General features: G+C 42.1%; 74 protein-coding genes and 1 tRNA gene (2 of these 75 cut by a window edge). 51 read left to right on the top strand and 24 right to left on the bottom strand.

All coding sequences use genetic code 11. From position 1 onward, the window contains the following. The 3 genes in view from RDN93_RS00555 to RDN93_RS00545 are tightly spaced (at most 58 nt apart) and all read right to left on the bottom strand, a layout consistent with a single transcriptional unit that may run on beyond the window. A protein-coding gene (locus RDN93_RS00555; RefSeq protein WP_374047347.1) for a DUF4923 family protein crosses the window boundary here: on the bottom strand, nt 1–414 show its 5' portion. It extends 192 nt beyond the left edge of the window; 414 of the gene's 606 nt are visible here — the first part of the coding sequence; the start codon lies at nt 412–414; the stop codon falls past the left edge of the window. Further along, nucleotides 414–1,016: a ribosome biogenesis GTP-binding protein YihA/YsxC gene (yihA, locus tag RDN93_RS00550; protein ID WP_308743839.1), complete on the bottom strand. Its 603-nt coding sequence runs from the start codon at nt 1,014–1,016 to the stop codon at nt 414–416. Before yihA ends, RDN93_RS00555 begins: the two co-directional genes overlap by 1 nt. A 58-nt stretch (nt 1,017–1,074) precedes the next feature. After that, nucleotides 1,075–2,529 (bottom strand): sodium:solute symporter, encoded by a 1,455-nt coding sequence (locus RDN93_RS00545; protein ID WP_308743838.1) that lies wholly within the window; start codon nt 2,527–2,529, stop codon nt 1,075–1,077. 90 nt (nt 2,530–2,619) lie between these two features. Here RDN93_RS00545 and recR point away from each other — a divergent pair, with 90 nt between their 5' ends. The 3 genes from recR to RDN93_RS00530 are packed head-to-tail and all read left to right on the top strand — an operon-like array spanning nt 2,620 to nt 4,265. Beyond that, entirely contained in the window at nt 2,620–3,237 is a 618-nt protein-coding gene (gene recR, locus RDN93_RS00540) for a recombination mediator RecR (protein ID WP_308743837.1), read from the top strand. A gap of 30 nt (nt 3,238–3,267) precedes the next feature. Then, nucleotides 3,268–3,726: a hypothetical protein gene (locus tag RDN93_RS00535; RefSeq protein ID WP_308743836.1), complete on the top strand. Its 459-nt coding sequence runs from the start codon at nt 3,268–3,270 to the stop codon at nt 3,724–3,726. Further along, nucleotides 3,723–4,265, top strand: a complete 543-nt coding sequence (locus RDN93_RS00530; protein WP_308743835.1) for a GNAT family N-acetyltransferase — start codon at nt 3,723–3,725, stop codon at nt 4,263–4,265. Before RDN93_RS00535 ends, RDN93_RS00530 begins: the two co-directional genes overlap by 4 nt. Nucleotides 4,266–4,269: 4 nt before the next feature. Here RDN93_RS00530 and RDN93_RS00525 read toward each other — a convergent pair whose 3' ends face one another. Both RDN93_RS00525 and RDN93_RS00520 read right to left on the bottom strand, forming a co-directional pair. Beyond that, a complete protein-coding gene (locus RDN93_RS00525) occupies nt 4,270–4,860 on the bottom strand; it encodes a YqgE/AlgH family protein (protein ID WP_308743834.1) in 591 nt (196 codons plus the stop codon). Between the two features lie 94 nt (nt 4,861–4,954). Next, nucleotides 4,955–6,271, bottom strand: coding sequence for a pyridoxal phosphate-dependent aminotransferase (locus tag RDN93_RS00520; protein ID WP_308743833.1), 1,317 nt, complete (start codon nt 6,269–6,271; stop codon nt 4,955–4,957). A gap of 156 nt (nt 6,272–6,427) precedes the next feature. Here RDN93_RS00520 and RDN93_RS00515 point away from each other — a divergent pair. Further along, nucleotides 6,428–6,501, top strand: a tRNA-Asp gene (locus tag RDN93_RS00515). Between the two features lie 155 nt (nt 6,502–6,656). Here RDN93_RS00515 and RDN93_RS00510 read toward each other — a convergent pair. The 4 genes from RDN93_RS00510 to RDN93_RS00495 form a co-directional block, all read right to left on the bottom strand. Beyond that, on the bottom strand, nt 6,657–7,664 hold the full coding sequence (locus tag RDN93_RS00510; RefSeq protein ID WP_308743832.1) for a beta-ketoacyl-ACP synthase III: 1,008 nt from the start codon (nt 7,662–7,664) through the stop codon (nt 6,657–6,659). Nucleotides 7,665–8,014: 350 nt separating this feature from the next. Further along, on the bottom strand, nt 8,015–8,473 hold the full coding sequence (locus RDN93_RS00505) for an N-acetylmuramoyl-L-alanine amidase (RefSeq protein ID WP_308743831.1): 459 nt from the start codon (nt 8,471–8,473) through the stop codon (nt 8,015–8,017). A 13-nt stretch (nt 8,474–8,486) separates the two neighbouring features. Further along, nucleotides 8,487–8,588: a smalltalk protein gene (locus RDN93_RS00500; protein WP_308743830.1), complete on the bottom strand. Its 102-nt coding sequence runs from the start codon at nt 8,586–8,588 to the stop codon at nt 8,487–8,489. A gap of 40 nt (nt 8,589–8,628) precedes the next feature. Next, nucleotides 8,629–9,114, bottom strand: a complete 486-nt coding sequence (locus RDN93_RS00495; protein ID WP_308743829.1) for an HU family DNA-binding protein — start codon at nt 9,112–9,114, stop codon at nt 8,629–8,631. Nucleotides 9,115–9,331: 217 nt separating this feature from the next. Between RDN93_RS00495 and RDN93_RS00490 the strand changes: the two genes are divergently transcribed. Then, nucleotides 9,332–9,595 carry a DUF4248 domain-containing protein gene (locus RDN93_RS00490; RefSeq protein ID WP_308743828.1) on the top strand — a complete coding sequence of 88 codons (264 nt, stop codon included), beginning with the start codon at nt 9,332–9,334 and terminating at the stop codon, nt 9,593–9,595. Between the two features lie 198 nt (nt 9,596–9,793). Here RDN93_RS00490 and dnaB read toward each other — a convergent pair whose 3' ends face one another. Both dnaB and RDN93_RS00480 read right to left on the bottom strand, forming a co-directional pair. Then, a complete protein-coding gene (gene dnaB / locus RDN93_RS00485) occupies nt 9,794–11,173 on the bottom strand; it encodes a replicative DNA helicase (protein WP_308743827.1) in 1,380 nt (459 codons plus the stop codon). A gap of 8 nt (nt 11,174–11,181) precedes the next feature. Further along, the gene (locus tag RDN93_RS00480; protein WP_308743826.1) at nt 11,182–11,799 is read right to left on the bottom strand and encodes a hypothetical protein; all 618 of its coding nucleotides are present in this window, start codon (nt 11,797–11,799) and stop codon (nt 11,182–11,184) included. A gap of 456 nt (nt 11,800–12,255) precedes the next feature. Here RDN93_RS00480 and RDN93_RS00475 point away from each other — a divergent pair, with 456 nt between their 5' ends. The 6 genes from RDN93_RS00475 (at nt 12,256) to RDN93_RS00450 (ending at nt 17,314) form a co-directional block, all read left to right on the top strand. Further along, nucleotides 12,256–12,672 (top strand): hypothetical protein, encoded by a 417-nt coding sequence (locus RDN93_RS00475; RefSeq protein ID WP_308743825.1) that lies wholly within the window; start codon nt 12,256–12,258, stop codon nt 12,670–12,672. A gap of 105 nt (nt 12,673–12,777) precedes the next feature. Next, nucleotides 12,778–13,185, top strand: coding sequence for a hypothetical protein (locus RDN93_RS00470; protein WP_308743824.1), 408 nt, complete (start codon nt 12,778–12,780; stop codon nt 13,183–13,185). 3 nt (nt 13,186–13,188) lie between these two features. Next, nucleotides 13,189–14,493 (top strand): DUF3440 domain-containing protein, encoded by a 1,305-nt coding sequence (locus tag RDN93_RS00465; RefSeq protein ID WP_308743823.1) that lies wholly within the window; start codon nt 13,189–13,191, stop codon nt 14,491–14,493. Then, complete coding sequence (locus RDN93_RS00460; protein ID WP_308743822.1) at nt 14,490–15,032, top strand: ParB/RepB/Spo0J family partition protein; 543 nt, start codon at nt 14,490–14,492, stop codon at nt 15,030–15,032. The genes RDN93_RS00465 and RDN93_RS00460 overlap by 4 nt, the downstream gene beginning before the upstream one ends. A gap of 187 nt (nt 15,033–15,219) precedes the next feature. Then, on the top strand, nt 15,220–16,149 hold the full coding sequence (locus RDN93_RS00455; RefSeq protein ID WP_308743821.1) for an SDR family oxidoreductase: 930 nt from the start codon (nt 15,220–15,222) through the stop codon (nt 16,147–16,149). Between the two features lie 31 nt (nt 16,150–16,180). Then, on the top strand, nt 16,181–17,314 hold the full coding sequence (locus RDN93_RS00450; RefSeq protein WP_308743820.1) for a hybrid sensor histidine kinase/response regulator: 1,134 nt from the start codon (nt 16,181–16,183) through the stop codon (nt 17,312–17,314). 157 nt (nt 17,315–17,471) lie between these two features. Here the strand turns inward: RDN93_RS00450 and RDN93_RS00445 are convergent, their stop codons facing one another. From RDN93_RS00445 to RDN93_RS00435, 3 genes are read right to left on the bottom strand one after another with little or no spacing between them, the layout of a single operon-like run. Next, a complete protein-coding gene (locus tag RDN93_RS00445) occupies nt 17,472–20,339 on the bottom strand; it encodes a PD-(D/E)XK nuclease family protein (protein WP_308743819.1) in 2,868 nt (955 codons plus the stop codon). Nucleotides 20,340–20,373: 34 nt separating this feature from the next. After that, entirely contained in the window at nt 20,374–23,544 is a 3,171-nt protein-coding gene (locus RDN93_RS00440; RefSeq protein WP_308743818.1) for a UvrD-helicase domain-containing protein, read from the bottom strand. A 19-nt stretch (nt 23,545–23,563) separates the two neighbouring features. After that, entirely contained in the window at nt 23,564–24,175 is a 612-nt protein-coding gene (locus RDN93_RS00435) for an RNA polymerase sigma-70 factor (protein ID WP_308743817.1), read from the bottom strand. A gap of 160 nt (nt 24,176–24,335) precedes the next feature. Here RDN93_RS00435 and RDN93_RS00430 point away from each other — a divergent pair, with 160 nt between their 5' ends. Beyond that, nucleotides 24,336–25,331 carry a FecR domain-containing protein gene (locus RDN93_RS00430; protein WP_308743816.1) on the top strand — a complete coding sequence of 332 codons (996 nt, stop codon included), beginning with the start codon at nt 24,336–24,338 and terminating at the stop codon, nt 25,329–25,331. Between the two features lie 196 nt (nt 25,332–25,527). Here the strand turns inward: RDN93_RS00430 and RDN93_RS00425 are convergent, their stop codons facing one another. From RDN93_RS00425 to RDN93_RS00410, 4 genes are read right to left on the bottom strand one after another with little or no spacing between them, the layout of a single operon-like run. Continuing rightward, nucleotides 25,528–26,715: a BT_3987 domain-containing protein gene (locus tag RDN93_RS00425; RefSeq protein ID WP_308743815.1), complete on the bottom strand. Its 1,188-nt coding sequence runs from the start codon at nt 26,713–26,715 to the stop codon at nt 25,528–25,530. 21 nt (nt 26,716–26,736) lie between these two features. Beyond that, the gene (locus RDN93_RS00420; RefSeq protein ID WP_308743814.1) at nt 26,737–27,867 is read right to left on the bottom strand and encodes a glycoside hydrolase family 18; all 1,131 of its coding nucleotides are present in this window, start codon (nt 27,865–27,867) and stop codon (nt 26,737–26,739) included. A gap of 46 nt (nt 27,868–27,913) precedes the next feature. Continuing rightward, on the bottom strand, nt 27,914–29,551 hold the full coding sequence (locus RDN93_RS00415; protein ID WP_308743813.1) for a SusD/RagB family nutrient-binding outer membrane lipoprotein: 1,638 nt from the start codon (nt 29,549–29,551) through the stop codon (nt 27,914–27,916). A gap of 18 nt (nt 29,552–29,569) precedes the next feature. Beyond that, nucleotides 29,570–32,872: a SusC/RagA family TonB-linked outer membrane protein gene (locus tag RDN93_RS00410; RefSeq protein WP_308743812.1), complete on the bottom strand. Its 3,303-nt coding sequence runs from the start codon at nt 32,870–32,872 to the stop codon at nt 29,570–29,572. Between the two features lie 375 nt (nt 32,873–33,247). On the opposite strand from RDN93_RS00410, the gene RDN93_RS00405 reads away from it, so the two are divergent. From RDN93_RS00405 to RDN93_RS00305, 21 genes are all read left to right on the top strand, one after another. Further along, on the top strand, nt 33,248–34,483 hold the full coding sequence (locus RDN93_RS00405) for a site-specific integrase (protein WP_308743811.1): 1,236 nt from the start codon (nt 33,248–33,250) through the stop codon (nt 34,481–34,483). A 281-nt stretch (nt 34,484–34,764) separates the two neighbouring features. Continuing rightward, nucleotides 34,765–37,602 (top strand): SusC/RagA family TonB-linked outer membrane protein, encoded by a 2,838-nt coding sequence (locus RDN93_RS00400; protein ID WP_374047351.1) that lies wholly within the window; start codon nt 34,765–34,767, stop codon nt 37,600–37,602. Between the two features lie 21 nt (nt 37,603–37,623). Beyond that, nucleotides 37,624–39,183 (top strand): SusD/RagB family nutrient-binding outer membrane lipoprotein, encoded by a 1,560-nt coding sequence (locus RDN93_RS00395; RefSeq protein WP_308743810.1) that lies wholly within the window; start codon nt 37,624–37,626, stop codon nt 39,181–39,183. Nucleotides 39,184–39,214: 31 nt separating this feature from the next. Further along, a complete protein-coding gene (locus RDN93_RS00390; protein WP_308743809.1) occupies nt 39,215–40,294 on the top strand; it encodes a glycoside hydrolase family 18 in 1,080 nt (359 codons plus the stop codon). 19 nt (nt 40,295–40,313) lie between these two features. Further along, on the top strand, nt 40,314–41,558 hold the full coding sequence (locus RDN93_RS00385) for a BT_3987 domain-containing protein (protein ID WP_308743808.1): 1,245 nt from the start codon (nt 40,314–40,316) through the stop codon (nt 41,556–41,558). Nucleotides 41,559–41,571: 13 nt separating this feature from the next. Next, the gene (locus RDN93_RS00380) at nt 41,572–42,588 is read left to right on the top strand and encodes a BT_3987 domain-containing protein (RefSeq protein ID WP_308743807.1); all 1,017 of its coding nucleotides are present in this window, start codon (nt 41,572–41,574) and stop codon (nt 42,586–42,588) included. A 447-nt stretch (nt 42,589–43,035) separates the two neighbouring features. Beyond that, nucleotides 43,036–45,153, top strand: coding sequence for a DUF4838 domain-containing protein (locus tag RDN93_RS00375; protein WP_374047350.1), 2,118 nt, complete (start codon nt 43,036–43,038; stop codon nt 45,151–45,153). A 97-nt stretch (nt 45,154–45,250) separates the two neighbouring features. Then, nucleotides 45,251–46,582, top strand: coding sequence for an MFS transporter (locus tag RDN93_RS00370; protein ID WP_308743806.1), 1,332 nt, complete (start codon nt 45,251–45,253; stop codon nt 46,580–46,582). A gap of 17 nt (nt 46,583–46,599) precedes the next feature. Further along, entirely contained in the window at nt 46,600–47,568 is a 969-nt protein-coding gene (locus tag RDN93_RS00365) for a 1,4-beta-mannosyl-N-acetylglucosamine phosphorylase (protein ID WP_308743805.1), read from the top strand. A gap of 7 nt (nt 47,569–47,575) precedes the next feature. Further along, nucleotides 47,576–49,840, top strand: coding sequence for a GH92 family glycosyl hydrolase (locus tag RDN93_RS00360; RefSeq protein WP_308743804.1), 2,265 nt, complete (start codon nt 47,576–47,578; stop codon nt 49,838–49,840). A gap of 300 nt (nt 49,841–50,140) precedes the next feature. Next, nucleotides 50,141–51,031, top strand: coding sequence for a sugar phosphate isomerase/epimerase family protein (locus tag RDN93_RS00355; RefSeq protein ID WP_308743803.1), 891 nt, complete (start codon nt 50,141–50,143; stop codon nt 51,029–51,031). A 184-nt stretch (nt 51,032–51,215) separates the two neighbouring features. Next, nucleotides 51,216–52,673, top strand: coding sequence for a DUF4992 family lipoprotein (locus tag RDN93_RS00350; RefSeq protein ID WP_308743801.1), 1,458 nt, complete (start codon nt 51,216–51,218; stop codon nt 52,671–52,673). Between the two features lie 24 nt (nt 52,674–52,697). Next, nucleotides 52,698–56,021 (top strand): TonB-dependent receptor, encoded by a 3,324-nt coding sequence (locus RDN93_RS00345; RefSeq protein WP_308743800.1) that lies wholly within the window; start codon nt 52,698–52,700, stop codon nt 56,019–56,021. A gap of 30 nt (nt 56,022–56,051) precedes the next feature. Then, the gene (locus RDN93_RS00340) at nt 56,052–58,235 is read left to right on the top strand and encodes a RagB/SusD family nutrient uptake outer membrane protein (protein ID WP_308743799.1); all 2,184 of its coding nucleotides are present in this window, start codon (nt 56,052–56,054) and stop codon (nt 58,233–58,235) included. Between the two features lie 409 nt (nt 58,236–58,644). Beyond that, the gene (locus tag RDN93_RS00335) at nt 58,645–60,384 is read left to right on the top strand and encodes a thrombospondin type 3 repeat-containing protein (RefSeq protein WP_308743797.1); all 1,740 of its coding nucleotides are present in this window, start codon (nt 58,645–58,647) and stop codon (nt 60,382–60,384) included. A 10-nt stretch (nt 60,385–60,394) separates the two neighbouring features. Then, nucleotides 60,395–61,063 (top strand): DUF3826 domain-containing protein, encoded by a 669-nt coding sequence (locus RDN93_RS00330; RefSeq protein ID WP_308743796.1) that lies wholly within the window; start codon nt 60,395–60,397, stop codon nt 61,061–61,063. Between the two features lie 179 nt (nt 61,064–61,242). After that, entirely contained in the window at nt 61,243–62,172 is a 930-nt protein-coding gene (locus tag RDN93_RS00325) for a glycoside hydrolase family 43 protein (protein WP_308743795.1), read from the top strand. A gap of 20 nt (nt 62,173–62,192) precedes the next feature. Continuing rightward, entirely contained in the window at nt 62,193–65,513 is a 3,321-nt protein-coding gene (locus tag RDN93_RS00320) for a glycosyl hydrolase family 65 protein (protein WP_308743794.1), read from the top strand. 120 nt (nt 65,514–65,633) lie between these two features. Next, nucleotides 65,634–68,483: a glycoside hydrolase family 78 protein gene (locus RDN93_RS00315; protein ID WP_308743793.1), complete on the top strand. Its 2,850-nt coding sequence runs from the start codon at nt 65,634–65,636 to the stop codon at nt 68,481–68,483. Nucleotides 68,484–68,568: 85 nt separating this feature from the next. Beyond that, entirely contained in the window at nt 68,569–69,906 is a 1,338-nt protein-coding gene (locus RDN93_RS00310) for a glycoside hydrolase family 28 protein (RefSeq protein ID WP_308743792.1), read from the top strand. 23 nt (nt 69,907–69,929) lie between these two features. After that, nucleotides 69,930–71,897, top strand: a complete 1,968-nt coding sequence (locus RDN93_RS00305; RefSeq protein ID WP_308743791.1) for a DUF3826 domain-containing protein — start codon at nt 69,930–69,932, stop codon at nt 71,895–71,897. 306 nt (nt 71,898–72,203) lie between these two features. Here the strand turns inward: RDN93_RS00305 and RDN93_RS00300 are convergent, their stop codons facing one another. The 5 genes from RDN93_RS00300 to RDN93_RS00280 form a co-directional block, all read right to left on the bottom strand. Continuing rightward, complete coding sequence (locus RDN93_RS00300) at nt 72,204–72,350, bottom strand: hypothetical protein (RefSeq protein ID WP_308743849.1); 147 nt, start codon at nt 72,348–72,350, stop codon at nt 72,204–72,206. 180 nt (nt 72,351–72,530) lie between these two features. Then, the gene (locus RDN93_RS00295; RefSeq protein WP_308743790.1) at nt 72,531–76,397 is read right to left on the bottom strand and encodes a family 78 glycoside hydrolase catalytic domain; all 3,867 of its coding nucleotides are present in this window, start codon (nt 76,395–76,397) and stop codon (nt 72,531–72,533) included. Between the two features lie 5 nt (nt 76,398–76,402). Then, nucleotides 76,403–77,860, bottom strand: coding sequence for a glycoside hydrolase family 140 protein (locus RDN93_RS00290; protein ID WP_308743789.1), 1,458 nt, complete (start codon nt 77,858–77,860; stop codon nt 76,403–76,405). A gap of 50 nt (nt 77,861–77,910) precedes the next feature. Further along, a complete protein-coding gene (locus RDN93_RS00285; RefSeq protein ID WP_308743788.1) occupies nt 77,911–79,116 on the bottom strand; it encodes a glycoside hydrolase family 88 protein in 1,206 nt (401 codons plus the stop codon). A 13-nt stretch (nt 79,117–79,129) separates the two neighbouring features. Next, nucleotides 79,130–81,598 carry a glycoside hydrolase family 95 protein gene (locus RDN93_RS00280; RefSeq protein WP_308743787.1) on the bottom strand — a complete coding sequence of 823 codons (2,469 nt, stop codon included), beginning with the start codon at nt 81,596–81,598 and terminating at the stop codon, nt 79,130–79,132. Nucleotides 81,599–81,896: 298 nt separating this feature from the next. Here RDN93_RS00280 and RDN93_RS00275 point away from each other — a divergent pair, with 298 nt between their 5' ends. From RDN93_RS00275 to RDN93_RS00200, 16 genes are all read left to right on the top strand, one after another. Further along, complete coding sequence (locus RDN93_RS00275; protein ID WP_308743786.1) at nt 81,897–82,625, top strand: nitroreductase family protein; 729 nt, start codon at nt 81,897–81,899, stop codon at nt 82,623–82,625. 485 nt (nt 82,626–83,110) lie between these two features. Next, nucleotides 83,111–84,868, top strand: a complete 1,758-nt coding sequence (locus RDN93_RS00270; RefSeq protein ID WP_308743785.1) for a helix-turn-helix domain-containing protein — start codon at nt 83,111–83,113, stop codon at nt 84,866–84,868. Between the two features lie 411 nt (nt 84,869–85,279). Then, nucleotides 85,280–85,678, top strand: a complete 399-nt coding sequence (locus RDN93_RS00265) for a hypothetical protein (RefSeq protein WP_308743784.1) — start codon at nt 85,280–85,282, stop codon at nt 85,676–85,678. Between the two features lie 152 nt (nt 85,679–85,830). Beyond that, nucleotides 85,831–86,559: a DUF5131 family protein gene (locus RDN93_RS00260; protein WP_308743783.1), complete on the top strand. Its 729-nt coding sequence runs from the start codon at nt 85,831–85,833 to the stop codon at nt 86,557–86,559. 72 nt (nt 86,560–86,631) lie between these two features. Beyond that, entirely contained in the window at nt 86,632–88,728 is a 2,097-nt protein-coding gene (locus RDN93_RS00255) for a glycoside hydrolase family 127 protein (protein WP_308743782.1), read from the top strand. Nucleotides 88,729–88,732: 4 nt separating this feature from the next. Continuing rightward, nucleotides 88,733–90,604 carry a right-handed parallel beta-helix repeat-containing protein gene (locus RDN93_RS00250; protein ID WP_308743781.1) on the top strand — a complete coding sequence of 624 codons (1,872 nt, stop codon included), beginning with the start codon at nt 88,733–88,735 and terminating at the stop codon, nt 90,602–90,604. 42 nt (nt 90,605–90,646) lie between these two features. Beyond that, nucleotides 90,647–92,851 (top strand): alpha-L-rhamnosidase C-terminal domain-containing protein, encoded by a 2,205-nt coding sequence (locus tag RDN93_RS00245; protein WP_308743780.1) that lies wholly within the window; start codon nt 90,647–90,649, stop codon nt 92,849–92,851. 196 nt (nt 92,852–93,047) lie between these two features. Beyond that, entirely contained in the window at nt 93,048–93,668 is a 621-nt protein-coding gene (locus RDN93_RS00240; RefSeq protein ID WP_308743779.1) for an RNA polymerase sigma-70 factor, read from the top strand. A 5-nt stretch (nt 93,669–93,673) separates the two neighbouring features. Further along, nucleotides 93,674–94,666, top strand: a complete 993-nt coding sequence (locus tag RDN93_RS00235; protein ID WP_308743778.1) for a FecR family protein — start codon at nt 93,674–93,676, stop codon at nt 94,664–94,666. A 27-nt stretch (nt 94,667–94,693) separates the two neighbouring features. Continuing rightward, the gene (locus RDN93_RS00230) at nt 94,694–95,449 is read left to right on the top strand and encodes a creatininase family protein (protein WP_308743777.1); all 756 of its coding nucleotides are present in this window, start codon (nt 94,694–94,696) and stop codon (nt 95,447–95,449) included. 373 nt (nt 95,450–95,822) lie between these two features. Continuing rightward, nucleotides 95,823–99,071 carry a TonB-dependent receptor gene (locus RDN93_RS00225; RefSeq protein ID WP_308743776.1) on the top strand — a complete coding sequence of 1,083 codons (3,249 nt, stop codon included), beginning with the start codon at nt 95,823–95,825 and terminating at the stop codon, nt 99,069–99,071. A gap of 20 nt (nt 99,072–99,091) precedes the next feature. Beyond that, the gene (locus tag RDN93_RS00220) at nt 99,092–100,840 is read left to right on the top strand and encodes a RagB/SusD family nutrient uptake outer membrane protein (protein WP_308743775.1); all 1,749 of its coding nucleotides are present in this window, start codon (nt 99,092–99,094) and stop codon (nt 100,838–100,840) included. Between the two features lie 16 nt (nt 100,841–100,856). Beyond that, nucleotides 100,857–102,539 (top strand): hypothetical protein, encoded by a 1,683-nt coding sequence (locus tag RDN93_RS00215; protein WP_308743774.1) that lies wholly within the window; start codon nt 100,857–100,859, stop codon nt 102,537–102,539. A 13-nt stretch (nt 102,540–102,552) separates the two neighbouring features. After that, nucleotides 102,553–104,265, top strand: coding sequence for a hypothetical protein (locus RDN93_RS00210; RefSeq protein ID WP_308743773.1), 1,713 nt, complete (start codon nt 102,553–102,555; stop codon nt 104,263–104,265). A 3-nt stretch (nt 104,266–104,268) separates the two neighbouring features. Then, the gene (locus RDN93_RS00205; RefSeq protein ID WP_374047346.1) at nt 104,269–105,840 is read left to right on the top strand and encodes a PQQ-binding-like beta-propeller repeat protein; all 1,572 of its coding nucleotides are present in this window, start codon (nt 104,269–104,271) and stop codon (nt 105,838–105,840) included. A 22-nt stretch (nt 105,841–105,862) separates the two neighbouring features. After that, nucleotides 105,863–107,404 (top strand): hypothetical protein, encoded by a 1,542-nt coding sequence (locus tag RDN93_RS00200; RefSeq protein ID WP_308743771.1) that lies wholly within the window; start codon nt 105,863–105,865, stop codon nt 107,402–107,404. A 453-nt stretch (nt 107,405–107,857) separates the two neighbouring features. On the opposite strand, the gene RDN93_RS00195 is transcribed toward RDN93_RS00200, so the two are convergent. Further along, nucleotides 107,858–108,391, bottom strand: a complete 534-nt coding sequence (locus tag RDN93_RS00195; RefSeq protein ID WP_308743770.1) for a GNAT family N-acetyltransferase — start codon at nt 108,389–108,391, stop codon at nt 107,858–107,860. A 324-nt stretch (nt 108,392–108,715) separates the two neighbouring features. Here RDN93_RS00195 and RDN93_RS00190 point away from each other — a divergent pair, with 324 nt between their 5' ends. Next, a complete protein-coding gene (locus RDN93_RS00190) occupies nt 108,716–111,415 on the top strand; it encodes a hypothetical protein (protein WP_308743769.1) in 2,700 nt (899 codons plus the stop codon). Between the two features lie 9 nt (nt 111,416–111,424). Then, nucleotides 111,425–115,343: the 5' portion of a malectin domain-containing carbohydrate-binding protein gene (locus RDN93_RS00185; RefSeq protein ID WP_308743768.1), read on the top strand. The gene runs 281 nt beyond the window's last position; only the first 3,919 of its 4,200 coding nucleotides appear in the window; it begins with the start codon at nt 111,425–111,427; the stop codon falls past the right edge of the window.

Genomic DNA, 115,343 nt, shown 5'->3' with positions numbered 1-115,343 from the left:
GTATTTCAGGTCTACCTGTTTGGTAGAGGCATTGTAAGAGTAAGTTCCGCTCAGTTTCTTCTTTCCTACTGTGCTGGTGAAAGTGCTGTCGGCGTTAAAAGTGAAACTCATCTGTCCTTCCTTGATGCCTACTTTGCTCAGTTGCTCGTTCAACTTGTTTTCTGCCATAGTAGCCGCGGCGGCCCCGCCTGCTTTCATCAACAGGTTGTCCGATTCGAACTCGACGGCCGAGCCTTTATAACTCCATGTTCCTGTCATGTCGATAGATTCGGCATTTCCGGTAATGGCATTCACTACTTTTGAAATGTTGTCCTTATTAAATAAGTCCGACCATGATTGTGCCTGGCTATTAGTAGCCATCAACATAAATGCTGCCATGAAGGCAAATGATAAAAAACTCTTTTTCATTTTCATTAAATCTTGAGATTCTTGTTTATGTTTTCTATGTAATCAAGTATTTCTGTACGTCCCGTACGGTCTTCTGCGGAAGAAATAAAGTAAGGTGGGAGTTCTTCCCATTGTTTACCTAACTCGCGCAGATATGAGTTGATATTCATCTTCAGGCGTCCGCCTTTGAGCTTATCGGCCTTAGTGAAGATGATGGCGAAAGGAATACCGTTTTCGCCCAGCCATTCCATAAACTCCAGGTCTATCTTCTGCGGTTCCAGACGGCTGTCTATCAGGACGAAGAGATTTGTCATCTGCTCCCGTTCCAATATATAATCTTCGATTATGGTACGTATCTGGTCTTTTCCTTTTTGTCCGCGACGTGCATAGCCATATCCCGGAAGATCGACCAAATACCAGTTCTTGTTAATCAGGAAGTGATTGATTAGCATCGTCTTGCCCGGAGTAGCGGAAGTCATGGCTAGTCCTTTACGGTTGGTCAGCATATTGATAAGGCTTGACTTTCCTACATTGGAACGACCGATAAAGGCATATTCAGGGTAAATACCTGCCGGACATTTCTTCACGTCCGTGTTACTAATCACAAATTCTGCACTTGTTATTTCCATATTCTTGTCATTTATTTCTTCATTATATTGTTTATAATAAACGTTGGGGTACTTGTTTTCATGATATTTCCAGCGTTTTCGCTTTTCCGGACATAAACATCAACCCTGCAAAGGTAAGCGTTCCATTTAACATGAGCAATTCATAACCGAATTTATATCCGGTTTCTTTGGCTATCCACCAGTTCAGCGCATAACAGAGCAGTGGAGAGGCGATGGCAATGAAAGGAACGAGGCGGTCGTCGGTCAGTCTCCGGGTGAACAGTCCGAAGGCGAACATACCTAGCAGGGGGCCGTATGTATAGGAAGCGATGATGTATATCGCATCAATTACACTCTTATTATCCAGCATCTCTACCAGGCAAATGAAGAAAGCCAATAGGATTGAAAGAGATATATGCACTTTATTTCTTTTGCGGCGTGCCGTTTCTTCGGTATCCTTTCCTGTATCCAGCAAGTCGACGCATACACTGGTTGTCATGGCTGTCAAGGCAGAATCCGAGTTGCTGAAAGCGGCTGCAATGATTCCGATAGTAAAGAGTATCAGTACGGATTGTCCTAAGTAACCTTGTGTGGCGAACATCGGCAGAATATCATCGTTCATGGCAGGTAGTTCCAGTTGCATTTGTCCGGCCAGTGTTATCAGTAGAATTCCCAGACACAGGAAAAGAAAGTTCAGCGGGATGAATGAGAATCCGTAGCAATACATATTCTTTTGTGCTTCGCGCAGATTGCGGCAGGAAAGATTCTTTTGCATCATGTCCTGGTCGAGTCCGGTCATAACGATCACAATGAAGATGCCGCTGAAAAATTGCTTGAAGAAGTTCTGCCGTGACATCCAGTCATCGAGGACGAATATCCGGCTGTGTCCGCTGTTTTGAATGGTCTGGACAATGCCGCTGAAATTCAAGTCCAACTTTTGAATTGTGAAATAAATGATGAAAACCAGTGCTGTAATCAGGCAGAAAGTTTGCAGGGTATCTGTCCACACAATTGTTTTTATCCCGCTTTTATAAGTGTATATCCATACTAATGCCACTGAACCGACGGCAATGGTCCAGAAAGGAGCATTCATCTCCTGAAATACATAGGTATGTAGAATCAAGCAGACCAGATAGAGTTTCGCAGCCGTTCCCAGCATACGCGACAGCAGAAAGAAAAAGGAACCGGTGCGATAGGCGCGTGCTCCGATGCGTGTGCCGAGATAGCCGTATATGCTTGTCAGGTTGAGCTTATAATATAAAGGAAGCAGAATATGTGCCACTACCATATATCCGAAAAAGAATCCGAATACCGTTTGCAGGTAGGTCATATCCATTCCGCGTACCATGCCCGGCACAGAGACGAAAGTAACTCCGGATATAGAGGCGCCGATCATTCCGAAAGAGACTACATACCAGGGCGATTTGTTCTCTCCCTTGAAGAACGCTGCATTCGAACTGCCTTTGCGTCCGGTGATACGGGCTATTAATAATAATACCGCAAAGTAGCATATAATAGTAATAAGTATCATCATAACGGTTGCAAAGGTAGTATTTTTTGCAGGTATTAAAACAATATTCTGTATCTTTGCGCCAAATTATCGACGGAATAGTAATTATTATCTATGAATCAACAATATCCTTCCGTACTGCTTGAAAAGGCAGTCGGCGAATTTTCCAAACTTCCGGGCATCGGGCGCAAGACGGCTATGAGGCTTGTCCTGCATCTGCTCCGTCAGGATACGGCTACAGTGGAAGCGTTCGGAAGTTCCATTATAACACTGAAACGCGAGGTGAAATATTGCAAGGTCTGCCATAATATATCCGATACCGAAACTTGCCAGATTTGTGCTAATCCGCAGCGGGATGCATCCATTATTTGTGTGGTGGAGAATATCCGTGACGTGATGGCGGTAGAAGCAACCCAGCAATACAGGGGATTGTATCATGTTCTGGGTGGTGTCATTTCTCCGATGGATGGGGTAGGGCCGAGCGATTTGCAAATAGAGAGTCTGGTGCAACGGGTAGCCGAAGGGGGAATCAAAGAAGTTATCCTGGCTTTGAGCACTACAATGGAAGGAGATACCACGAACTTTTATATCTACCGCAAATTAGATAAGCTGGGAGTCAGGCTCAGTGTGATTGCGCGCGGCATATCCGTTGGAGACGAACTGGAATATGCCGACGAAGTCACTTTGGGGCGTAGCATTGTGAACCGGACGGTTTTCACCGGAACTATATAATCAAATCATCTTTAGAATTTTAGAACGGACATGGAAGAACAGATAAAACGCGCTGTCAGAAATTTGAATATCAGTTATATTATCTTTTGGGTACTCCCGGCATTCCTGCTTGGGGCAGGGGAGTTTGAACTCATTCCCGTAGGAAGCATTGAGGGGAATGTGCAAGCTACTTATTACTTTGAAACTATCGGCATCTTACTGACCGCCTTGTGTGTGCCTCTTTCTCTGAAACTATTTAGTCTTGTACTTAAAAAGAAGATAGATAATATGACGATTCTGCTTGCATTGAAACGTTATGTGCAGTGGAGTATCGTCCGGTTGGGAATACTCGAAATCGCTATTGTTGTCAATCTTCTATGCTATTATTTGACATTGAGCAGCACAGGTAATCTTTGTATGCTGATTGGCTTGACGGCTTCTCTGTTTTGTCTGCCTGGCGAGAAGAAATTGCGTAATGAACTTCACATCTCAAAAGACAAGGACGAATGAGACAATCTTTTTTAATGAACGACCGCATCTATCTTCGTGCAGTAGAACCGGAAGATATGGATGTTATGTACGAAATGGAAAATGATCCTTCCATGTGGGATATCAGTAACTTCACAGTTCCTTATTCCCGTTACGTGTTACGTCAGTATATCGAAGGCTCACAATGTGATGTCTTTGCGGATAAACAACTGCGTCTGATGATTGTGGGCAAGTCCGACCATTGCATACTTGGCACGATTGATATTACGGATTTTGTACCTCTCCATTCGCGCGGAGAGGTAGGAATCGCTGTTCATAAGGATTACCGTCAACAAGGATATGCCACCGACGCATTAAAGTTGCTTTGCGAGTATGCTTTTGACTTCCTTTCTTTAAGCCAGCTTTATGCGCACGTAGCAGTAGACAATGAAGTCTGTATGAAGCTATTTACATCTTGTGGCTTCGTCCAATGCGGGTTATTAAAGAATTGGCTACAGGTGGGAGGTTGTTACAAAGATGCAGTGCTCTTTCAGTATTTGAATCCCAAGAAACAAAAATGATGAATCAGTTGAAAGTAGGCACTTGTGGGAAACGTGACCACGTTTCATACTTGCTGCCTAACTTCTCTAGGGCTTTCCGCCACATATCCTTAGTGTCATCCTTCATCAGATAAGACTTTTCTTCTTCAGAAACCAGCCATGTGTTTTCTTTAATTTCATTGTGCAACTGATTGCTTTCCCAGCCGGAATATCCCAGGAAAAAGCGGATGTGTTCACTTATTTTATTCCCCTGTAAAATGTATTTCTTTATTTCGTTAAAATCTCCGTTCAGATAAAGACCTTTGCTGATAGAAATAGACCCGGAAACCTCTGCTAATGTATGAAGATAAAACAAGGTATCGGTGGCAACAGGCCCGCCTTTATACAGTGGAATCTCATCGAGATATTTGAATTCCATGATAATATCATTGAGAAGGAGTGGCAATGGTTTGTTGACAACCAGCCCCATACTCCCTTCCTCTGTGTGGTCGACCAATAATATTACGGATCTGCCAAACGTTGCATCACGTAAAAAAGGTTCGGATATTAAAATCTTTCCTCTTGACGGAAGCACATTATTTGATTGAATCTTAAATATGTCCTGGTTTATATTCATGCCACTAAAGTAATAAAAAAAACGGAATAACAATCGTTCTTTCCGTTTTTTTTCATTTTAGGAGTAGCTTTTATGAATATCTTCCAACGAACGGTCAGGCTACCGGATGATTTTCTGCAAATAGCTTCATTCTTTCGTCAAGTTGTGCGTATTGATGGTCTTTGATGAAGGATGTACATGCCCGCAGACCTTCCTGATGGCTTCCCGTTGTGACTAATGATATTGCGCTTACGCCATAATACATAAGTTCCTTAGCCAATTCGCCGCTGGTCATTCCCGGATATCCGATTGTAAAATAGAATCCGTCTGCAATCGGGTCGCCCAAATCGTTGTCATATACCAGATGGAACCCGTGACGAAGGAAGATTTCCTTTAACTTCTTCGCTCTTTCACCGTATATTTTCACTTCGTCGAGGAAGTTGTATTGTCCCTCATTGGCAGCTTTTAGCATCGCAGCCATGGCAAACTGTGCCGAATGGCTCGTTCCCGAAGAAAGCGCATAAAGCACTCGGTGGATAAAGACAGTACCGAAAGTACCACCCCCGTAACGTTTGGTCAGCCCCGGATAGCTGCGATGATATAATTTGTCGGAGATACAGCTTACGCCAATGCGTTGTCCGGCATAGCTGAATGCTTTGGAGCCTGAAATCAGCAATACATAATTATCTGTATAATGAGCAACCGACGGCTGGAATGGTGCCTGGTATGGATTACTCAGGTTCTGACGGAAATCCATTGCGAAATAGGCCAAATCTTCCAGAACGATGACATCGTATTGCGTGGCCAACTCACCGATGATTTTCAATTCTTCATCTTTCAGGCAAATCCAACTGGGGTTATTGGGATTTGAATAGATTATCGCCGAGATATTTCCTCTTTTCAGATAACTTTCCAGTTTCTCTCTTAGCTTTTCGCCCCGATAGTCATATACATCGAACGTTTCATATTTTTGTCCCATCACTACCAACTGCTGTTTCTGTACGGGAAAGCCCGGATCAATAAACAGGATTGTATCTTTCTTCTCATCACATTGGCTGCAAGTGAGGAAGGAAGCGAATGTGCCTTGCATGGAACCGGTCACGGGTACGCATCCTTCCGGACTTAAATCAATATTTATAAATGCTTTGATAAAGTTGGAAGCTTCTTTCTTCAATTCCGGCAATCCGTTGATGTCAGGATATAGGCTGGCAATGCCTTTCTGCAAGGCTTCAATTTCCGCTTTCACTCCTACCGCGGAAGGCGGAAGTCCCGGAACACCCATTTCCATCTTAATGAATTCCACTCCCGATGCTGTTTCAGCCTTTGAAGCAATAGCTTTCACTTCCCGGATTGTAGCTTTAGAAAAATCGACAATTTGAAACTCATTTATGGTTTCGTCAATCAGATGTCGCTCAATTGGTGTATTTTTCATTCTATTTTTATTTTACGTAATAGCTGCAAATGTACAGGATAATTCTCAATAAACCCACTTTTTTAGAAAAAAAGATATGAAAGCTATTGCAGGTTTCAAAAAAATATCTACCTTTGCAACCGCAATCGAGAGAGATGCGATTTAAAATGAAATTCTGGTGCGTTAGTTCAGTTGGTTAGAATACATGCCTGTCACGCATGGGGTCACGGGTTCGAGTCCCGTACGCACCGCCTCTTCAAGAAAGCAAATAAAGAAAAAAGCTCTGAAATCCTTGAATTTCAGAGCTTTTTCTTTATGCGGCAGAATATAGCCGCCTCAATAAAATGGAGAAGCATGGTTCATCCCCGCCTGTTGAATATGCTTCATGCTTTGGTATGGATATTTTTTATGGGTGTATTTTCCCGTCATATCCCCACTTCAAATAAATAGCTCCCCAGGCAAATCCGGCTCCGAAGGCTGTAAGAATCACATTATCTCCTTTTTTGAACTTATCTTCAAAATCCCAGATGCAGAGTGGGAGTGTGCCGGCACTTGTGTTGCCGTAGCGTTCTATATTGACCATGACTTTCTCAGGTGATATTTCTAAACGCTGAGTCACGGCGGTGATAATACGTTGGTTAGCCTGATGGGGAATTACCCAGTCAATATCTTCTTTGCTTAAATGATTTCTTTCGATAACAGATTCGCAGGCGGCAGCCATATTGGCCACGGCATACTTGAAAACAGTACGCCCTTCCTGATAGATATAGTGCATTTGATTGTCTAATGTATAATAAGAAGGGGCGCATACGGAACCACCGGCTTTTATATGCAGGAAAGGTAATCCCTTGCCATCCGTTCTTAATACGGAATCCATAATTCCTACATCTTCGGTGGTAGGCTCCAACATGACGGCTGCTCCACCATCGCCGAAAATAGGGCAAGTCGCGCGATCTGTATAATTTATGATTGACGACATCTTTTCAGCACCTACAACCACGACCTTTTTGTAATTTCCCGAGCGAATGAAATTTGCTCCTGTTTCCAATGCATACAAGAAACCGCTGCACACAGCTTGCATATCAAAGGCGAAAGCATTTTTTAATTTTAGCCTTTCGCATAAGATGGAAGCTGTCGAAGGAAAGCGGTAATCAGGCGTGGTAGTAGCAACGATTATCAGGTCAATATCATCCGGATTTGTTTTTGTACGCTGAATCAATTGCTTCACAGCTTTGCGTGCTATATATGAAGTACCGAGTCCTTCTTCTTTCAGAATATGCCTTTCCTTAATTCCGATACGTCCCATAATCCATTCGTCGGTGGTTTCTACCATCTTAGAAATTTCATCATTAGTCAAGATGTAATCGGGAACATATCCCCCAACTCCTGTAATTACTGCGTTAATTTTATCCATCGGTTCTATTTTATTTAGCTGTTTTATTCGAATAAGACGGTTTTTATAGCAAATAATAAATGTGGGCGCAAATATAGAGAAAAGAGAATGGATTCCAACAACCGCCTGAAAAACAGCTTTCTTTTTAATTAATAAAAAGGAATATTAGACCAAATTTCGGTAAAGTATTTGGCTTTGTTTTTTGCCCGGTCGAAAGATTTACGCCGGATAGTGCATTGCATCTTGATGTCTTTTTCCGAAAGATTCTAAATAAATAATTTGAGGGATTCTTTATAGGGTAATATCGTACAATAAGTAAAGGCGGTCATTTTAAACGGCCGCCTTTACTATTAAATTCTCCTCGAAACCTTTTACAAATCCGAATACTCTTTTCTTGCGTCAAAGCAAGGACAAGCCTTATGTACATCCGCACTCAACTGGTAATGCCCTACAATCCTTGCTTCGGGATAGAGTCCTTTCAACTCACTCAATACTCGCCGAAGCGTCTCTTTCTGCAAAGCAGTCCTTGTGTCAGTCGGCTTTCCCGATTCATCCAGTCCGCCTTCATAGCAAATTCCTAAACTATGTAAGTTGAATCCCAGTGCATGCGCTCCGATTTCACTCATCGGACGGGTATGATGGAGAACCCCGTCTTTCGTCACATAAAAATGATAACCGATGCATTTGAATCCCCGCTTTAAATGACATTTGAGCAATTGCTCTTCCGTGAAGGGAATATTTGCCCGTGTAGCACTGCAATGTACGACAATGTACTGGATGCTCCGTGGCACATATTCCTCTTTCAGGGAAAATTCTTTCAAGTCTTTCATCTCATTCGTGCGTTTAGATATGAGCTGCACAAGACGTTACGCCCAGGGCGGACACGATTGAAGTGGCTACGGTGATAAAGATTTGCAAGATTTGTTTCCAAATAGATTTTTTCATGACTTTTTACTTTTAAATGGTGAATATATAACTGCTAAAATTATGCTGCCGGATCCGGATCGGGAGTTTCTCCGTCGTTTCCATCGTCCGGATTCGGATCGGGAACGGTGACATCATCATCGCCTTCCTCTTTGCCCGGCTTGATTAAGGTGTACTTCATCGCCTTACACATATCCACGAGCATACTTCCCGGATGAAAACGGACGTGCGATATCTTGATACAGGTGGCCGCCTTGAACTTCTCTGCTGTTTCCGTCGCATTGCCGGTGGAAATCGTTATACGGAAGCTCCCCATATCCCCCAAAAGAACAATATTACCCAGTGCCAACTGATTCTTCATTTCCAACAAAAACTCCGTGATGCAACCTTTCAGCTCACCGATGGAAAAGGAAGAACGCTCTGAGATACGACTGATTATCTCGTCTGTATCCACCCTGCGGTTGCTACGTGCCATCGCATAAAACTTAGCCGGTTCCTGTGGCTTCAATGGGTTCTTTCGTTCCACTACTACATACTTCTGTGCCATAATTTTTTCTTTTAAGATTAATACTTGAAACTTACTGTTTACTTCTTGGAAAACATATTCCTGTAATCGATTACACTGCAAAGATACCATATCGGAGCAGGGGAGTGAACGTTAGTGAACGACACTGAACGGTAGTTATTATTTTTGACTAAATACTTGCCGGTATACGGAAAAAACACTACCTTTATACCATTAATATTAGAATAATCCGGATAAAATGGAAGAAGTTAGATTTTGCGTGAGATGCTATGATAAGTTAGAACTGGCAAGGATGTATTTCCCATATTTGAGTGACCCTGTATCCGTAGCCAAACTCCGTCGCTGGATGCGTAATTGTATGCCTTTGATGGAGGAATTGACGGCGGGGGATTTTCACCCGAAACTGAAAATGTTCAGCGCGCGGGAGGTTCGCTTAATCGTACGTTATTTGGGAGAACCGGATGGCTATATTCTTATGCATGAACATGCTGATGTAAGATGACCGTGTTTTTGGGTTGAAACGACTGTACCTTTGAGTTGAAACGACTGTATCTTTGAATTAGAACGACCGCTCCTTTGAATAGAAAAGAGTGGTCGTTCTAATTCAAAGATACGCTTGTTCTCCAAATACCGACCGCCCGCTTGTCTCCAATCAAGCGGGCGGTTAAAATAAATAAGTCGAATGTTTGATAAAAAACGGCTAAGCGGTTGTATTCTTTTTCATCCAATCTATTCCGGGCACGTAGTCTTCCAGCTTTGTCATGCTCGGGTCATGTCTGAAGTAAAGTTCCTTGGTCGTTCCGTTACGGTGTTTGACAACATCTATCACACCCAGCCCTTCGGTAGGATATGAACTCTTGCGGTCTGTCTCACGTCCTGAAAGGGCGGGGCGTGAAAGCATCAGTACCAAGTCCGCGTCTTGTTCGATAGCTCCACTTTCGCGAAGGTCGCTCAGGCTGGGGCGATTGTCGGGACGTCCTTCCACGTTACGGTTCAACTGGCTGAGAAGTATCACGGGGATATTCAGATCTTTTGCCAGCATCTTGGCTTTACGGCTGGCCTGGGCTACCTCTTGCTCGCGGTTGCGGTTGTTCTGGTCGCTTTTCATGTCGCACAGTTGCAGGTAGTCGATGATGATACCGTCACATTGCCCTTTGCTATGCAACAGTTTTGCCGAAGAGCGGACATAATCCATGCTTACTGACGGATTATCATCGATGTGAATGGGCAGGCGTGACAGTTCCGTTGACGCTTCGTGTATTTGCTGTAACTCGTTGGGAGTAAGCTGTCCGCTGCGGAGATGGTCAGGGTTGACCCTCGGAGCGGCAGCCAGTAACCAGCGATCTCCCAGGCGTTCGCCTTGCATTTCGAGACTATATACAGCGATATGGTATCCGGCAATAGCGGCAGCCCGTGCCAGGTGCAGGGCAAAGGCGGTTTTGCCTACTGCGGGACGGGCGGCGATAACTACCTCGTCACCGGGTTGCCAGCCGCACGTCAGGCGGTCGAGGTCGGCAAATCCGGTGGGCAGCCCCGTGACACCATTCTTGTTAGAGGCAATGCGGACTTCTATCTGCTTGATAGTATCATCCATAAGTTGCAACATGGAACGAAGATGTTCGGAGTTGCCACGCTCTTTCTCCAGCCGGTCGAAAAGGGTATGGGCATCAGCCAGTGTATCATCTATGTCGGTTGTTTCATCGGCCGCCAGTGCCAGGAGTTTGTGGAACGCCAGAATCGCTTCGCGGCGGATATATTTCTGTTTCAGAATCCGGGCATGGTATTCGAGATGTGCACTGGACACTACACGGGCGCTGATGCGTACTATTGTGTAAGGCCCGCCTATGAATTCGAGCTTGCCGCGTCGGGCAAGTTCCTCTTTTGCCGTCATGATGTCTATTGCCTGTCCGGCACGGTACATGCTCTGCAAGGCGGAATAAATCTCACGGTTTGTTTCAGTGTAAAAAACTTCCGGTCGCAATATGTCTGCAACCAGTGTGATAGCTTTGCTTTCCAGCAGGCAGGCGCCGAGTACGATTTCCTCGAGCTCGGCATCCTGCGGGTTTAAAATTTCACTCATTCTCTTTTCTAATAATCATATTCATTCATGAATGCTTTGTACGACAGATACGTGCTTGCCTGCATACAGTATTTCGTATCTGCTAGGTTGTCATAATATTCATCAATATTCTTCAGGCTGAGATTTCGCTCATGAGGAGAAAGTTTTTTCCATTCCCGGCGCGCCCGCCCGATATTGAGCTTGGGCGTTTGGGTTACTTCATGATATTTCTCCCAGAATGTTTCGAAGGTGACTCCGTTCGTTTCTTCACGGGCATTCTCGCGACGCTTCTGTCCAACGAACATATCGTAGGCGGGGATACGTATGTGAGTGGTATACGGGTTGGCAACTCTCTGGATAATACCCTCTTCATACATCTTATTGAAGAAATACCGTGTACGGCTGCGTTTCCATCCGAACAATTCAGCCCAGCGAGCGATGGACATCACGGACTCGCCACGGCGACACTCGAACGTGTGATTATGGGTACAACACTCTGTGGTGCTGTAATTGACGTGGGTTAATACCAGGATAAAGGCATCGAAGTATCCTCTTGCGCCTTTAGTCGCTTTAATCTGCTCCTCAAATAACACTTTAGGGAAGAGAAGATATCCCTTTTTTAGCATTTCTGCTGTTGGTTTATTCATTTTCATATAGTTTTGGTGAATATATTATGAAAGTATTCCGGCTGTTTGGTACCTCTGTTTTTTTGAACCACCCGAACCGACCTCTTTCGTCTTTCTCAAATGCCTTGTTTGAACGGGGAACCGCGTATGTCGTAATCGCGCTTCGACCACCCCTCAATCCCCATAATATATATAGTAAAGAAAGAATGTATTAAAATACATTGTATCTTTTTCTCCTTTTCCATTATCTACAAAGTTTGATTACGCCACAAAAGTACTACTTGCCTCACAGGCTGAAAAAACAAACTTTTTAATGCCGGTAATTTAAATATCTCATTTCCGTGAAAAAATTTTTAATTAAAAATCTAATTATTTAAACAATCTTCTCTATATTTGCATGCGAAAAGAGATTTTATATGGCATTTTAAATGGCTATCCGGAAGCAGTGCCAGAGTATTCATGTATAACTAAAAAATTATGGAATTAAAAGGAACAGAAGCAATAAAGGAACGTTTACAACATAAGCGTGAACAATACATGCACCAGAAAGAGAAGTCGGAACAAATGAAGTGTACAATGCAAAAGACGGAAGAGGAAATAGAACAATTGGAATATATACTTAATGAGATGGAGCATATAGAAGATACGAACCGTGCGCCACAAATTATTCCCAATGATAAAGTAGGGGAGACTTTTGCACACCTCTGCCAGATATTTGATTATCTACAGCATCGTTATAAACTGTTTTTTAAGTATAGGCTGGCATGTGAAGTGGTGTGTGCACGTTATAAATTCCGGAGTCGGTCGCACATTCCCGGACGTGAATATCTCAGTTCTGCTACCGTGCTGACTTACTTTAAACGTGAAAGAGGAATGGTGAATGCCAGACATTAATAATATTAAATATAAAGATAATAATATGAAAAACAAATGTTTTAGGAACAGAAATGACTGAATTGATATTTTTTCCTTATTTTTGTATGTCCATTTTTGAATGATATGATACAGATAATACAATTAAAAGGAAAAGACAAACACTTGTATCGGCTCTTGGCACCGATGGTTATGGATCCTGAAGTCATACGCGCCAATAATAATTACCCTTTCAAAACAAGCGAGGAGTATGTGTGGTTTATTGCACTGAAAGATAAAGAGGTGGTAGGTTTCATTCCGGTAGAGCAAAAAAACCGGAAGAAGGCTGTAATCAATAATTATTATGTGAATGCAGAAGATGCTGAACGGGAGGAAATTCTGTCGCATCTGTTACCTGCCATCATTAAGGAGTTCGCCCCCGAGAACTGGCTGCTTAATTCTGTCACATTGATACAAGACAAAGAAATATTCGAGAAGTTTGAATTTATATCCATGGATAAAAAGTGGACAAGATATGTTAAAATGTATAGATGATATATGGGGAAAAAGAAGATAACAGGAACAAAAAATGTATATGAACTGGCACAAGAACGACTAAAGGTTATATTTAACGAGTTTGATAATATCTATGTATCTTTTTCCGGTGGCAAGGACAGCGGGGTACTGTTGAACATGTGTATAGACTATATCCGGAAGAATAATTTGAAAATACGTCTCGGAGTCTTTCATATGGATTACGAGATTCAATATAAGATGACCATTGATTATGTAGACCGGATTCTGGAAGTTAATAAGGATATTTTGGATGTGTACCGGGTGTGTGTGCCTTTCCGCGTGTCTACGTGTACATCTATGTATCAATCATTCTGGCGCCCCTGGGAAGACAGTAAGAAGAATATATGGGTGCGCTCCATGCCCAAGAAGGCAATGACCAAGGACGACTTTCCATTTTATAACACAACGATGTGGGATTATGAGTTCCAGATGCGTTTTGCGCAATGGATACATAATAAAAATGACGCAGTGCGGACTTGCTGCCTGATCGGAATCCGCACGCAGGAAAGTTTCAACCGGTGGCGGTGTATCTACATGAGCCGCAAATTCCAGATGTATCATAAGTACAAGTGGACATCGAAAGTGGGGAACGACATTTATAATGCCTATCCTATCTTCGACTGGAAAACGACGGATGTATGGACTGCCAACGGAAAGTTCCAGTGGGATTATAATACGTTGTATGACCTTTATTATCGTGCGGGTGTCAACCTGGAACGGCAGCGTGTGGCAAGTCCCTTTATCAATGAAGCGCAGGAGAGTCTCCAGCTCTATCGGGTGCTCGATCCCAATACATGGGGCAAGATGATAGGGCGGGTGAACGGTGTCAACTTTACCGGAATGTATGGCGGTACTCATGCCATGGGGTGGCAATCGGTGAAACTGCCCGAAGGATATACGTGGCGTGAGTTTATGTACTTCCTGCTGTCCACTTTGCCGGAGCGGGCACGGAAGAATTATCTTCGGAAGTTGTCGGTGAGCGTAAACTTCTGGCGGACGAAGGGGGGCTGCCTGAGTGAGGCCACTATCAAGAAACTGATTGATGCCAAAGTGCCGATTATCGTCATGGACAACAGCAATTATAAAACGCTGAAGAAACCGGTACGTATGGAATATCAGGATGATATTGATATACCGGAGTTTAGGGAGATACCTACATACAAGCGGATGTGCATCTGTATCATCAAGAACGACCATGCCTGCAAGTATATGGGATTCTCGCCGACGAAGGAAGAGATGAGTAAGAGAAGTCAAATTATGGAACAATATAGAATCATAGTGTCATGAGTGTAGATAAAAGCCCTGTTTACGATGTAAAAGCGGTACCCGTAGAGAAGGTATATGCAAACGATTATAATCCGAATGTCGTAGCACCGCCCGAAATGAAGTTGCTGGAACTTTCTATCTGGGAAGATGGCTTTACGATGCCATGCGTGTGTTATTATAATAAAGAAGAAGATAACTATATCCTGGTGGACGGTTATCACCGCTATACGGTGCTGAAGACTTCGAAGCGTATTTATAACCGGGAGAACGGACTGCTTCCGATTGTAGTGATAGATAAAGACTTGTCGAACCGTATGAGTTCGACGATACGGCACAACCGTGCCCGTGGGATGCATAACATTGAATTAATGTGCAACATCGTAGCGGAACTCGACAAAGCGGGTATGTCCGACCAGTGGATTATGAAAAATATCGGTATGGACCGTGACGAATTGTTACGTCTGAAACAAATTTCCGGTTTGGCGGATCTCTTTGCCAACCGGGAGTTCAGTATTCCTGACGAGATTGCGCCTACTGAAACAGAACGTAAGGTGTTATAACCTAATTGTTTTTATAGTACCGGACTCCGCCACTTTGTCATTTAGACATAGACCATACAAGGTATAGCGTTTTTTTCGAAAATATCCTTTCCGAAAATTGTATATATAAAGCAAATCGGTTACATTTGTGACCATAAACAAAACGGAGGGACAGGGTCTCTTTAGTAAACAATAGAAAAAACGCATAATGAAAAGAATACTGGTAAGTGGGGGAGCCGGATTTATAGGCTCGCATCTTTGTACACGGCTTATAAATGACGGACACGAAGTGATATGCCTCGATAATTTTTTTACGGGATCGAAAGATAACATTGCTCATTTAATGAATAATCATCATTTTGAGGTAGTAAGACATGATGTCACTTACCCTTATTCTGCTGAGGTGGATGAGATATACAATTTGGCTTGTCCTGCATCTCCCATTCATTATCAGCACGACCCTATCCAGACGGCAAAAACATCTGTGATGGGGGCTATTAATATGTTGGGATTAGCTATGAGGCTGAATGCCAAAATATTACAGGCTTCAACAAGTGAAGTGTACGGAGATCCCATTATTCATCCGCAACCGGAAAGTTATTGGGGAAACGTGAATCCGGTGGGCTACCGTTCTTGTTATGATGAGGGAAAACGCTGTGCGGAAACCTTGTTTATGGATTATCACCGTCAGAATGATGTGCGTGTGAAGATTATCCGTATCTTTAATACGTATGGTGCGCGAATGTTGCCGAATGACGGACGTGTGGTTTCCAATTTTGTTCTGCAAGCATTGAATAATGAAGATATTACCATATATGGTGACGGCAAACAGACACGCAGTTTTCAGTATATTGATGATTTGATTGAGGGGATGATACGGATGATGGATACGGAAGATGATTTCACCGGACCTGTGAATTTGGGGAACCCGAATGAATTTCCGGTGCTTGATCTGGCAAAAAGGATAATCAGCCTGACCGGTTCGTCTTCGAAAATTGTATTCAAGCCTTTGCCGGACGATGACCCGAAACAACGTCAGCCGGACATTACGCTGGCTAAGGAGAAACTTAATTGGGAGCCTGCTATTGAATTGGAAGATGGATTGAAGCGTATGATTGAGTATTTTAAAAAAGTTTGATGTGTAAAAAAACTATTATAACGCGATTATTATGAATATGGAAATAAATCCTTCTGAATATAAAGTGCTCATTGTGGATGATGTAATCTCAAACGTGCTTTTGCTGAAGGTACTTTTGACCAATGAGAAATTCAATATTGTGACAGCCGGCAATGGTACACAAGCATTGGAACAGGTAAAGAAGGAAAAACCGGATCTTGTACTACTAGACGTCATGATGCCCGATATCAGTGGATTTGAAGTGGCACAGCAGATGAAGGCAGATCCGGAAATGGCTGAAATTCCGATTATTTTCCTGACGGCACTAAATAGCACCGCGGATATCGTGAAAGGATTTCAGGTAGGTGGAAATGACTTTATATCGAAGCCGTTCAACAAGGAGGAACTGATAATCCGTGTGACGCATCAGATTTCTCTGGTTGCGGCAAAACGAATCATCGTGGCGCAGACGGAAGAGTTGCGTAAGACAATCATGGGACGTGACAAACTCTATTCTGTGATTGCGCATGACTTGCGCTCACCGATGGGCTCTATCAAGATGGTGCTGAATATGCTGATTCTGAATTTGCCGAGTGATACTATCGGTGACGAGATGTATGAAATGCTGACGATGGCGAATCAGACGACTGAAGATGTGTTCTCATTGCTTGATAATTTGCTGAAATGGACGAAGAGCCAGATTGGCAAGTTGAAGGTGGTTTATCAGGATATTAATATGGCGGAGGTCGTAGAGGGGGTAAGTGAAATCTTCACGATGGTGGCCAGCTTGAAGAATATCAAGATTGTACAGGATGTGCCTGTGACGAGTGTGGCTGTGCGCGCTGATATCGACATGATTAAGACGGTGATCCGTAACTTGATCAGTAATGCTATCAAGTTCAGCAATGAAGGAACGGAAGTTGTGGTGTCATTGGCTGAGGAAGATGGTATGGCAATTGTTAGTGTGAAAGACAGCGGTTGTGGTATTGATGAAGAAAATCAGAAGAAGTTGTTGCATACGGATACTCATTTCAGTACTTTCGGTACGAATAATGAGGAAGGTTCGGGACTCGGACTGTTGCTGTGCCAGGACTTTGTTGTCAAGAATGGCGGTAAACTTTGGTTTACTTCGAAGAAGGGGGAAGGGTCTACATTTAGCTTCTCTATTCCGTTGCTCGAAAAATAATAGTTTCAACGTATTTCTCTGTTGAGAGATGATGCTTTAAGACTTCTTTATATATTATAATTCAAGCACAGATTACACGAATTACACGGTTTATAAGATAATTGGAAAAACCGTGAAATACGTGTAATCCGTGCCCAAATTATATTCTGAAAATAATCTATCGTTTACAGATTGCCTTAAAGTCGCAGTACGAACATTTCTTTATATCTTCCGTTTGCGTAAAAGCTTCTTTCTCATCGAAAATCTCTTCTAATAGTGCTTGCAGGCGTTCGCGGAATTCGTCTTCAAAGAAAGCGAAATTATTTACCGGCATTTTAGGCTTGCGGGGTTCTCCCATTTCAATAACGGGCGAATAACTTTCCGATGCTGCGCGGTGGATATAGAGTAGGGCCGGAGCTACCATCAGCGATTGTTTCCGGCTCATAATGGCAGCATAGAGAAATGTCTGGAAGATATAATTCGGGCGTGTTTCCGAAGGGGTAAACAACTGCTCTATATTGGCTGGTGTTTTGGGGCTTCCGCCGGTTTTGTAATCAACGATTCTTAAAGTTCCTTCCTTAGCGTCCATGCGGTCTATCGTTCCACCCAAACGGAGAGTGAACGGGCCTTGTCCGGTGCGGATAGTTATTTCTTCTGAAACTTTCTCTTCCATGGCGATCATTTCAAAAGGAGTATATTGAAGGTCATTGCGCAGCAACTGTTTCAGATAAGAGAGAATGACTTTGGAGTTGATGAGTTGCACGCCATTGTATTCGGGTTTTTCTTCAGGAGCTACCTTGAATAATTCTTTCTTGAATGCCCGGTCAACATAGCTTTGCAGTTTGACCTCATCACGGAGTAAGCGTTCCAAGTCTTCTTTTTGTATCATATTTCCGTTGGCTGTCAGCTCGGTATAAGCCAGTTGGGCAGAGAGATGGAAAATCGTTCCAAACAGGGCGGAGTCAATTTCCGCACTGACTTCATCCGGAGTTTTCAGTCCTGCCACATACCGGTAGTAAAACCTCAGCCGACAGTCGAGGTATGCGTTAAGGGCAGAGGGGGAAAGAATCACAGATTTGGGGTTGGTACTATCGTAAGCACGGTAGATTCGTCTTAGTACTTCCGGTGTCTTCTCGATTTGTATTTCTTGGTTGTTTTGAGGAGATTGTCCGGCTTCCAGATATTCACGAGTGATTTCATGAGGGCCTTCTACTAATAGTTGCAGCATGAAGCGGGATTCTTCTCCACGATTCAGTCCGTCTGAAGAGGTGTTGTAGAGTAGGGTGATGTTTTCTGCCCGTTGTATCAGACGGTAGAAGTAGTAGGCGTACACCGCATTTTTGTGTTCGATGGTCGTCATGCCGAAAGCCTTTCGGAGATTGTATGGGATAAATGAAGATTCTCCACCGGATTTTGGCAATTGTCCTTCGTTGAGGGACAGCATCATGAGATTGCGGAAGTCGAGGTTACGTGTTTCCAATACTCCCATCACTTGCATTCCGATGGCGGGTTCACCATGGAAAGGGATATTGGAGGCAGTCAGAACTTTGCTAATCAGTCTTTTTAATGTGTCGGTGCGAACGTTCAGTTCTCCACTCTCAATCAGGCTATAGAGACGGTTGATTTTAAGATGACTCTGGAACAGGGACTCTCTGTAAAGTTGATTGAAAATATCGTTATATTCTCCTTCTTTGCGGTATAGGATGGAGATATCTTTGATTAGTCCGATAAGGTAGTCGCATAAATTTTTAATACCGCTGCGGGGAGTGAAGAGATTGGCCAGGAAATCATCTGATTTTAGTTCCGAAGGGAGCGGATAAAAGCGGTTTGTCTTTGTCAGTTCGCCTTCCAGTTTATCGGCATGCTCTGACAATTGTTGGGTGTAGGGATGCTTCAATATAGCTGATACTGCTTCGTAAGTGAACCGCCCGGTATCAGTACGATATCCATTGGTCTGCAACTCCATTGCTGCGTTGATAAAGCTGTAAACGGGAGTTTGCGCCAAAGGGAATCCCATGGTGATATTGACGTTCTTCACTTCTTGCGGAATAGAATGGAGTACGGGAAGCAACAGTGCTTCGTTGCAGAGTACTACGGCATTTTCTTTTTCTTCACATTCACTGTTAGAGAAGGTGGTACGTACCCATTCGGGAAGGAAGCGCGCCTGCGCATTTTCGGTAGATGCGGAGATGTAGTGTATCTTCTTCGGTGTTTTGAAAGAGTTGAAATAACTTTCCGGAAGCTCGTTCGGGAAATCCTTCAGATTGCGGTTGAGAAATTCTCCGGCTTCATGTTTCTTGATTTGTCGGGTATAGAATATATCATAATCCCAGTAGAACATGGCTTTATCCGCTTCTTGCAGCAGTTTGAAGAATTGGTGTTCCACTTTATTCAGTACATTAAAACCGATGAATATATATTTGTCATACTTGAGCCGGTCAGTATCGAGCTGCTCGATGACATTCCGGTAGAGCATACCTTCGTAGGCAATGCCTAGCTCTGTCAACTTCTCCTGATAGCGGTGATAGATAGAGCCTAACTTGTCCCAAAGGGAAATAAATTTCTCTTTAAGTTCCGTTCGGCGTTCGATAGAGAAATTCTGGAAAAATTGTTGAATTGCTTCTTCCTGTTCTTCGTCGAGGAAGTCATAGTCATCCATCAGCTTCTTCAAGTCTTGCAGATTGCTGAATAGTTTGTCTGCATCCACCATATTTTTATCTACATCATCGAAGTCGCTGATAAGCAACTCTCCCCAAAAGTAGAAATCATCCAGTGCTTCCTGGCTTTGTGTTTCTTCCTTGAACACTTTGTAAAGTTCACAAACCAATCGAATCGGGTCACCGGTTTTCAGTGCGGACTGTTTCTGAAACAGGTCGCTGATACTCATTGCAGCGGGCGACCAAATAGGCTGGTCGGATTCTCCTGCCAGATATTCATTGAAAAACAGATTGGCACGTTTGTTCGGGAAAACGAGTACCGTGCGCGACAGGTCGTTTCCTATTTTAGAATATAAATCGTGAGCGACTAGTTGGAGAAATGTTTGCATATTGATTTTTTATATGGTCAGTTTCTAGGTTGCTTTATACTTTTTCTATTTTTTCTTCATCTACATACCACAAATATCCGGTGATATTCTTATATCTCATTTTGGTGAGCAGTTGCATATATCCTTTCACCTGCTTGTTATATTTGGGATTCTCTTTACCGAACTTGAAATCGACTACAACTACCTGGTCGCCTTTCATCATCACACGGTCAGGACGGCGGGTTTGTAATACTCCTTTTTCCTTATAGATAATGGCACATTCATTGAACAGTGTCCATTCTCCTGAATACCAGTCTTGTATTTCGGGAGATGAAAAGGCTTTCTGCACCACTTCACGTGCCGTTTCTTCTTTTTCTTCGTTTCTGATTACTCCTTCAAATATAAGCCGGTCAATGGCAGGTTCAATATCTTCTGCCGTTTCGATGACGGAGAATAAGGTATGCAACATACGTCCGCGATTAATAAAACGGTCATCGGATTCTTCTTCCTCAATTCCTTGGATAAAGTCCGCGGAGCGGTTGGACTGACGGAATTCAATATCATGGCGCATGGACTCCATTTGAACAGGTAGCTTTTCCGGTTTCTGAGTGAGTTTATTGGTAGAGGTCTTTGCTTTCTCTTCTTCCGAAGGGCAAAGTTTACCTTGCTCATAACAGTCTTCTTCCCAATCAATCCCCTCTTTGAGGGCTACAACGGGGAGTGCGTTTGCCAGTACTTCCGACATTGTACCTTTTTGGGCCTTTTTGCTCCAGATGATAAGATTCTTTCCTGCCCGGGTGAAAGCGACGTACAGCAAATTTAAGTTGTCTACCCATAGTTGCAAGCGTTCGTGCAGATAGTCGTTTCCATATATGGATTCCGCCATCTGCGTGGAGTAGTTGATAGGAAGAATATCCAAAGCGTTGAAGGGAGCTGTCTGAGGAGCACACCATACTAATTGGTTATTCGTTTCATTCTCTAATTTCCAGTCGCAGAAAGGAAGAAGCACTGTGTGGAATTCCAATCCTTTGGATTTGTGTATGGAGAAGATTCGGATACCTTCTACCTCTCCGCTTGGAATCGTTTTGCTGCATAATGTTTCATCCCAATAACGGATGAATGCGTCAAGCTCGGAAGAATTGTTTTGCAGGTAATCCGTTACTGCATCAAAAAAGGCAAACAGGTAAGCATCCTGGGCCTTGATATTCTTCATTTCGAAGATGCTGAAAAGCTCCTCTAACAACTCATAGAGCGGCATCAGTCTCAGTTCTTTTATCCTTTCAAGGAATGCGGCAGGGAGATAATTCTCGGCAGGAAGAAGCAGGAGGGTATTCCAGTCCAGCCCTTTCTGTAAAACTTCGTTCTGATAGGCAACTGCCAGTTGGGCACGGGCTATCTTATTGTTTTCGTCCGAGAGATAGCGCAAAGCATCCATCATCATACAAATAGCCAGGGAAGCGTTCAGGCGGAATGCTTCGTCCGATACTATTTTGTAATGTAGCTCTTTATCGAAATAATCGGCGATGCGGGGAATACTTTTGTTCTTTCGTACAAGGATGGCTATATCATTTAACTGTACACCGTTGGCAAGCAGGTGTTTTACTTCTGTCCCTAAACTGATTAGAGTCTGTTCGGTATAGTCGTGTTCTTCGTCAGGTTCGAGAAAAGAGACTTTTACATATCCCTTTTCTGTGCTTCGGGGAGATTCCTGTACAACATCTGCATAGGCTTTTTGTAAGTCTTCACAATCTTTGCCGAGCTGCTGTTTGTAGACTCCGTTCAGATAGTCGGCAGCGGCAGTGAAGATATGGTTGTTGAACCGGATGATATTGGTTTCACTGCGTCTGTTGGTAGCCAATGTCTTGACACGGATAGGGAAGTGTTCGATACGGTCGTTCAAAGCATTGAGGATTCCCCAATCACCGTTTCTCCAACGGTAAATGGATTGCTTTACGTCTCCGACAATCAAACTGTTTGCCCCTTGGGATAATCCTTCCAGTAAAAGCAGCTTGAAGTTACCCCATTGCATCCGGCTGGTGTCCTGGAACTCGTCTATCATGACATTGCGGATATTCGTCCCTATTTTTTCGAATACAAAAGAAGAATCACCGTCTTTCACTAATTGGTGGAGCAGCGCATTGGTGTCTGACAGTAGGAACCGGTTGTTGTCATAGTTCAACTGGCGTACTTCTTCGTCAATATTGGCGAGAAGTTGTACTTTGTTGAGATGTTGCAGGGACAGTCGGCAACTGTTCAGCAGCAGATTGTTTTTTGAACGTAACTTTTCGGCATCTTCCAAAATCTGCATGAGACTGGAACTTGCCAAGTTAATGATATCCGCATGGCGGGGGGAAGTCTTGGCTGCCCAGTTCTTGGCATCTTCCAGACATTTCTCTACTGTGGCATTACGTATATCGTTACCTAAAATCCCATTGTTGAGTTTACGGAAGTAGCTGCCGATTCCTCGTGAGCCACCTTTTAGGTCATCGGCAGTCAATGCGTGTCCGTCCAGTTCTCCTTCGAATTGGTCGTAGAAGCCTTTCATTTGTTCCAAAACCTCAGTCTCCAGGGCTTTCAGGTGTTTACGGTATTCTTTGATAGTATCCGGATTGCGCAGTCGCTCCCGAAGTTTTTCCCCTTTTTCAATGTAGCCTTCATCAAAGATATTGCGTCCGAAACTCTTGACCTCATCCGATACATTCCAACGCTTATCATCGGCAATCCGTTCGTTGATATAGTCTAACAACCAGGCGAGGACGGGAGAAGTAGGCCCCAACTTTTCAATCATGCTGTCTACTGCGTCACTAAGTACTTCGGTGTTGTTCAGTTCTATATTCAGGTTCGGGCTGAGTTCCAGTTCCCGTGCCAGATTACGCATGACGGATTGGAAGAATGAGTCGATGGTCTCTACCCGGAAACGGCTGTAGTCATGTAACATATAGCTGAGGGCAACACCGGCTGCTTCACGTATTTCCTGTTCTGTTTTACCGGTCTCTTCCTTGATACGGTTGAGATAGGCTTCTGAATCCTTATCACTCGTCTGGATACCATAAAGTTGGCTGAGAATGCGTTCTTTCATCTCTGCCGTGGCTTTATTTGTGAAAGTTACAGCCAGAATCTGCCGATAAGCACGCGGATTAAGAATAAGTAACTTAATATATTCTACAGCCAGAGTAAATGTCTTTCCTGAACCTGCAGAGGCTTTATAAACAAGGAGTTCGCTCATTATTTAATAATTGGATGAATTAATAAAACTTTTTCAGAAAATCAGCTCCGAAACAAAGTATGAATAGAGGCAGATAGTCTTTTAAGGCTACTCGCAGTAACTTCAAAGCCTGTCCGATTCTGTAATTGACCGTTTGGGGGGAAACCTTGAGCCTTTCGGCTATTTCCTTATGAGTCAACCGTTGGTTACGGTTCATTTCATATGCTTCCCGGTATTCTTTAGGAAGTTGTTTTAACGCTTCTTCGTAAAGTCGCAAGAGTTCATTTTCTAAATAGAAATCCGGATTACTGAATTCGCCTTCGTATTTTTCTACTATTTCCTGATGTACTTTCCGCTTAATCTCAAAATGGGAGATACGGTTCAGGGCTTTGTTCTTGACTATCGTAAAAAGAAGGGTTTTCAATGTCAGTTCCGGCATGAGGCTGGAACGGTTTTCCCATAACCACATCATTGTTTCCTGCACAATCTCTTCAATCTCTTCCTGCTCGGCAACATACTGTGAACAGAAGGCACATAATCGCCGAAAATAATGACGGTAAACTGCGTCAAATACTTTTTCTTCGCCTGCTTTCAGGGCGTTGATGACAGATTTATTATTGTTAATATCTAGAAATATTGGAGATTGTGACATTCTCTTATAATTTTGTAAGACAAAAATAATGAAAGAAGTAGAGAAAAGAAATAAAAACAGGAGAAAAATATTTTTTTCTTTTTGAGTTTAGTATATTTGTGCTGCCGACTGTATTACTACAAAGGTATTGTATTTTTTTATTGTAAAAGATTGAATAGACATGGATGAAATATTCTTGTTGAGTTATCTACGGGGTGAATGTAATGACGAGGAAGCCGAAAGGGTGGAAGCTTGGTGTAAGGAGGCACCGGAAAACCGGAAAGTTCTGGAACAGCTTTATTATACTCTTTTTGTAGGTGATCGGGTAGCGATGATGAATGCTGTAGATACAGAGGCATCATTAGATAAATTCAAGTTGGCTGTTCGGGAGAAAGAAAAGAAGGCCAGGCGGAGGGATATATCACTCCGTTGGGGACGTTATAGTACTGTGGCCGCTGCTTTTCTTGCCGGACTTGTTTTTGCAGGCGGAGTTACCTGGGGACTGTTATCCAATAAACTTTCGGACTATGAGGTGCTGACTGTTGCGGGACAAAGAGCGCAGACTGTACTTCCGGATGGTAGTAAGGTATGGCTGAATGCGTCCTCTAAATTGGTTTATCATAATTCTTTCTGGAGTTCAGACCGTCAGGTCGACTTGTCCGGCGAAGCTTATTTTGAGGTGGCTCATGATAAGCATGCTCCGTTTATAGTAAACAGTAAGCAAATCAAGACATACGTGTTGGGTACTAAATTTAATGTGCGTGCACGCGAAGAAGAGAATAGGGTAGTGACTACCTTGCTTCAAGGATTGGTGCGGGTGGATTCTCCACGAACAGAAGAAAATGGTTATTTGCTGAAACCGGGACAGACATTGAACGTGAATACAGATACTTATCAGGCTGAACTGATTGAGTATAATCAGCCTACGGATGTTCTTTTGTGGATTAACGGCAAACTGATGTTCAAGCAACATTCTTTATTGGAGATTACCAATGTGATGGAAAAGTTGTATGATATTAAATTTGTTTATGAAGATGATACTTTGAAGGCGGAACGATTTACTGGTGAGTTCTCAACTGATAGCACTCCGGATGAGATTCTTAATGTTTTGATGCATACTAATCATTTTGATTATAAGAAAAACGGACGTGTGATCCGGTTGATAAAGAAGAGATAAAATAGAGATATTTATAGAGGAAAAGAATGTTTGAGATAGAAGGCATGCCGGTTAGCTGGTATGCCTTTGTTTTGTATATGTGACTAATAAGAGGTATATGGCTTCCTGAAAAAAAGATAAGCACATCGTTCTTTCTGTTATTGATTGAACGATGTGCTTTAAGATTCTAGTTTTCTATCTTGGTCTTATTATTCTATTATTCGGCAGGGAATACGAACATTTTGCCATCATTATCATCGAATTTTCCACTTGTTGGAAAAGGAAGATCTAGCTTACTCTTGTCTCCATTATAGTAAGTAGCCCAGTTCCATACCTTGTTTTCATCATTGGTGATTGCACCTGTCTCATGATCACGTTTTTGTCCATTGCAAGGATAGTAAAGCAGCAATCCTTTTTCGTCCGGATTTACCATCTTCCAAGTGTATGCCTTGATTTGCTGTGCTGTGCGGGCGATATCCCAGAAGCGGACTTCACGAACATATTCATTACTACCGCCTATCCAGAAGCCGGTGAGACCATATTCTCCATCTCTGATCTCGCTTTCCGCCACCAAATCTCCATTCATATATACTAAAGTGGCTTTGCCGTCATAAACAAATGCAAGCATATACCATTCGTTGGGTTGGGCTGCAAATTTATTCTTCGGTATGTCGATTTGTGCACCGCCCGTTTTTATTTGTAACTGGTTATTGTCAATCGTCACGTCTCCAAAACGAGTGAAAATCTCATCAAGCGGACTTGAGTTAGGGGCATTCTTTGTTCCACCGATAGATCTGTTAGGAGCGTTGTATGCGGAACGTCTGACCATTACTTCCATAGTCCACTGCTTGACTTTAAAGTCTTGCGGGAACATCTGGTCGCTTTCACTTCCATAGTTATTCATAAGAAGTGCTTTGGTACGTGTACGTTTTTCCAGAATAATCAGTGCCTCTTCTTCACCCGGAATAGGAGCGATGCTTCCCTTGGATAAACGGATAGGCAATGCATAATCTCCTTTCATAGAGAATTTTAAATCCTTCAATGAAACCGGAATGGACTGCATGGCTAAATTAGGTTTAAAAGTCATGGCAGCCGGCATTTCGTACATTTCAGGTGGTAACATCAGATAGGATGTGTTATTCTTTCTGTTATATTCGTCGAGCTGTGCTTGATCACCGGCGATTAAAGGTATGTCGTATGATTTATCTTCTTTCACCGTTAAGCCGACTTTTACGTCCTTGATGAAATATTCCTTTCCCTCTTCCACGAAAATCTGGATGGGGCCTTTAGCGGCAATATATGCACCTTGGTCGCTTCCGTAGTCCTTTTGGGGATCTGTATACAATTCGTTCTGGCAGCCTGCTAGAAGCAACGTACCGAACAGAGTCATAACTATTTTTTTCATTGTTCTTTCTATTTAAAAGGTTTATTCAAATTTACCCGGATATACCTGGTTCCCATAATAAAGGGCGGTTCTAAGCCACTTGTATGAGGGTTCGTTGGCAAAGTCGTATTCCATATGGTAAGTACCTATGCCGCCGATTCGTTTACCGCTAGGTAAGTCCATAGTTGCATAATCAAAGATTTGAGCACCTTTTTTCCCTTTAAATTCCTCTATTGTTGGGGTATACGTTTGATTAGCGCTCCACTTTGTTGACTTATTATCAGGATGAATGCCACCACATCTCCAACATTGCTCAAATTCCACAGTGATAATGGTTTTACGCTCCCAATCATCTAGATATGGATTGTTGATTTTTGAAATAACAGCGCTCTTACTACGCTCCCAATAGGCCTGATAAATATACTGGTCTATCATTTTAGAGGTTTCAGTAGATAAAAGGTCTGGTTCACCATCCATTACCAGCATTCTTCCTGCAGGACGTAAGCGAGCACTCATTGTTTCAATAAAGGCTTGCATCTTTTTATTACCGCTAGGGCTGATTTCCTGACTAGTTGCTATTGTTCCCGAATGCCCATATCCTGGTTCATAGTCAATATCAAACCCGTCTATGTTATATTTCTCAATGGTGTCGCAGATAGCATTTGCATATGCAATACTTCCTTTTACTTCATCTCCGCCGCCTAGTTCATCTACCCAATATTGATACATATCTTTTCCTATCGGAGTAATGCCGGAGCCGATATCCTGTACAATCCAGCAAAGTAGTGCTTTTCCGCCTTTCACATCTTGAAAGAATTTCAAATCAGCTTTTTGCTCTGCCGAAAGGCTGCCTCTTATTCCCCACAACGAAACGAAGTCTACGCTGTCGGGTAACATTTTTAGATAGTTTTGAGCATTTGAACCCTTACCGGTCCAGTTGCCATACCATCCGAATCCTTTCACATGAGGAGTTTTACGATATTCTCTGAGTTGTCGGTAATATTCACGCTGTGAAGGCATCAAATCTTCTTCACTTTGAGCATCAATAAAGGGTATATAACGTGTTATCTCCTCTTGCTCTGGGAACATCTCACGTTCCGTTTCTGTCCAGTCGGAACATGCTGCAAAGCCCAGAGCCGCGATACCAATGTATAAATAATTACGTAATTTCATAATATAAATTATTGTTTATTGATTATTAAAACAATTGATTGCTTATTTAATTCTGGACTGGTCTGTCAGGACGTACCCACCAAAGCTTAGTGCCACCCTTATCCGGACCGTTCAACAAAGTAGAGATGGATGACATATTAGGGTTACCATCATATTCCTTTGTGGAGAAGCTGAAGCGTTCGGGAGTTCTGGCTTTTGCATCTGCACCGATCTTATTTGGCAAATTGTCGTCGAAGAGATCTGCCAGATAAGGAAAACCTGTTCTGCGATACTCTGTCCAAGCTTCTACTCCATTGGGATAAAGAGCCAGATATTTTTGTGTGATAATTTGCTGTAGTTTGCCTTCTTCAGAAGCTGTATCATCCCACTTAGGAGAAACATTTCCAGTGGTGATGTCAAAACTGTAGGAATAATAACCGGCATAGTGATAATTGCTCGTTGTCAGTATCGCTGGTTTTACATTACTCTTGTTTAAATAGTTAGTGGCAACGGCATCTGTAATACCCCATTCGTCCATAGACATTTTTACACCTGCTTCGTACAAGCTTTTCACATCTCCTGTTGTTAATTCGTACAATACAGCTTCTGCTTTTAAGAAGTATGTTTCTGAAGCTCTGAACCAATATAATGGATCTGCATTCTCTACTTTCGGACAAGACGCGAACTCTGCACTATTCTCTTTTGTTCCTTGTCCCTGGGTGTTACCCGGAGCAATGCAATAGTATCCATCTGTTTTGTTATATGTACCCTGTGTATAGTACATTTCCAGACGCGGGTCGCTATAACCTGTCAGATAAGACCATGCCGTGGCACCCATACGGTTTTCTTTGTAATCAATTGTTGCGATTAACGAATTAAGCAATGGATATTTGCTTGTGTTACCGATTTTAGCTTCATCGGCTTTGCTTTCAATTACGCCCCCGTTCTTTGGATTCAACGCTTTTTCAATATATTCTATTGATAAGTCCTTGTTGACAAAGTGAACGCGAACTGCCATTCTTAACATTAATGAATTGGCTAGTTTTGTCCATTTTGCGGGATCTCCATCGTAAATTAAATCGTATTTCGGCATGATCTTAGAAGTCGCCTTGTTCAGGATATCTGCACAAGTCTCCAAATCTTTTAGCATAGCTTTATATACATCCTCTTGTTTATCCAATGCCGGAGCGATGTCGCCATTGCCTGCGTTGGAGTAAACGATAGGACCGAAGCAGTCAGTAGCTCTTAACCAGCCGACAGCCTTTACGACATTGAATATAGCCATAATTTCTTGTTTCTCGGGCTCTTCGCTAGTTCCAATCTTTTGAAATATTTGCACCCAAGGCTGATATACTTTCATATAAAGCTGTTCGTATGCATAGTTCATTCGATTATCGGCAAAGTCCCAAGTAGCCTCTGTGCCAAACTTCCAGTTATTATTCATTCCAAAATAACCGATGTAATTTCCGGAAGACATGATATCCGTTACTGCAAGGTCGTTACCCGGTCCGGTAGTCTTACTCGGCGAACCGATAGGAATAACACGCTGCTGCATATCCATTAGTTGGGTACCATAGATCAATCCGCCTGCTTCCAGATCTTCGTCCGTCACACCGGTGGTACTTTTATTTATATCCATGTAATCTTCACAAGAGGTTAATAAACTTAGCGAGAAGATTAATAATAAGTATTTCTTAATTTTCATAATTTCAATTATCAATAATTAGAATCCAAATTTCAAACTAAACCCGTAAGTGCGGCTACTAGGCAACATAAAGTAGTCATAACCTTGACCGAATGTACCTGTTGAAGCTGTTAATTCAGGATCATAAGGAGCTTTATTGTAGATCATCCATAAATTAGTTCCATATACTGAAACGTTTACGTTCTTCACGACATTGCCAAACCATTTGTTGGGTAGGGTATAGCCGATGCTGGCTTCTTGTAGACGAATGTTCGTGGCAGAGTACACATAATATGAATCCAAATCGTAGATGGTTCCATAATAATCTTCCGGTTGCATCTTAATGTTACCCAACATTACGTAACCTGCATCGCGGGCATCAGCGGATGCTTTTGATACGCCAAAGCGGTCCAGTGTAGCTTGGGTTTTAGAAATAACGTTGCCACCGATTCTTGCGGTAAACATGACATTGGCATTAATTCCTTTGTAACTGAAACCATGTCTCCAACCCAGATTCCATTTTGGATTGACTGAACCGATCTTAAACGGTGTGGTATTTTCTGTGGCTATTGTTTGTCCGGGATTGTAGGGAATGTATCCTTCTTCGTTTTTCTCTACTCGACGATCAGCATACAAAGCACCTACCTCGCCACCTTCACGAAGACGGAAACGACCTAGTTTGATATCACTTAAATCCATCAATTCGCCACTGACAGGATTCTTCACATTGGAAGCCAGTTTCTTAATCTTATTTTTATTGGAAGTAGCGGTGAAAGTCGTATTGTAGTTAAAGTCACCGAATGTCTGGTCGTAACCTAATGTCAATTCGATACCTCTATTCTGTACGTTACCGGCTTGAACATACATATATTTATATCCGCTGGTTCCCGGCATATCGGCTTTCAATAACTGGTTGTAGGTGTTAGATTGGTATATTGTCACTCCTAAAGTAATGGTGTTGTTGAACCATCTGGAGTCGACACCTAGTTCGTATGAACGGGTACGTTCTGCTTTCAGGTCATTCAAAGGATAATATTCGAAAGGAGCTACAGTCCCATCTTCAAATTTATGGGTGATAGTTCCCGGTGTTAAGCCTGTGAATGGAATCGGAGAACCTACTTCGGTATAAGAACCTCTGATTTTGAGATAGCCTAATACAGGTTGGATACTTTCACGAAGGCTGTTTGGCAAAAGCTCGGTAACGATAGCAGACAGACCTACCGACGGATAGAAAATCCACTCTTCTTTGCTATTCACCAATTGTGACGGTTTATCCGCACGACCGGTCAATGTCAGATATAAGGCTGAGTTCCATGACAATTCTGCAGAAGCGAAAGCTGCGAAGTTTTGTGTGCGTGAATCACCACCGGTTTCGAAAACATTGGCTACGGATGAGTTTACATTTCCATAGGTAAACTTATTGGGTACCAGTAATAAGTCACCGCCATATCCATGACCTTTTGTATCGTATTCTTCGAAAGATACACCGGCATTTACTGTAGCATGATAAATTTGGGCAAATTGCTTGTCGAAGTTTACCATAATATCGGCGTATTTTTGTTTGTAGAACTCATTTGAGTACTTATAGCGACCATTTTCTCCGGCAAAAGTGCTGATAGTGGATGCGTAGCGTTTGTCTTCCGATTCGGAGTATGTGTTGTCCATGCGGAGACGACCGGCAACGTTCAGATAGTCTGTGATGTCATATTTCAGACTTCCATATAACATATAACGGTCTTTTGCTTCAGGGCGCAGGTTACGATAGGCAATCCAATACGGGTTTTGTACATCCATACCCATACCACCCGGTTGCCAGTTCTGTGCATTATATCCCAGTTCGTTATTGTAACGTTCGAAATACTTTTCACTTTCAAAGTTCATTCCTCGCGGATATAGATAAGCTCCTACGATAGGGTTGAAATATGTACCGAAAGATACCATATTGTTGTAGAATTCGCGAATATAGCTGGCAGATACATCTAAAGTCAATTTGTCATTCAGGAACTTGGCTGTATTGCGGAATGTTACGTTATAACGATGGTATTTGTTATTCTCAACCATACCTGTAGAGTTAACAGCAGAAGCAGAAATGTATGTCTGGTTCTTCGCTGTTCCCATTGAAAGGTTGAATGAATTATTAAATGTAGCTCCTGTATTGAAGAAATCTCTGGGTTCCCATGAAGACGGATGTTCCATTTTATTTCCCCAAGAGAAGTAATCGCCCGAAACATTCCCGTAGGTATTCTGGAATTCCGGCATTACAAACGGATTGGCGAACTCGACAGAAGAGGATACATTCAAACGCATTGTACCTTCCGCACCTTTCTTAGTGTTGATAAGGATAACGCCATTAGCAGCATTGGCACCATACAACGCAGCAGCCGACGGTCCTGTCAATACTGATAAGCTTTCTATATCGTCAGGATTGAAGTTGGCGATACCTTCTCCGGAAGTTGCTCCACCGAACCCAGTACCATCTCCGGAACGATCGGCTTTATTTCCGATAGGAACACCATCTACTACATATAATACATTGTTCTGACCTGCGATGGATTTGTTACCACGCATCACAACACGAGTACCACCACCTACACCGGATGCACTACGCTGAATGTTTACACCGGCAACTTTACCATTCAAACTGTTCATAAAGTTGGCATCTTTAACTGTAGTCAGCTCATCACCTTTTACTTGTTGCACATTATAGCTTAATGCTTTCTCTGAACGCTTGATACCCAATGCAGTAACAACTACTTCATCCAATGCTTGGGTGTCTTCTCCCATTACAATTTTCAAGGGTTGCGCGTTGGCTAGCGTGATTGCTTGGGAGGCATAACCGATATAGGATACTTCAAGTACATCACCTTTTGCAGCTTGTATTTTGAAATTTCCATCCATATCAGTAATAGTACCATTTGAAGTTCCCTTCACTAAAACACTAACTCCGATCAACGGTTCACCTTTTGCATCTGTTATAGTACCGCTAGCGGCAATCGGTGTTTTTTTCTGTTGGTCTACTTTATCATTTTTAGCAGAAAGTACAATATGGTTATCAACTATTGAAAAACTGGTATTAATACCTTTGAATAATTGATTCATTACATTATTCAAAGACTCTTTTGATACTTTAATAGATATAATGCGATTAATATCGACATCATTTGTGTTATATACTACTGACATTGAAGTTTGCTTCTCAATTTCTTTCAATGCAGTGTTTAAGGGTACTTTTGATAGATTAAGAGTGATCGTCCGTTCTTGCCCATAAACTGAAGCAAAACACGAAAACAACAAAAGGAAGAATAACAAGTATGGAAACTTGTGTTTTATAATTTCTTTCATCTTATTCTTATTAATTAGAAATAGTTTTTAGGTAAAAATCAATAAGCGATAAAGTATTATCGCTTCTTACACGAAGGTTTCATGTATCTCTGTCTCTCATACTCACTAAATTTAAAGGTTACACTTAAAACATTTTTTCAATAAGCGCTTATTCAATAGTAGTACATTTTATATTGTAACCTTACTAAACGAAGATAAGACTTTTTTTTAAAAAAATGAGAAATTCAAATAACTAATAAAAGAATGACACATAAATATTTGATAAATAGAAAATTATGCATTCATTATAATCGAACTGATTTATTACCTTTGCATACATTTTGCATACAATTTCTATATACTTAAATTAATGTATAAGATATAAACATTCATTTTATGTTCAAATATTCAAGAGATGGAGTTTCTGTGTTAACCATATTAGATGCTAGAAGAGCCAAAAAGAGTGGGTTGTTTCCTGTTAAGGTTCAAGTAGTGTTCAGGAGAAAACAAAAATATTACTCGACCGGAAAGGAACTTTCAAAAGAAGAATGGGAAAGATTACTTAAAGCAAAAAGCAGGCTATTAACCGAAATACGAGCAGATATTGAATGTAGTTTTTCCACAGTTAAACAACAAGTTAACGAACTGATTCAGAAAGGGGAATTTAGCATAGAAGCTTTGAATATAAGGCTAGGAAGACAGATGAAAGATATAAATTTGCATAGTGCTTTTAATCTAAAAATGAAAGAGTTAAAAGATAATGAGCAAGCAAGTACTTACTTAAACTATCAAAGTGCCTTAAAAAGTTTAGAGAATTTTGGCGGAACATACATTCCGTTGGAAAGGGTAACAGTTGATTGGCTCAAGCGCTGCGAGCGTTATTGGCTTTTGGAAGGCAAGAGTTATTCAAGTATTAGTATTTATTTTCGAGCTTTGAAATGTATATTAAACCGTACAGTACGCGATGGACTTTTAAAAGAATCATCCTTTCCTTTCGGGAAAGACAGATATGAGATTCCTGAAGGATGCGGACGCAAATTAGCACTTACCCTTCCGGAAATAAAGAAAATCATGTCTTATCAAGATGGAGCAAAAGATATAGAAGAGTTCCGTGACTTATGGGTATTTTCTTATTTATGTAATGGAATTAATTTTATGGATTTACTATTCCTTCGGTATTCAAATATTGTAGATGGAGAAATATGTTTTGTGCGTTCTAAAACATCTAGGACAGCAAAACATACTAAAGAGATACATGCTACCATAACTCCAGAAATGTGGAATATCATTCATAAATGGGGTAATTCACAGTTGAGCCCGCAGACATATATTTTTAAATATGCCAAAGGTAACGAAAATGCATTTGAAAGAATCAGGTTGGTACGACGTATTGTTACTAAATGTAATCGAAGACTCAGGAAAATAGCTGAAAATATAGGTATTGCTCAACTGACAACTTATACAGCACGTCATTCATTTGCCACTGTGTTAAAACGTGCCGGTGCTAAAACATCTTATATCTCTGAAAGCTTGGGACATTCTAATTTAGCTGTTACAGAAAACTATTTAGCTTACTTCGAGAAGGAAGAAAGAATTAGAAATGCTCAATTATTGACCAACTTCAATCTATAAGCTAAGATAATGCATGCAAATTGTATGTACAACTCTTATTTTTCCATGTAAATCAACAAAACAATTTGTGAAGAAAACAAGAGTGATAGATATCTTTCATTATATTTATTATTAGTTACAAAAGGAGTAGGTCAGATATCTACTTGATTAATCTCATGTCAAGTATTATCAATAAGGTCACAAAAACATAAGCAAAAAGATTTTTTTGATATATAATGGACTTTAGAGTATAAAATAAGTTAGTATGAATTGGAACGGATAGAATCATATTTATTTAGAATATATATTCTGATAAGGTGCATTTCTCCCAAGCAATCACGCTAGCTAATGCGCAACCCTTGAAAATTGTAATGGGTGAAGATACAAAGGTATTGGATGAAGTCGTTGTTACAGCTCTTGGCATCAAACGATCACAAAAAGCATTGAGTTACAATGTGCAAGAAGTGAAGGGGGATGAATTGACTACAGTTAAGGATGCTAACTTTATGAATTCACTTGCTGGGAAAGTAGCTGGCGTGAATATCAATGCTTCCTCTTCTGGTATTGGTGGAGCAACACGCGTCGTAATGCGGGGTACAAAATCGATTTCAGCTAATAATAATGCATTATATGTAATTGATGGAGTACCTATATTCAATACAAATAACGGAGAGACAAATGGTCAATATTCTACTCAACCAAAGGGAGAAGGTATTTCCGACATCAATCCGGAAGATATTGAAAGTATGTCTGTATTAAGCGGACCGGCAGCGGCAGCTTTATATGGTTCTAATGCAGCACAAGGCGTTATTTTGATTACCACCAAAAAAGGAAAAGAAGGAAAAGCAAGAGTTACCATCTCTAATAACTCCACTTTTTCCCGACCATTTATAATGCCCGAATTCCAGAATAGCTATATAAATAAGGCAGGTTCTTTCCAAACTTGGGGTGAGAAAGGTATTTCACCATTTGGAGAATATGATCCAAAAGACTTTTTTAATACCGGAACAAATATCCAAAATACCATTTCATTGTCAGTAGGAAATAAAAATAATCAAACCTACTTTTCTGCCGGAACTACTAATTCTCAAGGCATCATTCCTAACAGTAAATATGACCGCTATAACTTTACAGTTAGAAATACAACTTCTTTTCTGAATGATAAAATGACATTGGATGTAGGTTTCAGTTACATAATACAAGAGGACCGCAATTTGATTGCCCAAGGTGAATATTTCAATCCGCTACCTGCAGTTTATCTCTTTCCGAGAGGAGAAAATTTCGATACCGTGCGTATGTATCAGGAATATGATAACACCAGGAAAATAAATGTTCAAAACTGGGCATGGGGAGATCCGGGATATAGTATGCAGAATAATCCATATTGGGTAGTCAACAACATGAACCATGGGACAAAAAAACAACGCTATATGGCTAATGCCAGCTTGAAGTATCAAATATTAGATTGGTTAGATATTATTGCCCGTGTGCGAATTGATAATGCTAATAGTGACTTCACAGATAAACGTAATGCATCCACAGATTCGAAATTTACTGCTAGTTCTATTTATGGTTTCTACAAATATTCGAAAACAGATGATCGTCAAGCATATGCAGATGCTATATTGAATATCAATAAACGATTTGGTGATTTTTCAATCGCAGCCAATATCGGTGGTAGTTTTACGCAGACCTACAATAATGAAAGGGGATTCCAAGGCCCTCTGAAAGATATGTCAAATGTATTCTCTTTGTATAATATGGATACAACATTGGGTAATGACACTTATCCGATAGAGAATGGATGGAAACAACGTACAAATTCGGTCTTTGTAAGTGCGGAATTTGGATGGAAAAGTATGCTTTATCTTACTGCAACCGGACGAAATGATTGGGATTCAGCTTTAAGAAATACTGAACAATTATCATTCTTCTATCCTTCTATCGGACTTTCTGGCGTTATTTCTGAAATGATTAAGTTGCCAAAGTTTGTATCATATCTGAAAATTCGTGGTTCTTTTGCATCTGTCGGTTCAGCTATCCCACGCAACTTGACTTCTACCTGGAAATACGAAAAAGATCCGGCTACCAGTAAATGGGTAACTACTACTTACCGCCCTCTTCCCAAACTTTATCCTGAACAGACGAACTCGTGGGAGGCTGGCCTAAGCGCAAAGTTATTTAATAATTCATTAAGCTTGGAAGTCACTTGGTATAAATCAAATACAAAGAAGCAGACTTTAAAAATTCCATTGTCAGCTAGTGCCGGATATGCCTATATGTATGCACAATCAGGTAATGTACAGAACACCGGTATGGAATTCTCTTTAGGATACAATAAGAAATGGGGTGATTTTGGATGGAATTCAAACGTGACTTTTAGTTTCAACAATAATAAGATTGTTGAATTGCTGGAAAACTATGTAGATGAAGATGGAACTCATTACTCTCTGTCGGAAAGCGACCAGGGAGGAATAGGACCTATTAAGTATCTTTTGAGAAAAGGTGGAACAATGGGTGATATATATACTACTAATCGTTTGAAAAGAGATGCAGAGGGCAATATACTCGTAGATGCAGTTACACATAATGTAAAGAAAGAGGATATAAAATCCTCTAGTGATTACGTGAAGTTAGGTTCTGTATTACCTAAAAGTAATCTTGGATTTCGTAATGATTTTAGTTATAAGGGATTCAATATAGGTTTTATGCTTGCTGCTCGCTTTGGTGGGGTTGTTATATCACCAACTCAAGCTGTGATGGATGCTTTTGGCGTATCGAAGGAATCAGCAACGGCACGTGACAATGGAGGTATCGGTGTCAATTATGGGAAAGTAGATGTACAAACGTATTATACAGAAACCGGAGGTATTAGTGGTCTGCTATCCAATTATGTATATAGCGCGACAAATGTACGTCTGCAAGAAGCGAGTGTGGGATACTCATTCCCCACTAAATGGTTCAACAATAAGTTAAATCTGAGTTTGTCTGTTGTAGGGCATAATTTGTGGATGATCTATAACAAGGCTCTGTTCGATCCGGAGTTGACCGCTTCTACTGGAACTTATTTCCAAGGAGTAGACTACTTCATGCAACCTAGCCAACGCAACATTGGCTTCAATGTAAAAATACAATTCTAAATATTCAAATATACAGGAATTATGAAGATAAATAAATATATTATTCACTTGTCAATTGCAGGTTCATTATTGCTTGGCACGTCCATATTTCAATCTTGTATGGATGATGAATTGAACCGACCGGATGGTAAAATATCGGAGGAAGAACTAAACCGTGACGGATATGCAGCAAATGCGTTCTTCCCGACGATGTGTGATTATGCCTATCCGGTAGCTACAGAAAATATATATAACACGATGGAATCCCTTATCGGTGACTGTTATGGGCGTTATCAGGTACTTGCCACCGATAAATTCAAAGGAGCTAATTTTATTAGTTACAATGCTCCTGGCGATTGGCTAGACCAACCTTTCAAAGATGGAAATGTCATGGTAAAGATTTCCACAGCTTGGAACAAGATTAAAGAAGTCACAGGAGGAACAGGAGTTAATTTTGCTTGGGCGCAGATTTTGAGAATAACTGCCATGCAGCGGTTGGTGGACCTTTATGGAGCAATCCCTTACAGTAAGATGGAATCAGGCAATCTAAATTCTCCCTACGATACTCAAGAAGAAGCTTATCGTGCAATGTTCAAAGATCTGACAAATGCGATTAATGATATGACTTTATTTGTCAATCAACACCCAGAGGAAAGGCCCATGAAGAAATTCGATAATATCTATGAAGGAGATTTCAGAAAATGGGTAAAATACGCCAACTCGTTAAAGCTTAGAATGGCTGTCCGAGTTCGTTTTGCTGCCCCTGATTTGGCAGAACAAATGGGCACTGAAGCAGTCAGTCATCCTATCGGAGTCATTGTAAACAATGAAGATAATGCTGCTGCTTCCGGAAACAAAAATCAACTTTGGACTGTACTAGTCGACTGGTCCGACCACTGTGTTTGTGCTGACATCACATCTTACATGAATGGATATCAAGATCCACGTCGTTCTAAGTATTTCACAAAGAAAACAATGAGTACAGGTAGTGAAGAATACATAGGAATGCGTTCAGGTATCTCATATAACAGATCCGACCGGTTGGGATTTTCATTGATTAATGTACAGAGAGAAGACCGTACACTGTGGATGAGTGCGGCCGAGACAGCTTTTAACAAAGCAGAAGGTGCAATGTTGCATTGGGATATGAAAGGAAAAGAAAAAGACTTGTACGAGGAAGGAATTCGGCTTTCATTTCAACAATGGGGAGTTAATGGTATTGAAAGTTATCTAGAAGGTGCTACCCCTCAAAGTTCTTACACAGACCCATTAGGAAGTGGAAGTACAGGAGCTGTCAGCACTATTACTGTTAAATGGAATGACAGAGATAGCGAAGAAATCAGATTGGAACGTATTATCACTCAGAAATGGATTGCTTTATGGCCGCTTGGTCAGGAAGCATGGAGTGAATACCGACGTACCGGTTACCCTAAGTTATTTCCGATAGCTCCGGGAATCAGTCCGAATATTCCGGTGGCCAACCGCATTCCCTTTCCTACCACTGAATTTACTCGAAATACAGAAAATGTGAATGAAGCTGTGCAGAAGTTAGGAGGTAATGGGTACGATACTAAGATATGGTGGCAACGCACTGATAAATAAAACCAGATTCACAGATTTTAATCTTAAAAATATGAAGAAGATATTCTATTACATTTTATCATTGTTAGGTTTTTGCCTGATTATTTCCGCTTGTGAAGATTGGACGGAAACTGAATCTTTGAATCCCGAAAAATTAGTAGGGACGAATAAATCTGACGAATATTATGCTCGTTTGCGTGCATACAAAGCTTCCGATCATCCTGTTTCTTTCGGATGGTTCGGTAATTGGACAGGTAAAGGTGCAAGTCTGGAAAACTGTATGACCGGATTGCCGGACAGCGTAGATTTCATCTCAATGTGGGGTGGTTGGAAAGCGCCGACAGAGGCTATGCTGCAAGACCTTCGTTATGTGCAAGAAAAGAAAGGAACTAAAGCGTTAGTTGTATTCCTCGTATTAGAAATGGGAGATCAGATTACCCCTGATGAATACAATGCCACTCGTGAAGACAGGCATAAGTTCTGGGGATGGATAGATGGTGATGAAGAAGCTATTGAGAAATCAATTGTTAAATTCGCTAACGCTATCTGTGATACCATTGATAAATACAACTATGATGGATTCGATCTTGATTGGGAAAACGGAGTTCCCCAACCATTCCCGACAAATTATGAAATGGGAGTGGGAAATAGAATCTCTGTATTTATTGAAACAATGGCAAAACGCATAGGGCCTAAATCCGGAACCGGACGTTATTTTGTTATTGATGGAGTATACGACGGAGTACCTGCTAAATATGGTCCTTATTTTAATTATTTTATCACACAAGCTTATGGAGCCAGTAGTGAAGCTACTTTGAATAGCCGCATGGATGATATGATCAAACACTATGCCGATGTAATGTCAGCAGAAGAATGTGCAAAGAAATTTATCGTCACAGAGTCGTTCGAACAGTATACTTCAGGTGGAGCCGATTTTACTACTCCGGATGGAAGGAAAATTAAGTCATTAGAGGGAATGGCTCGCTGGAATCCGGTTGTTAATGGCAGGAAAGTACGAAAAGGTGGTGTTGGCACCTATCATATGGAATATGAATTTTCAGAGGACGGATATGATGTTAGTTATCCATATCTCCGAAAAGCCACGCAAATTATGAATCCGGCAGTTAAATAATTAAATGAATCACTATATTATGAAACGAATATCAACAATTATAAGCATGGTCACGGTAGCATTACTTCTTGTTATATTAAGCATGACAAGTTGCAACGATGCAAAATATGATACCATTGATAGCCGTATCTATATTCAAGAGACCGGAATTAAGTCATATTCATCCACTAAAGTGACAATTAGTGATGAAAATGTAACAGTTATGGTAACGCCTCGCACCGGACAAAACGTTGTTCAAGATACAGAAGTAAAATTCAAGATTGATGCTGAAGCATTAAAAGAATTTAATCAAAGAAATGGAACTAGTTATGAAGTTTTACCTGAGGATAATTACATTTTTGATAACCCTGTGGCTATTATTAAAAATGGGACAAGTGCCGGCACGAGTGTTGCAGTTACTATTATGCCTCTATCGGAAGAGTTATTGACTTCAGGGAAACAATATGCCTTACCTTTGGCCATTGAGTCTGCTTCCGGAATTGAAGTTATGAAAGGAGCCGATGTTATGATTTATATTGTAGATCCGCTTATTATTACATCAGTGCCAGTCATTAACTACAAACATCACTTGCTTATGCACATGAGACAAAGCTATGCATTAAGTGAATGGGCAGTGGAATTTCGTTTGAGTATTGATGAATTAGGTACGGAAAAAGGACAGAAAAATAATCAGGCCTTGTTTGCTGCAAATGCTCCGGCAGGAATGGACGGTGAAATTTATACTCGTTTTGGTGATGCAATGGTAGAAGGTAATTTACTCCAGATTAAGAATCAAGGCTCTCAATTCAATAGTACGATGAAATTTGCCATTAATACATGGTATCATATTGCATTCGTTAATAACGGAGTTACCATAACCATGTATATCAATGGAGTAAAAGACAGCGAAATGACCTCTTCCGGAAAAATAACAAATGTCGGAGGTGATTTTTCATTTGGTGCTGGAAACATGTTATTAGCTAATGTCAAGGTTAATGAAATACGTTTTTGGACGAAGGCAATTACTCCTGTGCAAATTGCTAATAATATGTTCAACATTGATCCTCAAAGTGAAGGACTCGAAGGGTACTGGAAATTAAATGAAGGCAAAGGACGTGAATGTAAAGATTATACAGGTCATGGCAATACAGCTGGATTTTATAAGAAGGTTCAAACCGGATGGGCAGGTGAAGAGGTCTGGGTAGAACAAGAAACAACTCCGACATGGATTCATAATGTCAAAGGTGAAAATGGTCCGGATAACAAAGTTGAAGGAAATAATTAAAAATAGACTGATTATGAAATATCTGAATTATATAATTTTCAATATAATCGTTATCGCCCTGTTTGTGGATTTAACATGTATATCTTGCAGTAACGAAGATGAAAAAACAGAAAACGAATATGTATATCTGGTAAATTTTAGAGGCACCTCTGAAAATACGACACAATGGGCGGTAGCTCAGACTCCCATAGGGGGAGTCTGTGACCAAAATGAATTTAAATTCCCTGTAATGCTTACTCTGCCATTGCAAACGGATATAAATATATCTGTTGAACTAGTAATGAGTGAAGTTGAGAACTACAATACCAACCACAAGACAACATACATATCTCCTTCGGATGGTGCTTATAGCTTTACTAACAAAAGTGTAACAATTAAAGCGGGAGAACTGGAATCTTCAGATTCTATATGTCTTACCATTGATGATTTTAAATTATTAAACGCCTCAGAAGGATATGTATTTCCTTTTCGTTTGTCAGAAGTATCTAAAGGAAATGTTAGTATAAGTTCTAATTTGAATATGCTATACCTTATTTTAAACAATTCTTTTAGTAATATTGATACGAAAGCAACTTCGATTGAAGGTGAAGCGTATGATCGTTCTAGTTGGGTATGTACATCTCCCAATAGCTATTATTCAAATCCGCAAGATGTTCTTGATGGAAATTCACGTACTCAATGGGAGGGGTTTACGTACAGTAGCCAGATTAGTTTTAATATTAATATGGGTACTCAAAATTCAATTAAAGGATTGACCTTCTCTCCCAATTATATACCTAATGGTCAAATATGTCCGGGTAATATGAAAACGACGAATGTGTATACTAGTAATGATGGTAGTGATTTGACGAGCCAAGGGACTATTGTGATGCCTTCAATTAGTACTAATGCGTCTTATGATAACCCAGTACTCAATATTATTAAGTTCTACACACCGGTAATTGCCCAATTTATAAAGCTGGAAATGCCGGATTCATGGGATGATAACTATATAGATGTTTACATAGGAGAAATTAATGCTATAAAATAATATCACAGTAAAACGAGGGATATATCAGTCCCTCGTTTTAATAATTGAACAGAATATAAATACGAACGATAAATAATGTAAATAACAAAGAGATAAAAATATTCTCACAAATAATAATCATACAAATATATTTTTCATCATTAGTGTCCCGTTAAAATTGGGACAAGTTATTAATTAATCAAACAATCTTGTGTATTTGATAGTAACGATGTATAGAGAGTTTTGGAATTGTTTTAATTATAAAAGGAAGGTTAATCTCTAAATTATTAATAAGTATTAAAAGAACAGGTTTTAGTTTAGTCCTGCGGTTCATTTAATTGTATTCTTTATATAACACCATTAATAATAAACATGAGAAACATGAATCTAAAGCTGATTTTGAGAACACTAATGTTCTTTTTGAGCGTATGGATGTGCACGTCTTTTGCATATGCCCAAATACCTTTGATGAAAGACGGAAAAACGAAAGCCAAGGTTATTTTGGAAGAAGATAGTCAAGTGAATAGGGTAGCTGCTAATCTCTTTCAATCTTTCGTTCAAAAGATAACGGGTAAAACTTTGCCTATTGTAATAAAACAGATTCCACAAAAAGGAGATATCTTTATTGGTGGAGAAACTTCCCAAGAAGTGACAGAGGATGGATTTTCTATTTCTACTCAAGATGGCATTCTAAGAGTTTCAGGTAAGGACAATGGAGTCGTTTATGGAATTGTAACCTTATTAGAACAATATTTAGGTGTTGATTACTGGGGAGAAAATGAATATTCTTTAGTTCCTCAAAAGACGATAACTCTACCTTTGATTAATAAAATAGATAATCCGGCTTTCCGTTATCGCCAGACGCAATGCTATGCTATTCGTACAGATTCTGTCTATAAATGGTGGAATCGACTGGAAGAGCCAAATGAGGTCTTTGCTGCCGGTTATTGGGTGCACACCTTTGATAAATTATTACCTTCTTCTGTTTATGGAAAAGAACATCCCGAATACTATTCTTATTTTAAGGGAAAACGTCATCCGGGAAAGGCTAGCCAGTGGTGTCTGAGTAACCCGGAAGTCTTTGAAATTGTAGCACAACGCGTTGATTCTATTTTTAAGGCAAATCCTGATAAACAGATTATGTCTGTAAGCCAGAATGACGGTAACTATACGAATTGTACTTGTGATGCATGTAAGGCTATTGATGATAGGGAAGGGGCATTATCGGGAAGTATAATCACTTTCTTAAATAAATTGGCTGCCCGTTTTCCAGATAAGGAGTTCTCCACATTGGCTTATTTATATACGATGAATCCGCCAAAGCATGTGAAACCTTTGCCTAATGTGAATATAATGCTTTGTGATATTGATTGTGACCGCGAAGTGACATTGACAGAAAATGCTTCAGGCAAGCAGTTTGTGAAGGCAATGGAAGGCTGGTCTGCTATAACAGATAATATCTTTGTTTGGGATTATGGCATTAACTTCGATAATTATCTTGCTCCATTCCCAAATTTCCATATCTTGCAGGATAATATCCGTCTTTTCAAGAAGAATCATGCCACCATGCATTTTTCTCAGATTGCAGGAAGTAGGGGCGGAGACTTTGCAGAATTGCGTGCTTATCTGGTATCGAAGTTGATGTGGAATCCGGAAGTTAACGTCGACTCATTGATGCAACATTTTCTGCATGGTTACTATGGCGAAGCTGCTCCCTATCTCTATCAATATATAAAAGTGATGGAAGGCGCACTGATTGGTAGCGGACAAAGACTATGGATATATGATTCGCCTGTCTCCCATAAAAATGGAATGTTGAAACCGACCTTGATGCGTCGTTACAATGATTTGTTTGATTTGGCGGAAAAAGCTGTTGAAGCGGATAATACATTCTTGAAAAGAGTTCAACGTGCTCGTTTGCCACTTCAGTATTCTGAGTTGGAAATAGCACGTACGGAAACCGTGAAAGACTTAGTTGATATAGACAAGAAGTTGACACTTTTTGAAGAGAGAGTGAAAGAGTTTAATGTTCCTACATTGAATGAACGTTCCAATTCGCCGGTAGAGTACTGTGAGCTATACCGTAAACGTTATATGCCGCAGACTGAACAGAGTTTGGCATTAGGAGCCAAAGTTTCTTATATTATTCCACCTACCGGAAAATATGCAGAAATAGGAAAGACGGCATTAGTGGACGGACTGTTTGGAGGAGCTACTTTTGTAGACAGTTGGGTAGGCTGGGAAGGAACCGATGGTGCGTTCATCATAGATTTAGGAGAAGAAAAGGAGATTCATAGTGTAGAAACAGATTTCTTACATCAGATTGGAGCTTGGATTCTCTTTCCTTTAAAAGTTGCCTATTCTTATTCGGCGGATGGAGAACGATATACGCCTTGGGGTGCAACCGATTTGGCTGAAGAACGTTCCGGTAAGGTCGGATTCCGCGGAGTTAAGACAGAATCTGCAACGCCTATAAAGACACGTTATATAAAAGTAGAAGTTACGGGAACGAAAGAATGTCCGACTTGGCATTATGGTGTAGGGCATCCTTCATGGTTTTTCATAGATGAAGTGATAATAAAATAAAAAAAATAGGGGGGAGGCATTAGTAGTTTCCCCCTTTTAGTTGTATTATATATAGATGGGTTAGAAAAATGATTTTTTCATCTATATACTATGATTTATGCAACAGAATAAAACTGCTTCTCAACAGAAAACGATCACCCCGGTTTACTGGGTGCCTACTGCTTATTTTGCAATGGGACTTCCTTTTATAATTGTCAATTTGGTCTCTTCATTGATGTTCAAGAATTTGGGCGTTTCAGATACGCAAATCACATTTTGGACTTCATTACTCATATTGCCATGGACATTGAAATTCCTATGGAGTCCTTTTCTTGAAATGTATCGGACAAAGAAGTTTTTTGTATTATTTACAGAACTTCTGAGTGGTGTATTATTCGGGGTGGTTGCATTCTCTTTAATGTTTGATTACTTTTTTGCTATTAGTATTTCGACAATGGCACTTATTGCATTTAGTGGAGCCACACACGATATAGCCTGTGACGGAGTGTACATGGCAGAACTTAATCAAGTAGACCAAGCGAAATATATCGGAGTACAAGGTGCTTTTTATAATATAGCTAAACTTGTGGCTAATGGTGGGTTAGTTGCTCTGGCTGGTAGTTTGGCGGAACATTTTGGGGCTATAAAAGGAGCATCTGTCGATATGAACAAAGATGCATATTCATATGCCTGGATGATAATATTTGTTATCATAGCTATTATAATGATATTATTAGGGCTTTATCATACTAAAATGCTTCCTTCTACGCAGCATCCGGCAGTTACTAATAAAAAGTCAGTTTCGGAAGTTATGAATGAAACATATATTGTCATCAAAAACTTCTTTACTAAAAAACATATTTATTATTATATTGCTTTTATTCTCTTGTATCGACTAGCGGAGGGGTTTATTATGAAAGTCGCTCCTCTGTTCTTGCAAGCATCAAAGGCTGAGGGAGGGCTAGAACTTTCATTAACAACAATAGGAACACTGAATGGTATTTTTGGTTCTGCAGCATTTGTAATTGGTTCTTTATTATCCGGAATTTATATTGCTAAAATTGGATTGAAAAAGACACTTTTCCCATTATGCTGTGTTTTCAACCTTCCGTTTGTTGCTTATACTTTCCTTGCTGTTACGCAACCGGATAATTTTTATTTGATAGGAACATGTATCACTATGGAATATTTTGGTTACGGTTTCGGATTCGTAGGTCTGACATTGTTTATGATGCAACAGGTTGCTCCCGGGAAACATCAAATGGCACATTATGCTTTCGCATCAGCAATCATGAACTTAGGCGTAATGCTTCCGGGAATGATTAGCGGTTACATTAGTGATAAATATGGATATGAAAAGTTTTTCATATATGCTTTGATTGCTGCAATTCCGGCTCTTTTGATTACCTATTTCATACCTTTTACGTATGACGATTCAAAAAATAAATAACATAAAATTCAATTATTATGAATAAGATTCAAATTCCTTGGGAAGATCGTCCTGTCGGATGTACGGACGTAATGTGGCGTTACTCACAAAATCCGGTTATCGGACGCTACCACATTCCTTCATCCAATAGTATTTTCAATAGTGCTGTTGTTCCTTTCAAAGACGGTTTTGCTGGTGTATTCCGTTGTGATAATAAAGCTGTACAGATGAATATCTTTGCAGGATTCAGCAAAGACGGTATTCATTGGGATATTAATCACGAGCCTATCCAATTCAAGGCCGGTAACACGGAAATGATTGAATCAGAGTATAAGTATGACCCTCGTGTGACATGGATTGAAGACCGCTATTGGGTAACCTGGTGTAATGGCTATCATGGTCCTACTATTGGTATCGCTTATACTTTCGACTTTAAAGAATTCTTCCAATGTGAGAACGCTTTCTTGCCTTTCAATCGTAACGGCGTACTTTTCCCACAGAAAATAGATGGTAAATATGCTATGTTGAGCCGTCCCAGTGATAACGGACATACTCCGTTTGGAGACATATACATCAGTTATAGTCCGGATATGAAATATTGGGGCGAACATCGTTGTGTGATGAAAGTGACCCCATTCCCGGAAAGTGCCTGGCAGTGTACAAAGATAGGTGCCGGCTCAGTACCTTTCCTTACAGAAGAAGGTTGGTTGCTTTTCTATCATGGTGTTATCACTACCTGTAACGGTTTCCGTTATGCAATGGGCTCTGCCATACTTGATAAAGACCATCCGGAGAAAGTGCTTTACCGTACCCGTGAATATCTGATTGGCCCGGCTGCTCCTTACGAACTTCAAGGCGATGTGCCCAATGTAGTATTCCCCTGTGCTGCTTTGCAGGACGGCGAACGTGTAGCTGTTTATTATGGTGCTGCAGATACGGTTGTAGGCATGGCTTTCGGATATATTAAAGAGATTATCGACTTTACTAAACGAACAAGTATCATTTAATAAAGCTATGAGACGTATTTTATTAACTTACACACTTGCTTTCGCCCTTCTTCCCGTTTATGCGGGAGAAGGCGGAAGCCCTCCCACTAAAAGGAATCTTTTGATAGATTATGTAGATCCTTTTATTGGAACTACAAATTTCGGTACTACCAACCCCGGCGCAATCTGCCCGAATGGTATGATGTCCGTAGTTCCTTTCAATGTGATGGGCTCTTCTGAGAATACGTACGACAAAGATGCCCGATGGTGGTCTACTCCTTATGAACATACAAACTGTTTCTTTACCGGATATGCTCATGTGAATTTGAGCGGAGTCGGTTGTCCTGAGTTAGGCTCCTTATTATTGATGCCTACTACCGGAGAACTGAATGTAGATTATAAAGAATATGGCAGTAAATATAAGGATGAACAGGCTTCACCGGGGTATTACTCCAACTATCTGACTAAGTATAATGTAAAGACAGAAGTGTCTGCTACTCCGCGTACTAGTATTGCCCGTTTTACTTTCCCAAAAGGCAAAAGTCATATATTGTTGAATTTAGGAGAAGGATTGACGAATGAAAGCGGTGCCATGCTCCGTCGCGTAAGCGATAGCGAAGTGGAAGGCGTAAAATTGCTTGGTACATTTTGTTATAATCCCCAAGCTGTATTTCCTATTTATTTTGTGATGCGGGTTAAAAAGACTCCCGCTGCAACCGGATATTGGAAGAAACAACGTCCGATGACAGGTGTGGAAGCCGAATGGGATCCGGATCAGGGGAAGTATAAACTCTATACCCGTTATGGAAAAGAAATAGCAGGTGATGATGTCGGCACTTATTTTTCTTTCGATACGGAAGAGGGTGAACAGGTGGAAGTGCAGATGGGAGTTTCTTTTGTCAGCATAGAGAATGCCCGGTTGAATCTGGATCGTGAACAAGCGGGAAAGAGTTTTGAACAGATTCTTGCAGATGCGCGTGCAAAATGGAATGATGACTTGTCGCGTATTACAGTAGAAGGCGGAACAGACGCTCAGAAAACAGTGTTTTATACGGCACTTTATCATTTGCTGATTCATCCGAATATCCTACAGGATGTCAATGGAGAATATCCGGCAATGGAAAGCGATAAGATTATGACAACAAAAGGAGATCGCTACACGGTATTTTCTCTTTGGGACACCTATCGTAATGTCCACCAATTGCTGACTCTTGTCTATCCGGAACGTCAAATGGAAATGGTTCGCACCATGCTTGATATGTATCGGGAACACGGCTGGTTGCCTAAATGGGAATTATATGGAAGAGAGACATTGACAATGGAAGGTGATCCGAGTATTCCGGTAATTGTAGACACTTGGATGAAAGGGTTGCGTGACTTTGATGTTGATTTGGCTTACGAAGCAATGTACAAATCAGCGACCTTACCGGGAGCAGAGAATCTGATGCGTCCCGATAACGATGATTATATGTCAAAAGGATATGTACCTCTTCGTGAACAATATGATAATTCCGTATCCCATGCATTGGAATATTACATTGCAGACTTTGCCTTATCCCGCTTTGCTGAGGCTTTAGGTAAAAAGGAAGACGCGGAAATGTTTTATAAACGTTCTTTAGGCTACAAGCATTATTATAGTAAGGAGTTCGGTACATTCCGTCCGATTCTTCCTGATGGAACTTTTTATAGTCCGTTTAACCCCAGACAGGGAGAGAACTTTGAACCGAATCCCGGCTTTCATGAAGGAAATTCCTGGAACTATACATTCTATGTACCTCACGATGTATATGGGCTTGCCAAGTTGATGGGTGGAAAGAAACCTTTTATTGACAAGCTGCAAATGGTTTTTGATGAAGGTCTTTATGACCCGGCTAATGAACCGGATATTGCCTACCCTTATTTATTCTCATACTTTAAAGGTGAAGAATGGCGTACACAGAAAGAGATACAACGTTTGTTGGATAAGTATTTCACAACGAAACCGGATGGCATTCCGGGAAATGACGATACAGGAACAATGTCTTCATGGGCTATTTTCAATATGATCGGTTTCTATCCGGATTGTCCGGGACTACCCGAATATACATTGACGACTCCGGTATTTGACAAAGTGACGATTTGTCTGGATCCGAAATGGTATAAAGAAAAAGAGTTGGTGATTGAGACTAATCGTACTCAACCGGGAACTCTATATATCAATAAGGTGTTATTGAATGGCAAGAAGTTCAATAAATATCATATCACACATGATGAACTTGTTCATGGTCAACGCATATTTTTTGATTTAAAGTAACACACAGTGTTTCATAGGTATCGTTTTTGGGTTGACAGGGCTGTCGGACTTTTCAGGGTTCGGCAGCCCATTTTTTTACATTTATTCTTATCATTATATCTAATAAAAAGAGTGACGGTATATGCTTGGTATAGCGTCACTATATGGATGGAATAGCGTCACTATCCGAGTTGGATACCGTCATCATCCTGTTTTCATATTTATCAACTCTTTCCTCTTTTATTTATTCTCTGTTACATAAGCGATTACAAAACATCCCTTTATTCGTCTACTATACAAATAGCGTATAATAGAATTAAAATGAAAAAGAATTTATTTGGACATATCCTTTGGATACTGATATTGGTGGAGTGTTTTCCTTTATTGGCTGTTGCGGCGTCACAGCAAAAAGAGCAACGTTATAAGATTGCTGTATGCGACTGGATGATTTTGAAGCGTCAGAAGATAGGCTCGTTCCAGTTGGTACATGAATTGAATGGCGATGGTGTAGAACTGGATATGGGTGGTCTTGGTAAAAGGGAGATGTTTGATAACAAACTGCGCGAATCTCATTTCCAACAACTGTTTCGTGAAACTGCCCGGAAGTTCCAATTAGAAGTTCCTTCTGTTGCTATGTCCGGATTCTATGGACAGTCTTTTTTAGAGCGTGCTAATTATAAAGAACTGGTACAGGATTGTTTGAATGCAATGAAAGTGATGAACGCTAAAGTTGCTTTTCTTCCATTAGGTGGAATAAAGGTGGGTTGGGAAAAGAAGCCGGAGTTGCGTGTGGAAGTGGTAAAACGCCTGAAAGAGGTGGGAGATATGGCTGCTTCTGAAGGAGTCGTCATTGGAATTGAAACTCAATTGGATGCTAAAGGAGATGTAAAATTACTGAAAGAGATAAATTCGCCCGGTATTAAAATTTATTTTAAATTCCAAAATGCATTAGAGAATGGCAGGGATTTGTGTAAGGAACTCAAGATTCTGGGAAAGAAGAGAATCTGCCAGATTCATTGTACAGATACAGATGGAGTAACTCTGCCTTTTAATAAGAGGTTAGATATGAATAAAGTGAAAAAGACGCTCGATAAGATGGGGTGGAGCGGATGGCTGGTTGTAGAACGTTCGCGGGATAAAGAGGATGTGCGAAATGTGAAGAAGAATTATGGAACAAACATAAAGTATCTGAAAGAGGTGTTTCAAAAATGATTTAGTTAGGTGAATACGATTTTGACTATGGGGAAGGCTGAAAATATTTTTTTATTTTATTCTCTTGAGATGATTACATATTTAAGGGTCGTACGTCTTTAATTAGAATGCCTTTAGAATTTGGTGAATATAATATATTAATTTTGTTTAATATAAGATTTTTTTCTATGAGAAATAAATATTTATGGCTTTAATAAATTTATTAATTTTAATATTTTACGTGATGAAAAACAAATTTCAATTCTTGCATAGAAAGAGTATAAACATGAGCCTAATGGCTTTGTTGGCTCTTTTTATAGCTTGTAACAAAGGGGTTGACGCAGATGAAGTTTTTGTCCCGAATATGACGAATTCTACTCTAGGGTCACCTAAGGCTGATGACGTTATGGTGACATTATCACCCGATGGGACTAAGCTTGTAGTTACATGGCCGGTGGTGCACGGTGCTGGTGGTTATGAATTTACACTTTACAATGTAGATGATGCTGAAAAACCGATTGCAGTAGGTACTGAAAAGGAAGTGATAGATGGTTGCAGTGTGACTAGAACGGTAGAGTCGGATACTCAATATAAGATTGTAATTCGTACTTTGGGCAATGAAAAGTATAATAATAAAGAATCGACAGTTGCGTCTGAAGTATTTTACTCCACTTTAGCTTCTTCTGATGCCACTATAGAGAGTGGTAACATTAACACATGGTTGAATGCCAATCCTATTCCTGCGGATAAGATTGGTCAGGAATATACTATCGACCTAGTGGGAGGACAGGAATATACAGTTGACGATATTATTGATTTTGCTAATCAGCAAGTTACTATTCGTGGTAATAAAGTGAATCATGCCAAGATCAAGATGACTGGTAACGCGTCGTTTTTAACGAACAACGGCTTCAAACTGAAATTTGTGGACATTGATTGTGCGGATTTAACGAGCGAAACGTTATTGGGTACTAGCACTACTCCTGATGAAGGAACGATAGTGGCATCGGGGCAATATGTCGTGAAAAATCCCATTTTATTGCAGGGATGTGATGTGACTGGTTTGAATAGCTGTTTGTTCTATGATATGAACAAAGTGGCTTACTGTATTGATTACTTAGGTTTCAGTGATTGTAATATTAAGGTGCACCAAAATGGAATATTGGTACGTGTAGCAAAGAGTTCTATTATTCGTATGGATGTAGTAAAGTCTACCTTGTGGAGTACGCTGCAAGCTGGTCAGTATTTTATGCAAATCAGTGGTCAGCGTCCAAATAAGATTACCGGTCGTACAGGTGCTGAATTCAATTTTCTCAATACTACATTCTATAACATTGCTTATAAAAAGGATTTCGTTAACTGGAACAATTACCGCGGACAATCTTGCGTATTCTTGAATTTCCAGAATACTCTTTTTGTAGATTGTGGTAATGGTGATATTACTAACAAAATGCAGGGTAATGCAAACATGAAGCATGATTACAAGAATAATGCTTATTGGTATAATGGTGCTGAGGGCAAGGATAAATACGATACTTCAGCTACTTTTAGCGATCCTCAGATGGCCAATCCTAAAAATGGTGATTTTACTCTGAGTGGTACCGAGCATATAGCCAAGCGAATTGGTGATCCTCGTTGGCTTCCCGAAGAAGTAGTAGAATAATGACTCATTTAGAATTATATACTCATGAATAAAAAACAATTCATAATAAATATGTGCTTAGGCGTAGTGTTTTTGATGGCTACGCTTACAGTTTCGGCACAGAACCGTGTCGTAAAAGGACAAGTAGTCGATGAGACCGGTGAGCCGATAATGGGTGCCACGGTTGTGGTTGAAGGCTCGACTGCCAATGGTGTTATTACCGATATTGATGGAAACTATACTATTACTATATCGGGTAAAAAGAATTTGGTGATTTCATTTATCGGATATACTACACAGACTATCAGTGATTTGAACCAAAAGAAAATAGTATTGAAAGAGGATGCTCAACAACTTGACGAGGTTGTAGTTGTTGGTTATGGTGTGCAGAAGAAAGCCCACTTGACAGGTGCTATTGCTACTGTGGCTATGGATGATATTCAGGATTTATCGGGTGCTGGACTGGCTTCTTCGCTGAGCGGTATGGTCAATGGTCTGAGCGTGAGCGGCGGTCAGAGCCGTCCGGGCGAAAATGCTAAAATCTATGTACGCGATACTAATTCATTTGGTGAAGTAGGTAGTGTAGCACAAGAACCTTTATATGTAATAGACGGTTATATCTATCCTGATGATATTAAAATAGGTAATACGCGTGAGAATCTGGGTGCCCAGGCATTCAATAACCTCGATCCTTCAGTTATTGAGAGTATTTCTGTATTGAAAGATGCGGCAGCTGCCGTGTATGGTGCGCGTGCGGCTAATGGTGTCATTTTGGTAACTACCAAAAAGGGTAAAGCTGGTGCTCCCCAAATTTCTTACGCTGGTAGTTTTGGATTTACTGACGAGATTTCGCGTCCTAAGATGTTGAGTGCTTATGATTACGGTCGGCTCTATAATACTTGGGCAGCTGGTGATCCTACCAATACTTCACTAAACTTGAAAACTGATCTCTATCAAGCTGATGAATTGCAGGCAATGAAGGGATTGAACTACGACTTGCTCGATAAATATTGGCAAACTGGTTTCACTCAGAAGCATAGTATCAATATCAGTGGTGGTTCAGAAAAAGCCAATTACTTTGCTGGTGTTTCGTACTTCGACCAAGAGGGTAACTTGGGTGACCTCGAGTACAATCGGTGGAATTATCGTGCCGGTGTAGATGTGAAGATTAGCAAGTGGTTGAAAGCGAATCTTACTGTATCGGGTGATTATGGCAAGAAGAATAAACCCAATGTAAAGGTGGGCGGATCGAGTGACGAAAAAGACTATAACCTGTTGCTCACTCGTCCAAGGTATATTCCCGAAACTGTAAATGGACTGCCTATCTCGGCTTTGGGTATCACGAACTCGGCGCTACATGATAACCAAACTTATTCTTTCTCTGTACTTCAGAATAACGGTGACTATAACCGCAATATGAATTCTAACATGGCTATTAATAGTAGCCTGAGTTTAGACATGGGCTTTGTAAAGTTCTTGAAAGGCTTGGAAATGAGATTTAGTTATGGCAAGAGTATCAGTACTGATAAGAATAATCAGTATGGATCTAGTTATTCTATTTATCGTATGGTAAATCGTACGGGTAGCGGTAATCATCTTTATACTCCTGTGGAAGGTCAGTCTTATGATGACTTGATGACGGAAGATAATTTCATCGTCTCTACTATTGCTAATGGAAGTCCCTCTTACTTGCAACGCAGTACAACTCGTTCTGATAGTTATCAGATGAATTTTAGCATGAACTATTCTCGCTCTTTCGGAGATCATACCGTAGGTGGTTTGTTTTCTATAGAACGTTCGGAGGCTGAGAGTGAATATCTCATGGGAAAGGTGAATGAACCCTACGAGTTTACTACCGGACAGTCAAACTCGGCTATAGGTGAAAAAAACACTGTATTCTCTCGTTCAGAATCGGGTTCTTTATCGTACATCGGTCGTGTGAACTATGCTTATCAAGATAAGTATTTGGCAGAGGTGTTATTCCGTAGCGATTCTTCTACTAAGTTTGCACCCGAAAACTATTGGGGATTTTTCCCTTCCATGTCTTTGGGATGGATTGTATCACAAGAAAAATTCATGCGTCTGAAATGGGTGGAATATTTGAAAATTCGTGGTTCATTCGGCTTGACCGGTCGTGATAATACTGCTCCTTGGCAGTGGATGCAGATTTACTCTACTGAGGCGGGTAAAGGTCCCGTATTTGGAACTACAGGTAATATAGACGCTTCAAAACCCATCTCTATTAATAAAAACAATTCGGCAGTAAACCGTAATGTGCATTGGGACAAGTCGTATAAAGCAAACTTTGGTATTGATTTTACTACACTTAGCAACCGTTTAGCTTTCAATATAGATGCTTACTATACTTGGAACCGGGAGATGTTGATGAACATTGAACAGACAGTTCCTACCACTGTAGGTACACAATCGGCTGCAGTTAACATGGGTGAGATGAATAACTATGGTATCGAAATTTCGGCTACTTGGCGCGATCGTATCGGTAAGGACTTTAAATATAAAATCGGTATCAACACCGGCTATAGCGATAACAAAGTGTTGGTGATGGACTTTGAACAAGAGTATCTATATCGTCAAATCACTAAAGGTAGTCGTTCCGATATTGGTGCTTGGGGCATGCAGTGTATAGGGATGTTCCGTAGTTTTCAAGATATTGAAGAATTCTTCAATAAATATAATATTACCGACTACATGGGTTTGACCAAAGATAAAGTTCGTCCTGGAATGTTGATTTATAAAGATGTGCGTGGAGCTCAGCAACCTGATGGTACTTATGCAGCTCCAGATGGTATAGTAGATAAAGATAACGACCAAGTACATCTTTCTAATCGTAGCAATCCATGGGGCTTCACCACTAACCTCAGTGCAGAGTGGAAAGGCATCTCAATCTCTGCTCAACTCAGTGCTAGTTGGGGTGGTTATAGTTTTATTCCCAGTCAGGCATTGAAACCCGGCAACAGTATCGAATATACTAACATGCCTTCGTTTTGGAAACCTGACAATGTATATGTTTACGAAGATATTTACGATGCCTCTGGCAATTTGGTAATGGCGCAGAACAGAGAAGCCTCACTTCCCAACTTGAAATATTCAGATATTAACGCTGTCACTTCTTCTTTTTGGAGAGTTAATGGAACGCGTGTAACTCTGAATCGTATTACTTTGGCTTATGCATTGCCTAAGCAGTGGATAAAGAAGATTGGTTTGAGCAGCTGTCGATTCAATATCACAGGTCAGAACTTGTTGAGTCTCTACAACCCCTATCCTGATAACTTTATGGATCCTCAATGTAGCTATGGCTCATATCCCAAACTGAGAAAGTTCACCATTGGTGTGAATGTAGGTTTTTAAGTTTTATAATGCAAAGTGAAAAAGAAAATAATGAAAAAAATAATATTTAGCACTGCACTGATTGCAGCATTAAGCTTCTCATCTTGCAGTGATCAATTTCTGGAGGATAAGCAGAATTTTGATAACGTTACCAGTGAAGTATATAACAACTATGCAGGTGCTAGCGGGCGTGTACTAGACCTTTATTGGTGGATTTTACCTGATCCCAATTCAGATGCTACATGGAAGTATCCGTGTAGCGGTAAAGCTGATGGAATCTCTAAATCAACCGAAGAGTATAGTGGGTTTGGTTTGTTTGTAAATCCACAAGCTGAACTTTCGGTTTTGGGTAGCAACAAGGTACCCGATTATTTTCATAACCAGAGTAATAATATTCGCGAGTCGGTATGGGGGCGAATCCGCAACTGCAACGATGTGATTGCCGGTATCAATGGTAGTAGTCTTACTCAAGAACAGAAAAACGAACTGTTAGGCCAGGCATATTTCCTCCGTGCATGGTGTTACTATAATATGGTGAAATGGTATGGTGGTGTACCTATTATCACTGAAGTGCAAGATCCTGTTGAAGACTCTTTCGTACCCCGCTCTACTACGAAGAAGTGTATTGAGTTTATCTGTAATGATTTAGATATCTCTGCTGATATGCTACGTGCAAAAACAACCAATGGTGGTTGGGATGGTACAAACTATGGGCGTGTCACTACTGCTTCGGCCATGGCGTTAAAGGGACGTGTATTACTGTTGTGGGCAAGCCCGCTCTTCAATCGTGCCAACGATGAAAGCCGTTGGATTGCAGCTTATGAATATATCAAAGAATCCATTACTGATATTAATGCTTGTGGTAACCATCTTTATAGTACAGGTAGTAATATCAACGGTTCGGACTTTGCCAAGATGTTCACTGTTATTCAGAATCCTGAAATGGTATTTGGTACTCTGCATAATATGAAACAAGAAGATGATACAAAGAAGAATAATAACTGGGAACGTTTCATACGTCCGAAGAATACTACCGGTCAAGGTTTGGAGGCATCCGCTATGTTAGTAGATATGTTTCCCATGAAAGACGGTAAGCGTCCTCGTGGTTTGAGTACCTACTTAAAGTTGGATGAGAGTGAAGATGGAGCGAACATTAAAGACTATCCTTTCATGAATCGTGATCCGCGTTTTTACCGTACGTTTGCTATGCCTGGTTTCCGTTGGGCTTATACTGGTGATCCTGTTCCGGCAGATGCGTTCAACCCCAGCTATAACGGAGGTAAGGATTATGTATTGTGGAATTATGTATGGTATGCCGATCCGCAAGATGTGGATGATGTAGAAAGTGGTAACGCTTATGGTGCTGACAACCTGTTGAAAAACAGAAAAGGTGTATATGTGCGCAAACGTAGTAATGATGGTGATATTTCTGATCCACTTTACTCATTCAATGCTACTTATGATAATGGTGGTTTTGCATACTCTGCAGCTCCTTGGATGGAAATTCGTTATGCGGAAGTGTTGCTCAACTATGCTGAAGCCGCTTGTGGTGCCGGACACATGAGTGAAGCGGTAGAGCAGTTGAAGTTGATTCGTCAGCGTGCCGGATACTCTGGGGATTGTGGTTTGCAAGGAAATCTTTCTACCGATCAAGCTGCTTGTATGTCGGCTGTACTCTATGAACGTCAGATCGAGTTGGCTTATGAAGGTAAACGCTTCGATGATCTTCGCCGTTGGATGCTTTTTGATGGCGGTAAGGGTAAAATAGAAGGTGCACCAGCATCATGGACGCTCACCGGTTGGGGTGGTAACACTTGTATATGGCTTGGTTTTGCTGAACTTAATAATCAGCGTCGTGATAATATGGAGTTCCGTCTCAACAATAATTATGGCGTAGGTGGCACTACTGGTGATGTAAGTAGTGACCCCTTACTGAAAAAAGGTGTAGAACGCCCGAGTGGTATTGACTTACGTAAGGAAATCAGCGATGAAGCAGGAAACCAGTTGACTGAACTTCAAGAATTTTACAATGAACACTTCACTCGTAAGCTGAAGAAAGGTGACGCTTACGATTCAAATAAACAGCCTCTAAAGATGAAATTCTCGCCTCGCTACTACTTTCTCGGCTTCAGCCAAGGTGCCTTAAATAATTGCTCAGGCATTGAACAATGTATTGGTTGGGAAGATTCAAATAACGGTGGTAGCCCCGGAACATTTGACCCGTTGGCTGAATGATATTCTTTCGTTAGCTTTTTTGAAATGGAATGAAGTCACCATTTTCCAAGTCTTTTATAAGAAGATGATAGGAAATGGTGACTTTCTGTCTTCTTCCATTTTGTATGTCTTATTTAATACACTATTTTGTGTCTTATTATTACTTGTTATTAGGGTAACCATACCAAAAAGTTGGCATTTCTTATATGGTTATGAATAAAATTTTTACTTCAGTAGCCTTGATTTCAAAAGGATGGCAATGATTGGTAATTTGTTAATTTAGAATGGGACAAACCTTCAGCAGAAATCAGATATATTTCTTTTTTCTACTTTATCACCCACGTTTTCCATTATTACTGATTACAAATCCTTTTCTCTTTCGTCTTATTATTGTATTTTTGAATTAACAACTTCACAAAACCAAATAAAAATGAAGAAGAAGCATGTACTTTTAGCAGCTTTCGCTGCAACAATGTTGACTCCGACTGTTGCATGGGCGCAATACCCACAGATAACTGGCGAAGCCAAAGAAAACTATACGAAAATGATGACCGAAGAGCGGAAACGTTCTGACGAAGCATGGGCAAAAGCGTTGCCGATAGTACAAAAAGAAGCTAGAGAAGGACGCCCTTATATTCCTTGGGCTGGTCGCCCGTACGATTTGCCACAGGCTGATATCCCTTCATTCCCTGGTGCTGAAGGTGGTGGTATGTACAGTTTCGGTGGCCGTGGCGGCAAAGTGATAACTGTAACAAATTTGAATGACCGTGGACCGGGCTCTTTCCGTGAAGCATGTGAAACTGGTGGTGCGCGTATTATCGTGTTCAATGTTGCCGGCATCATCCGTTTGGAATCTCCGATTATCGTCCGTGCTCCTTACGTAACTATTGCAGGACAAACAGCTCCGGGAGACGGTGTTTGTATTGCCGGAGAATCATTCTGGGTAGATACACATGATGTAGTCGTTCGTCATATGCGTTTCCGTCGTGGAGAAACGAAAGTATGGCATCGTGATGACTCTTTCGGTGGTAACCCTGTTGGTAATATAATGATCGACCACTGCTCCTGTACTTGGGGACTGGATGAGAACATATCTTTCTATCGCCATATGTATGATCCGAGTGAAGGACAGTATGAAAGCAAAGACTTGAAGCTTCCTACTGTAAATGTAACTATTCAGAATACTATTTCTGCGAAAGCATTGGATACATACAACCACGCATTCGGTAGTACCCTGGGAGGTGAGAACTGTGCATTTGCCCGCAATCTTTGGGCTAGCAATTCCGGACGTAATCCTTCTATCGGTTGGAACGGGATATTCAATTTTGTCAACAATGTAGTATTCAATTGGGTTCACCGTTCTTCTGACGGTGGCGATTATACTGCGATGTTCAATATGATTAATAACTACTACAAACCGGGACCTGCCACTCCTAAAGACTCTAATGTAGGACATCGTATCTTGAAACCGGAAGCGGGACGTAGCAAGCTGGATCATAAACAATATGGACGGGTATATGCTGACGGAAATATCATGGATGGCTATCCTGAAATTACGAAAGATAACTGGAATGGTGGAATCCAGATTGAAGATCAACCGAATACAGACGGATATACCGAGTATATGCGAAGCTATCGCCCGTTTGAAATGCCTTATATCAATATAATGAGTGCCAGCGACGCTTATGATTATGTGCTGAAGCACGTAGGCGCTAATATCCCTTGCCGTGATATTGTTGACGAACGTGTGATTGAAGAAGTCAGAACAGGTATTCCTTATTATGAAAAGAAACTTCCTAAAGACGCCTATGGTGATTTGACAGGTTTGTCTCCTAAGTCAATGGGCGAAGACGGACAGTTCAAATATCGTCGTTTACCGAAAGATTCTTATAAGCAAGGCATTATTACCGATATCCGCCAAATGGGTGGTTATCCTGAATACAAAGGTACTCCTTATGTAGATACGGATAAAGATGGTATGCCGGACGAATGGGAAATCGCTAACGGATTGAATCCGAATGACCCAAGTGACGCCAACAAGGACTGTACAGGCGACGGATACACTAATATTGAAAAATATATCAATGGTATCAGCACAAAGCACAAAGTAGACTGGCGTGATTTGAAGAACAACTACGATACTTTGGCTGAAAAAGGAAAATTAATGTAATCGGTAATCAATGAAAAAGATATTAATAATTTCTCTACTGTTACTTTGTGGCTGGATGTCTGCCGGAGCAGTTGACTTGAACAAAGAAAACCGTGACCCCAAGTATGTGGAGTCTATCGTCAGTCGCTCACAAAAGATTGTCGATAAGCTTGGAATTACAGATGCAAAAGTGGCTGAAGATGTCCGTAATATCATTGCCAACCGTTATTTTGAGTTGAATGATATCTATGAAATACGCGATGCAAAAGTCAAAAAAGTAAAAGAATCGGGATTGGCCGGTGACGCTAAGGCTGAAGCATTGAAAGCTGCTGAAAATGAAAAAGATGCAGCGTTATACCGCTCTCATTTCGCGTTTCCTGCAAATTTGTCTCTTTTCCTTGACGAAAAACAGATAGAAGCTGTGAAGGACGGTATGACCTATGGAGTGGTGAAAGTGACTTACGATTCGCATCTTGACATGATTCCTACTTTGAAAGAAGAAGAAAAGGCACAAATTTATGCTTGGCTGGTAGAAGCCCGTGAATTTGCCTTGGATGCTGAAAATTCAAATAAGAAACACGCAGCTTTCGGAAAGTATAAAGGGCGTATCAATAATTATCTGGCTAAACGCGGATACGACTTGAAGAAAGAACGTGAAGAATGGTACAAACGTGTGAAGGCACGTGGAGGATCTTTATAAGGTTCTCTTCCATAATTTAAATGGTTAGTTTGTTTGATGACGGAAAGGGTGGCTCGGAGAGTCGCCCTTTTGTCTTATATAAATTTAGAATCTGACGAAACTTCGAATCTGTTTGAGTACAAATTAGAGCTTTTATCGTCTTTTCCATATAAAGGATACAATTATAGATTATAATAGAAATGAAAAAGTTAAGAAATACATTAGCTGCAATAGGTATTTTGTTCTTGGCTTCTTGTGGGGGAAGCAAAGACTATTATATGTTCACTTCATTCCATGAACCGGCTGACGAGGGTTTAAGATATTTATATAGTGAGGACGGAATGCAATGGGACAGTATTCCGGGAGTTTGGTTGAAGCCGGAACTGGGACAGCATCGACTGATGCGCGACCCTTCCATGGTGCGCACTCCCGACGGGACTTTCCATTTGGTCTGGACTACGAGTTGGAAAGGTGATTTGGGATTCGGTTATGCAAATTCCAAAGATCTGGTTCATTGGTCGGAACAACAGATGATTCCTGTCATGGCAGATGAACCGACTACCGTTAATGTATGGGCTCCGGAAATTTTCTATGATGATGATAGTGGGCAGTTTATGGTGGTGTGGGCTTCTTGCATTCCCGGTCGTTTTGAGAAAGGGATAGAAGAAGAAAACAATAACCACCGTTTGTATTATATCACAACAAAGGATTTTAAGACAGTTTCAAAAGCGAAAGTCTTATATGATCCGGGCTTTAGCACGATTGACGCTGTTCTTGTGAAACGGGCAAAGAATGATTATGTGATGGTACTCAAAGATAATACACGTCCGGAGCGCAATCTGAAAATAGCTTTTGCAGATTCCCTGACAGGGCCTTATTCGCCCGCATCACAACCCTTCACCGAATCCTTTGTAGAAGGGCCGACCGTAGAAAAGATAGGAGAGGACTATCTCATTTATTTTGATGTTTATAAGAAGAAAATATACGGAGCTATGCGTACGAAGGACTTTCGGAATTTTACCGATATCACAAATGAAGTAAGCATACCTGCCGGACATAAACACGGAACAATTTTCAAAGCTTCTGAATCGGTGGTTAAGACACTGTTGGAAGAGAGTAAGAAGAAATAAATTAAAATCTGAAATAGATCATGAACAACTCTACAAAGATTCTCTTTGCACTGGCTGCCGGGTGGCTGACAGCTACGGTTTCGGCACAAGACAGAATCCATTACACAGGGAAAGAAATCTCAAATCCGACTTATCATGACGGGCAACTGTCGCCGGTAGTAGGAGTACATAATATTCAATTGGTACGGGCAAACCGGGAACACCCCGATGTCTCTAACGGCAATGGCTGGACTTACAACCATCAACCGATGCTGGCTTATTGGAACGGTCAATTCTATTACCAATACCTGGCTGATCCCTCGGACGAACACGTCCCGCCTTCCCAAACATTCCTGATGACATCAAAAGACGGTTATCAATGGACAAATCCCGAAATTGTATTTCCACCGTATAAGGTACCGGATGGATATACCAAAGAATCCAGTCCGGGTATGCAGGCTAAAGACCTGATTGCCATCATGCACCAGCGCGTGGGCTTTTATGTCTCTAAATCCGGTCGTTTGATAACGATGGGTAATTACGGAGTTGCTCTGGATAAGAAAGACGACCCGAATGATGGAAACGGCATTGGCCGTGTAGTACGCGAAATAAGGAAAGACGGTTCGTTCGGACCTATCTATTTCATTTATTATAATCACGGATTTAACGAAAAGAATACCGACTATCCGTATTTCAAAAAAAGCAAAGACCGTGAATTTGTAAAGGCTTGCCAGGAGATTCTCGATAATCCGTTGTATATGATGCAATGGGTGGAAGAGGCCGATCGTGAAGACCCTATCATTCCATTGAAAAAAGGATATAAAGCATTCAACTGCTACACACTCCCTGACGGAAGAATCGCCAGCCTTTGGAAACACGCACTGACTTCCATCAGCGAAGATGGCGGACATACTTGGGCGGAACCTGTGCTTCGTGCAAAAGGTTTTGTTAATAGTAATGCAAAAATATGGGGGCAACGTTTGAGCGACGGTACATATGCTACAGTATATAATCCCTCGGAATTCCGTTGGCCGCTTGCTATCTCATTGAGCAAAGACGGACTGGAATATACAACACTGAACCTGATACACGGTGAAATCACACCAATGCGTTACGGTGGAAATTATAAATCATACGGTCCCCAATATCCTCGTGGCATACAAGAAGGAAACGGAGTGCCTGCGGACGGTGACTTATGGGTTTCTTATAGTGTGAACAAGGAAGATATGTGGATCTCCCGTATTCCCGTACCGGTGGAACTCAATGCCTCCGCACATGCCGATGATGACTTCTCAAAATCGAAAGCGATTGCGGAACTTACCAATTGGAATATTTATTCTCCAGTCTGGGCTCCGGTTTCTTTGGATGGACAATGGCTGAAACTGCAAGATAAAGATCCGTTTGATTATGCGAAAGTGGAACGTAAAATTCCTGCTTCTAAGGAACTGAAAGTCTCATTCGATTTACAAGCCGGACAGAATGATAAAGGTACACTCCAGATAGAATTTTTGGATGAGAACGGAGTTGCCTGTTCCCGTATGGAGCTAACCAATGATGGCATTTTCCGTATGAAAGGCGGTTCCCGGTTTGCGAATATGATGAAGTATGAAGCCGGGAAAACCTATCACGTAGAAGCAGTCCTGTCAACGGCAGACCGTAATATCCAGGTATATGTGGATGGTAAAAGGGTAGGGCTGCGTATGTTCTATGCACCGGTGGCTAGTGTCGAAAGAATTGCTTTCCGTACAGGCGTGCCACGTACATTCCCGACAGTGGATACTCCTGCCGACCAGACTTATGATTTGCCGGATGCAGGTGAACAAGAACCTTTGGCTGAATATCGCATAGCCAATGTGAAAACATCTTCTACAGACAAGGACGCGTCTTCCGCTTTTCTGAAATATGCGGATTTCAGCCATTACGTAGATTATTTCAATGGAATGGAAGATGAGAATATTGTCCAGGCAATTCCTAATGCCAAGGCTTCTGAATGGATGGAAGAGAATATTCCTTTGTTTGAATGTCCGCAACGTAATTTTGAGGAAATGTATTATTACCGCTGGTGGTCATTGCGCAAACATATCAAGAAAACTCCTGTGGGATATGGTATGACGGAATTTCTGGTACAACGTTCCTATTCGGATAAATATAACCTGATTGCCTGTGCTATCGGACATCATATTTATGAAAGTCGTTGGTTGCGTGATTCCCAATATTTGGATCAGATTATCCATACCTGGTATCGCGGTAATGATGGCGGTCCGATGAAGAAAATGGATAAGTTCAGTTCATGGAATGCGGATGCAGTGCTGGCACGCTATATGGTAGATGGTGATAAAGACTTCATGTTGGATATGAAGAAAGATTTGGAAACCGAATATCAACGTTGGGAACGTACAAACCGTCTGAAAAACGGATTGTATTGGCAAGGTGACGTACAAGATGGTATGGAAGAGTCCATCAGCGGCGGCCGTAGGAAGAAGTATGCCCGTCCTACTATCAACAGTTATATGTATGGCAATGCGAAAGCACTTTCATTGATGGGAATCCTTTCCGGTGATGAAGGAATGGCGATGAGATATGGCATGAAAGCTGATACTCTGAGAACTTTGGTCGATACCGAATTGTGGAATACACGCCATCAGTTCTTTGAAACAATGCGTACGGATTCTTCTGCTAATGTCCGTGAAGCTATCGGTTATATTCCGTGGTACTTCAATTTGCCGGATACAGCGAAGATGTATGAGGTTGCATGGAAAGAGATTATGGACGAAAAAGGCTTTTCATCTCCTTACGGACTGACTACTGCCGAACGCCGCCATCCGGAATTCCGTACGCGTGGAGTGGGGAAGTGTGAATGGGACGGAGCCATCTGGCCGTTCGCCTCTGCACAGACATTGACGGCAATGGCTAACTTTATGAATAATTACCCGCAAACGGTATTGTCCGACAGCGTATATTTCCGCCAAATGGAATTGTATGTGGAATCACAATATCATCGTGGACGTCCGTATATCGGCGAGTATTTGGATGAAGTGACAGGTTATTGGTTGAAAGGGGATCAGGAACGCAGCCGCTATTATAATCATTCTACTTTCAATGACTTGATGATTACAGGATTGATCGGATTACGTCCGCGTTTGGATAATACGATAGAGGTGAATCCGTTGATTCCGGCAGATAAATGGGATTGGTTCTGTTTGGATAATGTATTGTATCATGGGCACAATCTGACCATTCTTTGGGATAAGAATGGCGACCGCTATCATTGTGGAAAAGGATTACGCATTTTTGTCGATGGCAAAGAAGTAGGACATGCGGATACATTGACAAAAGTCGTTTGCGAGAATGCTTTAAAGTAGACACAAATCATATATTTCTGACAGAAGAACAGAAGAACAAAAGTTTTTAAAACTGTTTATTAATCCCTTAACATCCGTTCTTTTGTCCTTCTGTCTGATAAAAAATAAGGAAAACGAATAATGGCTTTAAAAAAATATCTTCTTCTTTGTCTTTGTCTACCTTGTATGGTACAGGCAAAGAATATAACAATCACCCGTCTTACCTGTGAAATGCAGGAAGGGTTGGTCGTGGTTGAAGGTGCACCCCGTTTGGGATGGGTGATGGAGTCACCGGAAAATGGGACACGACAATCTGCCTATGAGATTGATATTCGGGAAGCTTTCACGGGACGTCAAATATGGAATAGCGGCAAAGTCAATTCTTCACAGAGCCAGTTGGTTTCAACGGAAGGAGCGAATATAGGTTCTGACAATCCGTTCAATTATGTTTGGCGTGTCCGTGTTTGGGATGAAACGGATACTCCTTCCGAATGGAGTCGTGAAGCGAAGTTCCGTTCTGTCTCCTCAAGACTTTCCAACGGAAAATGGATTGGAGCTATCACCCGTCAGAATGCACATTTGCCGGAAGGGCGTAAATTTCACGGCAGCGAACTGAAGAAGCCGGAAGTGAAAGCCGCTTGGGAAGCGGTGGATACTTTGGCGAAGAAAAGCATTTATTTGCGAAGAACGTTTTTGCTGGATGACACAGAGAAAACGAAGATTCATAAGTCGCGGGATGAGTTCCGGAATAAGTCCGGTAATAAGTCCGGCAAGAAAATAGCCGAAGCGACTGCATATGTTTGCGGCTTGGGATTCTATGAATTCTATCTGAATGGAAAGAAAGTCGGTAATAGTGAGTTTGCTCCGCTTTGGAGTGATTACGATAAAAGTGTTTATTATAACACATATGATGTAACGGAACAATTGCGGTATGGTGAGAATGCTGTTGGAATCTTATTGGGGAATGGATTCTACAATGTTCAGGGGGGACGTTATCGTAAGTTGCAGATAAGTTTCGGCCCCCCCACACTTTTATTTGAACTGGTCATCAATTATGAGGATGGAACACGTACAATCGTCCGTTCTGATAATGAATGGAAATATGATTTGAGTCCGGTAACGTTCAACTGTATTTACGGTGGCGAAGATTATGATGCCCGCCGCGAACAGAAAGGATGGAATCAGACAGGATTTGATGATAGTCATTGGCGTCCGGTGGTAATGCAGGAAGCCCCTAAAGGAGTGCTTCGTCCACAGATGGCGCCACCCGTGAAGATAATGGAACGGTATGATACCCAAAAGGTGAGCAAACTGGATACCGAACAAGTGGCGGCTGCTTCCAAATCGACCAAACGGACGGTGGACCCTTCCGCTTTCGTACTGGATATGGGACAGAATCTGGCTGGTTTCCCCGAAATAACAGTACGTGGGAAGCGTGGACAAAAAATAACTTTACTGGTAGCCGAAGCATTGACAGATGAAGGCGCTTGTAACCAGCGCCAGACGGGACGTCAGCATTATTATGAATATACATTGAAAGGGGATGGCGATGAAACCTGGCATCCTCGTTTTTCCTATTACGGTTTCAGATATATCCAAGTGGAAGGTGCTGTATTGAAAGGGCAGAAGAACCCTCATAAATTGCCTGTACTAAAGAATATCCAATCCTGTTTTGTCTATAATTCGGCAAAGAAGGTATCTACGTTCGAATCATCCAACCCTATCTTTAATGCTGCCCATCGTTTGATAGAGAAAGCTGTCCGCAGTAATATGCAATCTGTATTTACCGACTGCCCGCACCGCGAAAAGCTGGGATGGCTGGAACAGGTACATCTGAACGGGCCGGGACTACTCTACAATTATGATCTGACAGCCTACGCTTCGCAGATTATGCAGAATATGGCGGACGCGCAACACTCCAATGGAGCGATGCCGACGACAGCTCCGGAATACGTGGTTTTTGAAGGTCCGGGAATGGATGCTTTTGCGGAATCTCCCGAGTGGGGCGGTTCTTTGGTCATTTTCCCGTTTATGTATTATGAAACGTATGGGGATGATTCGTTGATAAAGAAGTATTATCCGAATATGCGTCGTTATGTTGACTATCTGAAGACACGGGCGGATAACGGTATCCTTTCTTTCGGACTGGGAGACTGGTATGATTATGGGGATTTCCGTGCTGGATTTTCACGGAATACACCTGTGCCACTGGTAGCGACTGCGCATTATTACATGACTGTCATGTATTTGATAGAAGCTGCAAAGATGGTAGGCAATGATTTTGATATTCGTTATTATAGCTCTTTGGCAGATGATATCAGGATTGCATTTGACAAGCGTTTCCTAAACAATGATACGGCACAGTATGGTACAGGAAGCCAGTGCAGCAACGCACTTCCCTTATTCCTGCATATGACGCAGGATAAGAAAGTGTTTATGAATCTGCTAAAAGATATAGAAGCACACGGCAATCGGCTGACTACCGGAGATGTGGGTAATCGTTACCTGATTCAGGCATTAGCCCGTAACGGCCGGCATGAGTTGATATATAAAATGTTCAACCACGAAGAAGCGCCTGGTTATGGTTTCCAACTGAAGTTTGGAGCAACAACCCTGACTGAGCAATGGGATCCGCGTCAAGGCTCTTCCTGGAATCACTTTATGATGGGGCAGATTGACGAATGGTTCTTCAATTCCTTAGCCGGCATCCGTCCTAATGCCGCATCTGGATTCGGAAATCAGCAAAACGATTCAAGGCAAGGCTATCAGAAATTTGTCATTGCTCCGAAACCTGTGGGGGATTTGAAGTTTGTCAACTCATCGTATGAGACTTTATATGGCACTATTGTTGTGGATTGGATTCGTAAGGACGGAACTTTCACTTTGAACATATCTGTTCCGGTGAATACCACCGCAGTTGTTTATCTTCCGGGAGAGAAGGAACCGAAAGAGGTACAAAGTGGTACATATAAATTTGTATGTGCAGAATAAAAGAATCTTTTGCATATATTTGTCGAATGAAAAACAATGTATTCTTTAGAAGGTAACGGAGAAATTATACTTAATAATATAAACTATGAATTTACGAATAACCCTTATTTCCTTTCTTTGCTTCTGTGCAGCAACAGTCCTTCGTGCCGAACGGGTAGATATGTTGAAAGCCGGTGCAAAAGCAAATGGCAAGACCCTTAATACAAAGTTGATCAATACCACAATCGACCGCCTCAGCCGTGGCGGCGGTGGCACGCTTTTCTTTCCTGCGGGAACTTACCTGACGGGAAGTATCCACATGAAAAGTAATATAACACTGGAACTGGAAGCCGGAGCCACTTTGCTCTTTTCCGACAACTTTGATGACTATCTTCCCTTTGTGGAAGTCCGCCACGAAGGAGTGATGATGAAGAGTTTCCAGCCTTTGATTTCTGCGGTAGATGCCGAAAATATAACTATCAAAGGAGAAGGGACATTGGACGGACAAGGCAAGAAATGGTGGACGGAGTTTTTCCGGGTCATGATTGACTTGAAAGATAACGGTATGCGTGATATAAACAAATACCAACCCATGTGGGATGCCCAAAACGATACGACTGCCATTTATGCCGAAACGAATAAAGATTATGTGAATACTTTGCAGCGTCGTTTTTTCCGCCCTCCGTTTATACAGCCGGTTCGCTGTAAGAGAGTGAAGATTGAAGGAGTGAAAATCGTCAATTCCCCTTTCTGGACGGTAAATCCTGAATTTTGTGAGAACGTGACTATAAAAGGTATTACCATCAATAATGTTCCTTCTCCCAACACGGACGGCATTAATCCGGAATCATGCCGGAATGTGCATATCAGCGACTGCCATATTTCCGTCGGTGATGATTGCATTACAATCAAATCGGGAAGGGATGCACAAGCCCGCCGTTTGGGTGTACCTTGCGAGAATATCACCATAACGAACTGTACAATGCTTTCCGGACACGGTGGCGTTGTGATAGGTAGCGAAATGAGTGGAAGTGTACGCAAAGTTACTATCTCCAACTGTGTGTTTGACGGAACAGACCGTGGGATACGTATCAAGTCTACCCGTGGAAGAGGTGGAGTCGTTGAAGACGTCCGCGTCAGCAATATTGTGATGAGCAATATCAAGCGCGAAGCTATCGTGCTGAATCTGAAATACAGTAAGATGCCGGCAGAGCCCAAAAGTGAACGTACCCCTATATTCCGCAACGTACATATCAACGGAATGACTGTAACAGATGTGAAGACACCTGTCAAAATCGTAGGTTTGGAAGAAGCTCCTATCTCTGATATTGTATTGCGTGACATTCATATCCAAGGCGGAAAGCAGAAATGTATCTTTGAGAATTGCGAACGCATCACGATGGATGATGTAATCGTCAATGGTGAAGAAATCAAACTAGATTAAGACAGAATCAAATCAATTAGAAAATGAAACGAATCCTTTTTACGATGCTTATTGCCGCGTCCCTTTCGGCAGAAGCGCAAACACAAACATATGAGACGGAATTTGCCCGTCCCCTGAATGAAGTGCTGACGGATATTCAGAATCGTTTTGGAGTCCGTTTGAAGTATGATATTGATACGGTAGGCAAAGTTTTGCCTTATGCTGATTTCCGTATCCGCCCTTATTCGGTGGAAGAATCGCTGACAAATGTATTGGCTCCTTTTGATTATAAGTTTGTCAAGCAGAAAGGGAATATGTATAAGTTAAAAGCTTATGAGTATCCACGTCGTACGGATGCGGACGGAGAAAAGATGCTGGCTTATCTCAATACGCTATATGCGGACAAACAAGCCTTCGAACTTCGTACTGATTCTCTAAAAAAGGAAGTCCGCCAACGTTTGGGAATTGATGCTTTACTGTCCCAATGTGTGAAGTCAAAGCCTATTCTTTCAAAGATACGTAAGTTTGACGGTTACACCGTACAGAATTTTGCGCTTGAAACGTTGCCCGGATTATATGTCTGCGGTTCTATCTATGCACCTCAATCAAGAGGAAAACATGCGCTGATTATTTGTCCGAACGGACACTTTGGTGGCGGCCGTTATCGTGAAGACCAACAGCAACGTATGGGGACACTAGCCCGTATGGGAGCTATTTGCGTAGATTATGATTTGTTCGGATGGGGCGAGTCTATTCTGCAAGTGGGGAGTGCGGCACATCGCAGCAGTGCGGCACATACTATTCAGGCTATGAATGGTTTGCTGATTCTTGAATTTATGCTTGCTTCCCGCAAGGATATTGATACCAGTCGTATAGGAGCGAATGGCGGTTCGGGCGGCGGCACACATACTGTTTTGTTAAGCGTGTTGGATGACCGCTTTACAGCATCCGCACCGGTTGTAAGTCTGGCTTCTCATTTTGATGGCGGATGCCCTTGTGAAAGTGGGATGCCTATCCAACTTTCGGCAGGTGGAACTTGCAATGCGGAGTTGGCGGCGGCTTTTGCTCCCCGTCCGCAATTGGTTGTTTCGGACGGTGGCGACTGGACGGCAAGCGTCCCTGCATTGGAATTTCCTTATTTGCAACGGATATACGGCTTCTACAATGCAACGGATAAAGTAACGAATGTGCATCTTCCGAAAGAAAAGCATGATTTTGGGCCTAATAAGCGAAATGCAGTTTATGATTTCTTCGCGGATGTATTTGACTTGGATAAGAAGATGCTGGATGAGAGCAAGGTTACGATTGAACCGGAATCTGCGATGTACAGTTTCGGAGAAAAAGGCGAGTTACTTCCTGAAAGTGCCATCCGTTCATTTGATAAAGTAGCTGCTTACTTTGACAAGAAAGCGTTTGCCAAACTAAACTCGGATACTTCTCTTGAGAAAAAGGCGATGGATTGGGTGGCTTCATTAAATCTGGAAGATGAAAAGAAAGCCGGGTTTGCCGTGACAACTATTTATAATCATCTGCGTCAAGTACGCGACTGGCATAATGACCATCCTTATACAACGATTCCTGCCGGTATCAATCCGTTGACAGGTAAGCCATTAAGCAAGCTCGACCGTGAAATGATTGCCGATTCCGCCATGCCGAAAGAAGTGCATGAAAGACTGATGAAAGGTTTGCGCAGAGTGCTGACAGAAGAACAGATAGAGCAGATACTTGATAAATATACGGTTGGCAAGGTAGCATTTACTTTGAAAGGGTATCAGGCTATTGTCCCCAATATGACCGAAGAAGAAACAGCGTTTGTCCTGGAACAATTAAAGCTGGCGCGTGAACAGGCTATTGACTATAAGAATATGAAGCAGATTTCTGCTATCTTTGAAATCTATAAAACCAAATGCGAACAGTATTTCAATGAACATGGCCGCAACTGGCGTCAGATGTTCAAAGATTATGTGAATAAGCGAAATGCAGAAAAGAAGGCTCAGGGAAAGAAGAAATAAAAGCGAGGGTAAGCTCTTTGCCACCATATATATCAGAGTCTAATCCGGGATTATTAAGAAGGATATAATAGAGCTATGCTTTGCGACTGACAAAGCATAGCTTTATCATATCTAAAGCATAGCTTTAGCCCTCAAAAAACGCTGCTATAATTTATTTCTTCACGATTACTAAACATCTTTTTCGCAGAAAATGTGTTATCGTTGTCAACGACTAACAAAATAGCACATTATGATATGCTGGAGTTTCATCATGCGGCTGCTATTGTGGAGACAGGAGTAGAGTTGCCCGACAAGTTTTGTCAAATTTCATTTAGACTCGGGCTGTTGTGGTGGTTGGATTTTCTCTGTTTTACTTTGAACGTTTTTCTTTTTGCCATATTTCTTCATTTTGAGCCACGCTGCTTTTTTAGCTTCGTATTGCTCCCGCTGTTTTTCTAAATAATTATCTGCCATCGTTTCTATCTATTTATTGGCAAATGTAAAACATAAAATGGATAAATGCAAAGAATCGACTGCTCAATTGGGTAAAAATGGCCGCTCAATTAGTAAGAAACGACCGTATTAATATAGTAAATCGACCGCTCCTTTTAACCAAAAGGAGCGGTCGATTTGCTATGAATGATTGTTCGATATTTAAAACTTAGCCGGATCTATTTCTGCATATTTGATTCGTTGGCGGCGCCAGGTATAAACAGCATGCAATTTCCCATCCTTACCCTGAATAATGCTGGGATAAGAATATTGGCTGATCGGACTATCTTCCAATGTGAGAACAGGCTTCCAACTGATTCCATCTTCCGATACGCCTATGCAAAGCGGAGTACGAGGTCCTTTCGGAGTTCCAGGTAGCGTAGAGAAGTTGTTATAGATAAGCACATGTCTGCCGTCCTTCATAGTCACAGCATCCGTCCCTGAATTATTATTCGGAACATCAAGCAATGTAACTTTGCTCCACGTATCTCCGTTATCGCTACTCCAAGCAGTCGCCATCTGTGCGTTGCGTGTACGGCAAAGTACTTGCAATCTTCCGTCCTTATGTTTCAGAATACTGGGTTGTATGGCATAAATCGGTTTTTCGCCTTCTCCCTTGATAGCTTCTCCACCTTCCTGGTCATCTGTATTTATCCCCCCTTTTTTACGGTTTTGAGTAGGTACGGATAATTCTGCATCCAACGGGCCTACCATCTTCCAGGTCTTACCCTTATCATCGGAAATCTCAAAGTGAACACGCCAGCCATTACTGCCTTCCGTACTGGAAGGGCAGATAATACGTCCGTTGATATATTCCGGCTTATTCTTGATAGGGCCTAGAAAATCTTTCGGCAGAGGTTCACGTTTGCTCCATGTCTTTCCACCGTCACGTGAACGAACCAACCATCCTGTCCAGTCGCTTACTTTCAGACCTATTTTGTAGAACAGAATCAAATCACCACCGGGAACTTGAAAAAGTACCGGATTCCAGCAGGCTTTCCGACGGGCAATCAATTTTCCCTTTGCATCCTTTACTGGTGTACAGGTAGAATCAATTCCCGCCAAGACAGCCTGTGAATCTTTGAGTGAAAATACCCCGTCAGCGGCAAGTTGGGGAGCAGTCCACTCTTTAACGCCTTTCGGTTTGCGGCATACCCAGATACAACAATCGGGATTACGTTCTTTTGTCCCGCCAAAGAAAGAGGCTACAAGGTCACCGTTCTTCATCTCTACAATGGTAGCTCCATGACATTCGGGGAAAGAAGCTTTTTCATATAGAAACTCGTCACTTATGATAGCGCTACTTTTAGTAGGTATATCTACACTGAAATGATACTTTCCCGAACCTATCTTCTCTTTTCGTCCATTCGGTAGATGTACTTCGCCCGTTGTATTGGCGGGAAGTTCAATGTCCCATTCGAGATGTGTGGGTGTTTTGCTCCATCGGCTGGTTATCTTTCCGTAGATGCTCATATAGGATGCGTCTACATTGCTTAGCTCCTGGACTTCAAAAGCCGGCTGAAAGACAATATGTTTATAACCGGATTTCCAACGGTCGGCACGGATACCTGCCAGATTATTGAAGCACCAGGGCAATAAGTCGCCTAAGAGCATCACATGGTTTCCACTGTTCATTTCGGGATTTGCCGTATCACCGTTCCATAACTCCCAAATGGTAGTAGCACCCTTTTCAACCATATATCCCCAAGAAGGATATGTCTTGTTGGTGGCAAGCAAGTAAGCCACATCGGCATGACCGCGACGGCTTAATTCACGTAACAGCCATTGTACACCGATTACTCCGGTACTGATATGTCCTTTGTTGGTTGTAATAATGGAAGTTACGGCATTTTTAGCTACTTCTTTGATATAGTTTTTAGGAACCAGACCGAAAGCAAGCGGCAGGATATTGGCAGTAACTGTATTATTGCCATAGTAGATGCTGTCCGGGTATAGTGTATGCCCCGGCACAAGGGAAGTTCCTTCTTTTATATGCAGGAAGCGGGTATTGAACGCGTCTTTCATGCGATGTTCCAAGTCTTCCCATTCTTCTGCATCATTCTTCAATCCTTGCAGGCTTGCAAAACGATGCATCAGTTGCAACACTTTCAGATAATAAGCTGTGGCGATTAGTGAACCGTCCGTTTTGCGGGAAGGGTCTTTGCTGTGGATGAGTTCCAATGATTCGGGCGGAACACACCAGTCACCATATTTGTCTTTGGTGATAATGTAATCCTCTGTCATGTAGTATTCACGAATATGGGACACCCATTTCTTGATAGCCGGATAGTTCTCTTCTATCGGGCGTTTGTCTCCGAAATTGGTGAAAAGCATATCGCAAGCCATAGGCAGGGCAGTAGGCCAGGTCACATTGTCCGAGTAATAGTTCCAATAAGCCGGAGCTACGTCAGGGATACAACCATCCTCACGTTGTGCTTCGCAGATGTCACGTGCCCATTTGGTGTACATGGCATGATTATCGAACAGCATACTTTCTCCCCAGCATCCCATGGTGCGATCACCTAGCCAGGGTTGGCGTTCATTGCGTTGGGGGCAATCTACCGGCATGCCTTTATAATTGCTTCGGATACCCCAAAACGCATTACGGACAATCTTGTTCAAAGTCTCGTCGGAACAACTGAAGGAACCTGTATGTTCCATTTCATCTTCCACTACTTCGGCTACAAAATTCTCAGCTTTCGCGCCCGGATAACCGTCAACTTCTACATAACGGAAACCATGATAAATAAAACGGGGTGCCCAAGTGGCATCTTTTGCTTCGTGTCCGCTTATAATATATACATCTGTAGAACGGGCATCACGCAAATTCCTGGTAAAGAGTTCCCCATTAGCTTGCAAAGTTTCCGCGAAGCGGAGACGAATACTGTCACCAGCTTGTCCCTTAATGCGGAAACGTACCCAACCTGCCATATTCTGGCCAAAGTCCAGAATGTATTTGTCACCAAGTTTTTTGATAGAAGCGGGTTTCAACGTATCCATGACTTTCATTCCCGGCATCATTTGGGCGCGCAATGTTCCCGAAGGAATACTTACGCGCTGGGCAGGCATCCAATTCTTGTCATCGTATCCGTTTTGTGTCCAGTTTCCCAGTTCCTTGCGGGCATCATACTCTTCACCGTCATATTCGTTGTTGCTGCGAATGGGGCCTTCGGTAGTCAGTTTCCACGAAGTATTTGTGGAAACCGTTTCTTTGCTGCCGTCCGTATATTCCACAATCAGGTTCAGCCGAAGTTTGGGATAACCGAATGTCGGTATCTTGTACGGTTTATAATTCTGACGCATGGTATAGAAGCGCCCATTCCCCAGGGTAACGCCTATTGCGTTCTTTTTCTGAAGTTGTGAAGTGACATCGTAGGTGTTATACAGAATTGTTTTCCGGTAGTCGGTGGGGGCGGGCGCCAATACCTGTTCGCCGATACGCTGTCCGTTGATAAACAATTCGTAAAGTCCCATTCCGGCAATGTGTATCGTTGCGCGTTTCACTTCCTTGTTCAAAGCAAATTCTTTGCGAAGATAACGGGCTGCTAGGCGGCTCCATTGGGTTTCACTATCACCGGGAGCGGCACGATCCAAACCAATCCACTGACCTTGCCAGTCTGCTTCGTTGAGCAATCCCATAGTCCAAAAAGCCGGAGTGCTCCAGTCTGCTTCACCTTTGTTGGTATATACTTTCACTTTCCAGTAGTAGGGGGCATTGCGTTTTAATGATTTTCCCCGGTAAGTAATCCATTGGGATGCATCCGTTTCTACTTTTCCCGAATCCCAACAATCGCCTTTTCCCTGTGCCAATAGCTCGGGGGAAGATGCGACAAGAATGTGATACGCTGTTTGTACCACATTCTGTTCATCCGATTCGATGCGCCAACCTAGTCGGGGCTGGCGCGTGTCAATACCTAATGGATTCTTCAACTGCTCTGTCCGCAGGTCGGCTACGCCAATGGCTGCATATAGCGAACCCGCAAAGAACAGGAGAGAAAATATAGATAATATAAATATTCTTTTATTCATGAGCGTTAATTATATAAAGAGAGTGGAAGCTCTGTCCAATCTTTGTTCAGATAGTCTTTATTGCTGTCTACAACAATCAGTACATGATCGTTTCCGCTGCAATAACCGCTATCGTGCTGGAATTTATGGATGCCGTTATCAAATTCACCGATATATTCCAGTTTGCCGTCTTTGGTTGTGTACCACCAGGCATTCTTTTTAGCGCCGCTGATTTTGCTGAAATCAACTTCCATCGGACGTCCGGTATAATTGTATACCATCAGATAATCATTACCGCGTGTAGCGATGGCACGGTCGTAACGCTCTCCGTTCTGACCTGCGATAATGGATTGATCCGGTACGCGCTCGAAGAACGGGAAAGTCAGCATCAGGTTTTTCAGATATTTCATTTGGTTAAAGCCTGGGTCGTTCAAAGCATCGTACCAGGGTTTCTTGGCTCCATAGGCACCGCCTACACCCGGCTTAATAAACTGCATGATAGAGTTATGACCGTATGTATGTCCGAAAGAACCTGCAAATACAGACCAATATGCATAGCGGCGTACATCATAATCTTTCCATAACAGTTCATTTTCGTCATGCAGGCCATGAGGGATTTCTTCATAAATGGGCTCTCCGTCAATCACGGGTTTCATCGGTTCCATAGCCATGCTGCGTTCAACAAAACGCCAGTTGTCTTCTTCCGTATTTTCTTCGATAGGATAATCGCCGTCACCGAAACGTTGTCCGTAACGACGGTGCCCGCTTTGGAACATATTGAAATCCAGCCACGGAGCGTTGTTGAACCAGGTTGCCGAGGTCGTTCTGCCGCGCGGGTGGAAAGTCATCAGGTGATTTTTGTCGATTGCCTTGATAGTGGTTGCCAATGCTTCCCATTCGGCTGTTTTCACGTCACCGCGAATATCTCCACCGATAAACCAGATAATATTCGGTTCGTCTTTATAACGTTCCGCCAGGAACTTGCCATAGGCTTTCGCTTGTTCTACAGTCATTTCGCCACGGTTCACGGGGCTTCCCCATATACAGACCATACCGATATATTGTCCCTTTCTGGCTGCTGTACGAATGATGTAATCCATATGATCCCAGTAACCATATACGCCTTTCTGGTTGATATTCTTGAAGTTGTATCCGTCTATCATGGAATATTGTCCGTAGATATTCATGGATGGCACATTATTTAAAGTCTGAACCTGAATCACGTTGTATCCGCGACGTTTGCATTGTTCCAGATAATATTCGGCTTCGTCACGGTTCAATCGTTCGGGAAGCAGCCACCCTGTTTCTCCGAGCCAGAAAAAAGGAGTGCCGTTTTCGTGTTTCAGGTAGCGTCCTTCTTCGGAAACGACGAGTTTGCCATTGTCCCAGGGGATATACGTCTTTTGTGTTTTCTTCTGCGCTGCGGCTGAAGTAGCCAGTGTCAATAGCAGCAACAAAAGAGGAAGAATCTTGAATTTTCTCATTGTTTTTTATCGTTTTTAGTTTATTGTATTAATGATTCCGTACCTGAATATTATTTTTTTTCAATCATTTTCTCATACTCGATAGCAGCCAGAATGAATGAGCCTACCGACTTCGGATCGTTCTCGATAATCGGTTCACTGATATAATATTCGAATGAGCCGTCACGGTATCTTTTAGAGTCTCCACCCAATCCGGCGACTGCGCAGCAGTTGGTGATTGTGTAGCTGCCGTCTTCTTCAAGACGGGTGAATGTATTGACCATACCATTGAAGGCTTTTTGTGTGGGTTCGACATATTCTTTGCCGATATATCCTTTATTGATAGCTTTGGCGAGTGTATAGATAAATAGTGCCGTTGCCGAAGATTCGAGGTAATTTCCTTCGCGTGCTCCCTGGTCGGTCACTTGATACCAAGTGCCCGATTGAGGATCTTGATATTTCACTAGTGTCTTGGCTAGTCCCTGAAGAATCAGCATCACACTGTCGCGTCCTGCAGTTTCCTGTGGAAGATAATCGAGCACATCAACAATGGCGGCTCCGTACCATCCGATACTGCGGCTCCAGAAGTTAGGAGAGCAGCCTGTTTCGGGATTTGCCCATTTCTGGTCGCAGCTCTCGTCCCAACCGTGATAATAAAGTCCGGTCGCAGGATCATAAGTCTTGCGGTTTATGAGAAGAATCTGCTTCACGGCTTCGTCAAATAAGCCCGGTTCATCAAAAGTAGCGCCGTATTGAACCAAGTATGGGGAAGCCATAAAGATTCCGTCCAGCCACATTTGGTGCGGGTATCTCAGTTTGTGCCAGAATCCGCCTTCGCTTGTGCGGGGTTGTTCCGCCATTTGTTTGCGTAAGGTATCCATGGCAATCTTGTAACGTTCGTCTCCAGTCTGTGCGTAAAGGTCGAAAAGAATCTTGCCACCGTTGACATTATCAATGTTGAATGAAAGATATTTCATGGTTTTGATATGTCCGTCGACATCAATCAGGCTGTCAGCATAGATTTTGGCATAATCATAGTAGGCGCTGTCGCCCGTATGTTTCCATTCTTCCAACATGGATTTTACCACAAGACCGTGGGTATATCCCCAGCGTGGTTTCTTGGCTTTCTCAATCATCCAGGGTTCGGGAAAGCGTTTCATTTCGGAGCGTGCCATACGTTCACTCCACTTTTCTGTCTCTGCTTTCTGAGGTGCCGTACATGCGATAAAACAAGCAGCTCCGCAAGCGACAATCAGTTTTAATAAGTTTCTGTTCATATCGGTTGAGTTATTATTTTCCGGTCAATATATATTCTTGTCCTGCTTTGGTGGGCAGGTCATATAAGTAGGTGTCTGCAACAACCACTTTATTCAGGTTGGCTTTTTCGTTGATTAATGGTTCGGGAATGGCAGGAATAGCGTAAAGAGGATTTGTGTTTTCTCCTTTGGCACGTTTCAGTCCTTTGCCTGTCAACGGGTTGAGCGAGCGCAGGCGACAGTTGCCGCCTTTGTGGGATTTTATGACCAAACGGCTTACTTTCCCGTTTTTCCAACTCAAGTCGAGCTCAAAACCACCACGGGCAATAATTCCTTTGATAGAACCCTCTTTCCAAAGAGTAGGAAGCGCAGGAAGCAGATAAATAAAACCATCGTAGCTTTGCATCAGCATTTCAGCGATTCCTGCGGCACAACCGAAGTTTCCGTCAATTTGGAAAGGCGGGTGCGCATCGAACAGGTTAGGGTAGGTGCCGCCTTTTTTCTTTTCGTTGCGTACAAGGGTTAGCTGGTCTGTAATCAGTTTGTAGGCATGGTTGCCGTCAAGCAGACGTGCCCAAAGGCACACTTTCCATCCCATGCTCCAGCCGGTCGAAGGATCTCCGCGATGAATGAGTGAAGTGCGTGCGGCATCGAATAATTCGGGAGTGCGGTAAGGGGAAATCTGATTGCTGGGGAATAGTCCGTAAAGATGGGATACATGACGGTGTACATCATTCGGATCGTCCCAATCGAACATCCATTCTTGTAACTGTCCCCAATGTCCCACTTGCATGGGGGCCATTTCCTTGAGACGTTGCGACAGGTGAGTGGCAAATTCTTTATCAGTATCCAGTATTTCGGATGCCGAAATAATAGCCGTCCAAAGATCAAAAATCAATTGATTGTCCATTGTGCATCCGGCGACTGTCGTTGCTTTGCCATTACTGCCGGAATGTACATTCTCCGGTGAGTTACTGGGGCAGACTACCAGCCAACCGTGTACAGGCTCTTTTACCATGATTTCATCAAAGAAACGTCCCGATTCTTTTAGTATGGGATAAACAGAACGCAGGAAATCGACATCTCCTGTGTATAGATAGCGTTCCCAAAGATGGCGGCAAAGCCATGCTCCGCCACTCGGCCACATACCTGAGGGAGCTTTGTCGATTGCACCTGTGACACGCCATATGTCTGTGTTGTGGTGTAGTACCCAACCGTCAACTCCATACATGATTTTAGCAGTTTCCTTTCCTGTTTCGCTCACTTCCTTTATCAGTCGGAAAAGAGGTTCGTTCAGTTCGCTCAGGTTCGTAACTTCCGAAGGCCAGTAATTCATCTCCAAGTTGATATTGCAGGTATATTTGCTATCCCATGAAGGGAATAGTTTGTCGTTCCAGATACCTTGCAGGTTAGCCGGTTGTCCGCCCGGTTGGGAAGAACAAATCAGCAAGTAACGTCCGAACTGGAAATAAGTGGCAACCAAATGAGCATCATTCGTTTCCTTGAAATTCTCTACCCGTTTGTCGGTCGTCACATCTTTGTATTGGTCATCACCTAAATCTAAAGTTACTCTGGTCAAGTATTTGCGGTAGAAATCAATATGATTTTTCTTGGCTTCCGCGAATGGGTGTGCCATTGATTTAGACAAGTAAGCCTTGGCACGTTCTATCTGATTTGCGGTGATGTCGAGATAATTGTTGAAGTTGGTGGCAATAGATACATAGATAGTAGCTTCGTCAGCCCCTTCGATGGAAAGAATACCGTCGGCACATGCTATTTTCCCACCTTTGTTTTTTGCCGTCAGTCTCCCTTGGAACTCAACTTTCCCTTTGAGTCCCTCATGCCAGGAAGACACTCCGGAAAGTATCACGCAATTTTTCTCTTCGGACGCAATCATTACATCTTGGTGGGGCGAAGTGAGTTGTGCGTTGAAAGTAATTTGTCTGGGACGGCTGGCAGTCAGTCTGACCATTACTACCTGATCGGTAAATGAAGTGATCGTTTCACGCTGATACTGCACTCCGTCCACTTCATAACGGACGATAGCCCGCGCCGAGTCCAAACTTAATTCCCGGTAATAATTAGAATAACGGGTATGTCCGGGAAAAGCGATTCGCAGGTCACCGAAACTTTGATATGGCATACCCGAATTGGTCTTTGCCATTACTTTTTCTGTAGCAAGGGTCTGCGCTTCCAGATATTTTCCGGCAAACACCAGTTCGCGCACTTTCGGGATATATTCCAGTGCGTTCGGATTGGCGTTATTGTTGGGACGCCCTGCCCAAATGGTTTCTTCGTTTAGTTGTATTTGTTCTGTGCCCGGTGTTCCATATACCATAGCTCCCAGGCGACCGTTCCCCAAGGGTAAAGCTTCAGTCCATACCTGTGCGGGACGGTCGTACCATAATTTGTATTCCTGCATGGTTGCTTTCTTTTCCTGTGCATGAATACAACTTACAGACACCATTACAAACAGATATCCGATTAATCTCTTTTTATTCATTTCTGTCCAATTGCTTTTATACTTTTATAAAAGGACGATTAAAAGGGATTTTTGTACCCAATTAGCGGGTAAAAGAAAGCGTAATAATAAAAAGCCTCTTTTGGCTGCATTTTTACAATGGTTTTTGTTTTGAGGATAAGTATTTCTAGTAAATTGAAATATGTAAAATGAGATAATGTTAAAATATCATTGGTTAATGATACAATTTGCTTCTTATTATGTTCTAATATATATGGGCTCATACGCATTTGTTGTAGCACATGCGAAGTATTATTCAATTAATTCAGGCAATATATATATGAATTTAGATGAAGTTTTAAATTACCGTCGTTCCGTGCGGGTGTATGATAAAGAAAAGCAAATAGATACAGAAAGAGTGAAACATTGTTTGGAATTGGCAACGCTGGCTCCCAATAGTTCGGATATGCAACTATGGGAGTTTTACCATATAACACAACCGGAATTGATGTTAAAGGTTTCAAGAGCCTGTCTCGATCAGAAAGCAACTTCAACAGCTTCACAAATCGTTGTATTTGTTACACGTCGTGATTTGTACCGTGAACGGGCTAAATTTGTTTTGGATTTTGAGGTAGGGAATATCCAACGGAATAGCCCGTCGGAAAGACAGGAGAAGCGTATAAAAGACAGGAAATTATACTACGGGATATTAATGCCGTTTGTCTATGCCCGCTTCTTGGGGCTTTTAGGGCTTTTCAGGGTACTATTGGCTAATATTATCAGTATTTTCCGTCCCATGATGCTCGAAGTTTCAGAAAGTGATGTACGTGTAGTAGTACATAAATCCTGTGCGCTTGCTGCTCAAACATTTATGATTGCTATGGCAAATGAAGGTTATGATACTTGCCCCCTGGAAGGTTTAGACAGTCGGCGGCTCAAAAGATTATTGAAGTTACCTCATGGAGCCGAAATAAATATGGTAATCTCGTGTGGAATACGAAACGGGAATAAAGGTATTTGGGGCGAACGGTGCAGAGTTCCGTTTGAAGAGGTCTATCATAACATTTAATTTAGATGACCAACTGAATAGACAATGTTCTAATACTATGATACCCTTTGCCTATTATCATTTTACTACTCTGTTTACACGTTTTTTTATGAATCCGGCGGATAAGAGGCTGGGCTATACAGTATTCGGCCGAAATATGTAGTTTCCTAAATATATACAAGATTGTATAAATTAAAATATATTATTATTTCGTCTTATTTATACTCTTGTATGGTGATTTAATGACTCTATTTAATAGTAAAAAATAATATTATTTGCATACCGAATGGATAAAAATGTGTTTTCGTGCCTATATTTGCTAATATTATGGTAACAAACGGTATTATTACCATTTTGATAGAAATCACCCTTTGTTTTTGTTAGAAACCACCTCATGAATAGGTGTTGAAAAGTTTATACTTGTATCGGATTTTAATACGTCAAAATGCCAGTAGGCGTGTTTTACTGAAAGTGTAAAATATTAATTAAATAAATCTGATGTTGGTATGAATATCTTTTTCCTGAACTTATTATTTAGTTTCCAGGTTTTGCTTCCTTTGGATGGTGGAACCAATTTAGCAAGCAACAAACAAGCTGTTGATGTAATTTTACCTAATTTATCCCTGCTTGGGTATGCAGTTCCTGTAGAGGGACTTGGTGTCGGACTATTCATCTGTCTGCTTGCGTATTTTGCAGCAGAGTATGATGTGCGGTTACAATCATCTGAAAAACTCAAGATTGCAACGAGCATGCTTCGTTCGATACATACACCGTTGATATTATTAAGAAATCAATTGGAAGATATTAAAACAAGTGGTCTTCCTGAATCGGTTTCCTTAAAAATAGAAGAAGTCTTGAGATATACTGAATGTATAATAGACTGTAATCAGAATGTTATAATGCTTGATAAAGCCGACAGTAGCATCAGACCTAAAACATCAACTGCTAATCTTGAGCTTTCTGCTTATGTCACTTCTATTGTAAACCAATGTCGGGCGTATGCAAATACTCGTCAGGTACAACTGGCAGTTAACGGATGCACGGATTGCGTCAGTTGCAGGATAAATGAGAATATCATGACGGCTGCACTTCAACATCTTCTGAATAAGATAATTCTGATTACGGATTCAGGCTGTTGTGTCTCGATTAATGTGACACATACTGCGAATGCATGGGAGTTACATATTAGTAATAATGTGCTGCCGAAAAAGGAAAACGAGGGCCTGTTTTCTTTTATTTCCGCTCGATTATCTGTATATAGTAATAGTGATTTAAGAACTGTTAGAAAAATCATTCGTTTGCATGGTGGAAAAATGATTGGTTATGGACATGGTAAAGCGATTACATGCAGAATTATTATTCCGGCAGATTGTCATTGTCAAAATAGGGAATGTCCTGCCATTAGTCATCCGGTTATGGACACAAAAGGTAGTTCAGTCAAACTTTCCCGGAATCATGATGGTGAAAAACTATATTTAAAAATGAAGGATGCACCTCATATCTTGTTAGTAATGAAGGATAAACCATTCAGCGATTATCTGAAGAAGTCTTTATCGAGATATTATAAGGTTTCCGTTCTTGAAAATCCAGATTTATTAATACCTGTCATCATTCGTCAAATTCCCGACACAATCATTATTGATGATAATGTAAATGGTACAAGTGGTGATTCACTCTGTTTTCAGATCAAGGCAGACAAGATGATAGGGGAGATACCGGTTGTTCTGCTAATAAACTCCTTTGATAATGAAAGCTATCTCTCTCATTTGGGAAGCGGAGCAGACCGATTGAAATTGCGTACAGAAAGTATCTGCAAGCTCAGGGCAGATATCCATATGCTTATTGAAAACCATATAGCGTTACGGGAACGGATAAAACTCTTTCTATCTGATGCCATTTTTCCTCTAGCGCCCATAAAGCAAGAGATGGAAAATGCAGATTTGCTATTTATGGACAGGGTTAATGATATGTTAGACAAAAATCTTTCAACAGAGAAATATACGATTGATAAACTTAGTGCCGATATGGGAATGAGCCGTACTGCTTTTTATGGTAAGATGAAAGATATCATCGGAAAGTCTCCGGAAGATTACATCTACTCATTCAAAATGGATAAAGCACTTAAACTGCTGGCTTCCCAGCAATTCAATATTTCAGAGATTGCAGGTATGCTGGGATATTGTGATGCCCAGTATTTCAGAAAAAAATTTAAAGACTTTTATCATGTATGCCCGACGGACTATATTAAGAGTATTATAGGTTAACGGGATTCAAATATTTGTGTCTCTTTTTCTAGTGGGAGAGAAGAAGCCTTTTTTTAGTACATTATTGAGTGATTTTTATCTATAATACACATAAATGTAGTATCTTTGTAAAAACAATAAAGATAATTGGGATAAATTGTAATTATATATATTCCAATATCAGTGACCGGTAAAACTGGGGTAGTTGTTCTGCTTTGATCTTCAGATATACGTGCCCCAATTATGCAAATAACACAAAAGTGAACATCTTTGAATGAATAGATTGGTATATATCGAAACATGGTATTTGAAATTTGTGCTAATAGTCATATTCGCAGACAGTTCTTGTTTTTTTAGACATGAATACAATTTGCCATATTTGCAATTATACAGACATTTGCAAAGTGGAACTTACAAACAGTATTAGGGATAATGATTTTATATAACAGTCGTTTGGCGAAATGTTTTCTCGGTAAGAAGAAACATTCTTTTATGATTTTTGGTTTTTGCTTTACTCGCTATAGGTATTTGGAGATTTGGGAAGAAATGGAAGCCCGAATTCATTTGCGACAATATGCAGAATGTTTTTTCCTCACATTGCTGCCAAGTTTGGGATTGTCATTATGGCTATCGTGGTGGTTTATGTTAATGCCTTTGTGTACATATCATTTTCTTTATTGGTGGGAGCGGATGATAAGACATCATTCTATCTTTGACTGGGAAGCGATAAAGCATTGTGGAGATACGCTTTACCTGCGAAAAAGAAAATCGTATAGCTGGATGAAGCAATATTGTAAGAAGAAATTGCCCGCATCAAGATGGGCTGATTAAAGATAAGGTCTTAACCGACCGGCTGCCTGTGAAGGTCGCTCTATTGTTTGTTTTGTTTGTGTTTTGTGCACCTTTTTCTTTCATAGAAAAAAGGTGCACTCTTTTTTATGGATATATGACAGATAAGATATACATTTGAAGAAAAAAAGAAAATGGGTGAAAAAGCTTCGATGTGGAATCTTTGGCACGGCTGTCATAAATTGAGTGAGGGCTGCCGTCATTGTTATGTATATCGTACGGATGGCAAATACGGGAAAGACAGTTCAGTAGTGGCAAAGACAGAAAAGTTCGACCTGCCTCTGCAACAGAAAAAGAACGGGACGTATAAAATACCTTCAGGCAATTTAGTATACACTTGCTTTACTTCCGATTTTCTGATTGAGGATGCCGACGAGTGGCGTGCCGAAGCATGGGAAATGATGCGGATACGCCAAGACCTTCGTTTTCTTTTCATCACAAAACGGATAGACAGGTTGCAACAATGTTTGCCCTCTGATTGGGGAGACGGTTATGATAATGTGACGATTTGCTGCACAATGGAGAATCAGGACAGGGTGGATTATCGCCTGCCTATTTATAAGGCAGCTCCAATTAAACATAAAATTATTATCTGTGAGCCGCTTCTCAGCCGGATTGATTTCAAAGGAGAACTGGGAGATTGGGTGGAACAGGTTGTTGCCGGGGGAGAGTCGGGAAAAGAAGCCCGGGTATGCGATTACGAGTGGGTATTGGATATCCGCCGACAGTGTGTAGATGCAAATATTAGTTTTTGGTTCAAGCAGACAGGCAGCTATTTGCTGAAAGGAGGGCATGAATATAAGGTTGCCCGTCAGTTCCAACATTCGCAGGCACGGAAAGCGGAAATAAATTATACTCCCTGAATTTGAGTACAAAATATGGATAATCACGTCTTTTCTTAAAGATATTGTGTAAATTTTAAATTATCCATATTAATGAAACAGATAAAGCTGTTACTTCTTTTAGCTTCCGCCACCGTTACGGGAGCGCTCGCGCAGAGCAATGGATTGACGGATATGAGTCAGAGCCGTTTTGCTAAAATGGCAAATACCCGGGTCGATGCAGTGCAATGGACAAATGGTTTTTGGGGCGACCGTTTTAATGTGTTTAGCCGGACTTCTTTGCAAAGTATGTGGAACACTTGGAATACGCCGGAAGTCTCTCACGGTTTCCGTAATTTTGAGATTGCATCAGGTGTGTGTAAAGGGGAACATTGGGGACCACCGTTCCATGACGGAGATATGTATAAGTGGATGGAAGGAGTCGCTTCTGTCTATGCTGTCAATAAAGACCCGGAACTGGACAAGTTAATGGATAACTTTATTGCTTGTGTCGTAAAATCCCAACGTGCAGACGGTTATATACATACGCCTGTCATTATTGAGGAATTGAATAAAGGGATTGACTCTCATGCATTGAACGATGAACACAAGCAGACTGTGATTGGTACGAAAGTAGGTGCGGAAAATGAAAAAGGTGCTTTTGCCAACCGCCTGAATTTTGAAACTTATAATCTGGGACATCTGATGATGGCAGGTATCATTCATCGTCGTGCCACCGGAAAAACAACTCTTTTCGATGCCGCTGTGAAGGCGACGGACTTCCTTTGCCACTTTTATGAAACGGCTTCTACCGAATTGGCTCGCAATGCCATTTGCCCTTCTCATTATATGGGGGTAGTCGAAATGTACCGTGCTACCGGAAATCCCCGTTATCTGGAACTTTCTAAGAATCTGATTGATATTCGCGGTATGGTGGAAAATGGTACGGATGACAATCAGGACCGCATTCCTTTCCGTGACCAATACCGGGCAATGGGACATGCCGTACGCGCCAATTATCTCTATGCCGGAGTAGCGGATGTATATGCAGAGACGGGCGAACAACAGTTGATGAAGAATCTGTCTAGTATATGGAATGATATTGTTACCCGCAAAATGTATGTGACCGGAGCTTGCGGAGCGCTTTACGACGGTACATCGCCTGATGGTACTTGTTATGAGCCGGATAGTATCCAGAAAGTGCACCAGAGTTATGGGCGTCCTTATCAGTTGCCCAATAGCACCGCACACAATGAAACATGTGCCAATATCGGCAATATGCTGTTCAACTGGCGTATGCTGGAAGTGACAGGAGATGCGAAATATGCTGAACTGGTAGAGACTTGCCTTTATAATAGTGTATTGAGCGGGATTAGTCTCGATGGTAAGAAGTATTTCTATACGAATCCATTGCGTATCAGTGCCGATTTGCCTTATACACTTCGCTGGCCGAAAGAACGGACGGAATATATCAGTTGTTTCTGTTGTCCGCCAAATACTTTGCGTACACTTTGCCAGGCACAGAATTATGCATATACATTGAGTCCGGAAGGTATTTACTGTAACTTATATGGCGCAAATACATTAACAACGGACTGGAAGGATAAAGGCGAAATTGCTTTGGTACAGGAGACGGATTATCCTTGGGATGGTAACGTACGTGTGACGTTGAATAAAGTTCCCCGTAAGGCGGGTGCTTTCTCTCTTTTCCTTCGTATCCCGGAATGGTGTGAAAAGGCTGCATTAAAAGTAAATGGTCAGCCGGTGCAAATGGATGCAAAAGCGAATACATATGCGGAAGTCAATCGTGTATGGAAAAAAGGCGATGTAGTGGAACTCGCAATGGATATGCCTGTCCGTCTGCTTGAAGCCCATCCGTTGGCAGAGGAAATCCGTAATCAGGTAGTTGTGAAACGCGGACCGTTGGTTTACTGCCTGGAAAGTATGGATATTGCAAACGGAGAGAAGATTGATAACGTATTGATTCCTGCCGATATTAAATTGACACCTAAAAAAATAACGATAGAAGGCAGTCCGATAGTGGCTCTTGAAGGGACAGCACGTTTGGCATCTCCCGCTTCTTGGGAAGGAGTGCTTTATCGTCCGGTGGCTCAGGCTGAAAGAACAGTGAATATTCGTCTGATTCCTTATTATGCTTGGGGTAACAGAGGAAAGGGAGAAATGACGGTATGGATGCCATTAACAAGATAAGACTATGATTGGAAAGAGTTTGAAAATAGCTTGTTCATTACTTGCCATAAGTTCCACGCTTATGGCAGGTGATATATGGGTTTCTCCGAAAGGGAATGATTTCAATGATGGCACGAAGCAATCGCCGAAAGCAACTCTGACTTCGGCATTGCGGCAAGCACGGGAATGGCGTCGTACAGGCGACAACCGTATCCAAGATGGAATCACTATTTATATGGAAGGCGGAACATATGCATTGCATGAACCTGTTTTTATTCGACCGGAAGATAGCGGAACAGAGAAATCTCCTACGGTAATTCGCTCCATCTCCGGTGAAGAAGCGATATTAAGCGGAGGCGTGCGTATCCGTAACTGGAAAAAGCAAGGGAAACTTTGGGTAGCGGACGTGCCGACATTCAATGGACGTCCGTTGGATTTCCGGCAATTATGGATAGATGGGAAAAAAGCTGTCCGTGCCCGTGATGTGGAAGACTTCGAGAAGATGAACCGTATTTGCAGTGTGGACGAGAAGAATGAGATTCTTTATGTTCCTGCGACTGCTGTTCGCAAACTGATAGATAACAAAGGAATTTTGAAAGCTGAATATGCGGAAATGATACTTCATCAGATGTGGTGTGTGGCAAACCTGCGTATCCGTTCCGTAGAGATTCAAGGCGATAGTGCGGCAGTACGCTTTCATCAGCCGGAAAGCCGGATTCAGTTTGAACATCCCTGGCCGCGTCCGATGGTGACGACGAATGGACATAACTCCGCTTTCTATCTGACAAATGCACGAGAGTTGCTGGATGTTCAAGGAGAATGGTACCATGATATCAATGCCCGTAAAGTTTATTATTATCCCAGAGAGGGAGAGAAAATGCAGGATGCCGATACGGAAGCTATCATCCCTGCTGTTGAAACATTGGTGCAAGTGGAAGGTACACTAGACCGTCCTGTCTCTGATATCCGTTTTGAGAAAATCACGTTCTCGTATACTACTTGGATGCGTCCTTCAGAAAAGGGGCACGTGCCGCTTCAGGCAGGTATGTATCTGACGGACGGCTATCGGATAGAACCGAAGATACAGCGGAATTATCTGAATCATCCGTTGGATAATCAAGGATGGCTGGGACGTCCGGCAGCGGCTGTCCGTGTGGCGGCTGCCAATCAGATTGACTTTGAGCGTTGCCGATTCGAACATTTAGGTTCTACCGGATTGGATTATGAAGAAGCAACACAGGGCGGTGTAGTCCGCGGTTGTCTTTTCCGTGATATTGCGGGGAATGGTTTGCTAACCGGTAGCTTCTCTCCGGCAGCTCATGAAACGCATTTACCTTATGACCCTGCCGACCGCCGGGAAGTATGCACACATCTGCAAATCAACAATTGCTATTTTACGGAAGTGGGTAATGAGGACTGGGGATGCCTTGCCATTGCTGCGGGATATGTGAGTGATATTAATATCGGGCATAATGAAATCTGTGAGGTTCCTTATAGTGGAATCAGCCTTGGGTGGGGATGGACGCAAACTGTGAACTGCATGCGTAATAACAGGGTTCATGCAAATCTGATTCATCATTATGCGAAGCATATGTACGATGTGGCAGGTGTTTATACCCTCGGTTCGCAACCGAAAAGTTATGTAACGGAGAACTGTGTGCACAGTATTTACAAACCAAGTTATGTGCATGACCCGAATCACTGGTTTTATCTATATACGGATGAAGGTTCTTCTTTTATTACTGTACGTGATAACTGGACGGAAGGGGAGAAGTACCTTCAAAATGCCAATGGCCCCGGAAATGTATGGGAAAATAATGGTCCGAAGGTAGATACCGCCATTCGTGAACGTGCCGGATTGGAGGCAGAATATAGGGATTTGCAGAATGTCCGATAGTGATATTTCTTATAACACAGTTGGTTAGCAATAGAAAGAATAATGAAAAAGAAATACATGATATTACTTGGTGCCTTGTCTTTGGCAAGCAGCACCTTTGCACAGACCTGGATATGGTATCCGGGAGATTACGAAATCTGGTTGGGCAACCAAATGAATAACCGCCGCACAGAACGCGGTGCTTTTTTCCCGCCTTTTTGGAAAACGGATAGCCATTATGTAGTCGTAGAATTCAGCAAGCAACTGAATCTTGCCGAACCGGAAGAAATATTTATTGCCGCCGAAGGAAAGTACAACATCAAGCTGGACGGAAAACTTCAGTTCGGTATGCCGGAAACGATGTTACTTCCGGCAGGAAGGCATAACTTGAACATCAAAGTCTGGAATCAGGCTACGCCGCCCACTATTTACGTGAAAGGAAAGACTGTGAATTCTGATTCTTCCTGGCGTGTGACGTACGAAGACAAGGAATGGATTGACGAAAGCGGCAAGGCTAGTGATACGTCCGCTACCGTTTATATGGATGCCGGATGCTGGAACTTTGACGGAGCTACCCAACGCCCTTCCCAATTCAGCCTGATGCGTGAACCGCAGCAACCTGTCGCTCAAACAGAGCAATCCGAAGGAGGGATTCTTTATGATTTTGGAAAAGAAACATTCGGGTTCATCACACTAAAGAATCTTTCCGGAAAAGGAAAAATAGAGATTTACTACGGTGAAAGCCCTGAAGAAGCAAAAGATAAGGCGTATTGCGAAACATTGGATAAACTGTTATTAGAACCGGGACAAGTGACCGACCTTGCTATCCGCAGTACTTCACCTCTGAACAATTCAGATAACGAATATACATTGGAGAACAGCAAGGCTTTCCGCTATGTCTATATTACACACGAGCCGGGTGTAAAGATTGGAGAAGTATCCATGCAATATGAATATCTTCCCGAAGAATATCGTGGCAATTTCCGATGTAATGATGAAGAATTGAACCGTATTTGGGAAGTAGGTGCATACACCATGCATCTTACTACCCGCGAGTTCTTTATTGACGGCATCAAACGCGACCGTTGGGTATGGAGTGGCGATGCTATCCAAAGTTACCTGATGAACTATTATCTTTTCTTTGATAATGAATCCGTAAAACGTACTATCTGGTTGCTTCGTGGCAAAGACCCTGTGACGAGCCATAGTAATACTATCATGGATTATACTTTCTACTGGTTTCTTAGTGTATATGATTATTATATGTATAGCGGTGACCACCACTTCGTGAATCAACTATACCCACGTATGCAAACAATGATGGACTACGTACTGGGACGTACTAATAAGAATGGTATGGTAGAAGGAATGATCGGCGACTGGGTATTTGTAGACTGGGCAGACGGCTATCTGGATAAGAAAGGGGAACTCTCTTTCGAACAAGTCTTATTCTGCAGAAGTTTGGAAACCATGGCATTATGTGCTGAATTGGTAGGAGATGCAACCGGCAAGCAGAAATATGAGAAACTGGCCGCTGCTTTGAAAGCAAAACTGGAACCTACATTCTGGAATAATCAGAAACAAGCCTTTGTGCATAACTGTGTGAATGGACAGCAAAGTGACGCAGTAACCCGCTATGCGAATATGTTTTCTGTATTCTTCCAATATCTGGATGCAGACAAGCAGCAAGCCATTAAACATTCTGTTCTTTTGAATGACAGCATCTTGAAAATAACAACTCCCTATATGCGTTTTTACGAACTGGAAGCTCTTTGCGCTCTCGGCGAACAAGATGCTGTAATGAAGGAAATGAAAGCCTACTGGGGTGGAATGTTGAAAGAAGGAGCCACTTCATTTTGGGAGAAATATAATCCGGAAGAAAGCGGCACGCAGCATCTTGCCATGTACGGACGTCCATATGGAAAGAGTTTGTGTCATGCTTGGGGAGCAAGCCCCATTTATCTGTTAGGTAAATACTATCTGGGAGTAAAACCCGTAAAAGAAGGCTATAAAGAATTTGCTATTGCTCCGGCATTGGGCGGATTGAAATGGATGGAAGGCACTGTTCCTACTCCGAATGGCAATATCCATATCTATATGAATAATAAAACAATAAAAGTAAAAGCAACGGAAGGCAAGGGATATCTGACAATAAAGAGCCGTCGCCAACCGAAAGCTAATATAGGAACTGTAGAGCAAGTCTCAGCAGACACATGGCGTCTTTGGATTGACTCGCCGGAAGAAAGAACGGTTACTTATCGTTTGTAATTTATTTGTTAATAAGTTAGTGGATTTAGTCCTTGATTGATAGTTCCTTTTTGGGAGAGAGGAATTGTTAATCAGGGACTTTTTTCGTAAATACCTCTAAGTTTTCTAGGGAATTTGCTACATTTGTTCTTCATAAAGATAGAAGCAAGTAATATACTTTTAGTTCTTTTGGAAACAAGTAAACAAAATCCGGAGAATGAAAAACAAGATTGACCGATATACTGATACAGATGATGAAAAACTCTTCGCCTTGATTGAACAAGGTGACGAAGGAGCTTTCACCCAAGCTTATGAAAGGTATCATAAACTATTATATGTATTAGCCTATCGTTATTTAATGAGTTCTGATATGGCAGAAGATGTAGTGCAGCACGTCTTTACCCGCCTGTGGGAATTCCGTTCAGAACTACGTGTGGGAATCAGCTTGAAGAACTACCTCTTTACAATGACGAAAAATCATGTCCTGAACTTGATTCGTAATGAAAACAACGCAATTACTAAGAACTATGAGATGGCACAATCTGCTTCGCCTTACGAAGATAATCTGATAGAAAATTTGGAGAAGAAAGAGCTGATGTCCAGTTTTTATAAAGCTGTGGATATGCTTCCTGCGCACAAACGGGATATTTGCTTGATGAAAGTCGAAGAAGAACTGACGAATCAGGAAATTGCGGAACGGATGAATTTATCCGTAAACACTATCAAGACACATTATTCGGAAGCGTTGAAACTTCTTCGTATCCACTTGAGCAAGATGTTAATAATTGTTGCGTTCACCACACTAATGACCTTTTTAAGTGTCCATTTAATAAAGTGATAAAAATGAATAGACCTACTGATAAACAAATAGAAGAAGTATTGGCAGGAATTGCCAGTCCGGAAGATGCAAAATATGTGGCAGAGTGGTTTGCTACGGAAGAGGGGAGTGATTACCTGGAAGCCGCTATGACACGGGATTCGGAACTGATAAAAAATGAGTTCGCAGACTTGTATGTGAACCATGATATTCCTTCAAAGAAAATGCAAGAGCAGATACGGAAGAACATTCGCATGAAGAAGTTGAAACGTATCTGTTTCCGGGTTGCAGCCGTATTGATACCTGTTGTCTTGATTGTCGGACTTTATATACAACTAAATTCAAAAGTCGACCTGTTCGGTACTTCCGAATACGAAGAAGTAGTTGTAGCCAAAGGTGAACGCATACAAATAATGTTTCAGGACGGGACAAAAGTATATATCAATTCTGACTCGAAATTAAGATATCCCAAGAAGTTTGCTCTAAACACCCGGGAAGTTTTTCTTGAAGGAGAAGCCTATTTCGTGGTGACCAAGAATAAGAACCGTCCTTTTATTGTCAATCTGAACGGGCCGGCAATTCACGTACTGGGAACTTCTTTCAATGTACAGGATTACCCGGAAAACAAGGATATTGTAGTATGCCTGGATGAAGGAAATATTAATCTGACCCTTCCTACGGAAAAGAAATACCCGGTGCAACCCGGCGAAAGGTTAGTATATGACAAAGAGAACAAGCAGTGCATCATATCCAAAATGAACGATATGCAACGCCTGTCGATGTGGAAACAGAATGTGATAGTATTTAAAGATACTCCGCTGCCGGAAGTCATCAAAGTATTGAACCGCTGGTATGATGTAGACTTTAAAGTAGAAGATGAACAAGCTTTGAAGTATGTCTATACATTGACCTCGGACAATACATTATTAGAGAAAGTATTGATGGATTTAGAGAAAATCGCCCCGGTGAAGTTTGAGTATAATGAAGACAAAAAAGAAGTGATAGTAAAAATGAAATAATATAATCATTAGAAATAAAGAAGGCATATGAATAAAGAAATTGATTTATCCATATCTTGTTATGGAAAAGTAAAAGACAGGAAATATGATATTGTGGCATTGCCGTGGGGAGCTACCGAACCTCATAATCTGCATTTGCCATATATGACGGATTGTATTCTTTCCCATGATGTAGCGGTTGACGCTGCATTGATAGCTAAACAGGAATATGGTGTGAGCTGCATGGTTATGCCGCCCATCGGCATGGGTTCGCAAAATCCGGGACAACGGGAACTTCCCTTTTGTATCCATACGCGTTATGAAACGCAAAAAGCCATATTGACGGATATTGTTTCTTCCCTTTATATTCAAGGCATCCGAAAGTTGGTTATTATCAACGGACACGGCGGCAATACTTTTAAAAGTATGATTCGTGATTTGTCGGTAGACTATCCTGACTTCCTGATAGCATCCAGTGAATGGTACACTGTATTAAAAGCAAAGGATTATTTTGAAAATCCGGGTGACCATGCGGATGAAGTCGAAACATCGGTAATGATGCACTATCATCCCGAACTGGTCAATCTTGAAGAAGCAGGGAATGGAGAATATAAAACCTTTGCCATACAGTCTTTGAATGAAAAGGTAGCGTGGATTCCCAGAAACTGGGGAAAAGTATCCAAAGATACCGGTGTGGGCGACCCGCGTGGAGCTTCCGCGGAAAAAGGTAAGAAGTTTGCAGAAGCAATCGCAGAAAAATATGCAAAGCTCTTTGACGAATTGGTGAATCAGGAACTTTACTAGATTGCAAAAAATATAGTGACGCTATCCTTGCGTGATAGTGACGGTATCCGGTAAGTATAGCGTCACTATGTAGACAGGATACCGTCACTATCCCAAAACACTGTTTCTAACGAACTGCCAAGAAACCGAATCTATTGATATAAGTCCTTCTGAAAATAAAATCCGGAAGGACTTTTCTTTTTATATCCCATTTCCCTACAAATAAAAACTAAACCATATCTTGTTGAAAACTAATATATTACCATACAAATCTTTATTGAAAATAAAAAAACTTCAGAAAAAAATGCTTTTTCCCTCACCCGCTTCTTAATCTCGTGTGTCCACTAAATACAAAGAGATTAAGAACCTATTTATAACTTTAAACAAACTAAGTATGAAGAACAGAGTATTGCTTGTATTGTTATTGAGTTTTGCTGTAAGTCTTACAGCATCGGCTCAGAAAATAACAATGAATCTTCAACAAGTCAAGTTGGAGAAAGTATTTTCGCTCATTACCAAACAGACAGGGCTTACGGTAGCATATAGCCGTACGATTGTCAATCCCGAACGGATTGTTTCCGTTCAGGCAAAAGACAAAGACCTCTCTAAAGTATTAGATGATTTATTCGCGGGTACGAATGTGGTTTATGAAATCGGAGAGAAGAAAATATATCTGAAAGCAAAAGAAGCTCCCGTTACATCACAAGGAAACCCAAAAACAAAGAAAATAACAGGAACCGTGACGGATACCAAAGGCGAACCCGTGATTGGCGCCAGTGTATTGGTGAAAGGAGCGGGGACGGGTACTGTGACAGATGTAGATGGCAACTTTATATTAGATGCTCCGACAGACGCTCTTCTGGCAGTCAGCTATATTGGTTATAAAACACAGGAAGTAAAGGTAGGAAGTAAGAATTCATATTCTATCCAATTGCAGGATGATACGGAAATACTGGATGAAGTAGTAGTAGTCGGTTACGGCGTGCAGAAGAAATCAAGTCTGACGGGTGCTGTCGCTTCTATCTCTTCTCAAGATATTAGCAAACAGGTATCTTCCAATGTTGCTTCAACCTTACAGGGACGTACGCCGGGTGTAGACATCGTGCAGCAAGCCGGTGTTGCCGGAGCAGATGTAAATATCGTGATTCGCGGTGCCGCTTCTTTTGGTGCTACCGAACCTCTGTATGTCATCGACGGAGCGTTCAGTAACGCCGGATTAAGCTCATTGAATCCCAATGATATTGAATCTATCGAAGTACTGAAAGACGGTGCGGCAGCCGCTATCTATGGTTCACGTGCCGCTAATGGCGTCGTTTTGATTACTACCAAGAAAGGAAAGTCCGGCAAGCCCGTTATCCAGATAGACGGTTCGTTTGCTTTCCAGAAGACGACTAATATTCCGGAGTTTCTCAATGCGTCGGAATGGAGAGAATTTGCCAATATGGTAGCAGATAACAGTGGCTTGCCTCATGCACCGGAGAATGACAATCCCACCAATCCGAACCTGAATACCGACTGGTCAAAAGAATGGATACAGTTTGCCCCGGTATGGAACTTGAATGCCAGTATCGCAGGTGGTGGAGACAACTCTACTTTCAGCACAAGCCTTGGTTATCTTGACCAAACTGGAATGACAATTTATTCGGATTATAAACGTTATAACTTTCGCCTGAATACCTCTTATAAAAAAGGGCGTTTCTCATTTTCCGAAACTCTCGGACTGACCCATAAGGATAAAACTCCTACGACATCTTTCAACATAGCCTTGCCGACATTGCCTATTTATGATGAACAAGGACGGTTTACCTCGGGTGGTCCTGATTATTACATCAACCCCGAAGATGGCAAGGCGCAGAATAAGATAGCTCCGTTACATTATACAGACCAATTTAATAAAGTGACGGACTTAATCGGTTCTTTGAACGCCCAACTGGATATTTGGGGCGGATTAAAATACAAATTATCGTTAAGCGGAAATTATAGCAATAAGCATAATTATACCCATACCCCTGAGTATTACACAAAGTGGAACTCGGATGGAACTCCCGATAAAGATTACGGCAACACACGCAACAGCGTATCGGAAACAAGGGGTGAGGAATTTACTTATACCATTGATAACTTGCTGACTTACAATAAAACATTCAACCGTCACTCAATAGACGCTTTATTAGGAACAAGCTGGATGAGAGAATACTATCGCTACATGACCAACTCTACCATTAACGATTTGGGTGGAACGGATATTACCGGGTTCCAAAATGAGGATGGCAAGATTTCGGCAGGCGACAGTAATGCGGCATTGCTCTCTTTCTTCGCCCGCGTGAACTACGATTATGACAATAAATATCTGTTGTCCCTGAGCATCCGCCGGGATGAATCTTCCAAGTTCCACAAAGACAATAGGGTAGGTTACTTTCCCTCTGTTTCCGCCGGATGGAATGTGCACCAGGAAAAATGGTTCCAAAATCCTGTAATGAGTAAATTGAAGATTAGGGCTAGCTACGGTGAGTTGGGCGCAAACTTCCTCAACCCCTATAATTTCGACGCGATAGCCTATGGACCTATTCCCTACACAGTAGGCGGAGAACGCTATGTGACAGGACGCGCAGCCTATTTGAAATCGAAAGACCTGAAATGGGAAACGGCAAAAACCACAGACATTGGTATCGAACTGGGCTTCTTCAACAACGACCTGACTTTATCATTAGACTATTTCGTGAAAAAGAACGTAGATTTGTTGGCACAGATAGACTTGAACCTGTCTTCCGGGCAAATCTTTGAAATCAACAGTTCACGTGAAAAACCGTACGTCAATACCGCTTCCGTAAAAAACACAGGATGGGAGTTTATGATGAATTACAGGAAACAATTGACGAAAGACTTCCATATCGATGCAACATTCAATATCGCAACATTGAAGAATAAGGTATTGTCACTGGGAGAAAACGTGCAGCCGATTACTTCCGGCGCAATGTCCAGCTATTTTAATGATGCAGCTTCCATTACCATGCCGGGAGAAGCTATCGGTTCATTCTATGGCTATAAGATTGACGGTTTTGATGCGGAAGGAAATTTCATCTTCGCGGATACGGACAAGAATGGAGTAGTCAATGCAAATGATAAAGTCATTCTGGGCAGCCCTATTCCTGACTTCACATACGGCTTGAACATCAACATGGAATACAAAGACTTTGATTTGACAGTCTTTTTCCAGGGAGTACAGGGAAATGATATATTCAATCAGAAAAAGTACACCTATTATTTTGATTATTCCAACAATGTAGTTAAAGAGGCTATGAATGGATGGACGAAAACAAATAAGAATACAGGAATCCCTGTTATGAAAACCCAGAATACAAGTGGCGGAAACTCCCTGCCGAGTGAATTTTATGTTGAAGACGGTTCCTATTTACGTTTGAAGAACCTTCAGTTAGGCTATTCACTGCCTAAAAAATGGCTGGAAGCAATCCGGTTCAATAAACTGCGTATTTATGCAGGCGTACAAAATCTGTTTACATTGACCAAATACTCCGGTTATGACCCGGAAGTCAGTTCAAATGTATTGTTCTCACGTGGCATTGACATCAATTCATATCCTAATGCCCGGACGTTCACTTTTGGTTTTAACGCTTCATTCTGATAACTAAAAATATGATTAATATGAAAAACTATAAGAAAGTATATGCCGCATTTATCTTGGCGGGCGGCTTGATATTACATGGATGCAACGGTATCTTTGATGACCTGGCAATTAATCCGAATCAGCCGAGTATGGGAGCTTATTTCACCAGTCCGTCCGCTGTAAATGACGCAGTGATGACCATGTACGGATATATGTCTACGCAACGCTGCCTGGGAGCTTCCGGCTCTAAGACGACGATAATCCGCTCCGATGAAGCATCATCCAATTCGGATTATGGAAAACCGGGCATGTTTGGTGCTGACTTGAATGCCAGTTATTACACTATCGAGCAACCTTATACATTGATGTACACCACCGCTTCCCAAGCATCCTATATCATTGAAACCGCTCCGTCTGTCGATTTCAGCGGTAATGAGGAGCTACGGAACGCATACATGGGTGAAGCCTATTTCTGGAGAGCATTTGCGCACTATTACCTGTTGATTAATTTCCGGAATATATCTCCCATCAGGCAGATGCCACGCAATGGCGATGATTATGTCCGTCCCTTAGAAAAACCTGCTGCCGTATGGAATTTCATTCAGGAAGACCTGGCACACGCGAAAGAACTATTGCCCGTAAAGGGATATTGGGACAATAAGAATGCCGGTCGTGTGACAAAAGCTTCCGCAGCCGCCTTATTGGGAAAAGCTTACCTCTACCGTAGTGGAATCGAGCCATATTATGGCGAAGACAAGACTACGTTTTACAGTGAAGCAGCCAAAGAATTTGCCGATATTATAGACGGAAAGTACGGAACTTATGACCTGACTAAAAATTATGCCGATAATTTTGATGTCGCTCATGAAAATAACGAAGAATCAATCCTTGAATTTCAATTCTTAGGCGATGTCGATAATGCAGGATTCAATCCGGGGCTTGCCACTTCCGGTTTGGCGTTCGATTCACGTGGATTGATGTTGCCGGGAGCGGGAGTAGGCTATGAAGGCGTAGTACATAACTGGCTTTATAACGCATTCGTGAATTCGATAGACAAGGACGGCTATACGGATATCCGGATGTTCTCCACAATGATATTCAATGATTTGGATGCGAGCATTCATTTGAGAAGTGACGCAGGCGGCAATCCGATACGTCTGAAAGGTCCCGGCGGATATAAATGGGAAGAACTTTATCCTGCAAAGAATGGAAAAGAGGGATTCGCCACCGTATCCAATCCTTTGGCACATTCATTCAAAGCGGGTATCAGGAAAGGGATTGATTGTTCCATGCCTACACAAACGGAAGCGGACGGAACTCCCAAACTAGTAGGAGTAGGTGCAGGCGTCAAGGAGTATGTGTATAATCAACCCCGTGCCCATGGAGTGAACTGGCGGTATATCCGTTATGCCGATGTGTTGATGATGTATGCGGAAGCCGTTGTCAGTGGTGGTACGCAAGCATCGGACATGACTCCCTTGCAGGCAGTAAACAAAGTACGCGGACGTGCCAACATGAGCGAACTCCCTTCCGTAACCATGGCTGATATTCAAAATGAAAGAATCCTGGAATTTGCCTTGGAAGGGCATCGTTTCTATGATTTGCTCCGTTGGGGCAAGCTAGCCAGCCGTTTTACGGAGTTGCAGGAATCCGACCCTAACTTCAAGAAGTTCATATCGGCAGATGACTTTAAAGGATTCGTCACCAATAAGCACGAATGGTTGCCGATTCCTATCAATGAAGTGAATTCTAACCCATATATCACAGAAAATAATCCGGGATATTAACTAAGAAAGAATTAATATGATAAAAATGAAAAATATTGCGGTACTACTGTTCTGTTTGGTAGTACCGGGCATAACTATTGCCCAAACAGAAGTACTTTATAATGGCATACACCTGCCTGAACAATGGCCGCCCCGCTATGCGGAGCCACAAAAAGCACAAGATATGCCGATACCCTATCTTAAACAAAAGCCGGGAGTAATCCCGGTAAATGTAGGGCGGCAACTGTTTGTAGATTCCTTTCTGATTGCAGAAACCAATTTGGACAGAGTGATTCATACTCCCCGGTTTTACGAAGGAAATCCGGTACTCGGACCTGACAAGGAATGGGAAAAGACAACCGAAGGCGGACTCTACGCAGCACCTTTCAGTGACGGGATATGGTATGATGAAAAAGACCGGAAGTTCAAAATGTGGTATTTGGCAGGTGCTGGTGTCCTTCATAAAGGAGACAATCAGACCTTTTACACCGGATACGCAGAATCGGAAGACGGCAAGCACTGGACAAAACCTGTACTGGATATTTGGAACCAAACCAATATTGTAGATACCTGCAATCGTGACGCAGCTACGATTTGGCTGGACAAACTGGAGAAAGACCCGTCCAAGCGTTATAAAATGTTCAATGTCGAACGCCGCCCCACAGACCGCAGATGGCAATTTATCTTGAAATACTCGTCAGACGGGATTCATTGGGGAGAGGGAGTCGCCCAGTCCGGTGATTTATACGACCGTTCATCGGTATTCTACAATCCGTTCCGTGCTGTGTGGGCATTGAGTATGCGTTATGGGACAAAAGTCTCTTCCCGCTCACGCAGCTATCTGGAAAATAAAGACCCCGAAGTGGCAGTAAGTTTCGCACATCGTATCCGAAAAGGAGTGCCCGACAAGAATATGGTCTACTGGTTTACTCCGAGCGATAAAGAGCCGCGTCATCCGGAGTTTCCCGAAGTAGAACCGGGTATTTACAATTTTGATGCCATTGCTTATGAAAGTATCATGTTAGGACTGTATAGTGTATGGCAGGGGCCGGAGAATGGAGTCTGCGCTAAACTGGGTATTCAGAAAAAGAATGAAATTTTTCTAGGGTATAGCCGTGACGGCTTCCATTTCTACCGTCCATCTTTCAAGCCTTTCATGGCAGTGAATGAGACGGAAGGAGCATGGAACTGGGGAAATATGCAGTCTATCAACGGAGTGCCTTTAGTAGTAGGGGATTCACTTTATTTCTATTCCAGCGGGCGCCAAAAAAACAAGATTATGTGGGATAGCTACACATCTACCGGACTGGCTACTTTGCGCAGAGATGGTTTTGTCTCCATGCATGGAGATAAGGACGGCTATCTACTGACAGAGAAGATTAGCTTTGACGGCAAGCATCTTTTTATCAATGCGGATATAAAAGGTAGCCTGACCGTAGAAATCTTGGATGAAAATGGAAAGCCATTGGAAGGGTTTGCACGGAAGGACTGTGTGCCGATGAAGAAAACGGATAAGACAAAACAATTGGTTACATGGAAAAAACACCAGGATATAGCATCACTCATCGGAAAAAACGTCCGTTTGAAGTTCTATCTGGATAGCGCTGATATTTACGCATTTTGGATTTCTCCGTGGCAAACGGGTGAAAGCCGCGGATATACAAGCGGCGGTGGACCGGGACTGTCAGCCAGTGGTATAGATGTTCCTGCAAACCAATAAAAGATAAATGAGTATGAAACGTTTATTCTATACATTACTATTCTGTCTGCCTTGCGTGTTGATAGCTTGTGGTGGCAGTGATGATACTCCGGGTGGAGATGATACTCCCCCGGTAGTGGTTCCACCTGGCGAAGAACCGGTAGATTCACGGTTACTATATAACGGGATTCGTTTACCCGAACAGTGGCCGCCGGTACGTTCATCTTCGTCTGAACTGGAAAAAGGAATGTCACCCTTTTATCTGTCGGATAAACCTTCTGTTATCAATATTTCGGTAGGACGCCAGTTATTTGTAGACAATTTCCTGATAGAATCCACTAATCTGAAACGTACTTTCTATTATCCTGAATATTATCCGGGCAATCCGATACTGACACCGGAACAGGATTGGGAGAAAACCGGAACAAAAGGTGCGGCATTTGCCGCTCCTTTCAGCGATGGAGTATGGTACGACGAAAAAGAAGGAAAATACAAAATGTGGTATATGGCAGGCGGTGGTTCTTATGCAACCAGTGGAGCAGGTGTAACTTGTTATGCGGAATCAACGGACGGCATTAACTGGACAAAACCAACTCTTTCCGTTGTAGCCGGAACAAATATCGTTGACTATAACTCAGAACGTGACGCGTCTGTTATTTGGGTGGATAAACAGGAAAGCAATGCTTCGAAAAGATACAAGATGTTTCTGGTTGCCCGTGAATCCGGGAAATGGAGATACCATTACAAGACTTCCCCGGACGGCAAAGTCTGGCGCGCTGCAGCTCAATCGGAACCGATTGCCGACCGTTCTACGGTATATAAGAATCCATTCAGAAACGTTTGGGTATATAGCATGCGGCATAATGTCCGGGTAGATGCGAATAAATTGGTACGTGCGAGAGATTATAATGAAAACGCCGACCCGGAAGCCGGAACAAAGAAAGCGGAAGCATTATTGAATGCATTCTGGTTCGGCCCATGGGCTAATGAGCAACGCCATACTGACTATCCGAATATAGCACCTGCGATATATAATCAGGATGCCACGCCTTATGAAAGCATTATGTTGGGATTCTTCTCCGTTTGGCAAGGGCCGGAAAATGATGTTTGTGCTTCGGACAACGTAATCAAGAGAAATCAAGTCATGGTAGGATATAGCCGCGACGGTTACAATTGGTTCCGTGAGGATATGAATCCTTTCCATGCCGTAAATACGACCACCTCGGACGCGTGGAATCAAGGTAACCTGCAATCCGTAGCCGGAGCACCGTTAATTGTCGGCGATAAACTCTATTTCTATCTGAGCGGTCGTCGTTTGAGAGGTACGCAGGAGATTACCACTACCGGACTGGCTATGCTTCGTCGCGACGGGTTTGCTTCCATGAAAGGAACGGGCGAACTGCAAACACCCTTACTGAAATTTGACGGTTCATACTTCTTTGTCAATGCCAATGTCACAGGAGAAATGAAAGTGGAACTTTTAGATTCCAATAATAAAGTAATCGAAGGATTCTCAAAAGATGAATGTAAAGTCTTGAAAGGGGATAATGTAAAAGCGAAGATAGAATGGGCAGGAAACGCTTCGTTAGCCTCTTTGAAAGACAAACAACTGAAAGTAAAATTCTATATTGATAACGGTGAAATATTCGCTTTTTGGATTTCTCCTTCTGCGAATGGGGAGAGTATGGGATATACCGCTGGCGGAGGTCCCGGGCTGAATATTTCCGGAATAGATAAAACCAATTAAAAAATGAATACTATGAACAGATTAGCTTATTTATTATCATTGATTTGTATTCTTGCGTTTTCTTCTTGCGAAGAGGATAAGATATATTATCACACTGCGGCAAAAGCAGATTTCACCATTGGTGAGAATATGTATGAACTGGGACAGAGTGCTGTTTTTAAAGATGCTTCCATACCCGATGAAGGAAGCCGGATAGTAGCATGGTTATGGGAGTTTGGAGATGCAAAAGAATCTGTCTCGACGGAACAGAATCCAACTTTCGTTTATCCGTCGGACGGCACATTTACCATTAAACTGACGGTGACTGATGATAACGGCTTGAGTGCCACAGCTAAGAAGGACCTTACCATCTTAGACCCGGCTAAAGCAATCAATGTAATGTGGCAGAAAGAAATGGGCGGACCTGTTGAAAGTACAGTCTCACCCGCATTGTCGGCTGACGGTAAAACGGTTTATATGATTACCGACCAAACTTCCACAGGAGCATTTGACGTGAAACTTTATGCTTATGATACGGAAAATGGAACACAGAAATGGGCATTTGACGTAACCGCTAACATGAATGAACTGAATCCGGGCGGTGGGGCAAGCATGGTATATGCAAGTCCGGCAGTAGGACCGAATGGAGATGTATATATTGTGGTTCGTGATTTGAAGCCGGCTACTGCTGAACACCCCCGCGCATTATTCTTATTCGCCGTAGGAAGCAATGGTAGCAGAAAATGGGCATACAAAGCTGCTGACTCTAATTTATATGCTGTTACTCCGGCTATTGACGCATCCGGTAATATCTACTTCGGACATAGAGGAAAGAAACTAATCGTTTTAAGTCCGACCGGTGATGTAGTCAAAGAAATAGCTTTAGATGTGGAAGTGTTGTCCGGTATGTCTCTGTCGAAAGACGGAACTATCTATTTCGGCTCTTCTAAGAATACGGGATATTTCGGTTATGATTTTGCTACCGGTACTCAAAAGTTTGTTTATCAAAAAGATTTGGGTGGTACAGCATTGAAAGGAAATTCTTATACGGTAGGAGCGGATGGAACCATTTATACCGTAGCCGAACTGACATCAGGTGGTGCCATTATAGCTTTAAATCCTGACGGAACGGAAAAATGGGTGTACAAGACTCCGGGAGCCATTGTCAACGGTGGTGTTGTGATTGGCACGGATGGAACGCTTTATGCCAATGGCGGAAATGCTGTTGCCGGTGAAGCTTCGGCAGGTATTTTCGCTTTGAATCCGGACGGTTCTTTAAAATGGCATTATGCTACGACAGATAACATAAACAACTGTGTGCCAATCGTCGATAACAGAGGATATATTCACATCATCTCGGACAAAGCTGTCTATTATATTGTGAAACAAGACGGTAGTTTGCTTGCATCCTCAGAATTGGGAGTAAAATGTACTTCCAGTCCGGTAATGGATTCAAGAGGATATTTATACGTCGGCATTGAAGCTGTCGCGGGTGCATCTGATATGGTATGTATTTCATCCGGTGCTACTTCCTATGCAGCTTCTGCATGGCCGATGAAAGGACAGAATCCGCAACGGACAGGTTTGCAAAAGTAAGTACCTTAAAAGGTCGGTAATTATGAAGAAATATTCTTTATTGACAGTTTTCTTATTATTAATCTGCAATGCTTCCGTATGCGGGCAAACAGGACGTATCCTTTTTGTTGATACGACATTAATTGAGAAAACAAATCTGCAACGAATACATCATTCGCCCGTCTATTATTCAGGCAATCCTGTTTTGAAAGCTGATAAAAAATGGGAATTGAATATAAATGGCGACCCTTATGCCGCTCCTTTCAGTGGTGGTGTATGGTATGATGAAGAAGAGTATAAATTCAAGATGTGGTATTCTGCCGGTGGCGGGAAGTTATTAGGACTCGTCACTTGCTATGCAGAGTCGTCCGACGGAAAAGTCTGGATAAAACCGGAGTTAGACGTTGTTCCGGGTACTAATATTGTAGATACATTAGAACATGATTGCGTTTCCGTATTGCTTGATAAATTTGAGAAAGACCGGACGAAGCGTTATAAAATGTTTGTTGTAGAATTTAATAATCGCTTCACGGTCAGTATGAAACTCAAATATTCTTCTGACGGAATCCATTGGAGTGCGCCGAAGGCTCTTTCGGGAGAGTTGTATGACCGTTGTGCGGCTTATTACGACCCGTTTCGCAAGAAATATGTCCTTTCATTGAAAACCATAAACGGAGTGTATAGGCGTTCACGCAATTATTTGGAACATGAAGACCCGGAAATGCTGGTTAGCCTGGCACATAGGATATATGACAACAAGAGCGATAAGTTTATCCGCTATTGGTTTAATGCTGATGAGGATGACCCGCGTCATCCTCAATTTCCCGGACTGCGTCCGCAGATATACAATCATGAAGCAATGCCGTATGAAGGCTGTATGCTAGGCTACTTCACCGTTTGGCAGGGACCGGAGAACAATGTTTGCGACAGCCTGAATATTCAAAAAAGAAATGAAGTCCTGATAGGTTGGAGTAACGATGGTTTTCATTGGAACCGGGAAAACAAGAAACCATTTCTTCCTGTCAGTGAGGACTTTCATGCATGGAATGCAGGTAATGTACAGTCTACTGGGGGGAACCCTCTGATAGTCGGAGACTCTCTTTACTTTTATGTCAGCGGACGCTATAACAGCAAGCCGAAACATGATTCCAACTTTGCCACAGGGCTTGCGATGCTTCGTCGTGACGGCTTTGTCTCTATGCGGGCAGGAAAAAAGGAAGGATATGTAGAAATTAAAACCCAGATTCCGGCAAACGGGAACTATTTGTTTGTAAATGCTGATGTGAAAGGGACTTTGGCAGTAGAAGTGCTGAATGATAACGGGCAACCCATAGAAGGATTCACAAAAAGAGACTGCATATTAATGAAGAAGTCGGATAAAACGAAACAGATGATTTCATGGAAAAAACATCCGGACGTAACATCACTGATTGGGAAAACAGTCAGGTTCAAGTTTTATCTGAATCAGGCGGATATCTATGCATTTTGGACTTCCGCATGGCAAACGGGCGAAAGTGGTGGATATACAGGCGGTGGTGGACCGGGACTATCCGACAAAGGTATAGATATCCCTGCAAGTAAATAGAAACAATATCAATAGGTAGGATTTTAGTATATAAACTCATAAGAAAGAAAATAGTTATGAGAAATAGTAAAGGACGTTTATTAGCTAAAATGTATAGATATATTTATAAATATCACATTGATGCGTTTTCTGCTCTTAAGCTATGTTCTTTTTCTTATACAAGACGCTAATAAACTCATTCTGCGTTTTTAATAAATAATGAAACAGTTTATTATAAACGGGTCTTACGTTTATTATAAACGATATTCAGGACCATTCGGTGAATGGCACCGAATATATTAAACAAAACGGGGTGAAATCTTTGCTGATTCCACCCCGTCTCTATTCTTCCAGACATACTTCGATGCCTCTAAACTATTGCGTTATGTCTTTATTTTTGTATATTTCATCATCGTTTTAATTGATTCTTTATGGCAAATATACGAAATAAAAAGAGCAAAGTCAATAGTTCTTTTATTTTAAATTGATGTGATACAATACGTGTCTACGCAATGGATGGTCAGCAGGAACAAGCGGGTGGTCAAACTCTTTCATATGTTCCATGCCTATCTTCTGCATCACACGCTCCGAACGGAGATTCGGCAAAGATGTAAACGAATACAGTTCTTTTATATCCAAATGTCTACGGGCATATTCCAGGCAAGCGTTTGCAGCTTCAGGAGCGTAGCCATGTCCCCAATATTCATGTCCCAGTCGCCAGCCGATTTCTACACCCGGCGCAAAGTCAACATCAAATGTAATCTGATGTAGCCCGGTATATCCCATAAAGGCATGGTCTTCTTTACGTTCAACGGCATACAGTCCGAAACCGCAGGTTTGAAATTCCTTTTGAATGCGTTGGTAAAAAGCAAATGATTCTTCCGCAGTTAGCGGATTGAGAAAAAATTCCATTACATGAGGGTCGGCATTCATACGGGCGAATGCCGGAATATCTTCCTCTTTCCAATCACGGAGAATCAGGCGGGGTGTTTCTATATATGTTTGCATAATAATGATGATGTAATAATGGGCAAAGATACGATTTTTTCAGTTCAGTCCGCAGGGTGTGCCTGAAGGTATTTTTCAGAGTCATAATTTGATTGTTCTTTCATATTGTTTGCTTTTGTTTACTGTTTATTATTAGGGAAATCAGTCGGCAAATATAAGTATAACTTTTAAATTATGAGGGAGTTGCATACCCCTGTAAACTGAAAAGTGGAGATATGGTATCGAATAGTAGCATAGTAGACAAATGAGTACAAACAAGCGGTTATTTCGTCTTCCTCTTAGAGAAGAACTGAATTTATATAATTAATAATATATATCAGAAGGATGAAAAATACCAAATTATTCATGTTTGCGGCATGCGCACTGCTATTGACAGCGTGCGGCAAGCAAACCGTGAAAATTATGACTCCGCCGGATGCGTCGAACCGTGTCCTGTTCGGTGCGGAACAGTTACAGACTACCCTGGATAAAGCCGGTTATCAGGTAATGATGCAACAGGGGGACACCACATTCTCCGACCCGGAAATAAAGACAATTCTGCTGACAGAGGTAAATGATACCACTCTGAAAAAAGAGAGTTTTCATATTACGACTGCCGGCAATCTTACCAAAGTCTCCGGCAGGGACGGCAGCGGCGTAATCTACGGATGCCGTGAACTGATAGACCGTGTGAATGATTCGGAAGGGAAACTGGACTTTCCGGAAGAGTTGAAGGACGGACCGGAAATGGTACTTCGCGGCGCTTGTGTGGGTTTGCAGAAAATGACTTATCTGCCGGGACACGGCGTTTATGAATACCCCTATACTCCTGAGAGTTTCCCGTGGTTCTATGATAAGGAACAATGGATTAAATATCTGGATATGCTGGTTGCCAACCGCATGAACTCTTTGTATCTCTGGAACGGACACCCGTTTGCGTCATTGGTGAAACTGGAAGATTATCCGTTTGCACTGGAAGTGGACGAGGAAACATTCAAGAAAAATGAAGAGATGTTCTCTTTCCTTACGGAAGAAGCGGACAAGCGTGGTATTTTCGTTATTCAGATGTTCTATAATATCATTCTTTCGAAACCGTTTGCGGAGCATTACGGCTTGAAAACTCAGGACCGTAACCGTCCTATCACTCCTGTGATTGCTGATTATACGCGCAAGAGCATAGCTGCCTTTATCGAGAAGTATCCGAATGTGGGACTGCTGGTTTGCTTGGGTGAAGCGATGTGTACAGTAGAGGATGACGTGGAATGGTTTACCAAGACGATTATTCCGGGAGTAAAGGACGGACTACAGGCATTGGGACGTACAGACGAACCGCCTCTCTTGCTGCGTGCACATGATACGGACTGCAAACTGGTGATGGATGCTGCGTTGCCGATATATAAGAATCTTTATACAATGCATAAGTACAACGGTGAGTCTCTGACAACGTATGAGCCACGTGGTCCCTGGTCGAAGATTCATACGGATTTGAGTTCTCTGGGTTCTATCCATATTAGTAATGTACATATCCTGGCAAACTTGGAACCGTTCCGTTGGGGTTCTCCTGATTTCGTCCAGAAAGCGGTGCAGGCAATGCACAATGTACATGGCGCCAATGCACTACATCTTTATCCGCAGGCTTCTTATTGGGACTGGCCTTATACTGCCGACAAACTGCCGAATGGTGAGCGTGAGTTCCAATTAGACCGTGACTGGATTTGGTATCAGACATGGGGACGCTATGCATGGAATTGTCATCGTGACCGTACGGACGAAGTCGGTTACTGGAACCAACAGTTAGGTAGGTTCTACGGAACATCTGACGAAAATGCGGGCAATATCCGTGTTGCTTATGAAGAAAGCGGGGAGATTGCTCCGAAACTGCTCCGTCGTTTTGGTATTACGGAAGGAAATCGCCAGACATTGTTGCTGGGTATGTTTATGAGCCAGCTTGTCAATCCTTATAAATACACTATTTATCCGGGATTCTATGAAAGCTGCGGACCGGAAGGCGAGAAGCTGATTGAATATGTAGAGAAAGAATGGAAAAAACAACCCCATGTAGGTGAAATGCCTTTGGATATTATCGCCCAAGTGATAGAGCATGGTGATAAGGCAGTGGCAGCAATAGATAAGGCAGCCGCTTCCGTATCTTCCAATAAGGATGAGTTTGCACGTTTGCAGAATGATATACATTGTTATCGTGAATTTGCGTATGCGTTCAACTTGAAAGTGAAAGCCGCGAAGTTGGTATTGGATTATCAATGGGGAAAAGACATAAAGAACCTGGAAGAGGCTATTCCTCTCATGGAGCAAAGTTTGGAACATTATCGCAAGTTGGTGGAATTGACCGATGAACATTATTTGTACGCAAACAGTATGCAGACCGCACAGCGCCGTATTCCTATCGGTGGGGATGACGGAAAGAATAAGACTTGGAAAGAATTGTTGGTGCATTATGAAAAGGAACTGGAGAATTTCAAGACCAATCTCGCCATGTTGAAAGAGAAACAGAATGGAAATGCGGTTGCCGAAACAGTAGAAATTGCTGCCTGGACTCCTGCCGACGTGAAACTAATATCCAACTATCCGACCGTGAAACTGGATGAAGGAATGTCATTATTTGCCGACCTTCCCGGTAAGGTAGAAGCGATAGCTCCCGAACTGAAAGGAATGAAAGCATTCCGCTTCAACGGAAATGAGCAGCGCGAAAAGGGGACGAGCATCACTTTTGAAACCGATGCTCCAGTGAAATTAATGGTGGCTTATTTCAAAGACGACCAGAAGAAATATGCGAAAGCTCCGAAACTGGAAATAGATGCTTCCGCTAATGATTATGGACAGGCGGAACCTGTATTGACGAACGCGGTTCGTATCAACGGAATGCCTTTGGCAAATGTACACGCATATAGTTTCCCGGCAGGAAAACATACGTTGATGTTACCAAAAGGCTATTTGCAAGTGCTGGGATTTACGGCTGCGGATACGAAAGCACGTAATGCCGGACTTGCCGGAGATGAGGAAACTATGGATTGGCTGTTCTATTAATATTGAACAATGAAAAGACTATTACTGACAATCTCCTGTATAGTAACTGCTCTGTCCGTTCTTGCGCAACATAAAGTTCCGCAAGAACGGATGGAACAGATTTATGAAGAAGTAAAAACACCGTATAAATATGGGCTAGCTGTTGCTCCGGCAGACAATCAGCATAAGATTGACTGTCCCACCGTTTTTCGTCAGGGCGACAAATGGCTGATGACTTACGTTGTTTACAACGGTAAAAGCGGTACGGACGGCCGTGGCTACGAGACATGGATAGCAGAAAGCGACAACCTGCTCGAATGGCGTACTTTGGGGCGTATCCTTTCTTATCGGGACGGTAAATGGGATTGTAACCAGCGCGGCGGCTTTCCTGCATTGCCGGATATGGAGTGGGGCGGCAGCTACGAACTTCAGACTTATAAGGGTCGTCACTGGATGACTTATATCGGCGGAGAGGGAACCGGCTACGAAGCTGTGAAAGCACCGCTCTATGTCGGACTGGCATGGACGAAAGGGGATATTTCCACAGCCCACGAGTGGGAATCTTTGAATAAGCCTGCTTTGAGTATCCATGATAAAGACGCCCAATGGTGGGAAAAATTAACCCAGTATAAGAGTACTGTCTACTGGGATAAGGATAAGACGCTGGGCGCTCCGTTTGTGATGTTCTATAACGCAGGCGGACGCCATCCCGAAACGGACTTGAAAGGGGAACGTGTAGGTATCGCCCTATCAAAAGATATGAAGTCATGGAAGAGGTATCCCGGAAACCCGGTCTTTGCTCACGAAGCGGACGGAACGATAACGGGAGATGCGCACATTCAGAAAATAGGAGACGTCTATGTGATGTTCTATTTCTCGGCTTTTGAACCTTCGCGCAAGTATAAGGCGTTTAATACATTTGCCGCAAGCTATGATTTAGTCAACTGGACGGATTGGCATGGTTCCGATTTGATTATTCCGTCCAAGAACTACGATGAACTGTTTGCCCATAAAAGTTATGTGGTAAAACATGACGGGGTAGTTTATCATTTTTACTGTGCGGTAAATAATGCGGAACAGCGTGGCATTGCTATTGCTACAAGCAAGCCGATGGGACGCTCGGCAGTCCGTTTCCCGAAACCGGAGATTAAGAACCGTCGGATAATCACTGAATTAAATGACGGCTGGAAAACCTGGTTGACAGAGGCTACGCATCTGAAGGGTAACTTTATGATGCCTGCAAAAACGGTGAATATCCCTCATAATTGGGATGATTACTACGGATACCGCCAATTGACGCATGGAAATATGCATGGAACAGCCATGTATGTGAAAAACTTCACAATGGAAGTGAAAGCCGGAAAGCGGTATTTTCTTCGTTTTGAGGGAGTGGGTACATACGCTACAATTAAACTGAACGGAAAGGATTTCGGACGGCATCCTGTCGGTCGTACTACACTGACACTGGATGTAACCGACGCGCTGAAACAAGGGACAAATGAACTGGAAGTAAAAGCTGAACATCCGGAGATGATAGCTGATATGCCTTGGGTATGTGGCGGGTGCTCGTCGGAGTGGGGATTCAGTGAGGGTTCCCAACCGTTGGGTATTTTCCGTCCTGTCGTATTGGAAGCAACGGACGAAGTTCGTATCGAACCATTCGGCGTACATATTTGGAATGATGATAAGGCAGCCAATGTATTTGTGGAGACAGAAGTCAAGAACTATGGCAAAACTGCGACGACAGTCGAACTGGTCAATAAATTGAGCAATGCCGACGGCAAACAAGTATTCCGCCTGGTAGAGAAAGTAACTCTGGCACCGGGAGAAATGAAAGTGGTTCGTCAGCAAGCACCCGTAGAGAATCCTGTATTATGGGATACGGAGAATCCATATCTTTATAAACTGGCAAGCATGATTAAGAGAGATACTAAAACGACGGATGAAATATCCACTCCGTTTGGTATCCGTACAATCAGTTGGCCGGTAAAGAGGAATGACGGAGACGGACGTTTCTATCTGAATGGAAAGCCTGTCTTTATTAATGGTGTATGCGAATACGAACATCAGTTCGGGCAAAGCCATGCGTTCAGTAAGGAGCAGGTGGCTGCCAGGGTAAAGCAAATGCGTGCGGCAGGTTTCAATGCTTTCCGTGATGCTCATCAGCCACATCACCTCGATTATCAGAAGTATTGGGATGAAGAGGGTGTTTTGTTTTGGACGCAACTTTCCGCTCATGTGTGGTATGATACACCGGAATTTCGTGAGAATTTCAAGAAATTACTCCGTCAATGGGTAAAAGAACGTCGTAATTCTCCGTCGGTAGTAATGTGGGGATTGCAGAACGAAAGTACTTTGTCTCGTGAATTTGCACAGGAGTGCAGTGAGATTATTCGTGAAATGGACCCGACTGCACATACGATGCGTGTTATCACAACTTGTAATGGCGGTGAAGGTACAGACTGGAATGTAATTCAGAACTGGAGCGGTACGTATGGCGGAGATGTGACCAAATATGGTCGTGAACTCGCTCAATCCAACCAATTATTGAATGGAGAATACGGGGCATGGAGAAGCATAGATTTGCATACAGAGCCCGGAACGTTTGAAGTCAATGGAGTATGGAGCGAAAGCCGTATGTGCCAGTTGATGGAAACTAAGATTCGCTTGGCGGAACAGGCTAAGGATAGTGTTTGCGGACAGTTCCAGTGGATATACAGCAGCCATGACAATCCCGGACGCCGCCAGCCGGACGAAGCCTATCGTAAGATAGACAAAGTAGGGCCGTTTAACTATAAGGGACTGGTGACTCCATGGGAAGAACCGCTGGACGTATATTATATGTATCGTGCAAACTATGTTCCTGCGGCCAAAGACCCGATGGTTTATCTGGTATCGCATACATGGGCGAACCGTTTTGAGAAAGGACGTCGCCGGGCTACGATTGAAGCGTACAGTAATTGTGATTCTGTACTGCTCTATAATGATGTGACCGATGAGAAAGTTACTTTCCTCGGACGTAAAAAGAATAATGGCGTAGGCACTCATTTTATGTGGGAGAACCGGGATATCCGTTATAATGTGCTTCGTGCCGTAGGATACTATCAAGGTAAGCCGGTGACAGAAGACATAATTGTGCTTAACGGATTGGAACAAGCTCCTAATTTTAATTCCCTTTATCAGGATGCAAAGCCGATATTGAAAGGAGAAGACGGATATAATTATATCTATCGTATCAACTGTGGCGGAGATGATTATACGGATAGTTTCGGGCAACTGTGGATGCAGGATAATACGAATTATTCCCGTTCGTGGGCAGAAAACTTTAAGGAATTGAATCCTTATCTTGCAAGCCAGCGTACCACTAATGACCCGATTCGGGGAACCCGTGACTGGAAGCTGTTCCAGCATTTCCGTTTCGGACGTCATCAACTGGAATATCGCTTCCCTGTATCTGACGGAACATATCGCATAGAGCTATATTTCACAGAGCCTTGGCACGGTACGGGTGGCAGTGCTTCTACCGATTGTGAAGGATTGCGCATTTTCGATGTTGCCGTGAATGATTCGCTGGTATTGGATGATTTGGACATTTGGGCGGAAAGTGGCCACGACGGGGCATGCAAGAAAGTGGTGTACGCCACAGTAAAAGGCGGAACGTTGAGAATACATTTCCCGGAAGTGAAAGCTGGGCAGGCTTTGCTGTCAGGCATTGCCATTGCTTCTACTAATCCGAATCTGAAACCGGCAATCTTCCCGGCATCTGACTGGAGTTGGGAAAAAGCCGATAAGGAAGTTATGGAGAAAACTCCGAAAGAACTGCTGCCTGAAGATAAAAATGCACGCGTCAGCGTGGCTTATGAAGCGGAAACTGCCATATTGAAAGGCAAATTCAAGAAGAAAGAACATCGTAAGCAAATGGGAGTATTCTTTAGTAAAGGAAAAGACA

Source organism: uncultured Bacteroides sp., assembly GCF_902491285.1.
Classification (GTDB): domain Bacteria; phylum Bacteroidota; class Bacteroidia; order Bacteroidales; family Bacteroidaceae; genus Bacteroides.
The sequence above is the reverse complement of the archived record's forward strand: the minus strand, read 5'-3'. Positions and strand labels throughout refer to the sequence as shown.

Excerpts from the sequence above, each read along its gene's own strand:
- yihA (WP_308743839.1), bottom strand. The coding sequence starts at position 1,016 with ATGGAAATAACAAGTGCAGAATTTGTGATTAGTAACACGGACGTGAAG.
- RDN93_RS00545 (WP_308743838.1), bottom strand. The coding sequence starts at position 2,529 with ATGATGATACTTATTACTATTATATGCTACTTTGCGGTATTATTATTA.
- recR (WP_308743837.1), top strand. The coding sequence starts at position 2,620 with ATGAATCAACAATATCCTTCCGTACTGCTTGAAAAGGCAGTCGGCGAA.
- RDN93_RS00535 (WP_308743836.1), top strand. The coding sequence starts at position 3,268 with ATGGAAGAACAGATAAAACGCGCTGTCAGAAATTTGAATATCAGTTAT.
- RDN93_RS00530 (WP_308743835.1), top strand. The coding sequence starts at position 3,723 with ATGAGACAATCTTTTTTAATGAACGACCGCATCTATCTTCGTGCAGTA.
- RDN93_RS00525 (WP_308743834.1), bottom strand. The coding sequence starts at position 4,860 with ATGAATATAAACCAGGACATATTTAAGATTCAATCAAATAATGTGCTT.
- RDN93_RS00520 (WP_308743833.1), bottom strand. The coding sequence starts at position 6,271 with ATGAAAAATACACCAATTGAGCGACATCTGATTGACGAAACCATAAAT.
- RDN93_RS00510 (WP_308743832.1), bottom strand. The coding sequence starts at position 7,664 with ATGGATAAAATTAACGCAGTAATTACAGGAGTTGGGGGATATGTTCCC.
- RDN93_RS00505 (WP_308743831.1), bottom strand. The coding sequence starts at position 8,473 with ATGAAAGACTTGAAAGAATTTTCCCTGAAAGAGGAATATGTGCCACGG.
- RDN93_RS00500 (WP_308743830.1), bottom strand. The coding sequence starts at position 8,588 with ATGAAAAAATCTATTTGGAAACAAATCTTGCAAATCTTTATCACCGTA.
- RDN93_RS00495 (WP_308743829.1), bottom strand. The coding sequence starts at position 9,114 with ATGGCACAGAAGTATGTAGTAGTGGAACGAAAGAACCCATTGAAGCCA.
- RDN93_RS00490 (WP_308743828.1), top strand. The coding sequence starts at position 9,332 with ATGGAAGAAGTTAGATTTTGCGTGAGATGCTATGATAAGTTAGAACTG.
- dnaB (WP_308743827.1), bottom strand. The coding sequence starts at position 11,173 with ATGAGTGAAATTTTAAACCCGCAGGATGCCGAGCTCGAGGAAATCGTA.
- RDN93_RS00480 (WP_308743826.1), bottom strand. The coding sequence starts at position 11,799 with ATGAATAAACCAACAGCAGAAATGCTAAAAAAGGGATATCTTCTCTTC.
- RDN93_RS00475 (WP_308743825.1), top strand. The coding sequence starts at position 12,256 with ATGGAATTAAAAGGAACAGAAGCAATAAAGGAACGTTTACAACATAAG.
- RDN93_RS00470 (WP_308743824.1), top strand. The coding sequence starts at position 12,778 with ATGATACAGATAATACAATTAAAAGGAAAAGACAAACACTTGTATCGG.
- RDN93_RS00465 (WP_308743823.1), top strand. The coding sequence starts at position 13,189 with ATGGGGAAAAAGAAGATAACAGGAACAAAAAATGTATATGAACTGGCA.
- RDN93_RS00460 (WP_308743822.1), top strand. The coding sequence starts at position 14,490 with ATGAGTGTAGATAAAAGCCCTGTTTACGATGTAAAAGCGGTACCCGTA.
- RDN93_RS00455 (WP_308743821.1), top strand. The coding sequence starts at position 15,220 with ATGAAAAGAATACTGGTAAGTGGGGGAGCCGGATTTATAGGCTCGCAT.
- RDN93_RS00450 (WP_308743820.1), top strand. The coding sequence starts at position 16,181 with ATGAATATGGAAATAAATCCTTCTGAATATAAAGTGCTCATTGTGGAT.
- RDN93_RS00445 (WP_308743819.1), bottom strand. The coding sequence starts at position 20,339 with ATGCAAACATTTCTCCAACTAGTCGCTCACGATTTATATTCTAAAATA.
- RDN93_RS00440 (WP_308743818.1), bottom strand. The coding sequence starts at position 23,544 with ATGAGCGAACTCCTTGTTTATAAAGCCTCTGCAGGTTCAGGAAAGACA.
- RDN93_RS00435 (WP_308743817.1), bottom strand. The coding sequence starts at position 24,175 with ATGTCACAATCTCCAATATTTCTAGATATTAACAATAATAAATCTGTC.
- RDN93_RS00430 (WP_308743816.1), top strand. The coding sequence starts at position 24,336 with ATGGATGAAATATTCTTGTTGAGTTATCTACGGGGTGAATGTAATGAC.
- RDN93_RS00425 (WP_308743815.1), bottom strand. The coding sequence starts at position 26,715 with ATGAAAAAAATAGTTATGACTCTGTTCGGTACGTTGCTTCTAGCAGGC.
- RDN93_RS00420 (WP_308743814.1), bottom strand. The coding sequence starts at position 27,867 with ATGAAATTACGTAATTATTTATACATTGGTATCGCGGCTCTGGGCTTT.
- RDN93_RS00415 (WP_308743813.1), bottom strand. The coding sequence starts at position 29,551 with ATGAAAATTAAGAAATACTTATTATTAATCTTCTCGCTAAGTTTATTA.
- RDN93_RS00410 (WP_308743812.1), bottom strand. The coding sequence starts at position 32,872 with ATGAAAGAAATTATAAAACACAAGTTTCCATACTTGTTATTCTTCCTT.
- RDN93_RS00405 (WP_308743811.1), top strand. The coding sequence starts at position 33,248 with ATGTTCAAATATTCAAGAGATGGAGTTTCTGTGTTAACCATATTAGAT.
- RDN93_RS00395 (WP_308743810.1), top strand. The coding sequence starts at position 37,624 with ATGAAGATAAATAAATATATTATTCACTTGTCAATTGCAGGTTCATTA.
- RDN93_RS00390 (WP_308743809.1), top strand. The coding sequence starts at position 39,215 with ATGAAGAAGATATTCTATTACATTTTATCATTGTTAGGTTTTTGCCTG.
- RDN93_RS00385 (WP_308743808.1), top strand. The coding sequence starts at position 40,314 with ATGAAACGAATATCAACAATTATAAGCATGGTCACGGTAGCATTACTT.
- RDN93_RS00380 (WP_308743807.1), top strand. The coding sequence starts at position 41,572 with ATGAAATATCTGAATTATATAATTTTCAATATAATCGTTATCGCCCTG.
- RDN93_RS00375 (WP_374047350.1), top strand. The coding sequence starts at position 43,036 with ATGAAAGACGGAAAAACGAAAGCCAAGGTTATTTTGGAAGAAGATAGT.
- RDN93_RS00370 (WP_308743806.1), top strand. The coding sequence starts at position 45,251 with ATGCAACAGAATAAAACTGCTTCTCAACAGAAAACGATCACCCCGGTT.
- RDN93_RS00365 (WP_308743805.1), top strand. The coding sequence starts at position 46,600 with ATGAATAAGATTCAAATTCCTTGGGAAGATCGTCCTGTCGGATGTACG.
- RDN93_RS00360 (WP_308743804.1), top strand. The coding sequence starts at position 47,576 with ATGAGACGTATTTTATTAACTTACACACTTGCTTTCGCCCTTCTTCCC.
- RDN93_RS00355 (WP_308743803.1), top strand. The coding sequence starts at position 50,141 with ATGAAAAAGAATTTATTTGGACATATCCTTTGGATACTGATATTGGTG.
- RDN93_RS00350 (WP_308743801.1), top strand. The coding sequence starts at position 51,216 with ATGGCTTTAATAAATTTATTAATTTTAATATTTTACGTGATGAAAAAC.
- RDN93_RS00345 (WP_308743800.1), top strand. The coding sequence starts at position 52,698 with ATGAATAAAAAACAATTCATAATAAATATGTGCTTAGGCGTAGTGTTT.
- RDN93_RS00340 (WP_308743799.1), top strand. The coding sequence starts at position 56,052 with ATGAAAAAAATAATATTTAGCACTGCACTGATTGCAGCATTAAGCTTC.
- RDN93_RS00335 (WP_308743797.1), top strand. The coding sequence starts at position 58,645 with ATGAAGAAGAAGCATGTACTTTTAGCAGCTTTCGCTGCAACAATGTTG.
- RDN93_RS00330 (WP_308743796.1), top strand. The coding sequence starts at position 60,395 with ATGAAAAAGATATTAATAATTTCTCTACTGTTACTTTGTGGCTGGATG.
- RDN93_RS00325 (WP_308743795.1), top strand. The coding sequence starts at position 61,243 with ATGAAAAAGTTAAGAAATACATTAGCTGCAATAGGTATTTTGTTCTTG.
- RDN93_RS00320 (WP_308743794.1), top strand. The coding sequence starts at position 62,193 with ATGAACAACTCTACAAAGATTCTCTTTGCACTGGCTGCCGGGTGGCTG.
- RDN93_RS00315 (WP_308743793.1), top strand. The coding sequence starts at position 65,634 with ATGGCTTTAAAAAAATATCTTCTTCTTTGTCTTTGTCTACCTTGTATG.
- RDN93_RS00310 (WP_308743792.1), top strand. The coding sequence starts at position 68,569 with ATGAATTTACGAATAACCCTTATTTCCTTTCTTTGCTTCTGTGCAGCA.
- RDN93_RS00305 (WP_308743791.1), top strand. The coding sequence starts at position 69,930 with ATGAAACGAATCCTTTTTACGATGCTTATTGCCGCGTCCCTTTCGGCA.
- RDN93_RS00300 (WP_308743849.1), bottom strand. The coding sequence starts at position 72,350 with ATGGCAGATAATTATTTAGAAAAACAGCGGGAGCAATACGAAGCTAAA.
- RDN93_RS00295 (WP_308743790.1), bottom strand. The coding sequence starts at position 76,397 with ATGAATAAAAGAATATTTATATTATCTATATTTTCTCTCCTGTTCTTT.
- RDN93_RS00290 (WP_308743789.1), bottom strand. The coding sequence starts at position 77,860 with ATGAGAAAATTCAAGATTCTTCCTCTTTTGTTGCTGCTATTGACACTG.
- RDN93_RS00285 (WP_308743788.1), bottom strand. The coding sequence starts at position 79,116 with ATGAACAGAAACTTATTAAAACTGATTGTCGCTTGCGGAGCTGCTTGT.
- RDN93_RS00280 (WP_308743787.1), bottom strand. The coding sequence starts at position 81,598 with ATGAATAAAAAGAGATTAATCGGATATCTGTTTGTAATGGTGTCTGTA.
- RDN93_RS00275 (WP_308743786.1), top strand. The coding sequence starts at position 81,897 with ATGAATTTAGATGAAGTTTTAAATTACCGTCGTTCCGTGCGGGTGTAT.
- RDN93_RS00270 (WP_308743785.1), top strand. The coding sequence starts at position 83,111 with ATGAATATCTTTTTCCTGAACTTATTATTTAGTTTCCAGGTTTTGCTT.
- RDN93_RS00265 (WP_308743784.1), top strand. The coding sequence starts at position 85,280 with ATGATTTTATATAACAGTCGTTTGGCGAAATGTTTTCTCGGTAAGAAG.
- RDN93_RS00260 (WP_308743783.1), top strand. The coding sequence starts at position 85,831 with ATGGGTGAAAAAGCTTCGATGTGGAATCTTTGGCACGGCTGTCATAAA.
- RDN93_RS00255 (WP_308743782.1), top strand. The coding sequence starts at position 86,632 with ATGAAACAGATAAAGCTGTTACTTCTTTTAGCTTCCGCCACCGTTACG.
- RDN93_RS00250 (WP_308743781.1), top strand. The coding sequence starts at position 88,733 with ATGATTGGAAAGAGTTTGAAAATAGCTTGTTCATTACTTGCCATAAGT.
- RDN93_RS00245 (WP_308743780.1), top strand. The coding sequence starts at position 90,647 with ATGAAAAAGAAATACATGATATTACTTGGTGCCTTGTCTTTGGCAAGC.
- RDN93_RS00240 (WP_308743779.1), top strand. The coding sequence starts at position 93,048 with ATGAAAAACAAGATTGACCGATATACTGATACAGATGATGAAAAACTC.
- RDN93_RS00235 (WP_308743778.1), top strand. The coding sequence starts at position 93,674 with ATGAATAGACCTACTGATAAACAAATAGAAGAAGTATTGGCAGGAATT.
- RDN93_RS00230 (WP_308743777.1), top strand. The coding sequence starts at position 94,694 with ATGAATAAAGAAATTGATTTATCCATATCTTGTTATGGAAAAGTAAAA.
- RDN93_RS00225 (WP_308743776.1), top strand. The coding sequence starts at position 95,823 with ATGAAGAACAGAGTATTGCTTGTATTGTTATTGAGTTTTGCTGTAAGT.
- RDN93_RS00220 (WP_308743775.1), top strand. The coding sequence starts at position 99,092 with ATGAAAAACTATAAGAAAGTATATGCCGCATTTATCTTGGCGGGCGGC.
- RDN93_RS00215 (WP_308743774.1), top strand. The coding sequence starts at position 100,857 with ATGATAAAAATGAAAAATATTGCGGTACTACTGTTCTGTTTGGTAGTA.
- RDN93_RS00210 (WP_308743773.1), top strand. The coding sequence starts at position 102,553 with ATGAAACGTTTATTCTATACATTACTATTCTGTCTGCCTTGCGTGTTG.
- RDN93_RS00205 (WP_374047346.1), top strand. The coding sequence starts at position 104,269 with ATGAATACTATGAACAGATTAGCTTATTTATTATCATTGATTTGTATT.
- RDN93_RS00200 (WP_308743771.1), top strand. The coding sequence starts at position 105,863 with ATGAAGAAATATTCTTTATTGACAGTTTTCTTATTATTAATCTGCAAT.
- RDN93_RS00195 (WP_308743770.1), bottom strand. The coding sequence starts at position 108,391 with ATGCAAACATATATAGAAACACCCCGCCTGATTCTCCGTGATTGGAAA.
- RDN93_RS00190 (WP_308743769.1), top strand. The coding sequence starts at position 108,716 with ATGAAAAATACCAAATTATTCATGTTTGCGGCATGCGCACTGCTATTG.